Annotated in this window: 102 protein-coding genes and 1 pseudogene (2 of these 103 cut by a window edge); 34 read left to right on the top strand and 69 right to left on the bottom strand. The window is 73.7% G+C overall.

Annotation, left to right across the window (positions count from 1 at the left end; all coding sequences use genetic code 11):
• The 8 genes from SH587_RS03175 to SH587_RS03140 all read right to left on the bottom strand — a co-directional run.
• Positions 1 to 520, bottom strand: partial view of an ATP-binding cassette domain-containing protein gene (locus SH587_RS03175; protein ID WP_320669111.1) — the 5' portion only. 2,027 nt of this gene lie to the left of the window's left edge; 520 of the gene's 2,547 nt are visible here — the first part of the coding sequence; its start codon is at positions 518 to 520; its stop codon lies beyond the left edge, outside the window.
• Positions 521 to 585: 65 nt separating this feature from the next.
• The gene (locus tag SH587_RS03170; protein WP_320669110.1) at positions 586 to 1,707 is read right to left on the bottom strand and encodes a substrate-binding domain-containing protein; all 1,122 of its coding nucleotides are present in this window, start codon (positions 1,705 to 1,707) and stop codon (positions 586 to 588) included.
• 123 nt (positions 1,708 to 1,830) lie between these two features.
• Complete coding sequence (locus tag SH587_RS03165; RefSeq protein ID WP_320669109.1) at positions 1,831 to 2,898, bottom strand: ABC transporter permease; 1,068 nt, start codon at positions 2,896 to 2,898, stop codon at positions 1,831 to 1,833.
• Between the two features lie 152 nt (positions 2,899 to 3,050).
• Positions 3,051 to 3,830 carry an SDR family NAD(P)-dependent oxidoreductase gene (locus SH587_RS03160; protein ID WP_320669108.1) on the bottom strand — a complete coding sequence of 260 codons (780 nt, stop codon included), beginning with the start codon at positions 3,828 to 3,830 and terminating at the stop codon, positions 3,051 to 3,053.
• 51 nt (positions 3,831 to 3,881) lie between these two features.
• Positions 3,882 to 4,862 (bottom strand): alpha-ketoacid dehydrogenase subunit beta, encoded by a 981-nt coding sequence (locus tag SH587_RS03155; RefSeq protein ID WP_320669107.1) that lies wholly within the window; start codon positions 4,860 to 4,862, stop codon positions 3,882 to 3,884.
• Entirely contained in the window at positions 4,855 to 5,814 is a 960-nt protein-coding gene (locus SH587_RS03150; RefSeq protein ID WP_320669106.1) for a thiamine pyrophosphate-dependent dehydrogenase E1 component subunit alpha, read from the bottom strand. The genes SH587_RS03155 and SH587_RS03150 overlap by 8 nt, the downstream gene beginning before the upstream one ends.
• Positions 5,811 to 7,442, bottom strand: coding sequence for an AMP-binding protein (locus SH587_RS03145; RefSeq protein ID WP_320669105.1), 1,632 nt, complete (start codon positions 7,440 to 7,442; stop codon positions 5,811 to 5,813). Before SH587_RS03145 ends, SH587_RS03150 begins: the two co-directional genes overlap by 4 nt.
• A gap of 14 nt (positions 7,443 to 7,456) precedes the next feature.
• The gene (locus tag SH587_RS03140) at positions 7,457 to 8,389 is read right to left on the bottom strand and encodes an alpha/beta hydrolase (RefSeq protein ID WP_320669104.1); all 933 of its coding nucleotides are present in this window, start codon (positions 8,387 to 8,389) and stop codon (positions 7,457 to 7,459) included.
• Between the two features lie 227 nt (positions 8,390 to 8,616).
• On the opposite strand from SH587_RS03140, the gene SH587_RS03135 reads away from it, so the two are divergent.
• From SH587_RS03135 to SH587_RS03125, 3 genes are read left to right on the top strand one after another with little or no spacing between them, the layout of a single operon-like run.
• Positions 8,617 to 9,831 carry a dihydrolipoamide acetyltransferase family protein gene (locus SH587_RS03135; protein WP_320669103.1) on the top strand — a complete coding sequence of 405 codons (1,215 nt, stop codon included), beginning with the start codon at positions 8,617 to 8,619 and terminating at the stop codon, positions 9,829 to 9,831.
• An 8-nt stretch (positions 9,832 to 9,839) separates the two neighbouring features.
• Positions 9,840 to 10,877, top strand: a complete 1,038-nt coding sequence (locus SH587_RS03130; protein WP_320669102.1) for a phosphotransferase family protein — start codon at positions 9,840 to 9,842, stop codon at positions 10,875 to 10,877.
• Positions 10,874 to 11,647, top strand: coding sequence for an SDR family NAD(P)-dependent oxidoreductase (locus tag SH587_RS03125; RefSeq protein WP_320669101.1), 774 nt, complete (start codon positions 10,874 to 10,876; stop codon positions 11,645 to 11,647). The genes SH587_RS03130 and SH587_RS03125 overlap by 4 nt, the downstream gene beginning before the upstream one ends.
• Before the next feature lie 18 nt (positions 11,648 to 11,665).
• Here the strand turns inward: SH587_RS03125 and SH587_RS03120 are convergent, their stop codons facing one another.
• On the bottom strand, positions 11,666 to 13,192 hold the full coding sequence (locus SH587_RS03120; RefSeq protein ID WP_320669100.1) for an ABC1 kinase family protein: 1,527 nt from the start codon (positions 13,190 to 13,192) through the stop codon (positions 11,666 to 11,668).
• 68 nt (positions 13,193 to 13,260) lie between these two features.
• Between SH587_RS03120 and SH587_RS03115 the strand changes: the two genes are divergently transcribed.
• Entirely contained in the window at positions 13,261 to 14,157 is an 897-nt protein-coding gene (locus SH587_RS03115) for an alpha/beta fold hydrolase (protein ID WP_320669099.1), read from the top strand.
• Positions 14,158 to 14,200: 43 nt separating this feature from the next.
• Here the strand turns inward: SH587_RS03115 and mnhG are convergent, their stop codons facing one another.
• Genes mnhG through mbhE form a run of 6 tightly spaced genes read right to left on the bottom strand, consistent with a single transcriptional unit; the run spans position 14,201 to position 20,546 of the window.
• Positions 14,201 to 14,572, bottom strand: a complete 372-nt coding sequence (gene mnhG / locus SH587_RS03110) for a monovalent cation/H(+) antiporter subunit G (RefSeq protein WP_320669098.1) — start codon at positions 14,570 to 14,572, stop codon at positions 14,201 to 14,203.
• Positions 14,569 to 14,862, bottom strand: coding sequence for an MrpF/PhaF family protein (locus tag SH587_RS03105; RefSeq protein WP_320669097.1), 294 nt, complete (start codon positions 14,860 to 14,862; stop codon positions 14,569 to 14,571). The genes mnhG and SH587_RS03105 overlap by 4 nt, the downstream gene beginning before the upstream one ends.
• The gene (locus SH587_RS03100) at positions 14,859 to 15,449 is read right to left on the bottom strand and encodes a Na+/H+ antiporter subunit E (protein WP_320669096.1); all 591 of its coding nucleotides are present in this window, start codon (positions 15,447 to 15,449) and stop codon (positions 14,859 to 14,861) included. Before SH587_RS03100 ends, SH587_RS03105 begins: the two co-directional genes overlap by 4 nt.
• Complete coding sequence (locus SH587_RS03095) at positions 15,449 to 17,086, bottom strand: Na+/H+ antiporter subunit D (RefSeq protein WP_320669095.1); 1,638 nt, start codon at positions 17,084 to 17,086, stop codon at positions 15,449 to 15,451. Before SH587_RS03095 ends, SH587_RS03100 begins: the two co-directional genes overlap by 1 nt.
• Positions 17,083 to 17,562, bottom strand: a complete 480-nt coding sequence (locus SH587_RS03090) for a Na(+)/H(+) antiporter subunit C (protein ID WP_320669094.1) — start codon at positions 17,560 to 17,562, stop codon at positions 17,083 to 17,085. Before SH587_RS03090 ends, SH587_RS03095 begins: the two co-directional genes overlap by 4 nt.
• The gene (gene mbhE, locus SH587_RS03085) at positions 17,559 to 20,546 is read right to left on the bottom strand and encodes a hydrogen gas-evolving membrane-bound hydrogenase subunit E (RefSeq protein ID WP_320669093.1); all 2,988 of its coding nucleotides are present in this window, start codon (positions 20,544 to 20,546) and stop codon (positions 17,559 to 17,561) included. Before mbhE ends, SH587_RS03090 begins: the two co-directional genes overlap by 4 nt.
• 271 nt (positions 20,547 to 20,817) lie before the next feature.
• Between mbhE and SH587_RS03080 the strand changes: the two genes are divergently transcribed.
• The gene (locus SH587_RS03080) at positions 20,818 to 21,633 is read left to right on the top strand and encodes an MOSC domain-containing protein (protein WP_320669092.1); all 816 of its coding nucleotides are present in this window, start codon (positions 20,818 to 20,820) and stop codon (positions 21,631 to 21,633) included.
• Positions 21,634 to 21,645: 12 nt separating this feature from the next.
• Here SH587_RS03080 and SH587_RS03075 read toward each other — a convergent pair whose 3' ends face one another.
• The gene (locus SH587_RS03075) at positions 21,646 to 23,070 is read right to left on the bottom strand and encodes an ABC1 kinase family protein (protein WP_320669091.1); all 1,425 of its coding nucleotides are present in this window, start codon (positions 23,068 to 23,070) and stop codon (positions 21,646 to 21,648) included.
• Between the two features lie 81 nt (positions 23,071 to 23,151).
• Positions 23,152 to 23,940, bottom strand: coding sequence for an MBL fold metallo-hydrolase (locus tag SH587_RS03070; RefSeq protein ID WP_320669090.1), 789 nt, complete (start codon positions 23,938 to 23,940; stop codon positions 23,152 to 23,154).
• Between the two features lie 69 nt (positions 23,941 to 24,009).
• On the opposite strand from SH587_RS03070, the gene SH587_RS03065 reads away from it, so the two are divergent.
• From SH587_RS03065 to SH587_RS03040, 6 genes are all read left to right on the top strand, one after another.
• Positions 24,010 to 24,387, top strand: a complete 378-nt coding sequence (locus SH587_RS03065) for a VOC family protein (protein ID WP_320669089.1) — start codon at positions 24,010 to 24,012, stop codon at positions 24,385 to 24,387.
• Between the two features lie 10 nt (positions 24,388 to 24,397).
• The gene (locus SH587_RS03060; RefSeq protein ID WP_320669088.1) at positions 24,398 to 26,032 is read left to right on the top strand and encodes a Ppx/GppA phosphatase family protein; all 1,635 of its coding nucleotides are present in this window, start codon (positions 24,398 to 24,400) and stop codon (positions 26,030 to 26,032) included.
• 74 nt (positions 26,033 to 26,106) lie between these two features.
• Positions 26,107 to 26,766 carry an NUDIX hydrolase gene (locus tag SH587_RS03055; RefSeq protein ID WP_320669087.1) on the top strand — a complete coding sequence of 220 codons (660 nt, stop codon included), beginning with the start codon at positions 26,107 to 26,109 and terminating at the stop codon, positions 26,764 to 26,766.
• Entirely contained in the window at positions 26,763 to 27,116 is a 354-nt protein-coding gene (locus tag SH587_RS03050; RefSeq protein ID WP_320669086.1) for a hypothetical protein, read from the top strand. The genes SH587_RS03055 and SH587_RS03050 overlap by 4 nt, the downstream gene beginning before the upstream one ends.
• Before the next feature lie 167 nt (positions 27,117 to 27,283).
• Positions 27,284 to 31,603, top strand: coding sequence for a multifunctional oxoglutarate decarboxylase/oxoglutarate dehydrogenase thiamine pyrophosphate-binding subunit/dihydrolipoyllysine-residue succinyltransferase subunit (locus tag SH587_RS03045; protein ID WP_320669085.1), 4,320 nt, complete (start codon positions 27,284 to 27,286; stop codon positions 31,601 to 31,603).
• 152 nt (positions 31,604 to 31,755) lie between these two features.
• A complete protein-coding gene (locus SH587_RS03040) occupies positions 31,756 to 32,382 on the top strand; it encodes a hypothetical protein (protein WP_320669084.1) in 627 nt (208 codons plus the stop codon).
• On the opposite strand, the gene SH587_RS03035 is transcribed toward SH587_RS03040, so the two are convergent.
• A complete protein-coding gene (locus SH587_RS03035; RefSeq protein WP_320669083.1) occupies positions 32,379 to 33,272 on the bottom strand; it encodes a c-type cytochrome in 894 nt (297 codons plus the stop codon). The genes SH587_RS03040 and SH587_RS03035 overlap by 4 nt on opposite strands.
• A gap of 90 nt (positions 33,273 to 33,362) precedes the next feature.
• Here SH587_RS03035 and SH587_RS03030 point away from each other — a divergent pair, with 90 nt between their 5' ends.
• Positions 33,363 to 33,806: a secondary thiamine-phosphate synthase enzyme YjbQ gene (locus tag SH587_RS03030; RefSeq protein ID WP_320669082.1), complete on the top strand. Its 444-nt coding sequence runs from the start codon at positions 33,363 to 33,365 to the stop codon at positions 33,804 to 33,806.
• Positions 33,807 to 33,891: 85 nt separating this feature from the next.
• Positions 33,892 to 34,683: a hypothetical protein gene (locus SH587_RS03025; protein WP_320669081.1), complete on the top strand. Its 792-nt coding sequence runs from the start codon at positions 33,892 to 33,894 to the stop codon at positions 34,681 to 34,683.
• A 69-nt stretch (positions 34,684 to 34,752) separates the two neighbouring features.
• Here the strand turns inward: SH587_RS03025 and SH587_RS03020 are convergent, their stop codons facing one another.
• The 8 genes from SH587_RS03020 to SH587_RS02985 form a co-directional block, all read right to left on the bottom strand.
• Positions 34,753 to 35,601 carry a Type 1 glutamine amidotransferase-like domain-containing protein gene (locus tag SH587_RS03020; RefSeq protein WP_320669080.1) on the bottom strand — a complete coding sequence of 283 codons (849 nt, stop codon included), beginning with the start codon at positions 35,599 to 35,601 and terminating at the stop codon, positions 34,753 to 34,755.
• Positions 35,598 to 36,368, bottom strand: a complete 771-nt coding sequence (locus SH587_RS03015) for a Type 1 glutamine amidotransferase-like domain-containing protein (protein ID WP_320669079.1) — start codon at positions 36,366 to 36,368, stop codon at positions 35,598 to 35,600. Before SH587_RS03015 ends, SH587_RS03020 begins: the two co-directional genes overlap by 4 nt.
• 131 nt (positions 36,369 to 36,499) lie before the next feature.
• Positions 36,500 to 37,369, bottom strand: a complete 870-nt coding sequence (locus tag SH587_RS03010) for an ABC transporter permease (protein ID WP_320669078.1) — start codon at positions 37,367 to 37,369, stop codon at positions 36,500 to 36,502.
• Between the two features lies 1 nt (position 37,370).
• A complete protein-coding gene (locus tag SH587_RS03005) occupies positions 37,371 to 38,234 on the bottom strand; it encodes an ABC transporter permease (RefSeq protein WP_320669077.1) in 864 nt (287 codons plus the stop codon).
• Positions 38,235 to 38,238: 4 nt separating this feature from the next.
• Positions 38,239 to 39,456 (bottom strand): polyamine ABC transporter substrate-binding protein, encoded by a 1,218-nt coding sequence (locus SH587_RS03000; RefSeq protein ID WP_320669076.1) that lies wholly within the window; start codon positions 39,454 to 39,456, stop codon positions 38,239 to 38,241.
• Positions 39,449 to 40,606 (bottom strand): ABC transporter ATP-binding protein, encoded by a 1,158-nt coding sequence (locus tag SH587_RS02995; RefSeq protein ID WP_320669075.1) that lies wholly within the window; start codon positions 40,604 to 40,606, stop codon positions 39,449 to 39,451. Before SH587_RS02995 ends, SH587_RS03000 begins: the two co-directional genes overlap by 8 nt.
• A gap of 225 nt (positions 40,607 to 40,831) precedes the next feature.
• Complete coding sequence (locus SH587_RS02990) at positions 40,832 to 41,602, bottom strand: crotonase/enoyl-CoA hydratase family protein (protein ID WP_320669074.1); 771 nt, start codon at positions 41,600 to 41,602, stop codon at positions 40,832 to 40,834.
• A gap of 48 nt (positions 41,603 to 41,650) precedes the next feature.
• Positions 41,651 to 42,322 (bottom strand): MBL fold metallo-hydrolase, encoded by a 672-nt coding sequence (locus SH587_RS02985; RefSeq protein WP_320669073.1) that lies wholly within the window; start codon positions 42,320 to 42,322, stop codon positions 41,651 to 41,653.
• Positions 42,323 to 42,495: 173 nt separating this feature from the next.
• Here SH587_RS02985 and SH587_RS02980 point away from each other — a divergent pair, with 173 nt between their 5' ends.
• A complete protein-coding gene (locus SH587_RS02980) occupies positions 42,496 to 43,578 on the top strand; it encodes an NEW3 domain-containing protein (RefSeq protein WP_320669072.1) in 1,083 nt (360 codons plus the stop codon).
• Here SH587_RS02980 and SH587_RS02975 read toward each other — a convergent pair.
• The 3 genes from SH587_RS02975 to nucS form a co-directional block, all read right to left on the bottom strand.
• Positions 43,535 to 44,080, bottom strand: a complete 546-nt coding sequence (locus tag SH587_RS02975; RefSeq protein ID WP_320669071.1) for a hypothetical protein — start codon at positions 44,078 to 44,080, stop codon at positions 43,535 to 43,537. The two genes, SH587_RS02980 and SH587_RS02975, sit on opposite strands and share 44 nt — an antisense overlap.
• Positions 44,081 to 44,143: 63 nt before the next feature.
• Positions 44,144 to 44,818: a hypothetical protein gene (locus SH587_RS02970; protein ID WP_320669070.1), complete on the bottom strand. Its 675-nt coding sequence runs from the start codon at positions 44,816 to 44,818 to the stop codon at positions 44,144 to 44,146.
• Between the two features lie 86 nt (positions 44,819 to 44,904).
• Complete coding sequence (gene nucS, locus SH587_RS02965) at positions 44,905 to 45,642, bottom strand: endonuclease NucS (RefSeq protein ID WP_320669069.1); 738 nt, start codon at positions 45,640 to 45,642, stop codon at positions 44,905 to 44,907.
• A gap of 282 nt (positions 45,643 to 45,924) precedes the next feature.
• Between nucS and SH587_RS02960 the strand changes: the two genes are divergently transcribed.
• Positions 45,925 to 47,253 (top strand): acyltransferase family protein, encoded by a 1,329-nt coding sequence (locus SH587_RS02960; protein ID WP_320669068.1) that lies wholly within the window; start codon positions 45,925 to 45,927, stop codon positions 47,251 to 47,253.
• Here the strand turns inward: SH587_RS02960 and SH587_RS02955 are convergent.
• From SH587_RS02955 to SH587_RS02940, 4 genes are all read right to left on the bottom strand, one after another.
• On the bottom strand, positions 47,237 to 47,584 hold the full coding sequence (locus tag SH587_RS02955; RefSeq protein ID WP_320669067.1) for a hypothetical protein: 348 nt from the start codon (positions 47,582 to 47,584) through the stop codon (positions 47,237 to 47,239). The two genes, SH587_RS02960 and SH587_RS02955, sit on opposite strands and share 17 nt — an antisense overlap.
• Positions 47,585 to 47,646: 62 nt before the next feature.
• Positions 47,647 to 48,519, bottom strand: a complete 873-nt coding sequence (locus SH587_RS02950) for an alpha/beta hydrolase family protein (RefSeq protein WP_320669066.1) — start codon at positions 48,517 to 48,519, stop codon at positions 47,647 to 47,649.
• A 465-nt stretch (positions 48,520 to 48,984) separates the two neighbouring features.
• Complete coding sequence (locus tag SH587_RS02945; RefSeq protein ID WP_320669065.1) at positions 48,985 to 50,217, bottom strand: glycine-rich protein; 1,233 nt, start codon at positions 50,215 to 50,217, stop codon at positions 48,985 to 48,987.
• A 2-nt stretch (positions 50,218 to 50,219) separates the two neighbouring features.
• Positions 50,220 to 50,915, bottom strand: a complete 696-nt coding sequence (locus SH587_RS02940) for a hypothetical protein (protein ID WP_320669064.1) — start codon at positions 50,913 to 50,915, stop codon at positions 50,220 to 50,222.
• A 295-nt stretch (positions 50,916 to 51,210) separates the two neighbouring features.
• Here SH587_RS02940 and SH587_RS02935 point away from each other — a divergent pair, with 295 nt between their 5' ends.
• Positions 51,211 to 51,750 (top strand): pyridoxamine 5'-phosphate oxidase family protein, encoded by a 540-nt coding sequence (locus SH587_RS02935; protein WP_320669063.1) that lies wholly within the window; start codon positions 51,211 to 51,213, stop codon positions 51,748 to 51,750.
• Positions 51,751 to 52,060: 310 nt separating this feature from the next.
• Here SH587_RS02935 and SH587_RS02930 read toward each other — a convergent pair whose 3' ends face one another.
• The 9 genes from SH587_RS02930 to SH587_RS02890 all read right to left on the bottom strand — a co-directional run bounded on the left by SH587_RS02930 (position 52,061) and on the right by SH587_RS02890 (position 61,922).
• Positions 52,061 to 52,786: an isochorismatase family protein gene (locus SH587_RS02930; protein ID WP_320669062.1), complete on the bottom strand. Its 726-nt coding sequence runs from the start codon at positions 52,784 to 52,786 to the stop codon at positions 52,061 to 52,063.
• Between the two features lie 31 nt (positions 52,787 to 52,817).
• Positions 52,818 to 54,143, bottom strand: coding sequence for a hypothetical protein (locus SH587_RS02925; protein ID WP_320669061.1), 1,326 nt, complete (start codon positions 54,141 to 54,143; stop codon positions 52,818 to 52,820).
• 19 nt (positions 54,144 to 54,162) lie between these two features.
• Positions 54,163 to 55,761, bottom strand: coding sequence for an ABC transporter substrate-binding protein (locus tag SH587_RS02920; protein WP_320669060.1), 1,599 nt, complete (start codon positions 55,759 to 55,761; stop codon positions 54,163 to 54,165).
• Positions 55,762 to 55,873: 112 nt separating this feature from the next.
• Positions 55,874 to 56,938 carry an ABC transporter permease gene (locus SH587_RS02915; RefSeq protein ID WP_320669059.1) on the bottom strand — a complete coding sequence of 355 codons (1,065 nt, stop codon included), beginning with the start codon at positions 56,936 to 56,938 and terminating at the stop codon, positions 55,874 to 55,876.
• A complete protein-coding gene (locus SH587_RS02910; RefSeq protein WP_320669058.1) occupies positions 56,935 to 57,924 on the bottom strand; it encodes an oligopeptide/dipeptide ABC transporter ATP-binding protein in 990 nt (329 codons plus the stop codon). The genes SH587_RS02915 and SH587_RS02910 overlap by 4 nt, the downstream gene beginning before the upstream one ends.
• The gene (locus tag SH587_RS02905) at positions 57,905 to 58,882 is read right to left on the bottom strand and encodes an ABC transporter ATP-binding protein (protein ID WP_320669057.1); all 978 of its coding nucleotides are present in this window, start codon (positions 58,880 to 58,882) and stop codon (positions 57,905 to 57,907) included. The genes SH587_RS02910 and SH587_RS02905 overlap by 20 nt, the downstream gene beginning before the upstream one ends.
• A complete protein-coding gene (locus tag SH587_RS02900) occupies positions 58,882 to 59,757 on the bottom strand; it encodes an ABC transporter permease (protein ID WP_320669056.1) in 876 nt (291 codons plus the stop codon). The genes SH587_RS02905 and SH587_RS02900 overlap by 1 nt, the downstream gene beginning before the upstream one ends.
• Positions 59,754 to 60,410: a cysteine hydrolase family protein gene (locus SH587_RS02895; protein ID WP_320669055.1), complete on the bottom strand. Its 657-nt coding sequence runs from the start codon at positions 60,408 to 60,410 to the stop codon at positions 59,754 to 59,756. The genes SH587_RS02900 and SH587_RS02895 overlap by 4 nt, the downstream gene beginning before the upstream one ends.
• 27 nt (positions 60,411 to 60,437) lie before the next feature.
• Positions 60,438 to 61,922, bottom strand: a complete 1,485-nt coding sequence (locus SH587_RS02890; RefSeq protein ID WP_320669054.1) for an ABC transporter substrate-binding protein — start codon at positions 61,920 to 61,922, stop codon at positions 60,438 to 60,440.
• Positions 61,923 to 62,366: 444 nt separating this feature from the next.
• Here SH587_RS02890 and SH587_RS02885 point away from each other — a divergent pair, with 444 nt between their 5' ends.
• The 5 genes from SH587_RS02885 to SH587_RS02865 all read left to right on the top strand — a co-directional run bounded on the left by SH587_RS02885 (position 62,367) and on the right by SH587_RS02865 (position 67,264).
• Positions 62,367 to 63,089, top strand: a complete 723-nt coding sequence (locus SH587_RS02885; protein WP_320669053.1) for an isochorismatase family protein — start codon at positions 62,367 to 62,369, stop codon at positions 63,087 to 63,089.
• Between the two features lie 137 nt (positions 63,090 to 63,226).
• A complete protein-coding gene (locus SH587_RS02880) occupies positions 63,227 to 64,405 on the top strand; it encodes a dipeptidase (protein WP_320669052.1) in 1,179 nt (392 codons plus the stop codon).
• Positions 64,405 to 65,856: a dihydropyrimidinase gene (hydA, locus tag SH587_RS02875; protein WP_320669051.1), complete on the top strand. Its 1,452-nt coding sequence runs from the start codon at positions 64,405 to 64,407 to the stop codon at positions 65,854 to 65,856. Before SH587_RS02880 ends, hydA begins: the two co-directional genes overlap by 1 nt.
• Positions 65,846 to 66,517, top strand: a complete 672-nt coding sequence (locus SH587_RS02870) for an RraA family protein (RefSeq protein WP_320669050.1) — start codon at positions 65,846 to 65,848, stop codon at positions 66,515 to 66,517. The genes hydA and SH587_RS02870 overlap by 11 nt, the downstream gene beginning before the upstream one ends.
• Before the next feature lie 78 nt (positions 66,518 to 66,595).
• Positions 66,596 to 67,264: an RraA family protein gene (locus SH587_RS02865; protein ID WP_320669049.1), complete on the top strand. Its 669-nt coding sequence runs from the start codon at positions 66,596 to 66,598 to the stop codon at positions 67,262 to 67,264.
• On the opposite strand, the gene SH587_RS02860 is transcribed toward SH587_RS02865, so the two are convergent.
• The gene (locus SH587_RS02860; protein ID WP_320669048.1) at positions 67,249 to 68,010 is read right to left on the bottom strand and encodes an aspartate/glutamate racemase family protein; all 762 of its coding nucleotides are present in this window, start codon (positions 68,008 to 68,010) and stop codon (positions 67,249 to 67,251) included. The two genes, SH587_RS02865 and SH587_RS02860, sit on opposite strands and share 16 nt — an antisense overlap.
• A 119-nt stretch (positions 68,011 to 68,129) precedes the next feature.
• On the opposite strand from SH587_RS02860, the gene SH587_RS02855 reads away from it, so the two are divergent.
• Complete coding sequence (locus SH587_RS02855; RefSeq protein ID WP_320669047.1) at positions 68,130 to 69,314, top strand: acetamidase/formamidase family protein; 1,185 nt, start codon at positions 68,130 to 68,132, stop codon at positions 69,312 to 69,314.
• Entirely contained in the window at positions 69,301 to 70,527 is a 1,227-nt protein-coding gene (locus tag SH587_RS02850; RefSeq protein ID WP_320669046.1) for an amidohydrolase family protein, read from the top strand. The genes SH587_RS02855 and SH587_RS02850 overlap by 14 nt, the downstream gene beginning before the upstream one ends.
• 10 nt (positions 70,528 to 70,537) lie before the next feature.
• Here SH587_RS02850 and SH587_RS02845 read toward each other — a convergent pair whose 3' ends face one another.
• Positions 70,538 to 71,026, bottom strand: a complete 489-nt coding sequence (locus SH587_RS02845) for a RidA family protein (RefSeq protein WP_320669045.1) — start codon at positions 71,024 to 71,026, stop codon at positions 70,538 to 70,540.
• A gap of 172 nt (positions 71,027 to 71,198) precedes the next feature.
• Between SH587_RS02845 and SH587_RS02840 the strand changes: the two genes are divergently transcribed.
• Positions 71,199 to 72,494, top strand: a complete 1,296-nt coding sequence (locus SH587_RS02840; protein WP_375341720.1) for an NAD(P)/FAD-dependent oxidoreductase — start codon at positions 71,199 to 71,201, stop codon at positions 72,492 to 72,494.
• 19 nt (positions 72,495 to 72,513) lie between these two features.
• On the opposite strand, the gene SH587_RS02835 is transcribed toward SH587_RS02840, so the two are convergent.
• The 17 genes and pseudogenes from SH587_RS02835 to SH587_RS02760 form a co-directional block, all read right to left on the bottom strand.
• The gene (locus SH587_RS02835) at positions 72,514 to 74,097 is read right to left on the bottom strand and encodes a PucR family transcriptional regulator (RefSeq protein WP_320669043.1); all 1,584 of its coding nucleotides are present in this window, start codon (positions 74,095 to 74,097) and stop codon (positions 72,514 to 72,516) included.
• A 455-nt stretch (positions 74,098 to 74,552) separates the two neighbouring features.
• Positions 74,553 to 74,909, bottom strand: coding sequence for a hypothetical protein (locus SH587_RS02830; protein ID WP_320669042.1), 357 nt, complete (start codon positions 74,907 to 74,909; stop codon positions 74,553 to 74,555).
• Positions 74,906 to 75,175, bottom strand: a complete 270-nt coding sequence (locus tag SH587_RS02825; RefSeq protein WP_320669041.1) for a GlsB/YeaQ/YmgE family stress response membrane protein — start codon at positions 75,173 to 75,175, stop codon at positions 74,906 to 74,908. The genes SH587_RS02830 and SH587_RS02825 overlap by 4 nt, the downstream gene beginning before the upstream one ends.
• An 85-nt stretch (positions 75,176 to 75,260) precedes the next feature.
• A complete protein-coding gene (locus tag SH587_RS02820) occupies positions 75,261 to 76,088 on the bottom strand; it encodes a mechanosensitive ion channel family protein (protein WP_320669040.1) in 828 nt (275 codons plus the stop codon).
• A complete protein-coding gene (locus SH587_RS02815) occupies positions 76,085 to 76,387 on the bottom strand; it encodes a hypothetical protein (RefSeq protein ID WP_320669039.1) in 303 nt (100 codons plus the stop codon). Before SH587_RS02815 ends, SH587_RS02820 begins: the two co-directional genes overlap by 4 nt.
• Positions 76,384 to 76,959, bottom strand: coding sequence for an RNA polymerase sigma factor (locus SH587_RS02810; protein ID WP_320669038.1), 576 nt, complete (start codon positions 76,957 to 76,959; stop codon positions 76,384 to 76,386). The genes SH587_RS02815 and SH587_RS02810 overlap by 4 nt, the downstream gene beginning before the upstream one ends.
• Positions 76,960 to 77,019: 60 nt before the next feature.
• Entirely contained in the window at positions 77,020 to 77,220 is a 201-nt protein-coding gene (locus SH587_RS02805; protein ID WP_320669037.1) for a CsbD family protein, read from the bottom strand.
• A gap of 91 nt (positions 77,221 to 77,311) precedes the next feature.
• On the bottom strand, positions 77,312 to 78,499 hold the full coding sequence (locus SH587_RS02800) for a fatty acid desaturase family protein (protein WP_320669036.1): 1,188 nt from the start codon (positions 78,497 to 78,499) through the stop codon (positions 77,312 to 77,314).
• Positions 78,500 to 78,516: 17 nt separating this feature from the next.
• On the bottom strand, positions 78,517 to 79,620 hold the full coding sequence (locus tag SH587_RS02795; RefSeq protein ID WP_320669035.1) for a ferredoxin reductase: 1,104 nt from the start codon (positions 79,618 to 79,620) through the stop codon (positions 78,517 to 78,519).
• A 168-nt stretch (positions 79,621 to 79,788) separates the two neighbouring features.
• On the bottom strand, positions 79,789 to 80,223 hold the full coding sequence (locus SH587_RS02790; protein ID WP_320669034.1) for a Na-translocating system protein MpsC family protein: 435 nt from the start codon (positions 80,221 to 80,223) through the stop codon (positions 79,789 to 79,791).
• 351 nt (positions 80,224 to 80,574) lie between these two features.
• Positions 80,575 to 80,727, bottom strand: coding sequence for a hypothetical protein (locus SH587_RS02785; protein WP_320669033.1), 153 nt, complete (start codon positions 80,725 to 80,727; stop codon positions 80,575 to 80,577).
• A gap of 301 nt (positions 80,728 to 81,028) precedes the next feature.
• A complete protein-coding gene (locus SH587_RS24590) occupies positions 81,029 to 82,684 on the bottom strand; it encodes a dipeptide ABC transporter ATP-binding protein (RefSeq protein WP_375341724.1) in 1,656 nt (551 codons plus the stop codon).
• A 165-nt stretch (positions 82,685 to 82,849) separates the two neighbouring features.
• Positions 82,850 to 83,665: pseudogene (locus tag SH587_RS24585) on the bottom strand (ABC transporter permease); the annotation flags it as partial.
• A gap of 70 nt (positions 83,666 to 83,735) precedes the next feature.
• Positions 83,736 to 84,701, bottom strand: coding sequence for an ABC transporter permease (locus SH587_RS02775; protein ID WP_375341723.1), 966 nt, complete (start codon positions 84,699 to 84,701; stop codon positions 83,736 to 83,738).
• 206 nt (positions 84,702 to 84,907) lie between these two features.
• Positions 84,908 to 86,482 (bottom strand): ABC transporter substrate-binding protein, encoded by a 1,575-nt coding sequence (locus SH587_RS02770; RefSeq protein WP_320669030.1) that lies wholly within the window; start codon positions 86,480 to 86,482, stop codon positions 84,908 to 84,910.
• Between the two features lie 159 nt (positions 86,483 to 86,641).
• On the bottom strand, positions 86,642 to 87,595 hold the full coding sequence (locus SH587_RS02765; protein ID WP_320669029.1) for a cation diffusion facilitator family transporter: 954 nt from the start codon (positions 87,593 to 87,595) through the stop codon (positions 86,642 to 86,644).
• Between the two features lie 150 nt (positions 87,596 to 87,745).
• Complete coding sequence (locus SH587_RS02760) at positions 87,746 to 88,495, bottom strand: hypothetical protein (RefSeq protein WP_320669028.1); 750 nt, start codon at positions 88,493 to 88,495, stop codon at positions 87,746 to 87,748.
• 109 nt (positions 88,496 to 88,604) lie between these two features.
• Here SH587_RS02760 and SH587_RS02755 point away from each other — a divergent pair, with 109 nt between their 5' ends.
• From SH587_RS02755 to rhaD, 8 genes are all read left to right on the top strand, one after another.
• Positions 88,605 to 90,149: a Vgb family protein gene (locus SH587_RS02755; RefSeq protein ID WP_320669027.1), complete on the top strand. Its 1,545-nt coding sequence runs from the start codon at positions 88,605 to 88,607 to the stop codon at positions 90,147 to 90,149.
• Between the two features lie 44 nt (positions 90,150 to 90,193).
• On the top strand, positions 90,194 to 91,702 hold the full coding sequence (locus SH587_RS02750; RefSeq protein ID WP_320669026.1) for a Vgb family protein: 1,509 nt from the start codon (positions 90,194 to 90,196) through the stop codon (positions 91,700 to 91,702).
• A gap of 71 nt (positions 91,703 to 91,773) precedes the next feature.
• Positions 91,774 to 92,514, top strand: coding sequence for a (Fe-S)-binding protein (locus SH587_RS02745; RefSeq protein ID WP_320669025.1), 741 nt, complete (start codon positions 91,774 to 91,776; stop codon positions 92,512 to 92,514).
• Entirely contained in the window at positions 92,511 to 93,959 is a 1,449-nt protein-coding gene (locus SH587_RS02740) for a lactate utilization protein B (protein WP_320669024.1), read from the top strand. The genes SH587_RS02745 and SH587_RS02740 overlap by 4 nt, the downstream gene beginning before the upstream one ends.
• Entirely contained in the window at positions 93,956 to 94,624 is a 669-nt protein-coding gene (locus tag SH587_RS02735) for a LutC/YkgG family protein (RefSeq protein ID WP_320669023.1), read from the top strand. The genes SH587_RS02740 and SH587_RS02735 overlap by 4 nt, the downstream gene beginning before the upstream one ends.
• A 50-nt stretch (positions 94,625 to 94,674) precedes the next feature.
• The gene (locus SH587_RS02730; RefSeq protein ID WP_320669022.1) at positions 94,675 to 95,499 is read left to right on the top strand and encodes a DeoR/GlpR family DNA-binding transcription regulator; all 825 of its coding nucleotides are present in this window, start codon (positions 94,675 to 94,677) and stop codon (positions 95,497 to 95,499) included.
• Entirely contained in the window at positions 95,496 to 96,950 is a 1,455-nt protein-coding gene (locus SH587_RS02725) for a rhamnulokinase (RefSeq protein WP_320669021.1), read from the top strand. Before SH587_RS02730 ends, SH587_RS02725 begins: the two co-directional genes overlap by 4 nt.
• Before the next feature lie 23 nt (positions 96,951 to 96,973).
• Positions 96,974 to 99,076, top strand: coding sequence for a bifunctional rhamnulose-1-phosphate aldolase/short-chain dehydrogenase (rhaD, locus tag SH587_RS02720; RefSeq protein WP_320669020.1), 2,103 nt, complete (start codon positions 96,974 to 96,976; stop codon positions 99,074 to 99,076).
• 107 nt (positions 99,077 to 99,183) lie between these two features.
• Here rhaD and SH587_RS02715 read toward each other — a convergent pair whose 3' ends face one another.
• The 7 genes from SH587_RS02715 to SH587_RS02685 all read right to left on the bottom strand — a co-directional run bounded on the left by SH587_RS02715 (position 99,184) and on the right by SH587_RS02685 (position 107,222).
• The gene (locus tag SH587_RS02715) at positions 99,184 to 100,482 is read right to left on the bottom strand and encodes a serine hydrolase domain-containing protein (protein WP_320669019.1); all 1,299 of its coding nucleotides are present in this window, start codon (positions 100,480 to 100,482) and stop codon (positions 99,184 to 99,186) included.
• A 120-nt stretch (positions 100,483 to 100,602) separates the two neighbouring features.
• A complete protein-coding gene (locus tag SH587_RS02710; protein WP_320669018.1) occupies positions 100,603 to 101,334 on the bottom strand; it encodes a FadR/GntR family transcriptional regulator in 732 nt (243 codons plus the stop codon).
• Between the two features lie 8 nt (positions 101,335 to 101,342).
• Entirely contained in the window at positions 101,343 to 102,515 is a 1,173-nt protein-coding gene (locus tag SH587_RS02705; protein WP_320669017.1) for an iron-containing alcohol dehydrogenase family protein, read from the bottom strand.
• Positions 102,516 to 103,874: an aldehyde dehydrogenase family protein gene (locus tag SH587_RS02700; RefSeq protein WP_320669016.1), complete on the bottom strand. Its 1,359-nt coding sequence runs from the start codon at positions 103,872 to 103,874 to the stop codon at positions 102,516 to 102,518.
• The gene (locus SH587_RS02695) at positions 103,871 to 104,641 is read right to left on the bottom strand and encodes a gamma-glutamyl-gamma-aminobutyrate hydrolase family protein (protein ID WP_320669015.1); all 771 of its coding nucleotides are present in this window, start codon (positions 104,639 to 104,641) and stop codon (positions 103,871 to 103,873) included. The genes SH587_RS02700 and SH587_RS02695 overlap by 4 nt, the downstream gene beginning before the upstream one ends.
• Positions 104,628 to 106,010, bottom strand: a complete 1,383-nt coding sequence (locus SH587_RS02690; RefSeq protein ID WP_320669014.1) for a glutamine synthetase family protein — start codon at positions 106,008 to 106,010, stop codon at positions 104,628 to 104,630. Before SH587_RS02690 ends, SH587_RS02695 begins: the two co-directional genes overlap by 14 nt.
• A gap of 78 nt (positions 106,011 to 106,088) precedes the next feature.
• Entirely contained in the window at positions 106,089 to 107,222 is a 1,134-nt protein-coding gene (locus SH587_RS02685; protein ID WP_320669013.1) for a sugar isomerase, read from the bottom strand.
• A 167-nt stretch (positions 107,223 to 107,389) separates the two neighbouring features.
• Between SH587_RS02685 and SH587_RS02680 the strand changes: the two genes are divergently transcribed.
• Positions 107,390 to 108,424, top strand: a complete 1,035-nt coding sequence (locus SH587_RS02680) for a LacI family DNA-binding transcriptional regulator (protein ID WP_320669012.1) — start codon at positions 107,390 to 107,392, stop codon at positions 108,422 to 108,424.
• A gap of 5 nt (positions 108,425 to 108,429) precedes the next feature.
• Here SH587_RS02680 and SH587_RS02675 read toward each other — a convergent pair whose 3' ends face one another.
• Positions 108,430 to 110,190: a CocE/NonD family hydrolase gene (locus tag SH587_RS02675; RefSeq protein ID WP_320669011.1), complete on the bottom strand. Its 1,761-nt coding sequence runs from the start codon at positions 110,188 to 110,190 to the stop codon at positions 108,430 to 108,432.
• 47 nt (positions 110,191 to 110,237) lie between these two features.
• Between SH587_RS02675 and SH587_RS02670 the strand changes: the two genes are divergently transcribed.
• Positions 110,238 to 112,697, top strand: partial view of a family 78 glycoside hydrolase catalytic domain gene (locus SH587_RS02670; protein WP_320669010.1) — the 5' portion only. Its footprint extends 24 nt past the window's final position; 2,460 of the gene's 2,484 nt are visible here — the first part of the coding sequence; it begins with the start codon at positions 110,238 to 110,240; its stop codon lies off the right edge, out of view.

Below are 112,697 nucleotides of genomic sequence, written 5' to 3'. Positions count from 1 at the left end.
CCAGCCCCTTGGCCAGCTCCAGCAGCTGCCGCTGGGCGACGGTCAGGTCCTCGACCCGCTGGTCGAGGCCCGCGGTGCAGCCGGCGCGGTCGAGCTGGCGGCGCATCTGCTCACGGGCGCCGCGGTCGCCACGGCCGAGCCGACCCGGCAGGGCGACGGCCATGTTCTCGGCCACGGTCAGGTCGGGCATCAGCGCCGGGTGCTGGCGGACGATCGCCAGGCCGGCGGCCTGGGCCGCGGTCGGCGAGCCGGCGTCGAGCGCGACGCCGCCGATCTCGACGCGGCCCTCGTCGGGCACGATCGAGCCGGCGGTCACGTTCATCAGCGTCGACTTGCCGGCGCCGTTCTCGCCGAGGAGCGCGTGGACCTCGCCCGGGTGGACCTCGAGCGAGACGTCGCGGATCGCCTGGACGGCGCCGAAGCGCTTGCTGACGGCGCTGATCCGCAGCGCCGGCGCCAGGCCCGGCGTGGCGGGGCCGGGACGCTCGATCGTGCCCGACGGGGTGGTTCGGTTGCTCACTGGATCTCCTCGGCGCGGCGGGGCGGCACCGTCCCGGCGCCGCCCCGCTGCTCGGCTGCGCGCGGCTACTTGAACACCGCGGTCAGGTTGGCCTTGTCGAGTCCGGACGAGAGGATCGCGTCGCCCGGGAGGGAGGGATCGCACTCCGGCGGCTTCGGCTTACCGGAGACCGAGTCCTCGGCGGTCGCGTTCTTGACGTCCAGCTCGGCCGGCGGCGTGCCCCCGGCGGCCTTCGCCACGGCGGCCTGGACGGCGGTCCGCACCATCCAGTTCTGCGACGAGTTGGTGTACAGCTCGAAGTCGGGGTTGGTCGGCTTCAGCTTCTTCCAGTCGCAGGCGAGCTGGTTGGAGTCCTCGGTCGCGATCGGCGGGATCTTGCGGCCGGCCTGCTTGAAGACCGGCAGCGCGCTGTCCATCGCCGCGCCGTAGTCGGCGGCGATCGCGTCGATCTTGGGGAACTTCGCGAGCGCGGCGGTGACGACCTGCTGGGTCTTGGCCGGATCCCAGTTGGTGACGTTGAACGGCTGCTGCCCGATCAGCTTGATGTTCGGGTGCTTGTCGAGGACGCTCTTCAGGCCCCCGAGCCGGTCGAGGCTCTGCTGGACGCCGGCCGGGCCGCCCAGGTACAGCACGTTGCCGCCCTTGGGCAGCAGCTTCACCAGCCACTCGCCCCAGAGGATCCCGTACTGGTCGGAGTCGGTGCCGACGTAGGCGCTGTAGTCGACGCCCTCCTTGCCGCCGGGCGGCGAGCGGTAGGGGACGACCGTCGCGCCGGCCTTGACCGCGCTCCGCATCGCCGGCAGCAGCGCCTTGCCCGCGTCGGGGAAGACGACCATCGCGTTGACCCCCTGGGCGACGAGGCCCTGGAGGTCGGAGATCGCCTTCTGCGTGTTGCCCTGGCCGTCGGTGTAGACGAACCCGGTCACGTTCGGGCACTTCTTCGCCTCGAGCTCGGCGATCTTGCGCGTGATCCGGCGCCAGGTGTCGGCGCCGTTGCCGTCCGAGAGCGAGAGCTTGATGTCCTTGTCGCCGCACCAGGCCGGTGCGTTGCCCTTGGCGGCGGTGGCGCCGTCGGTCGAGCCGCTGCTCGAGCCGTCGTCGCCGCCGCAGGCGCTGATCGCGGTCACGGCCAGCAGGGCGGCGGCGCCTGACGCCAGCCGTCGCCAGTGGCGGAACGGGGTCTCCATCGTGGTTCTCTCTCCCTTGGTGGTCGTACGGATGCGGGCAGCGGCGACCACGCGGACCGTGGTGGTCGGCGGGACGGCGTGCTCGGTGGTGGTCTGGAGGGGCGGGCGGGCCCGCCGGGCCGCTCAGCCGGAGCCGGCGGGAGCGGCGGGTCGTCCGCGGCCGGTGAGCGCACCCACGCGCTCGCCGACGGCGGACCAGTTCACGCTGTAGACGCCGATCCCGACCGCCAGCGCCACGGCCTGGACGAGGTTCTGCACGGCGCTCGAGGCGCCGGTGGCCAGCACGAACTGGTCGAGCTGGGTGAGGAAGAGCGCGGCGACGGCGGTCGCGGCGACGCTGCCGACGCCGCCCAGCAGCGAGGTGCCGCCGAGCACGACCGCGGCCACCGTCGGCAGCAGGTAGGCGTCGCCCGAGGTGATGCTGGGGGTGGTGACGACGCCGGCCAGCAGGATCGCGGCGCAGCAGTAGAGCAGCGCCGCGCCGACGTAGGCCGCCAGCTGGTAGCGGAGCGGGTCGATGCCGGCGGCGCGGGCGGCGGGGGCGCTGGCGCCGACCGCCTCGTAGCGGCGACCGACGGTCGTCCGCTTGATCAGGAACGAGACGCCGAGCATCACCACCGCGGCGATCACGATCGTGGTCGGGATCCCCAGCACGTGGCCGTTGGCGAACCCGTGCAGGGCCTCGGTGGTGGTCGTCGGCGAGCCCTTCGAGATCTGGACGATCGCCCCCAGCAGCAGCGCGTTGACGCCGAGGGTGGTGACGATCGGGGTGATCCCCAGACGGGTGATCAGGAGGCCGGACAGCAGCCCGGTGGCGGCGGCCACCACGAAGGCGAGCACGATCGCGCCGGCGAGCTGGCCGCCGTCGCCGTTCGGCCCGTGGGTGACGAGCACGACGACCAGCGACATGATCCCGGGGACCGAGAGGTCGATCCCGCGCTGCTGGATCACCAGCGTCTGGCCCATCGCCGCGATCGCCAGCACCGCGGCGAACGGCAGCATCCCCTGGAGCACGCTGCCGCGGACGCTGTCGGGCTGGAAGAGCACGCTGACGAGGAACAGCGCCGCCGTCGCGATCGCGATCACGACCCAGGCGGGGCGGCCGCGGCCGGCCCACGGCCACCGCGATCGCGGCGACGACGGGGCCGGGCTCTCGGGCGGCGTTCCGGCGGTGGTGGCGTGCTCGTTCATGGCGTTGGGGCGACGGTCGGAGGCGGGCGGCGGCGGGTCGTTCCACCGCGCCCAACCTGATGTCGTGGGTCAGGCTAGATCGCGCCAGCGGGCCGGGGCACCCTCCGAACGGAGGTTGTCTTGCGCCCCGTCCCGGCCGGCGAATCGCGGGCTCAGGAGAGGGTCCAGCCCCCGTCGACGAGGACCGGCGTGCCGTGGATGAAGGAGGCCTCGTCGCTGGCCAGGAAGAGCGCCAGCGCGGCGACCTCCTCGGGCTCGCCCCAGCGGCCGGCGGGGGTGGCGGCGATCGCCGCGTCGACGTGGGCGTTGGCCTGCTCCGGGGTCCGCAGCTCGGTCGTCATCCCGGTCGCGACGGCGCCGGGGCAGACGGCGTTGACGCGGATCCCGTGGCGGCCGTAGTCGAAGGCCAGCTGGCGGGTCAGGCCCAGCAGCCCGTGCTTCGAGGTGGTGTAGGCGGCCCCGCCCCCGCCGCCGACGAAGGCCGCGATCGAGCAGGTGTTGACGATCGCCCCAGCGCCCTGCTCCAGCATCGTCGGCACCACCGCCCGCGCCAGCAGGAACGGCCCGGTCAGGTTGACGGCGAGGATCCGCTGCCACAGCTCCGGCGACGCCTCGTGGGCGGGCACGTAGTCGTCGAGGATCCCGGCGTTGTTGCAGAGGACGTCGATCCGCCCGCGGCCGGCGACGTCGGCGACCAGCGCGGCGACCGCGTCCCCGTCGCTGACGTCGAGCGCCGCCGGCCGCACCCGGCCGTCGTCGGCGAGCGCGGCGGCGACCCGCTCGACCCGCGCGCCGTCGACGTCGACCGCGACCACCTCGGCCCCCTCGGCGTGGAGGCCGCGGACCATCGCCGCGCCCATCCCCGACCCGGCGCCGGTCACGATCGCGACCTTCCCCGCGAACCGCGCCGTCCTCGTGCTCGTCTGGCTCATGCGCTCACGCTAGGCGCGGGCGCCGGGGCGGCGGCACCTCCGAACGGGGGTTCACTCCTCCACCAACCCCCGCACCGCCGCCGCGATCGCCTCCGGTCCCGGCAGCGCCAGCGCCTCCAGCGGCGGGCTGTAGGGGGTCGGGGCGGCGACGGCGCCGAGCCGGCGGATCGGGCCCTCGACCTCGTACAGCAGCCGCTCGGTCAGGCGGGTGGCGATCTCCGCCCCGGGGCCGAAGTCGGCGACCGCCTCGTGGACGATCAGGGCCCGGCCGGTGCGGCGGACGCTGCGCTCCAGGCCCTCGTGGTCGAGCGGGGCCAGGGTCCGCAGGTCGAGCAGCTCGACGCCGACGTCGGGCAGGTGCTCGTCGCAGGCGCGGGCGACCTCGTCGACCATCCGGCCCCAGGCGATCACGGTCACGTCGTCGCCGGCGCGGACGGTCCGCGCGCGGCCCGGCGGCAGCGGCTCCCACGGACCCTCGGGCGCCCGCCGGTTGTAGAGCCGCCGGTTCTCGACGAAGACCACCGGCCCGTCGTCGCGGATCGCCGCCCGCAGCAGGTCGGCGACGTCGCGGGGATCCGAGGGCAGGAACACCTTCAGGCCCGGCACGTGGGCCAGCAGCCCCTCCAGGCTCTGCGAGTGCTGGGCCCCGCTGCTGCGCCCGCCGCCGGTCTGGGTCCGGAAGACGATCGGGATCCGCGCCCCGCCGCCGGTCATGTAGCGGAGCTTCGCCGCCTGGTTGACGATCGGGTCGAGGCAGACCGTGACGAAGTCCATGTACATCACCTCCGCCACCGGGCGCAGGCCGGCCATCGCCGCGCCGACCGCGGCCCCCAGCACGCCGGCCTCGGCGATCGGGGTGTCGATCACCCGCTCGGGACCGAACCGCTCCTGGAGCCCGCGGGTCGCCCCGAAGACCCCGCCCCCGGCCCCGACGTCGACCCCGATCAGGACCACGTCGGGATCGGCCTCCATCTCGGCCGCGAGCCCCTCGCGGACCCCGTCCAGGTAGCGGGGCGGGCGCGGGTCAGCCATGGACGTCCTCCAGCAGGGTGCCGGCCTCCGGGTAGGGGGCGGCCAGGCCGCGCTCGACGGCGCGGTCGATCTCGTCCTCGGCGGCGGCCCGGATCGCCGCCACCGCCTCGCCGTGGCCGGCGGCCTCGAGCACGGCGACGGCCCGCTCGATCGGGTCGCGCTCGCGCCAGGCGGCCAGCTCGGCCTCGTCCCGGTACGGAGTCGCGTCGCCCTCGTAGTGGCCGTGGACCCGGTAGGTCATCGCCTCGACCAGCGCCGGGCCGGCCCCGGCGCGGGCGGCGGCGACCAGCGGCTCGACCGCCGCCCGCACCCCCGCCACGTCGTTGCCGTCGATCCGCTCGGCGTGGTGCAGCCCGTAGCCGCGGACGCGCTCGACCAGCGGGTCGCCGCGCCACATCCGCTCGCTGTCGGTGAACTCGGCGAAGCCGTTGTTCTCGATCACGAACAGCACCGGCGCCTCCCACAGCACGGCCAGGGTCAGTGCCTCGTGGAAGGGACCGGAGTGGACCGTGCCCTCGCCCGCGAAGGCGACCGCGACCGCGTCGCTGCCGCGGCGCTTGGCCGCCAGCGCCGCCCCGACCGCGATCGGCAGCCCGGCGGCGACGATCCCGTTGGCGCCGAGGATCCCGATCGACGGGTCGGCGATGTGCATCGAGCCGCCCTTGCCGCCGCAGGTCCCGGTGGCGCGGCCGAACAGCTCGGCCATCATCCCGTCGGCGTCGAGGCCCTTGGCCAGGCAGTGGCCGTGGCCGCGGTGGGTGGTGGTGATGTAGTCGTCGTCGCGCAGCGCGCCGCAGACGCCGGCCGCGATCGCCTCCTGGCCGATCGAGACGTGGACGAAGCCGGGGATCAGGCCCTCGCGGAAGTGGCGCGAGACCCGCTCCTCGAAGGCCCGGATCCGGACCATCGTCCGCAGGTCGTCGAGCCGCCGCTCGTGGTCGTCGCCGCTCATCGGGCCTCCTCGTGGTCGCGCAGGCGAGCGCGCAGCCGGTGCTTCTGGACCTTGCCGCTGGCCGTCTTCGGCAGCGCGTCGACCAGCTCCAGCCGCTCGGGCAGCTTCTGGTTGGCCAGCCGCCGCTCCCGCAGGAACGCGACCAGCTCGTCCAGCTCGAGCGGCGCCCGGCCGACGACGAACGCGCAGGCCCGCTCGCCGAGCACCGGGTCGGGGGCGCCGACCACGGCGACCTCCTCGATCGCGGGGTGCTCGATCAGCAGGTCCTCGATCTCCTTGGCGCTCAGGTTCTCGCCGCCGCGGACGATGATGTCCTTCATCCGGCCGGCGATCCGCATCCGGCCGTCGCCGTCGACCTCGGCCAGGTCGCCGGTCCGGAACCAGCCGTCGGCGGTGAACGACTTCCCGTTCAGGGCCGGGTCCAGGTAGCCGAGGCACAGCTCCGGCCCGCGCACCTGCAGCTCGCCGCGGGCGCCGGTCGGCAGCGGCGAGCCCGCCTCGTCGACGATCCGCAGCTCGGTCGGGGCGATCGCCGTGCCGTCGCTCTCGGCGTGCTGGTCGAGCGGCGCGTCGGGCGCGCTGCCGGTCACCGTCGGGCACTCGGTCGAGCCGTAGACGCGGGTGGCGAGCATCGCGGTCCGCTCGCGGGCGGCCCGGATCAGCGCCGGCGGGATGTCGGCCCCGCCGCAGACGAAGACCCGCATCGAGGAGACGTCGTGCTCGGCCAGCGTCGGCGCGTGGACGATCCCGTGCAGGAACGGCGTCGCCCCGACGGTGAAGCTGCAGCGCTCGTCGGCGATCAGCCGCAGCGCCCGGTCGACGTCCCAGGTGTCCTGCAGCACGACCGGCGCGCCGACCATGAACGGCAGCTGCATCCCGTAGAGCAGGCCGGTGATGTGGGTCACCGGCGAGGCCATCAGCACCACGTCGCGCTCGTCGACCGCGTAGAGGTCGATCACGCTGCGGCATTCGTGCAGCAGCGTGTCGTGGCTGTGGAGGACGCCCTTCGGCTCGGCCTCGGTGCCGGAGGTGTAGAGCAGCAGCGCCGGGTCGCGGGATGCGCGCTCGACGGCGGCCGGCGGCCCGTCGGCGGCGGCGCAGACGGCCTCCAGCGAGGTGCTCGCCGGGCCGGGCTCGCCGACCACCAGCACGTGCTCCAGCGCGGGCAGCTCGTCGCGCAGCCGCTCGGCCATCGCCCGGTGGTCGAAGCGCCGGAAGACGTCCGGCACCACCAGCACCCGCGAGCGGGCCTGGCGGAGGATGAAGCCGACCTCGCGCTCGCGGTAGATCGGCACGATCGGGTTGCTGACGGCGCCGATCCGCAGCGCCGCGTGGTGGACGACCAGCGCCTCGATCCGGTTCGGCAGCTGGAACGAGACGACCTCGCCGGGCCCGACGCCGAGCCGCTGGAGGGCCGCCGCCGCGCGCTCGGCGGCGGCGTCGAGGGTCGCGTGGTCCCAGCGGCGGTCGCCGTCGACCACCGCCAGCCGCCGCGGGTGGCGGCGGGCGCCCTCGCGCAGCGCGGCGTCGACCAGCTCGCCGCTCCAGGCGCCGAGCGCGACGTAGCGCTCGGCCGCGGGCGAGGGCGGCAGGACGATCCGCCCGTCGCCCGCCGATCGTGCGCTCACCGGCACCGGTCCCGTCAGGCGGCCACGGCCGGGACCGGGTCGATCAGGTGCTCCAGGAACCAGTCGGTCGCGGCCTGGGCGGCCTGCGACAGCAGCGAGCGGTCGCTGTAGAGCGTCATGTGGGTCGAGTCGCCGACGACGACCAGCTTCTTCTTCGCGGTCGGCAGCTTGTTGTAGGCCTCGATCTCCAGGTCCCAGAGGGTCAGGTCGTCGCGCTCGGCCACCACCACCAGCGTCGGCGTGTTGAGCAGCCGCGGCAGGAACGGGTCGACGCTGTAGCTCATCAGCAGCTCGGCCGACTCGATCGTCGAGCGGTTCTCGTAGGCCGGGGCCTCGCGGACCTTCAGCTCCTTGAAGGTCTCGTAGGTCTCGGGGAACGGCCAGGCCGAGACCTCGGTCGTCGGGTCGGGCGCGGCGTGCGGCATGAAGCCGTCCTCGCCGGTCGCGAAGCGGCGCCGGCGGTCGTCGAGGATCGCCTGCTCGAAGGCGCGGAAGCCGATCGTGCCGTGGACGCGGCGCATGTTGCGGTAGCCGTCGACGACCGGGATCTGCGACGCGACGACCTTCACCCGCGGATCGGTGGCGCCGACGATCAGCGCGTGGCCGCCGCTGTACGAGAGGCCCCAGACGCCGATCCGGTCGCGATCGACCTCGTCCAGCGTCTCGGCGAACGAGATCGCGTTCTTGTAGTCCTCGACCTGCCAGACCGGGTCGATGTGCTGGCGCCGCTTGCCGCCGCTGGCCCCGAAGTTGCGGTAGTCGAAGAGCAGCGCGGCGAACCCGGCCTGGGCGTACATCTCGGCGTAGTGCGGCTGGACGAGCTCCTTCACGTAGCACCAGCCGCCGGCCATCACGATCGTCGGGAACGGGCCGTCGCCCTCGTCGGGCGTGTAGAGCCATCCGCGGATGGTGTCCTCGCCGCTGGTGAACTCCACGTCTCGTCGCACGTCGCGCTGCTCCTGTCGGGGGTCGTCGGCCGGCGGACCTCCACCGGCGGGAGCCGACGCTAGCCGCCGTTCCGGGGCCGCCGGACCGTCCGATCGGAGGTTGTTCGCGGCCCGGCCGAGAAGCGTCCGATCGGAGGGGGCGCGGGGTCCGATCGGAGGTAGCCGCGGGCCCTTCGGCGGCAGCAGAATCGCCGCCGGTCCCCTGCTGTCCGACCCCCGGAGCGCCGATGCCCGTCCTTGCCATGCCCCGCCTCTCGGACACGATGGAGGAGGGCACGATCGTCGCCTGGCTGAAGCAGCCCGGCGAGCGGGTCGCGGCGGGCGAGGACGTCGTCGAGATCGAGACCGACAAGGCCACGATGGCCTGCCAGGCCGAGGCCGACGGGCCGCTGACGATCCTGGCCGAGGCCGGCGAGACGCACCCGGTCGGCCATCCGATCGCGCGGATCGGGGAGGAGGACGGCGCGGCGGCGGAGGTTGCGCCCGCGGCCGGCGCGTCGCCCACCCCAGCGGACGACGGGCCGCCGCCCGCCGCCCCGCCGTCCTCCTCCCCCGTCCCCGCCGCGGGCGCCGCCGGCGACGTCCGCGCCTCGCCGGTCGCGCGGCGGATGGCCCGGCGGCTCGGGGTCGACCTCGGCGCGGTCGCCGGCAGCGGGCCGCGCGGGCGGGTGCAGAAGGCCGACGTCGAGGCCCACGCCGACGCGCCGCGGCCGGCCGCCGCCCCGGCGCCGGTCGCGGAGGGCGGCCGCGGCGCCGTCGCCGTCGAGCCGCTGAGCCGGATCCAGCGCACGATCGCCGAGCGGATGCTGACGGCGAAGACCACCGCCCCCGAGTTCGTGCTCGAGGTCGACGTCGACATGACCGCCGCGGTCGCGCTGCGCGACGAGCGGCGGCGGCTCGACGGCGACGACCCGCTGCCGTCGCTCAACGACCTGGTGGTGCGGGCCAGCGCGCTGGCCCTGCGCGAGTTCCCGCGGGCCAACGGCGCCTTCGGCGAGGACGGCTTCGCGCTCTTCGAGCGGATCAACGTCGGGGTCGCGGTCGCCGCTGACGACGCGCTGGTGGTGCCGACGATCTTCGACGCCGACCGCAAGGCGCTGGGCCGGATCGCCGAGGAGACGCGGGCGCTGGCCCAGCGGGTCCGCGACGGCTCGATCGCCCCCGCCGACCTCGGCGGCGGCACCTTCACCGTCTCGAACCTGGGGATGTTCGGGATCGACCGCTTCACCGCGGTCCTGAACCCGCCGCAGGCCGCGATCCTGGCCGTCGGCCGGGTGGCGCTGCAGCCGCGCTGGGACGAGGACGCCGGCGGCTTCGTGCCGCGTTCGACGATGCGGCTGAGCCTGACCTGCGACCACCGGATCCTCTACGGCGCCGACGCCGCCCGCTTCCTCGGCCGGATCCGCGAGCGGCTCGAAGCCCCGCTGCGGCTGGCGCTGTGAGCGACCCGATGAGCGATCCCGCGCTGCCGCTGGCGCCGCTGACCGCCTTCCTCGACGCCCACGGGCTCGGCCGCGGACCGGTCGCCGCGGTCGCGATCGGCGAGGGCCACTCGAACCTGACCTACCTGCTGCGTCGCCGCGACCGGCGGATGGTGCTGCGGCGCCCGCCGCTCGGACCGCTGGCGCCCTCAGCCCACGACGTCCTGCGCGAGGCGCGGCTGCTGCGGGCGCTGCGGCCGGCCGGCGTGCGGGTGCCGGAGGTGCTGGCCGTCGGCGACGACCCGGCCACGATCGGCGCGCCGTTCTACCTGATGCCGTTCCTCGACGGCCACGTGCTGACCGACCGCGTCCCCGCGGCGCTGGCCGGTCCCGCCCGCGCGGCCGAGATCGGCGAGCGGCTGGTCGACGCGCTGGTCGAGCTGCACGCCGTCGATCCGGGCGCCGAGGGGCTGGCCGGGCTCGGCCGTCCCGACGGCTACCTCGACCGGCAGCTGCGGCGGTTCGGCGCGCTGCTGGCCGAGCACGGCACCCGCCCGCTGCCCGACCTGGAGGCGACCGCCGAGCGGCTGCGCGCGACCCGGTCGGCGTCCGGCCCGGCGACCGTCGTCCACGGCGACTACCGGCTCGGCAACGTGATGCTGGCCACCGACGGCGGGCCGCTGCGGCTGACCGCGATCCTCGACTGGGAGCTGGCCACGATCGGCGACCCGCTCGCCGACCTCGGCTACCTGACCGCGATGTGGGCCCGACCCGGCGATCCCGAGGACGACCCGATGCTGGCCCTCGGCGCCGTCACCCGCGGCCCCGGTTTCGCCGACCGCGAGCAGCTGGCCGCCCGCTACGCCGAGCGCTCCGGGCGCGACGTCGCCGGGCTCCGCTGGTACCAGGCGCTGGCGGTCTGGAAGGCGGCGATCTTCCTCGAGGTCAGCTACGGCCGCCACCTCGCCGGGGCCACGACCGATCCCTACTTCGCCCGCCTCGGCGCGGGCGTCCCCCGGCTCGCGCGCCGCGCGCGGGCCCTGATCGAGGAGACTCCCGTCGCATGAGCGTTCCCTCTCCGATCCTCGACGCCTTCGGGCTCCACGGCCGGGTGGCGATCGTCACCGGCGCCTCCTCCGGCCTCGGCGTCGCGTTCGCCCAGGCGCTGGCCGAGGCGGGGGCCGACGTCGTCCTCGGCGCCCGCCGCGTCGACCGGCTGGAGCAGACGAAGGCGCTGGTCGAGGCGACCGGCCGCCGGGCCGTCGCGGTCGCCACCGACGTCGCCGACCCCGACAGCTGCCGGGCGCTGGTCGCGGCCGCCGTCGAGCAGCTGGGGCGGGTCGACGTGCTGGTCAACAACGCCGGGATCGGGACCGCCGTGCCGGCCCTGAAGGAGACGCCGGAGCAGTTCCGCTCGGTGATCGACGTCAACCTCGCCGGCGCCTACTGGACCGCCCAGGCGGCGGCCGCGACGATGACCGAGGGCGGCAGCATCATCAACATCTCCAGCGTCCTCGGGATCACCACCGCCGGGCTCCCGCAGGCCGCCTACGCGGCCAGCAAGGCCGGTCTCGACGGGCTCACCCGCGACCTCGCCCAGCAGTGGACCGGGCGCCGCGGGATCCGGGTCAACTCGGTCGCGCCCGGCTTCTTCGCCTCGGAGATGACCGAGCAGTACCACGAGGGCTACCTGGAGCGGCAGGCCCAGCGGATCCTCGCCGGCCGCACCGGCGACCCGCGCGAGCTGGCCGCGACCGTCGTCTTCCTGGCCGGCCCCGGCGCGGGGTACATCACCGGCCAGACGATCGTGGTCGACGGCGGCCTGACGATCGCCTGATCGCGGCCACGGCGCCGGTCAGGGCTGGACGAGCGCCACCAGCCCCTGGCCGTCGGGCCCGGCGAAGATGTCGCGCAGCAGCTGCTCGACGACCGTCATCACGTCGGCGTCGGGCGCCACGCTGGCGGCGAAGTCGCCCAGGTAGAGCAGGTTCTTGAAGAAGAGCACCAGCTCCTTCGGGATCCGCACGCCGCCGCCGGCCAGCACCCCCAGCAGCCGCCCCAGGGTCAGCCCGAGGCGGTCGAAGGTGACGGCGCCGTCGCTGCGCTCGGCCAGCCGGTCGATCTCGGCCTGGAACCGCTCGACCAGCAGGTCGACGTCGCTGTCCGGGGCCAGCGCTCCGAACGAGCGCATCGCCTCGACCTGCATCCGCGCGTCGGCGCCGGCGAAGCCGATCAGGAACCGCACCAGCCCGGCCCGCTCGAGCGCCGTCAGCCGGCCGCAGAGGCCGAGATCGACGAGCGAGAAGCGGTCGCCGTCGATCAGCACGTTGCCGGCGTGGAGGTCGCCGTGGAAGACGCCGTGGCGGAGCGTCGCCTCGAGCACCGCCCGCATCCCGGTCTCCAGCAGCCGCTGGCCGTCGACCTCGGTCCCGCCGGGCTGCTCGGCCAGCCGCGCGTAGGAGACGCCGGGCAGGTGCTCCATCACGATCACCCGCTCGCTGACCATCCCCGGCAGCGGCCGCGGCACCCGCACGCCGTCGACGCCGAGGTCCTCGAGGACCGCGATCGACTCGACCAGGTTCGCCGCCTCGAGCCGGAAGTCCAGCTCCTCCAGCGAGAGCCGGGCGAAGACGCCGACGAAGCCGGGCAGGTTCGCCACCCGCACCGTCTGGTTGACGCGGTCGGCGCCGGCGCAGACCAGCGCCAGGGTCTCGATGTCGGAGCGGAAGCGGGCCCGCAGCCCGGGCCGGCGGACCTTGACGACGACCTCGGTGCCGTCGCGCAACCGCCCGCGGTGGACCTGGCCGATCGAGGCCGCGGCCAGCGGCTCGGGCTCGATCTCCAGCTCGTCGGCGCGGGCGCCCAGCTCGCGGCGCAGGATCTCCTCGGCGGTGCCCTCGGGCAGCGGCGGGGCGGCGTCGCGGCACCAGGCGAAGGCGTCGACCCAGGCGTCGGGCAGCAGCCCGCGGGCGCTGGCGATGAACTGGCCCAGCTTGACGTAGGCCGGGCCGCCGGCGCGGACCAGCCGCTGGGCGCGGGCGATCGTGCCCGCCGACGGGTCGGGCGGCGAGACCGGCAGCCCGAACGCGGTGGCGGCGGCGCCGACCAGCACCACCGGCGCGTCGGGCGCGGCGGTCCGGGCGACCCGCCAGCCGGTGGCGGCCAGCGCCCCGAGCGTGTCGGGCCAGATCCGCGGGCTGGCGATCCGCTCGGCCTCGGCGGCGAGCGCCCGGCGGCCGGCGTTGGCGGCGGCGTGCCAGGCCAGCGACTGGGCGCGGAGCCCGGGCAGCTCGTCGAGCAGCCGCGAGCCGCGCAGCAGCAGCACGCGGTTCGGCAGCGGCGGGGGCGCCGACACGTCGGGAGCCGCGGAGGTCGCCGTCATCGCCGCAAACTACCAGCGGTCGCAACCCCGCTGTCTGTGCGACAGCGCACCGTCTAGGCTGGCGCCCCATGGTGGCCGCTCTCCCGCCCGCCGTCCGCGCCTGGCGCGACGGCGGTCGCACCGCGACGATCGCCGGCCGGCGGCTGTTCGTCCGCCATCGCGTGGGCGACGGCAGCGCCCCCGACGCCCCGCCGCTGCTGCTCCTGCACGGCTTCCCGACCGCCTCGTTCGACTGGCGGGCGACGATCGAGCGGCTACCCGGGCATGAGGCGCTGACCTTCGACTTCCTCGGCTTCGGGCTCTCGGAGAAGCCGCGCGGCCACGACAACGACCTCTTCGAGCAGGCCGACCTGACCGAGGGGGTGGTCGCCGCGGCGGGGATCGACCGGCCGCTGGTGATCGTCGCCCACGACATGGGCACGACCGTCGCCAACGAGCTGATCGCGCGCGAGATCGAGGGCCGGCTGCCGTTCGCGCTCGCCGGGGTGCTGCTCAGCAACGGCTCGGTGGTGGTCGAGCGGGCCAGTCTGCGGCCGATCCAGAAGCTGCTCCGCTCGCCGCTCGGCCCGCTGGTGGCGCGGCTCTCCAACCAGCGGGTCTTCACCCGCCAGATGGCGGCGCTCTTCTCCCCCGGCCACCCGCTCGACCCGGCCGAGGCCGCCGCCCAGTGGGCCCTGGCCGCCCACGACGGCGGCCACCGCAACGCCCACCGGCTGGCCACCTACAACGGCCAGCGGGTCGCCTTCGCTGAGCGCTGGCACGGCGCCCTGCGCGAGTGGGACGGCCGACTGGGGCTGGCCTGGGGCCTGCTCGACCCGGTCGCCACCACCGCGGTCCTCGACGCCCTCCGCGAGCTGCGCCCCGCCGCCGAGCTGACGACCTTCGCCGACCTCGGCCACTACCCGCAGGTCGAGGACCCCGCGCGGGTCGCCGAGGCGATCGCCACCTTCGTCGCCGGCCGCTGACCGGGGCGCGTTTCGCACCCCACCGGTACCGAACGCGCCCCGGTCAGCGCGGCGGCTCGTCCTGCGACGACGCCGTCGCCTCGTCGAGCCGCTCCGACAGCTCGTCGACGATCAGCAGGTCGCGGCGGACGCGGCGGGTGCGGTAGGCGGCACGGCCGACCATGTGGGCGGCGACCGGCGCCGTCATCAGCTGGAAGACCGCCACCAGCACCAGGGTCGTGACGTCGATCCCGGTCCGCAGCCGCAGCCCGACGCCGGTCAGGATCAGCAGCAGCCCCAGCACCTGCGGCTTCGACGCAGCGTGCATCCGGCTCAGCAGGTCGGGGAACCGCAGCACCCCGATCCCGGCGGCCAGCGAGAGCCCCGCCCCGAGCACCAGGCAGACGGCGGAGAGGACGTCGGCGGCGCCGCTCACGGCCGCGGCCCTCCCGCGTCGCCCCGCGGCTCGTCCTCGTCGCCCGCGGCGAACCGCGCCACCGCGACCGAGCCGACGAAGCCGAGCAGCGCCAGCACGGCCAGGATCGGCAGCGTCGTGCCGTGGCGGTTGAAGGCCGCCTCCAGCCCGATCCCGCCGATCAGGCACGAGAGGAAGACGTCGAGCCCGACCATCCGGTCGAGCACCGCCGGGCCGCGGACGACCCGCACCAGCGCCATCAGCGCGCCGAGCCCGAGCGCCGCCCCGGCGATCCAGATCACCACCGTCATCGCGTCGCCTCCTCGTCCTCGGGCGGCCGCCAGCAGGCCAGCGCGGCGCGGTCCTCGGGCGAGCCGATCGCCCGGATCATCCGCGCCTCCAGCGCCCACGCCCGCCGCCGCTCGCGCTCGACGGCCGCGCGGTCGCGGACCCCGATCAGGTGCAGGTAGAGGATCCGCTCGCGGCGGTCGACCTCGACCACCAGGCTGCCCGGGACCAGGCCCAGCGCCTCGGCCACCAGCGTCAGCAGCAGGTCGGAGCGGGTCCGCAGCCGCAGGCCGATCACCGCCGTCGGCGGTTCGGGGCCGGGCCGGACCGCCAGCCAGGCGACCTGGGCGCTGGCCCACAGCACGTCGCTGGCGAAGCGGACCACGAAGGCCAGCGTCGCCAGCGGCCGCGGCCGGCCGTCGACCGCGATCGGGGCCAGCGGGAAGAGCAGCATCACCAGCGCCGCGACGACGATCCCCGACAGCGTCAGGCCCGGCGTCACCCGGCCCCAGAGCAGCAGCCACAGCAGCACCAGCCAGACGGCGGTGACCGGCTGCAGGATCCACGCCCCCGCCACCCGCCGCCGGATCCGCCGGATCCGCGACGGCATCAGCGGGCCTCCCGCTGGTCGACGGCGGTCACGTAGACGGAGCGGTCGCGCAGCTCCTCAGCCGCGCGGTCGCTGAGCGCGGCCAGCGGACCGGCGGCGAAGGTGAAGGCCAGGCCGAGCGCGACCAGCGCCACCGTCGCCCCGGTCATCGCCTTCGGCATCGCCGAGCTGGTGGTGATCGCGCGGCCGGAGAGCGTCGCGCCGACCACCTCGCCGCCGATCCCCGCCCCGCCGCGGTCGCGGTCGGCCTCGGCCGCGCCGGCCTCGTCGGTCCCGTGCACGACCGCCCCGTCCGGTCCCCGCAGCGCCACCCGCGGCGCGCGCCAGAAGACCCGGCTCCAGACCTTGCCGACCGCGTAGAGGGTCAGCAGGCTGGTCAGGACGCTGCCGGCGACCAGGATCCAGGCCAGCGCGGTGCCGTCGACGACCCCGGCCTGGATCAGGGCCAGCTTGCCGAGGAAGCCGGAGAACGGCGGGATCCCGGCCAGGTTCATCGCCGGCAGGAAGAAGAGGATCGCCACCAGCGGCGCGGTCTTCGCCAGCCCGCCGATCCGCTCGGTCGAGGTCGACCCCGCGCGCCGCTCGATCATCCCGGTGGTCAGGAAGAGCGTGGTCTGGATCGTGATGTGGTGGACCACGTAGAAGACCGCCCCGGCCAGCCCCAGCTGCGAGCTGAGCGCGATCCCGAACACCATGTAGCCGATGTGGCTGACGAGGGTGAACGACAGCATCCGCTTGATGTCGGTCTGGGCGACCGCGCCGAGGATCCCGACCACCATCGTCAGCAGCGCCACGACCAGCAGCACGCTGTCGACCCGGCCGTCGGGGAAGAGCAGCGTCTCGGTCCGGATCACCGCGTAGACGCCGACCTTCGTCAGCAGGCCGGCGAAGACCGCGGTCACCGGCGCCGGCGCGGTCGGATAGCTGTCCGGCAGCCAGGCGGAGACGGGGAAGACCGCCGCCTTGATCCCGAACGCCAGCAGCAGCGCCAGCTGCAGGATCAGCCGCATCCCGTCGTCGAGGCCGTCGAGCTTGCTGGCCAGGTCGGCCAGGTTGATCGTCCCGGTGGCGCCGTAGACCAGCCCAATCGCGGCCAGGAAGAGCAGCGACGAGAGGACGCTGACCACCACGTAGGTCGCGCCCGAGCGGATCCGCGACGCGGTCCCGCCGAGCGTGATCAGCACGTAGCTGGAGACGAGCAGGATCTCGAAGCCGACGTAGAGGTTGAAGAGGTCGCCGGCCAGGAACGCGTTCGAGACGCCGGCCGACAGCACCAGGAAGGTCGGGTGGAAGACCGCCAGCGGCAGCCCCTCCTCCTCGTCGGCGGTGCCCTGGCCGTACGAGTAGATCAGGACGCAGAGGGTCACCGAGGCCGAGATCACCAGCATCAGCGCCGACAGCCGGTCGGCCACCAGCGTGATCCCCAGCGGCGGGTCCCAGCCGCCCATCGCCGCCACCTGCGGGCCGTCGCGGTCGGCGGCCACCAGCAGCACGACGGCGATCGCCAGCACCGCGGCCAGGGTCCCGACGCTGATCAGCCGGTGCAGCTTCGGCAGCCGCGGGCCGATCGCGAACTTCAGGCCGGCCGCGAACAGCGGCAGGATCACCGGCAGGGCGACCAGCGAGGTGACGCTCATCGCGGCAGCTCCGTCCCGGTCCCGGTGCCCGGCAGCACGTCGTGCTCGCCGGTCTCGCCGGCGGCGGCGGCCGCGTCGGCCTCCGCCTCGGCCTCGGCGTCGGCGCCGGTGTCGGTCGGCTCCTCGGCGGCACGGCGCGCGACCAGCCGGTCGTCGATGTCGTCCTGGACCTCGTCGCTGCCCTGCAGCTGCCAGCTGCGGTAGGCGAGCGCGAGCAGGAACGCGGTCAGCGCGAAGGTGATGACGATCGAGGTCAGGATCAGCACCTGCGGCAGCGGATCGCTCATCGGCCGGTCGTCGTTGCCGCCGAGGATCGGGGCCCGGCCGGCCTTGCCGCCCATCGCCAGGATCAGCACGTTGATGCCGTTGCCGAGCAGCGCGACGCCGACCATCACCCGGGTCAGGCTGCGCTCCAGCAGCAGCACCACGCCGCTGGCGCAGAGGACCCCGACGACGAGCGCGAGCACCAGGCTCATCGGGCGTGCTCCTCGGCGTCGACCTGGCGGTCGATCTCCGACCCGAAGCTGCGCAGCACGTCGAGCACGACGCCGACGACCACCAGGTAGACCCCGATGTCGAAGGCGGTCGAGCTGTAGAGCTTCAGCGGCGCCACCACCGGCAGGTCGACGACGACCTTGCCGCCCTCGAGGATCGCGTCGCCGAAGATCGCCCCCGCGAGCCCGGTGCCGGTGGCCAGCACCAGGCCGAGCCCGATCAGCAGCCCGGCGCCGACCGGGGCGGTCTCGCCCAGCTCGTAGCGGCCGCCGGCCAGGTAGCGGATCGTCAGCGCCAGCCCGGCGACGATCCCGCCCGCGAAGCCGCCGCCGGGGAAGTCGTGGCCGGCCAGCAGCAGGTAGACGCTCAGCACCAGCACGGTGTGGAAGATCAGCCGCACCACGACCTCGAGCAGGATCGACCGCCGCTCGGGCGCGAGCGTGTTCTCCGCCACCAGCCACTCGCGGGCGCGGCGGGCCTCGGCGGCGCCGCCGGCCGGGGTCTGGGTGACGAGCAGCGCCGGCGCGACCGGCGGCGGGTCGGTCCGCCAGACCGCCTCGCTGTCCTCGGCGTCGGTCAGCCGCGGCAGCGCCCGCGAGCGGCGGCGGAGGAAGATCAGGCTGGTGACGCCGGTGGCGGCGACCACCAGCACCGCCAGCTCGCCCATCGTGTCCCAGGCGCGGACGTCGACCAGGGTCGTGTTGACGATGTTCTTGCCGCCGGCGGCCTGGGCGGCGGCGGCCATCCCCTCGGAGACGGGGACCGCCTCGCGGGCGCCGAGCGCGACGATCGTCACCAGCGTCATCAGCACCCCGACCGCGACCCCGACCAGCAGGTGCAGCCGGCGGCGGCCGGCGTGGCTGACGGTGCCGGTGAAGTGGGCCGGCAGCCGCCGCAGCACCAGCACGATCACCACCAGCGAGACGGTCTCGACCAGGAACTGGGTCAGCGCCAGGTCGGGCGCGCCCTGGAGCGCGAACAGCATCGCGACGCCGTAGCCGACGACGCCGCCGATCATCACCGCCTTCAGCCGCCGGCGGGCGCGGAGGGCCAGGACCGCGGCCGCCGCGACCAGCACCGCCACCATCGCCTGGGCCGGCGAGTCCCAGGTCCGCAGGTCGACCTCCCACGGCAGGCCCAGCAGCAGCGCCGTGGTCAGCGCCGCGATCAGGACCAGCAGGATCGTCATCAGGTACGCGGGCAGCGAGCCGGACTGGGTGGTGCGGGCGGCGCCGACGGCCAGCCGCTCGGTCGCCGCGATCAGCCGCACGTAGCACTCGCGGGCGTCGCGCAGGTGGCTCCAGGGGCGGGCCTTCGGGCGGCTCGGGCCGGTGCCTTTCCCGGAGCCGGCCCCGCCGCCGGTCGTGGCGAGCGCGGCGCCGACCGGCCGCGGCAGCACCAGCGGCCAGCTGCGGCCGGAGCGCTGGAGCAGGAAGATCGCCGCGCCGCCGGCCAGCGCGACCGCGGTCAGCAGCAGCGGCAGCCCGAGTCCGTGCCAGGCGGCCAGGTGCAGCGGGGCCTCGTCGCCGCCGGGGAGGGTGGCGGCGTAGCGCCCGAGCAGCCCGTCGAGCCGCGACGCCGCCAGCCCGACCACCAGCCCGGCCGCGGCCAGCAGCGCCGGGGCGGCCTCGAAGGCGGCCTCGGGGCGCTGGCAGCGGCGGTCGGGCGCGTCGGGCTTGTCGGCGAACGCGCCCCAGGCGAAGCGGGCGGCGTAGGCGGCGGTCAGGATCGAGCCGAGGACCAGCGCGGCCAGCACCAGCGCGTCGGCGGTCCCGCCGTGCTCGAAGGCGCCGAACATCGTCTCCTTGGCGGCGAACCCGGCCAGCGGCGGCACCCCGGCCATCGAGGCGGCGGCGAGCGTGCCGACCAGCGCCAGCCGCGGACGGCTGCGGCGGAGCCCGGAGAGCGAGCGCAGGTCGCGGGTGCCGGTCGATCGGTCGATGATCCCGACCACCAGGAACAGCGCCGCCTTGTAGAGCGCGTGAGCGACCAGCATCGCCAGGCCGGCGAGCGCGGCGTCGCGGGTGCCGGCGCCGACCAGCACCACCAGCAGGCCCAGCTGGCTGACCGTCCCGTAGGCGAGCAGCAGCTTGAGGTCGTTCTGGCGCAGCGCCCGCAGGCCGCCGAGCAGCATCGTCGCCAGGCCGAGGACGAGCACCACCTCGGTCCAGCCGATCACCCCGTGGAAGCCCGGAGCCAGCCGCGCGACCAGGTAGACGCCGGCCTTGACCATCGCCGCCGCGTGCAGGTAGGCGCTGACCGGGGTCGGCGCCGCCATCGCCGCCGGCAGCCAGAAGTGGAAGGGCACCAGCGCCGACTTCGAGATCGCCCCGACCAGCAGCAGCCCGACGCCGATCTGGACGGTGGCGCCGGTCGGCGGGTGGGCGACGATCTCGGAGATCCGGTAGGTGCCCGCGGCCTCACCGACCATCACCGCGCCGACCAGCATCGCCAGCCCGCCGAGGGTGGTGACGATCAGCGCGTCCATCGCCGCCCGCCGCGCTCCGTCGCGATCGGTCGCGTGCCCGATCAGCAGGAACGAGAGGACCGTCGTCAGCTCCCAGAAGACGTAGAGCAGCAGCAGGTCGTCGGCCAGGACCAGCCCCAGCATCGCCCCGGCGAAGCCGACCAGGACGCCGGCGAAGCGGCCCAGCCCGGGCTCGTCGTCGCCGAAGTAGCGGGCGCAGTAGGCGAGCACCAGCGCCCCGACGCCGGCGGCCACCAGCGCCAGCAGCAGCGACAGCGCGTCGAGCCGGAAAGCCAGGTCGAGCCCGAAGGTCGGCACCCACGAGCGGACGTCGACGACGGTCCCGCCGCCGTCGACGGTGCCGACCTGCGTGGCCAGCCAGGCGGTCGCGGCCAGCGGCACCAGCGCCAGCAGCAGGAACGCCTTGCGTCCGAGCCGACCGACGAGCAACGGCGCCGCGAGGGCGATCGCGGCGTGGGCGAGGAGGACGACCGTCACGCGCCGGTCGGGGCCGCGGACGGTCCGGCGGGCGCCGCGTCACGGCGTACGCGCCGTGAGCGGTTCGGGCAGGGGACGCCCCGGCTCTCGTGGAGTCGTTGGAGGCGTCGTGCCAAGGGGCAATGATTGCAGATGCACGCAGTTCGACGTCGGCCGAACCGGCGTCATCCCGCCCGTCCGCTCCCGAACTGGCGTCGATCCGCTCCGGACACCGGCGTCGGATGACGCCGGTTCGGGCGGGGCCCGGCTCGGCCTGGGTAGCCTCCGTCCGATGGCGCAGCCGCTCGGGACCGTCACCTCGCTGCACCGCTTTCCCGTCAAGTCGATGCGCGGCGAGCGGCTGACGCGGGCCTGGCTGGGACCGGCCGGGGTCGCCGGCGACCGTGAGTGGGCGCTGCTCGACGAGCAGCGGCGGTGGGCGTCGGCGAAGGCCGACCGCAAGCGCTGGCTGCTGGTCGACGGGATGCTCGACCTGCGGGCCCGGACCGCCGCCGAGCTGGGGCCGACCACGGTCGCCGACCACCGCCCGCCGCGCGACGGGACCCCGCCGCCGGCCGGTCCCAGCGACCCGTCGGTGGTCGTCGTCACCCTCCCGGACGGGCGCGAGGCGACCGCCGGCACGGCCGAGGCCGACGCGCTGCTCTCCGACCACCTCGGCCGCCCGCTGCGGTTCGACCGCGGCGACCAGGGCGAGCGCTGGGGCCGCCACCACGACGCCGCCCCCGTCCACCTGGTGACCACCAGCACGCTCGACGCGCTGCCCGGTCCCGACGGCTCGCCGCTCGACCCGATGCGGCTGCGGCCGAACCTGGTCGTCGCCCCCGCGCCCGGCGGCCCGGACTTCGCCGAGGACGGCTGGATCGGCCGCCACCTGCGGGTCGGCGACGCCCTGCTGCGGGTCACCGAGCGGACCGAGCGCTGCGTGATGACGACCCGCGCCCAGGGCGACGAGCTGCCCCACGCGCCGACCGTCCTGCGCCGGATCGGCCAGGCCAACCAGGCCTGCGCGGGCGTCTACCTGGCCGTCGTCGAGCCGGGCGCGGTGGCCGTCGGCGACCCGCTGCTGGCGGTCGCCGAGACGGCCTGACCAGCCCGAGCGTCAGCGCCCGCGCTGCTCCAGCCAGGCGGCCTCCTGGCGACCGAGGTCGCTGGCCGCCTCGCCGCCGAACAGCCACTCGCGGACGATCCGGTGGTAGTTGAGGCTGGCGTCGAGCTGGCTGCAGACCGCGATCGCCATCCCGGCCAGGCGGATCGACATCAGGTACTCGGCCGGGATCGTCGCCCGCCGGGTCTTGCCCCAGTACTCGGAGCGGGGGTCGGTGGCCTCGAAGACCATCTTCGCGACGTGGTCCTGGCTCAGCCGGGCCTCCTCGTCGTCGATCGCGAACCAGACCAGCTGCTCGGCCAGCTCCTGCGCGTCCTGCGCTGAGAAGCCGGCCGACTCCGGCACCCACTTGATCTCCTTCAGGTGCCGCAGCAGCCCCTCGCCGTCCTGCTGCAGCGCCAGCCGCACCACCTGCGCCTGGTTCTCCACCATCTCGCGCGTGATCTGGTGGAAGAGGCCGAAGTCGAAGAACGCGACCCGGCCGTCCGGCAGCAGGATCGAGTTGCCGGGGTGCGGGTCGGCCGAGAACTGCCCGTCGCGCCAGACGCCGCCGTAGTAGAAGCGGAAGACGATCTCGGCCAGGCGGTTGCGCTCCTCCTGGCTCTTGCCCTTCCACTGCTCGAAGCCCTCGCCGCGGACGAACTCGGTGACGATCACGTGCTTGCCGCAGAGCTCGGTCGCGACGCCGGGGATCACCACGAACGGGTGGTGGCGGTGGAGCCGGGCCATCCGCCGGTGGTTGGCGGCCTCCAGCTCGTAGTCCAGCTCCTCCTCGGTCCGCTCGCGGATCTCGTCGCCGACCGCCTGCACGTCGAGCCCGGGGGCCAGCGTCTTGGCCAGCCGCAGGATGATCCCGAGGTTCTGGAGGTCGGCGCGGACGGCGGCGTCGATCCCCGGGTACTGGACCTTGACCGCGGCCTCGTCGGTCGCCCAGCCGTCCGGCTTCTCGTGCAGCCGCGCGCGGTAGACCTGGCCGATCGAGGCGGCCCCGATCGGCGTCTCGTCGAACTCGGCGAAGACGTTCCCGAGCTTGTCGCCGAGGTCGCGCTCGATCACCTTGCGCATGTCCTTGAACGCCACGTTCGGCGCCATGTCGCGCAGCTTCGAGAGCTTGGCCTGGAACTCCTCGCGGTGCTCCGGCGGGACCAGGCCGACGTCCATGAAGCTCAGCACCTGGCCGACCTTCATCGCCGCGCCCTTCATCGTCCCGAGCACGTCGACCATCTGCTCGGCGGTCCGCAGCTGCTGCTTGGAGAGGCGCAGGCCCTTCTCCTCGTCGCTGCGGCCGACGTTGCCGACCCGGGTCGCGCCCTCGCGCGCCGCGGCTGACGCGGCGAGGCGTCCGATCGAGGCGGCGCGCTTCACCCGCGACGTCGGGATCGCCTCGTCGTCTCGCTTCCTCCGTCGCGGCGCCGGCATGCGCGGAATCCTACCGGCGGGCACGACCGTCACCGCGCCCGGCTCGCGATACAACGAGCCAAGCGCCGTATCGATGAGAGGTTACGGGCGACGCACGCGCGATCCGGGGACCAGGTCGTCGGCCTCGTCCGGCCAGCGGATCCAGCACTTGGTGCCGCCGTCGTAGTCGCGCGCCTCCAGCACCAGCCGAACCTCGTGCTCGGCCTCCTCGCCGTCGTCGCCCGGCAGCGCCACGATCACCGGCTCGTCGCCCTCGGGGTCGAGCCCGGTCCAGACCCGCACGAAGGGGTTGTGCTCGCGCTCGTGGCCGATCGTCGACGGATCGGCGTGGCCGGAGACGACGATCGTCTCGTCGGGCAGCGCCAGCAGCGTGTCGAGGATCGACGAGCGCAGGTCCTCGAAGGTCGTGTGGCCGGGGGCGCGGACGCCCGCCACCGACTCGCGGAAGAGCGTGTCGCCGGTGAAGACGTGACCGTGGCCGACGAAGCTCAGCATCCCCGCGGTGTGGCCGGGCGTGGCGACGGCGCGCAGCTCCAGCTGGTCGCCGATCCGGATCGTCTCGCCGTCCTCGACGTTGCCGGTGAAGCCGGTGGCGAACTCCTCCGCCAGCGGCTGCTCCAGCTCGTGGATCAGGACGTCGACCCGCCCGATCCGGTCGAGGATCTCCTCCAGCTGCGAGACGTGGTCGTAGTGGTGGTGGGTCAGCAGCACCGCTGCCGGGGTCATCCCGTGGCGGGCGGCCGCCTCGGTCATCTTCGCCGCGTCGGCGCCGGCGTCGATGAACGCGCACGCTCCGCCCGGGGTCCCGATCACGTAGGAGTTCCCGACGAAGCTCGGGATCTCGATCCGCTCCACCACCAGCTCGGCCATGGGCGCGATGCTCGCAGATCGGGCGCGGCGGCTCGTGGACCTCCGCGGGGGCCGGTACCCTCGCGGGCGATGGCTGGCCTGCTCCACACCTGCTACCGGATCGGCGACATCGACCGGTCGGTCTCCTTCTACGAGGCGCTCGGCTTCGAGGAGCTGCGGCGGATGCCGATCCGCGACGAGGCGATCAACGTCTTCATGGGCCTGCCCGGCGACGGTCCGCGGCTGGAGCTGACCTACAACCACGGCGTCGACGGCTACGAGCTGGGCAGCGGCTACGGCCACATCGCGATCTCCGTGCCCGACATCGAGGCCGCCCTGGCCGGGCTCGCCGCGCAGGGGATCACGCCCGAGAAGCCCCCCTACCGGGTCCGCGAGGGCGGCTCGCTGCTCTGCTTCGTGCGCGATCCGGACGGCTACCGGATCGAGTTGATCGAGGACCCCGCCTGAGGCGGCGCCGGTGCGCCCCGACCTGACGCTCCCGGCCGACGCCGGCCCGTCCCCGACCCCGACCACGACCACGGCGGCGCTCCCGCCGTCGCAGCCCGGCCGGCGGGCGATCGTCGACCTCGGCTCGAACACCTTCCGGATGGTCGTCTTCGCCGTCGACCCCGGCGCCCAGCGGGTCCCGGGCGGTGCCTGGCGGCAGACCGCCGAGCTCTACGAGCCGGTCCGGATCGGCGCCGAGCTGGGGCCGGCCGGCGAGCTCCAGCCGCGCTCGCTGCGGCGGGCGCTGACCGCGATCCAGCTCTTCGACCACTTCTGCCGCTCGCACGACCTGACCACCGACCGGATCGACGCGGTCGCCACCAGCGCGATCCGCGAGGCCCCCAACCAGGCCGCGTTCCTCGACCAGGCGCGCGACATCAGCCGCCTCAACCCGCGGGTCCTCAGCCGCGAGCAGGAGGCGGCCTACGGCTACCTGGCCGCGGTCAACTCGACGACGCTGGTCGACGGCGGCGTGCTCGACATCGGCGGCGGCTCGCTGCAGCTGGTCCGCACCCGCGACCGGCGGGCGGGCGAGGCGCGCTCGTGGACGCTCGGCGCCGTCCGCACCACCGAGCGGTTCCTGGCCGGCGACGGGCCGGCGACGAAGGCCGAGCTCAAGGCGCTCCGCCGGCACGTCGAGCAGGAGCTGACCCAGGCCCCGTGGGTCGGCGAGATCGGCGACCGGCTGGTCGGCGTCGGCGGCGCGGTCCGCAACCTCGCCGCCGCCGTCCAGCACCGCCACGGCAGCACCGACCTCGGCGTCCAGGGCGTGCTGGTCCGGCGGGCGACGCTCGAGGACCTGATCGAGGAGCTGGCCGCGCTGCCGGCGAAGGAGCGGCGGTCGGTCGACGGCATCAAGCCCTCGCGCGCGGACGTGATCCTGGCCGCCGCGGTGACGATCGACGCGGTCCTGCGGGTCGCCGGGCTCGACGCGGTCGAGGCGACCGAGTTCGGGCTCCGCGAGGGCGTCTTCCTGGAGCGTCACCTGGCGGCGGCGACCGAGGGCTCCCGCTACCCCGACGTCGGCGACGCCGCGGTCCGCAACCTCGCCGCCCGCTACGACGAGGACCCCGCCCACAGCGACCACGTCGAGCGGCTGGCGCTGTCGCTCTTCGACCAGCTCGGCGAGCTCGGCGTCCACGCCGCCGACCCCGGCGAGCGGCGGCTGGTCTCGGCCGCCGCCGCGCTCCACGACATCGGGATGGCGGTCGGCTACGACGACCACCACAAGCACGGCCGCTACCTGGTGGTGACCAACGGCCTGCCCGGCTTCTCGCCGCCGGAGACGGCCGTCGTCGGCCAGGCGATCCGCTACCACCGCAAGGGCACGCCGACGATGAAGCCGTTCCGGGCGCTGGCGAGCGAGGAGGACGAGCGCCGGCTGGAGCGGATCTCCGCCCTGCTGCGGCTGGCCGAGGGAATGGAGCGCGGCCACGACCAGGCCGTCCGCCGCGTCGAGTGCCGCCGCGACGGCGAGGAGCTGACCCTTCACCTGCGCTGCGGGCCCGACGGCGCGCCGGTCGCGCGCTGGGCGGCGGAGGGCCAGGCCGCGCTGGTGCGGCGCGCCTTCGGGGTCCGGCTGGCGGTCACCGAGGCCGCCGCCTGATCGATCGGCCGGCCGCGCGCCGGTTGGTACCGCGGCGGTGCCAACCGGCGCGCGCTCGCTTAGGATCGTGGGTCATGCCCCCGGCTCCGACCTTCCTCGCGCGTGGCCCCTGGTCGCGCGAGGACGTGTCGTTCAGCTGGACCGACGCGCCCTACGAGCCGACCGCCGACGTCGTCGCCGCGGCCGACGAGGCGATCGCGGCGCTGAAGGCCCGCAGCTCGCCGAGCCACGACGGGCTCTCGACCCGGCTGGCCGGCCACCGCGTCGACGAGCACGGCCGGCTCCACCTCGACCTGCAGCCGATCCGCTGGGCGCTGCGGCTGCTGCCGGGCGGCGCCGCCCGCTCGATGACCGGCCAGTGCGTGGTCCGCAGCCACGACGGCCGCTGGCTGGCCGGCCGGCGGGCCGACTGGGTCGCCACCTGGGCCGGGCGCTGGACGCTCGGCGCCGGCGGCGCGGTCGACGTCGGCGAGTCGCCGATGCACACCCTCGAGCGCGAGCTGCGGGAGGAGTGGAGCGTGACCGCCGAGCGGCTCCGCGGCGAGGCGCTGCTGCTGCTGCCGAACGAGGTCGTGATGTTCGTCGGCGTCGCCTGGCTGCCGCCGGGCGCCGAGGTCGAGCGCGACCCCGAGCACGACGAGCACGAGTGGTGGCCGGCCGACATCGACACCTGGCCGGACCACGTCGAGCTGCCGCTGCGGGCGCTCGCGCGGATGATCGAGGCGGCCGGATGAGCGCCTTCGGACGCGGCCTCGGACGGGTGCCCGAGCGACGGACCGCCCGCGGCTGGGCACCCCCGTTCGGGGTCATGAAGTGGCTCTCGTTCGCCCACTCGGCGATCTACCTCGGCCTGCTCGGCTGCTGGATCGGCGGCGTCGACAGCGGCCTCAAGACCGCGCTCGGCTGGGGGCACGGCTGGGGCTGGATCCTGATGTGCGTGCTGACCGTGCTGGCGCTGCGGGCGCGCGTGATCCCGCTCTGGCTGGCGGTCTGCGTCGCGGTCGTCGGGGCGGTCGGACCGTTCGTCGGCTCGGTCGGCTTCGTGGTCGAGCAGCGACGTCGTACGCGCCTCGCCGAGGGCTGAGTCTCACCCGCGAGACGCCGCCGCCCGCGGCGACCCCCGACGACCGGGTGGAGGGCGACCGCGGCGGCGGCCGGTGGTCGCAGCCCATCACCCGTTCGCAACAGGGCGTTCACCGCGTGCGCTACCCCACGGCCGCCCGCCCGGGCAAGTGCTAGGTTCGATGTCTCATGGCAACAGGCACGACGGTCCCGGTCACCCTCCCGCAGATGGGCGAGTCGGTCGCCGAGGGCACGGTCCTCGAATGGCTCAAGCAGCCCGGCGACGCGGTGGAAGAGGGTGAAGACCTCGTCGTGATCTCGACCGACAAGGTCGACGCGGAGATCCCCTCCCCCGCCTCGGGCGTGCTCGTCGCGGTCCACGCCCAGGAGGGCGACACCGTCCAGTCGGGCTCGGTCGTCGGCGAGATCGACCCCAACGGCAGCGGCGCCGCCACGCCCGCCGCCCAGGCCCCGGACGCCTCCGCCAACGGCAACGGCGACGGCGGGGCCGGCGCCGCCGGCGGCGGTCAGCTGGTCGACATCGTCACCCCGTCGGCCGGCGACTCGGTCACCGAGGCGACGCTGCTCGAGTGGCTGGTCCAGCCGGGCGAGAGCGTCGAGGACGGCCAGGACGTCGTCGTGGTCTCGACCGACAAGGTCGACATGGAGCTGCCCGCCCCGACCGGCGGCGTGCTCGAGGAGCAGCTGTTCGCCGACGGCGACACGATCCACCCGCAGGAGGTGATCGGCCGGATCCGCTCCGGTGCCGCCGCGCCGGCCGCCGCCGCGGCCGCGGGCAACGGCGGGGCCTCCGCCGCCGCGCCCGCCGCCGCCACCGAGGCCGAGGTCCCCGCCGACGTCAAGGCGTCGCCGGTCGCCGCCCGCGCCGCCGCCGCCGAGGGCGTCTCGCTCAGCGCCGTCACCGGCAGCGGCCCCAACGGCCGGATCCTCAAGGAGGACGTGCTCGACGCGAAGGCCAACGGCGGCCGCTCCGCCGCCGCGGTCACCCGCACGCCGCTGCGTGGCGGGGCCAACGCGCTGGCCAAGGGGATGGAGGAGTCGCTGACCACCCCGACGGCGACCTCGTTCCGGACGATCACGATCACGACCCTCGACGGCCGCCGCAAGCAGCTGAAGGCCGCCGGCCAGAAGGTCTCCTTCACCCACCTGATCGGCTACGCGATCGCCCGCGCGGCGACCGAGACGATGCCGGTGATGGCCCACACCTACGAGAAGGACGAGGACGGCAACGCGATCCTCGTCGACCACGGCCAGGTGAACCTGGGGATCGCGGTCGACGTCGAGCGGCGCGGCAAGCGGACGCTGATGGTGCCGGTGATCAAGGACGCCGGCCGGCTCGGCTTCGACGGCTTCCTCGACGCCTTCAACGACCTGATCGCGCGTGCCCGCGACAACAAGCTGACGCCCGAGGACCTGCAGGGCGCCAACGTCCAGCTGACCAACCCGGGCGGCATCGGCACCGTCGCGTCGGTCCCGCGGCTGATGACCGGCAACGGCACGATCGTCGCCACCGGCTCGATCGCCTACCCGGTCGGGCTCGGCGAGGTCGGCGAGCTGATCGGCGCCGAGAAGGTCATGACGATGACCTCGACCTACGACCACCGGATCATCCAGGGCGCCCAGTCGGGCGAGTTCCTGAAGACGGTCGAGGAGTACCTGCAGGGCGGCCACGAGTTCTACGAGCAGGCCTTCGCCGACCTCGGCGCCACGCTCGGCCCGGCGATCGCCAAGCCGGAGCCGAAGATCGGCGCCCTCGCCGCCGGCGCGGTGCCGGCCGTCGCCGGCGCCCCGGGGGCCGCGCCCTCGCTCGAGCTGCTGCAGGGCGTCCAGGCGGCGACCTCGCTGATCCGCGCGATCCGCAGCCACGGCCACCTGCTGGCGCGGCTCGACCCGCTCGAGACCGAGCGCGACAAGACGGCGGAGGAGATCTCGGCCCAGATCGGGATCGACCTCGGCAAGCTCGGCCTGACCGAGAAGCTGCTCGCCGACATCCCGGCCAAGATCCTGCGCACCTACGTCTCGGGCGACACGCTCGGCGACGTGCTGCCGAAGCTCAAGGACACGTACTGCGGCACGATCGCGTACGAGGTCGAGCACATCTCCGACAACGAGCAGCGGGTCTGGCTGCGGGAGAAGATCGAGTCGGGCGAGTTCCGCAAGGACCTCTCGCCGGAGAGCAAGAAGGGCCTGCTCAACCGCCTGATCCAGGTCGACCAGTTCGAGCGCTTCATGCAGAAGGCCTACCTCGGCCAGAAGCGCTTCTCGATCGAGGGCCTCGACATCGCCGTGCCGGTGATCGACGAGCTGATCCACCTGGCCGGCGCCCGCGCCGGGGCCCAGGAGGTCGTCCTCGGCATGGCCCACCGCGGCCGGCTGAACGTGCTGGCCCACAACCTCGGCCGGCCCTACGACGCGCTCTTCACCGAGTTCGAGGGCGGCTCGGTGATCGCCGCCGCGAAGACCGTCACCCAGGACCTCCAGGGCGGCACCGGCGACGTCAAGTACCACCACGGCGCCAGCGGCCGCTACGAGCTGCCGGACGGCAAGTCGATCGGCGTGGTGCTGGAGAGCAACCCGTCGCACCTGGAGTTCGTCAACCCGGTGGTGATGGGCGCCGCCCGCGCCGCCCAGACCGACCGCGGCCAGGCCGCCGGCCCCCGCGACGAGGACGTCGCGCTGCCGATCATCATCCACGGCGACGCGGCCTTCCCCGGCCAGGGCGTCGTGGCCGAGTCGCTCAACCTGCAGGCGCTCGAGGGCTACCGGGTCGGCGGCAGCGTCCACCTGATCCTCAACAACCAGATCGGCTTCACCACCGAGCCGAGCGACAGCCGCTCGACCCGCTGGTCGTCCGACCTGGCGAAGGGCTTCGACGTCCCGATCATCCATGTCAACGCCGACGACGTGGAGGCCTGCATCGCCGCCACGCGGCTGGCGTTCGCCTTCCGCCAGGAGTTCGGCCACGACGTCCTGATCGACCTGATCGGCTACCGCCGCTACGGCCACAACGAGTCCGACGAGCCGGCCTACACGCAGCCGCTGATGGCGGGGCTGATCAAGAAGCACCCGCGGGTCTCCGAGCTCTACGCCGCGCGGCTGATCGAGGAGGGCGTGCTGACGAAGGAGGAGGTCGACGGCACGCGGACCGCCTTCAACGACCACCTGGTCGAGCTGCACCAGGGCGTCAAGCAGAAGGTCAAGGAGTGGCAGGAGGCCGGCGGCACGATCGACACCTCGGCGACCGGCACCTACCTGATGGACCGCTCGCGGTCCGAGGAGCCGGCGACGAAGGTCGACCAGGGCACGCTGCGGGAGCTGAACGAGCAGCTGCTGACGGTGCCGGAGGGCTTCACGGTCAACGCCAAGCTGGCCAAGCAGCTGGAGAAGCGCCGCGACGCGCTCGGCCCCGACGGCGGGATCGAGTGGGCGCACGCCGAGCAGCTGGCCTACGCCTCGCTGGTGCGCGAGGGCGTGCCGGTCCGCCTGACCGGCCAGGACGTCCAGCGCGGCACGTTCAGCCAGCGGCACCTGACCCTGCACGACGCGAAGACCGGCGCGGCCTACTCGCCGATCGCCAACCTGCCGGGCGCGCAGGCCCCGATGGAGCTGTACAACAGCCCGCTGTCGGAGGTCGCCGCGCTCGGCTTCGAGTACGGGTACTCGCAGGAGGCGCCCGAGGCGCTGGTGCTGTGGGAGGCCCAGTTCGGCGACTTCGTCAACGGCGCCCAGGTGATCGTCGACCAGTTCATCGTCAGCGGCCTGGCCAAGTGGGGCCAGACCTCGCGGCTGACGATGCTGCTGCCGCACGGCTACGAGGGCGCGGGGCCGGAGCACTCCTCGGGCCGGATCGAGCGCTTCCTGCAGCTGGCGGCCGAGGGCAACATCCGGGTCGCGAACCTGACCACCCCGGCGCAGTACTTCCACCTGCTGCGGCGCCAGGCCCTGATCGAGAAGGCACGGCCGCTGGTGGTCTTCACGCCGAAGTCGCTGCTGCGCCTGCCCCAGGCCCGCAACCGGATCGAGCACCTCTCCGACACGAAGTTCTTCCCCGTGCTTGGCGAGCCCGGCGTCGACCCGAGCGCGGTCACCCGGCTCGTGCTCTGCACCGGCAAGATCTTCTACGACCTCAAGGGCCACGAGCTGCGCCAGGACAACCCCTCGGTGGCGATCGGCCGCGTCGAGCTGCTCTACCCCTTCCCGGAGGAGGGCCTGCGCGACCTGATCAACGCCTACCCGAACCTGCGCGAGGTCGTCTGGGTCCAGGAGGAGCCGCGCAACATGGGTCCGCGGGCCCACATGTCGCCCCGCCTCCAGCAGATCCTGCCCGACCACCTGGCGCTCGGCTACGTCGGCCGCCCGGAGCGGGCCAGCCCGGGCGAGGGCTACCCGGCGGCCCACACGATCGAGCAGAACCGGATCGTCAAGACCGCGCTCGACACCTCGGTGCCGGTCTCGCAGTTCCCCAAGCGGTCGCCGGGGAACCGCTAGACGGCGCCACGCCGCCGATAGCCCGCAGGTCCCGCGACGCCCGGCCCGATGGCCGGGCGTCGTCGTTGCGGCTGCGGTATGCACATAGAGATGTTCTTGACACACGTTTGCAGATCTGTTCTGCTGGGATCCCCCCATCGTCAGGAGCAACGATGCGCATCCCCGCAGCGGCCCTCGCGGCCGCGACGCTCGCCCTCGGCCTGCCCGCCACGGCCAGCGCTGACGGGCCGTACAGCCTCTCGTACTCGGCCTTCGGCGCCACGGTCCCGCCCGGCACCACGTTCACCGCGAGCAGCCCCTCGATCCAGATCAAGTCGACCTCGGGAGCGCTCGCCCTGACCTGCTCGGCGAGCATGGCCGGGGTGACGGTCGGCGGCGCCAGCGCCACGCTGAAGGCCACCAGCGGGTCGTTCACCGGCTGCGTCGGGCCCGCCACCCCGGCTCCCGTCAGCGCGGGCTGGACGGGCGACACGCCGCTGACGATCGCCCCCTACGCCGTCAACCCGATCGGCGGGCCCTACGACAGCGCGATCTCCGGGGTCAGCATCGCCATGGCCTGCGGCGCCACCTACAACGGCACCCTGACGGGCCCGATCCAGTGGGTGAACGACGCCGGCGGCTCGCGGATCGTCCTCAGCAACGCGGGCACGCTGGTCAAGGATTCCTCGACCGCGTGCCCGACACTCCCGATGAACGCCGTCGTCAACGGCAGCTACCGCCTCGCGACGGTCAACGGCTTCGCCGTCAGCGCCACCAACAACCTCTGGTTCAAGCCCTAGCCCCCCGCCGCCGCGGTCAGGTAGGCCACCAGGTCGTCGAGCTGCTTCGGGGAGAGCCGCTGGCCGAAGTCGCCCGGCATCAGGCCCTTGGGGAAGCCGGGCGCGATCTCGGCGTCGGGCGCGACGATGTCCTCGCGGATCTCCTTGGCGTCGGCGCCGCGGAGGGCGCGGTCCAGGTCGGGGCCGACGCTGGAGCTGGTGCCGGCGTCGGCCAGCCGGTGGCAGCCGCCGCAGCCGGCGTCGCCGGTGAAGACCGCGCGGCCGCGGCGGGCGGTGGCGCCGAGCGCGGCGATCCTCTGGGCCGCCGCGTCGCGGTCGGCGCGGGTCGGCGCGGGCGCGTCGCTGCCGGGCGGCCCGCCCTGGGCGATCCCGGCGATCGCCCCGCCGAGCACGACCACCGCCGCGACCCCGGCCAGCGCCCGCAGGCGACCGGCGAGCGGCGCCGGCGTCCCCTCGCCCTCCCCCAGCCCGCTCAGCAGCGCCTCCCGCCCCACCACCGCCGCCGCCACGGCCAGCAGCACCGCGACCACCTCGGCCGCGATCGTGATCTTCGCCTCGGTCGTCCAGCTGGCCTCGTAGAAGCCGAGCACGTGCGAGCTGTGGGTGAGGATGATCGCGACGATCGAGCCGACGCTGATCGCCAGCGCCCCCGCCAGGTACAGCAGCAGCCGGCGCACGACCAGCAGCAGGATCGTGGCGAGCGAGGCGATCGCGTTGAGCAGGAACAGCGTCCGGATCAGCGGCGTGCCGTAGTCGTGGTGGAACAGGTGCGCGTGCTCGTAGGCCCCGACCGCCACCGCCACGGCGCTCGCCGCCAGCAGCAGCGCCGGCCACCGGGGCAGGTCGACCGGGGACAGCAGGCGCTTGGGATCCAGCACGGAGCGAGCCATCGTTCTCCTAACGACGCCGACGGGCGCCCGGATCTTCCCCGGCCCGCGTCATGACTGTCAACGCGCCAAGCGTCGTGCGACCATCGCCCGATGGCCTGGCTCCAGCGCGCCCTCGACCTGCGTCCCCGCCCGCGCGGGTTCCACCTGATCACCGACGAGGTCCTGGCCGCCCTGCCGGAGCTGTCCGGCTTCCGCGTCGGACGGCTGCACGTCTTCTGCACCCACACCTCGGCCGCGCTGACGCTGAACGAGAACGCCAGTCCCGACGTCCGCGTCGATCTGCGCCGCTGGTTCGACGACGCGGTGCCCGAGGACGGTCCCTGGACCCACACCCTCGAGGGCCCGGACGACATGCCCGCCCACGTGAAGACCGCCCTGCTCGGTCCCGACCTGACGATCCCCGTCTCCGGCGGCCGGCTCGCGCTCGGCACCTGGCAGGGCATCACGCTCTGCGAGCACCGCGACCACGGCGGCCCGCGGCGGCTGGTGCTGACCCTCGACGGCGTTCGCGACGAGCCCCCGATCGCCGCCTGAGGCCCACGACACCTGGGACGCCGAAGGTCGTGGTGCCCCGCAACCAGACGCGGCCGCCGGCCACCGCGTAGCATCTCGCGCTCCTATGGCTTCTGACGCTGCTTCCGCCACCGCGACCGTGGTCCGCGCGACCGCCGCCCAGGTCCGCCTGCGGCTGTCCGACGACCGCGAGGTCACCAAGCGCGTGACCGTCCCCGCCGAGATCCGCGACGCGCTCGAGGGCGCGACCGTCCCGGTCACCGTGACCGGCACCGGCGCCCGCGCCAAGGTCGAGCTGGCCGACGGCTGGCTCGACGGCATCGGCGGCGGCGCCGCCCCGAAGGCGAAGCGCACCCGCAGCGGTGCGCCGAAGGCCGCCGCCAAGACCACCGCCAAGGACGCCGACGGCAAGCCCGTCCGCAAGCGCACCCGCGGCACCGCGGCGGCCGCCACCGCGGCCAAGGCCGACGCGCCGGCCAAGGCCGAGGCCGCCCCCAAGGCCAAGAGCACCCGCGCCAAGAGCGCCGCCAAGCCGGCCGCCAAGGGCGCGACCGCCAAGGCCGCCACGGCCAAGAGCAGCGCCAAGGCCGACGACGCGAAGCCCGCCGCCAAGCGGACCCGCAAGCCGGCCGCCGCCAAGGCGAAGGCCGAGGCCCCCGCCGCGCCCGCCGCCGCCAAGGCCGAGAAGGTCGCCGAGGCCCCGAAGGCCGAGGCCCCCAAGGCCAAGGCCGAGCCGGCCGCCGCCCCGCGCCAGGACGCCCCGGCCGCGAAGTCGAGCCGCTCGCGCCGCCGCCGCAACGTGCCCGCGATCCCGAAGGTCGATCCCGAGCTGATCCGGACCCAGATCGCCGGCGCCGTCGACCTGGTCCGCAAGGCCCGCAAGCTGACCCGCCGCTAGCCGGACCGGGGCGGCCTCCGCGCGCATCGCGCGCCCGGAGGCCGCCCCGGCGCCGGACCCCCCGCGGGCCTATCCCGCCCGCCGCCCCCGCGACGCCAGCGCCCGCTCGCGGATCCGCCGCACCGCCCGCAGCTCGTCGCGGACGTCGAGCGGCGCGTAGGTCCTCCCCGTCCGCCGCTCGGCGACGTCGGCGACCAGCTCGCTCGTCACCGGCTCCAGCATCCGCACCGGCAGCGCGGTCTCGATCACCGCACCGTCCGGCCCCCGCTCGATCCGCCGGGCCCCCGCCCCCGCGCGGCTGGCCACCGCCTCCTCCAGCCGGCCGTCGACGAACAGCAGCCCGCACCAGTCGTCGGCGTTCCAGCCGTCCGGCAGCCGTCCCGACGCGATCGCCTCGTGCTGGACCCGCGCCCGCTCCGGCACCTGCTTGGCGTGGACGCTGAACGACCCCTCCAGCAGCCCCAGGCCGTCGATCGGCTCCGGTGCGCCGGTCGAGCACGAGACCCCGCCCCGGAACCAGCACATCGCGCCGGCGCTCAGCCCGGCCAGCACCGTGCCCCGGCGGTGCGCCTCCAGCAGCAGCTCGTCGACCCCGTGGGCCCGCCACAGCGCCAGCAGGTTGCGCATCGACCCGCCGCCGACGTAGATCACGTCCTGGCCCAGGATCAGCGTCTCCAGCGACTCCTCCAGACCCCCCAGGTCGAACAGCGACAGCACCCGCGGTCGGCAGGGCCACGAGCCGAACAGCCGCGAGAACTTCTCCACCTGGTCGCGCGGATCGCCGCTCGCCGTCGGCAGGAACAGCACCCGCGGCCGCGCCACCGGCGCCAGCGCCAGCACGTAGGCGTCGAGGGCGGGCCGGCCCGGCTCCATCGTGAAGCCGCCGCCGCCCATGCAGAAGATCGGTCCGCCGGTCACGCCGCCACGGCCTCGACCTCGGCCCGTCGCGGCGCGCCCCCGCCCGTCCCCAGGAAGCGCGCCGGCAGCGCCCGCTCGGCGACCTCGCCGTCGTCTCCGACCCGGACCTCGTAGGCCGTCGCCCGGGGCTTCGACGTCACCACCTCCCCCAGCCGCTTGCCGGCGAAGACCAGCGCCGCCCCGTCCTCGACCCCGTAGCCCGCCCGCAGCCCGTCGCCGACCATCGCCCGGTAGGCCGCCCGCCGCTCCGGCTCGCCGTCGTAGTGGACGCAGTTGCTGAACGGCAGCAGCCCCAGCCCGGCCACCCGCTGGCTCGGCCCGTGGAACGCCGTCACCGCGTCCGCGAACCAGCAGAGCGACCCCGCCGAGAGCCCGCAGAGGACCACGCCCCGCTCCCACGCCCGCCGCAGCGTGCGGTCGAGCCCGTGGGCCCGCCAGGTCCCGAGCAGGCTCAGCAGCGAGCCGCCGCCGACGTAGATCACGTCCTGGGACAGCAGGTGGGCCTCGATGTCGCCCTCGACCGCGCCGGCGCTGCGGTCGCGGCGGAAGAGCGAGACGTGGGAGGGCTCGCTGCGCCCGGCCCCGAAGCGGCGGTAGAAACGCACCACGTAGTGGTCCGCGTCGCCCGACGCCGTGGGCAGGAAGCAGATCCTCGGCCGTTCCGCACCGGAGAGCTCCAGCACGAAATCGTCCATCAGGGGGTTGTCGGGCTCCATCGAGAACCCGCCCCCGCCGAGGGCGACGATGCGTGGGGGTCGATCGGTCACCGCACGAGCATGCCCGGGCGGTGGCGTGGTCGGGCGCTCCCGATGTACGAAGTCCGCCCCCTGCCCGTTCGCCCCGGTGGCGGATGCCGGGGACCGCCGATCGCGGCCCCCGGCCCGTCACCGGCCCCGGTTCAGACGGCCCCGCCCCGCTCGCGCTTGGCGATCCGGCGCTGCACCAGCAGGTTGAGCCCCATCAGGATCAGCACCGTCAGCAGCAGGATCGTCGACAGCACGTTGACCGTCGGCGGGACGCCCTGGCGGGCCGCGCCGAAGATGAACAGCGGCAGCGTCGTCGTCTGGCCGTTGTTGAAGGCCGTGATCACGTAGTCGTCGAGCGAGAGCGCGAACGCCAGCACCGCGGCCGAGAGCACGCCCGGCAGGATCATCGGCAGCGTCACCCGGAAGAACGTCGTCAGCTCGCCCGCGCCGAGGTCCTTGGCCGCCTCCTCGATGTGCGGATCCATGCCCGCCAGCCGCGAGCGGACCGTCACGACCACGTAGGAGATCGAGAACATGATGTGCGCGAGGACGATCGTCACGTAGCCGGTGCTGACGCCGATCACGAGGAACATCGCCAGCAGCGACGCTCCCATCACGACCTCGGGCGTGGCCATCGGCACGAAGACGAACATCTCCGTCGCCGCCTTGCCGCGGAAGCGGAAGCGGCCGAGCGCCAGCGCCAGGAACGTGCCCAGCGTCGTCGCGGCGAAGGTCGAGATCAGCGCGATCGTCAGCGAGTTCTTGAGCGCGTCGGTCAGCTCGCTGTTGGAGAACGCGTCCGACCAGTGCTTGAGCGTGAAGCCCTGCCAGTCGACGTTGAAGCGGCCCTGGTTGTCGTTGAACCCGAAGACGACCATGAAGATCACGGGCGCCATCAGGAAGACGATGGCCAGCAGCGACCAGACGCCGAGCGCCCAGTCGCGGCCCTGGAGCCGCTGACGGCGGGGGCCGGCGGCCGGGGCCTCGGGCCCCGCCGGCGTGGTGATCGACGAAGTCGCCATGTCAGGCCGCCGCCTCGGTGAGGGTCTTGGTGCCGAGCAATCGTCCGAAGATCGCGATCAGGATCAGGATCGCGGTCATCAGGATGAACGAGAGCGCAGCCGCCGTCGGGTAGTCGAGCACGGTGATGAACTTGTTCTGGATGACGTTGCCGATCATGGTCGTGTTCGGCGTGCCGAGGATGCTGGCGTTGATGAAGTCGCCGGCCGCGGGGATGAAGACCAGCAGCGAGCCGGCGAAGATGCCGGGGATCGCCAGCGGCACGGTCACCTTGCGGAAGGCCGTCAGCCGGCTGCAGCCGAGGTCGGTCGCCGCCTCGATCAGCCGCCGGTCGATCCGCTGCAGGGTCGCGAACAGCGGCAGCACCATGAAGGGCAGGAAGTTGTACGAAATGCCCAGGATCACCGCCCCGCTGGTCGCGTCGAGGCGGCCGTCGGTCCCGATCAGGCCGATGTCGCGGAGGACCCCGACGAGCGCGCCGTTGTCGTTGATGATCAGCTTCCAGGCCGCCGTCCGCATCACCTGCGAGACGAAGAACGGCATCACCACCATCAGCAGCCAGAAGGCCCGGAAGCGCCCGGCCTTGTAGGCGATGAAGTACGCCAGCGGGAAGGCGATGATCAGGTCGATCACCGTTGCCGTGCCGGCGTAGAGCACCGAGCGCAGGAACTGGTCGCCGTAGCGGGAGAGCGCGTCGGAGTAGACCGAGAACGACCACGTCAGGTCGTAGCCGACCTCGGAGTCGCCGCTCATCAGCGAGACCGACAGCTGGTTGACCAGCGGGACGGCGAAGAAGATCACCAGCCACAGCAGCGCCGGGCCGGCGAACCAGAGCGGCAGCAGCCGCTGGCGGAGCGAAGGCGTCATCGGACTAGCTCCCCGTCACGTCGGACATCGCGGCCTTCATGATCTGCTCCTCGGCGACGGTCAGCGGCGGATACGGGTGCAGCCGCGCGCGGACGTCGTCGGGCGGGAAGATCAGCTCGTTCTTGGCGATGTCCGGGTCGGTCCGCTCGAGGATCGGGCGGATCCCGTCGACCGGGCTCAGGTAGTTGATGTACGCGCAGAGCTTGGCCGCGACCTCGGGCTCGTAGAGGTAGTTGAACATCGTCTCGGCCGCGTAGGGGTGCGCGACCTTGGTCGGCAGCATCAGGTTGTCGGTGAAGAGCATCGAGCCCTCCTCCGCGTAGACGAACCGCACGTCCGGGTTGTCGCTCTGGAGCTGGACCAGGTCGCCGGAGTAGACCAGCGCGACCGCGACGTTGCCCTTGGCCAGGTCGGTCGTGTAGTCGTTGCCGGTGAACTTGCGGAACTGGCCCTTCTCGCGCTGCTTGCTGAGCAGCTCGATCGCCTCCAGCAGGTCGTCGAGCTTGGCCTTCGACGGATCCTTGCCCTGCATCAGCATCACGGTGCCCGCCGAGTCGTAGGCCTCGTTGAGCATCGTCACCCGGCCCCGCCACTCGGGGTTGAAGAACTCCTTCAGGCTCTTCAGCTCGCGGCCGGTCTCCTTGATGTTGTACCCCAGGCCGACCGCGCCCGACTGGTACGGCAGCGTGAACTCGCGCTTGGGGTCGTAGGCGATCGTCTTCAGGTTCGAGACGATGTTCTTCGCGTTCGGGACGTTGCGCTTGTCGATCGGCGACGCGTAACCGGCCCGCACCCACTTGGCGGCCATGAAGTCGGTCAGCACGACGATGTCGCGGCCGATCGGCTGGCCCGCCGCCAGCTGCTTGCGGACCTTGCCGAAGAAGTCGTCGTTGTCGTTGATCTCCTCGACGTACTTGCAGTTGCCGCCGTAGCGCTTGTCGAAGTCCTTGATCACCGCCTTGTCCATGTAGAGCGGCCAGTTGGCGAAGACCCAGTCGCCGATCTTCTGCTTCGGATGGTTGACCGACGCCGCCTCCTTCGCCAGCTGCGCGGGCGAGATCGCCGCGGTGCCCTCGATCCCGCAGGCGGTCAGGGCGGTCGCCAGGCCGGAGGCCAGGAACGCGGCGCCGGCCCCGCGGCCGAGGAAGCGCCGGCGGGAGGAGCGGTCCTCGGCGAGGAAGCGGTCGAGCGCGCCCTCGATCCGTTCACGGTCCTCAGCCACGAGCCTCCCCCTCCACGACGAAGGTGTGGCGCGGGTCCCAGGCCAGCGTGACGGGATGGCCCGCTCCGAGGTTCGCCTCGAGGTCGCCGGTGTCGTTCTGGCAGATCACCGTGACCTCGTCGCCGCCCTCGGTCCGGACCAGGTACTCGACGGTCACGCCGAGGAACGAGCTGACCATCACGCGCCCGCGGAGCACGTTGCTGCCGGGGGGCGGGTCCTCGCCGGCGGGGACGACGAGCAGCTTCTCGGGCCGGACCCCGATCCGCACCGGGCCGCCGGCCAGGTCGCCGATCCGGTGCTGGAGCAGCAGCAGCTCGGCGCCGTCGTGGGTCGTCACGCGGTTGAACTCGCCGTCGACGCGGCCGAGGGTCGCCTCGATCAGGTTCGACTTGCCGAGGAAGTTCGCCACGAACGCGGTCTCGGGCCGCTCGTAGAGGTCGCTGGCGCCGCCGGCCTGCTCGATCCGCCCGCCGTTCATGACGGCGATCGTGTCGGCCATGCTCATCGCCTCCTCCTGGTCGTGCGTGACGTGGATGAAGGTGATGCCGACGTCCTGCTGGATCCGCTTCAGCTCGATCTGGAGCTGGCGCCGCAGCCGCAGGTCGAGCGCGCCGAGCGGCTCGTCGAGCAGCAGCGCGCGGGGGCGGTTGACGAGCGCCCGCGCGAGCGCCACGCGCTGGGCCTGGCCGCCGGAGATCTGGGCCGGCTTGCGGCCGGCCAGGTGCGACAGCTGGACCGTCTCCAGCGCCTCGGCGACGCGGGTCCGGATCTCGTTCTTCGGGACCTTGGCCCGCTCGAGGCCGAAGGCGACGTTCTTGGCGATCGTCAGGTGCGGGAAGAGCGCGTAGGACTGGAAGACCGTGTTGACCTTGCGCTTGTGCGGCGGCAGGCCGCTGACCTCCTGGCCGCCGAGGAAGACCCGGCCGGCGGTCGGCAGCTCGAAGCCGCCGATCATCCGCAGGGTGGTGGTCTTGCCGCAGCCTGAAGGGCCGAGCAGCGCGTAGAAGGCGCCTGCTTCGATCTCGAGCGAGAGGTCGTCGATCACGACCTGCTCGCCGTAGCGCTTGCTGATCCGCTCGAGGCGGATGTCGCCTCCGGCGCCCGCGGCGCCGGACGGGGTGGGCTGGGCGGCGGTCTGGCTGGCGGTCATGGCGTGTCCCCGTGGACGCTGGTGGCCGGATGGTGCGTGGGCATCACCGCGGCTCCGCATGCACGTGTACTGCCCACGGGACGACCGTAACGTCACGACAGGTACCAGGGGGAAACGACAGCCCGTCGGCATCTGACCCGACATCCGCGACAGTCCGTCGCGCCGCGGACCGGATCGTTGTGCTGCGGCCGGCGCCGGGCCGGCCGCAGCGGCTCCCGCCGGCCCTCAGCGGCCCTTCCAGACCGGGGTGCGCTTCTCCTTGAAGGCAGTCGCGCCCTCGCGCGCGTCCTCCGACATCAGCACCGGTCCGGCCAGCTCGCCCTGCTTGACCCAGAACTCCTGCTCGCTCCAGTCGCCCTGCTGGCGGAGGATCCGCTGGGTGGCGGCGACGGCCAGCGGCCCGTTGGCGGCGATCGCCTCGGCCAGCTCGAGCGCGACCGCGACCGCCTGGCCCGGCTCGGCCACCCGGTTGACCAGGCCCAGCTCGTAGGCCCGCTCGGCGCTGATCGGGTCGCCGGTCAGGGCCAGCTCCATCGCGATCCCGAGCGGCAGCCGCTCGGGAAGCCGCCGCAGCGCCCCGCCGGCGGCGACCAGCGAGCGCTTCGTCTCCGGGATCCCCAGCCGCGCGTCGCGGGCGACCACCAGCAGGTCGGTGGCGAGGGCGATCTCCAGGCCGCCGGCGAGCGCGAAGCCCTCGACGGCGGCGATCAGCGGCTTGCCGGGGCGGACCTGGGTCATCCCCGCGAACCCGCGCTCGGGGTCGAAGGGGAACTCGCCCTTGGCGAACGCCCCCAGGTCCATCCCGGCGCTGAAGCCCTTGCCGGCGCCGGTCAGGACGCCGACGACCAGCTCCGGGTCGTCCTCCAGCTGGCGGATCGCGCCGCCGAGCGCGTCGCTGACCGCCTTGTTGACGGCGTTGCGCTGGTCGGGACGGTTGATGGTGATCAGGAGCACGGCGCCGCGGCGCTCCACGATCACGGGCTGCTCATCGCTCATGGGCGCAGCGTATCCGCGGTTGGCTGGCCGGCCAACCGGAGGCCGCGCTCAGTCGGCGGGCAGTGCGTCGGCGAAGGCCCGCAGCGGTCCGGAGGCGTCGATCACCGGCGGGCCGTGGCCGACCAGCACCACGTGCGGCTCGAGCGCGGCGAGGGCTCGGATCGACTCGCGGTTGCGGGCCGGATCGGGCGTGAAGACCGCAGGCGGCTCCTGGATCCCGGGCCGCGTGGTCAGCAGGTGCATGCTGTTGATGACGTCGCCGCAGACCAGCACCCGGTCGCGCTCGCGCCAGAGGCTGATGTGGCCGACGGTGTGGCCGGGCGTGTCGAGGACGACGAACCCCGGGCCGACCTCGCTGCCGATCGCCAGCGGCTGGGCCTCGGGCAGGGCCGGGAAGCCGGCGTAGATCGCGCTCAGCCGCCGCAGCGGTCCGGGGACCTCCATCGTCGCCTCGCCGCTGCGCAGCGACGGCAGGTCGCGCTCGCTGCCGAAGACCGGGACGCCGAGCGTGTCGACGACCTTGCGGCTGCCGCCGGCGTGGTCGACGTGCGCGTGGGTCAGGACGTGGCGGCTGACGACCCGACCGCGGACGGCGGCCAGGACGCGGCCGGCCTGGAGCCGGTAGCCGGCGTCGACCAGCACGTCGCCGAGCAGGTACGCGTTGACGCTCGACCGCGGCGACAGCGGCAGCTGGAAGACCTCCTCGGCGACCTGGCGCATGGCCGGGACGATACTGTCACCGTGCGTCCAGCCGGACGCGCGCGAACCGCCCCTCATCCGTCCACGACCGGCGGATCGACTGGGGCGGCTTGGTAGCGTCGCCGAACACGGGTCTCGTACGGCGTCGACACGGGCGACGTCCGGGAACGACAACGGATTTTCGAGGGGAAGACATGCGGACAGCAGCACTGGCGGTCACCGGTGTGGCGATGGCGGGGTTGGCCGCGGCGCCGATGGCGTCGGCGGACACGGCGCTGACCTTCAACATCACGGACGGTCGCTTCACGGCCGGGACGGTCCGCGACATCGCGATCGCCAGCGGGGCCACGCCGGGCAAGCTGACCGGCAGCGTCGCGGCCGACAAGCGGACGGTCACCGTGCCCGCCGCTGGGGTCCAGATCCCGCCCTACGTCCAGAGCGGCGGCGGCGCGACCGTCACCACCACCTTCACGGCGGTCGGCAACCTGACCGGCACGCTCGACGTCGACGCCCGCACGGTCAGCCTCAGCGGCCCGTTCACGGTCAGCTTCCGGGCCGAGGGCCTGCCGGCGGCCTACCACGCGGCCCCGGTGACCTGCGTGATGGAGGGCGCGACCTTCGGCTTCTCGACCGGCAGCGTCTCGGTCCCGGCCAAGAACGCCCAGGGCGCGTCGGCGCCGGTCGCCTACGCGGGCTCGCCGCTCGACCGGGCCAGCGGCCGCGTGGCGCTGTCCGGGATCAGCGCCGCGCCGCTGCCCGCGTCGCGCGCGACCACCAACGGCGGCGGGGTCGTCAGCGACGCCCAGGTCTGCAAGGACCTCGACAACGGCGTCGGGCTGCCCGCCCCGGCCGGGTTCCGGCTCGCCGGCACCCTCAGCGCGCCCGGCCTGGTGCCCTCGGCCCCGGTCGGCGGCGACGGCAGCTACGGCGGCAACCCGGGCAACCCGACGACGCCGAAGGCGGCCAAGCTGAAGCTCGAGCTGGGCAAGCTCAAGCGCGTCGCCCGCGGCAAGGTCGTGTCGGCCAAGGTCAAGGTCACCAACACCGGCGGGTCGAGCGCCAAGGGCGTGCGGATCCAGCTGAAGGCCCCGGCCGGCGTCCGGATCAGCCGCACGACGCTGACCAAGAAGACCCTCAAGGCGGGCACGTCGAAGACCTTCAAGGTCACGCTGCGGCCGCTGAAGAAGGCCAAGAGCGGCACCCGCCTGCGGGCGACGCTGACGGCGACCGGCCTCACGTCGAGCCGCAAGTCGCAGCCCCTGCGCCTGACCCGCTAGCGGCGCGGGTCCTTCGGGTCGGCCCCGACCGGGGCCGGCCTAACGGGCAGCCGGAGGAGACCTTGACCCGCCACCAGCCGGTCAGCAGCCCGATCACGCCCAGCCGCGGGCGGACCTCGTAGACCTCGCAGCCCGGCTGGCCGAGGTCGGCGCTGGTCAGGCGGCGGAAGCGGTGGCGGCCCGGGTGGGCGCGCATCCCCTCCAGCAGCGCCCGGTTGCGCTCGATCACGTCGTGCTGGCGGTCGAGGGCGGCGTGGGCGGCCACCAGGTCGTCGCGGATCCGCTCCAGGCCGCCGAGGCCGAGCAGCCGTGGGCAGTGCGCCTGGCCCGGCTGGTGGCTGTGGAGGATCGGGCTGAGGTCGTGCGGGAAGCGCTCGGCGTGGGCGATCGCGAGCGACCGTTCGAGCGCCTCGATCTGGGCGCGCAGCGTCCGCCGGGCGGCCCGCTGCTGCTCCGCCCCGACCGTCGTTGCCGTCCACTGCCGCTCTCGCGTCGCGACCATCGCGTCGACCTCCAGGACGACCGTAGCACCGGGGCGAGCCGCGGTCGATGACCTGCCGGGTCGTCAGTCGCCGGAGAGCAGCTCGACCGCGGTCCACAGCGCCTCGTGGACGTGCATCGAGGAGACGCCGGCGATCTGCAGCGCGTAGAGCAGCATCCGGCGGGTGCGACGGCCGGGCGCGTGGGCGGGGAGCGGGTCGCCGCAGAGCTCGGCGACCGGGCGCGTGGCGTCGGCGATCACCAGCCGACCGGCCGGCGAGCGGGTGGCCAGGACGCCCTCGCCGACGGTCTCGCCCTCGATCGTGGGCCGGATCCCGAGCGGGCCGTCGATCGTGTCGGCGTCGAGCGCCCAGAGCGGCACGCCGGTCTCGACCAGGGCGGCCAGCAGCGCGTCGCGCGGCAGTCCGTTGGACTGGAAGTGGCCCCGTCGCAGCCGCTCGTAGTAGGCCTGCTCGATCGGCGTCCGGCGCTCGTCGGGGTCGATCCCGATGTGGCGGAAGAAGACGCGGAAGGCGGCGGGGATCTCCTGCCGGCGCAGCTCCAGCACCTGCGCGCCGCCGATCCGGGTGGCCAGCTCGTCGAGCCGCCGGCGGACCCACGGCGGGCTCCGGCGGCGGGTCTCGCAGGCGACCTCGACGCTGACCAGGACCAGCTCGGGGTGCTCCGCCTGGACGTCGAGGTCGACCCACCCCAGACGGGGGCGGACGGCGTCGGTCGGCGAGGAGGGGCGGGCGGGCATGGGCGGGACGGCGGGCGTTCCCGCGCGAGCCTATCCCCCGCCCGCCGGGCCACCGTGGGACCGGCGCACAGCGCGAGCGGCGGCGATCAGACGTCGAACAGCGTCAGCGCCGGCTCGCGCTCGCCCCGCAGGACGGCCAGGTCGACCTCGACCCAGGCCAGCCCGCGCGACTCGGCCAGCGTGCGGGCCTGCGGCTTGATCTGCTGGGCGGCGAGGACGCCCCGGATCTCGCCCATCCCCGGGTCCTCGCGCAGCCGTTCGAGGTAGCGGGTCAGCTGCTCGACCGCCTCGATCGTGCCGACCCGCTTGATCTCGACCGCGACCCAGCCGTCGTCGCCGTCGCGGCACATCAGGTCCACGGGGCCGATGTCGGTCGGCCACTCGCGGCGGACCAGCCGGAAGCCCTCGCCGCAGTGCTCCGGCGCATCGGCCAGCAGCTCCTGCAGCTCGCGCTCGACCCCGGACTTCTCCAGCGCCGCAGCCTCGCCCATGTCGTGGAGGACGTCGCTGAGGACCTCGACGATCCGGATGTCGAGCCGGTCCTCGGTCGAGCCGGCGCGCTTGCGGACGACGATCTTCGTCAGCGCCGGACCGTCGGGATCGGGCACCGTCCGCTGGTCCTCGTCCACCGCCGGCTCGTTCGCGCGCTCGAACTCGAGCACGGTGGGCGGCGTCATCCAGTTCTGCGGCTTGAATCCGCCGGTGTCGGCGTGGACCATCACCGACCCGTCCGACTTGATCATCAGCAGCCGCAGCGCCTCGGGCAGCAGGGCCTCCAGGCGGCCGGAGTAGCGGACCTCACAGCGGGCGACGATCAGGCGCATCGGGGCGTCCACGGTAGCGGGCGGGGACGACGGCCGGCCGCCGGCAGGGGCCTCGAGACCCCATGCGTCGTTCGACTTCCTGGCCGTGCCTCCGCGCACCTGTCTCGTCGCCGAGGTCGTCCTGCTCGACGACGCGGCCGACGAGTGCCGTCACGGTCGACCCGGGTGTGCGCTGGTCCGGGTTGCGGGCGACCGGACGCGGCTCCCGACCGTTGCGCGGTGCCGTCCGAGGCGCGAGGATCGTATACGCCGTCGATTCAGGGTCCGCGGCATCCCCCCGTCATGGTCCAATCCCCCCGTCCGCAGGGCCGGCGCGGTCGCGCGCCGGCGTCTCCATCCGCGCCGAGCCCCGACGCGTCCGCCTGGCGTCGGCCGTTCGAGGCCGGCGATGGGCTGCGCGGCGCGGCGGCGCTAATGGTCCTGCTCTCGCACGTGGTGTTCGCCGAGCAGACCTACGGCGCGTTCGGCTGGACCGGACTGCCGGGCCGCAACCCGGCGACGTCGTTCGGCGAGAACGGCGCATACGCGATCCTGTCGATCGGTCAAGCGGGGCTCGATCTGTTCCTGGCGTTGTCCGCCTACCTGCTGAGCCGGCCGTTCCTGGCCTGGGCCGGATCACGGACCGGACGGCCACGGCTGCGCCGGTTCGCGGTCCGCCGAGCGCTGCGGATCCTGCCCGCGTACTGGGCCGCCTGCGGCCTGGCCGTCGCCTGGCTGGTGGTGCTCCGCAGCGCGCCGCTCGAACCGGGCAAGGCGCTCCCGACGCTGCTGCTCGGCCACGACTTCCAGTGGGGCTGGGCGGTCGCGCTGGAACCCGCCTGGTCGGTCCGGGTCGAGGCGCTCTTCTACCTGCTGCTGCCGCTGCTCGGCGGCCTCTGGTGGACGGCCGGCCGGTTCGGCGGCCCGGCCGGCGCCCGGGTCGCGATCGGCCTGACCGCCGTGGCGGCGATCGGCTACCCGGTGGTCGCCTCGACCCGTCCCGGCGACATCGGGATCAGCGCCAACCTCTGGCTGTTCGCCCCCGGCCTGCTGGTCACGCTGATCGAGTCCTCCGACCGTGTCCGCGGCTGGACCGCCCGCCGCGGCGTTGCGCCGACGCTGACGGCCGGGGCGCTCGGCGCGGTGCTGCTGGTAGTCGCGCTGCCGGTCGCGTTCGCGGTCGGCAAGGCCGCGCTCCACGGACCGGAGACCGTGCTCGACGCCGCCCGCACCCAGTTCCTGGTCCAGATGGCGCTGCAGGCGCCCGGCAGCGCGCTGGTGCTGCTCGCGCTGCTCGCCCGCGAGTGGCAGGGCGCACCGCCCCCGCTCGCGCTCGGATCCGCGCCCGCTCGCTGGCTCGGTGCCCGCTCCTACAGCATCTACCTGCTCCACTACGCCGTGATCGGGGCGCTGCTTCCCCGAATCCTGCCCGGCCAGCAGGGCGGGATCGGCTACGTCGGCCTGGCCCTCGCCACCACCGCGGTCACCGCAACCCTGGCCGCCGCCCTCTTCCGGATCGTCGAGCTGCCAGCGATGCGGCTGGCGGCCCGGATCACCCGCTCGCCACCACCGGGGCCGCTGTCGGTCACCGACGCACTGACCCCCGCGGCACGGGTCACGGCCAATCGCTGACGCCGCGGACGGTCCAGCCGGCCGCGGTATGGACCGTCACCACCTCGCCCGACGCCGACCCCGCGGCGCTGCGGGCGACGATCCGCCACCGCTGGTTGCCGCCGCGGTCGCTTCCGGCACGCTCGACGCGTTCCAGCACCGGCCGCCGTTGCCGGCACGCCGCCAGCGCCGCCTCGGTGATCGCGAACCGCGCCCGCTCCTCGGCCGCCATCAGGGTCTGCGCCTGCCGCCACCGGCCCGCGTCGCAGGAGTACAGGTGCGCGACCAACTGCCGCACCACCGCCCCCGGGTCGCCCCCGACGGGCTCCTCGCCGCACCCGACCAGGGCCATTCCTGACACCACGACGACGACCAACGGGGCCCGACAACGCGACAACGCAGACCCGTCGGCCGTCACGGCGCGACCCGGTTGGCGAGCTGGGTCTCGCGCTCGCGCCACGTGTCGACGGTCGCGGCGGCGACTCCGTGCTGCCGGAGGCCGGGACGGCTGCCGTCGCAGAGGTGGGCGACCGTCCGGTCGAGGTAGCGGTCGTTGCCCGCCAGCGGCTGGTCGCACTCGGGCGGATTCGCGAGGTCGGACGGCTGCATCAGGTACGACTCGATGGCGGGCCGGCCATCGGCCAGGTAGCCCATCTGCGCGGCCGGAACGACCGGGTCGTCGGCGAGGTGGCCCATCAGGATCGGCGTCGTGGTGAAGTACGGCGCCGGGTAGAACGCGGGGCTGAAGATCCCGAGGTTCCGCGCGAGCGTCTCACCGCTGGCGATCGGCGCGAAGGCGTTGGTGGCGTACGCCCAGTTCGGGTTCCCGTCCCCCGCGAGCGCGAGCTGGAGCTGGGTCGGAGCTCCCTCGGTCGCCACGCAGCTGGGCAGCCGGACCGTGGCCAGCATCAGGGCGAAGTTGCCGGCCGACGATCCGCCGGCGACGCAGACCGGCGACGCCGTTCCGTAGAGGACGTCGGCGTAGTAGCGGATCAGGTCGTACCACCCGACGACGTTGCCGAAGCCGACCTTGCCCAGTCCTCGGACCAGCTGACCGGACGCCAGCCCGACCACGCCCGACGTGTGCTCGACGGCGACGGTGGCGAATCCGGCGTCGCGCCACACCTGGCTGCTGTGGACGACGTAGCGGCTCAACAGGTCCGAGCTGCCGGGATCCACCAGCGCCGGCCCGCTGAACCAGCCGCCGGCGGCGATCACCATGACGATCCCTCGCGGCGCGCCGGCGGTCGGCTCGCGCACGCTCCAGGAGCACGGCCCGCTGGCCATCGGCGCCGTGCGGTAGCACCACGGCGTCGGCGGAGGCCCCGAGGTCGCCGCAGCCCGCGGGCGTGCGCGCGGCCGCGACGGAGCGCCGAGCTGCGCGATCCGCGCGATCGTCGTCAGCCTCGCCAACCGCCGGCGGGCCTTGCGGACGGTGCGCGGCCGGCTGCTGCGCGCGCGCCTGGCGCTGCCGCGCAACCGGCGGGCCAGCGAACCGGCCGCTGGGCGCGAAGCCGGCGAACCACCGGAGACGGACGTCCGGACCGTGGCCGAGGACGCCTCCGCCGCCGTGGGACTACCCGCCGGCGAACCGCCGGCGAGGACGATGATCGTGCCGAGCACGACCAGCCGTGAACGCAACACGAGGACTCTCCCGAGGTCGGGCGCTGCGATGCAGCGCGCTGCCCCCCGGCCGTGCCAATATACAGCGTATGCAGAGCGTGGCGGGATTTCGTCGGCCCGCGCACGAGATCAGCGACGCAGCGTCAGACCCTCGCGCAGCGTGATGACGGCGCCGGTCGGCGGCGTGACCGTCACGACGAGCCACAGGCGGAGCCGGTGCCTGCGGCGCAGCAGCGCGCGGCCCCGGCGATCGAGCTTCAGCGTGAACGTCGTCGCGCCAGCCGCGGTCGGCGCCCGCAGCAGGCGCGCGAGCGTCCGGGGGCGGGCGCGCTTCGATGCACGCCAGGTCAAGCGCGCGCCCAGCGCCGAGCGCGCCTGCGCGATCTGAAGCGCCACGCGGACCCGCGACCCGTGCCGTGGCGTGCGCACGGTCAGGCCGGCGGCCGCGGGCGACGCCCCGGGCGACACCGGCGCCGGAGGCAGAGGCGGAGGCGGAGGCGGAGGCGCGTCCGGCGTGTTCCAGCTGATCGTCAGCCGCGGCGTTCGGTCGTCGTCGAGGACCGGCTCAGTGACGTTCGAGACGCCCGCGCCGGCCTTGGCCGCGCTCGAGCCGCCCCCTCCCCGCCCATCGGAGATGCAGTCCATGGCCACGAAGCCATCCCAGAGCGCCGAGCTTCCCCCGCCGCCGTACCAGCCCCCGCCGCCCCCGCGCTGTCCACGGCCGCCCACGCCGAGCGCCCCGTCCTGGCCCGGGCAACGCGGGTCGTAGTCTCCCCCGCGAGCACCGCCGGCGGTGACCGTCGCGGCGCGCCCGTCGGTCCCGCTCGGGCCGTTGGTGCCGGCGTCGGTGCCGCCTCCACCGCCGCCGCCGGCGGCCAGCAGGCGATCGGCGAGCGTGTCGCCGTCGGTCCGCAGATCCGTCGCTCCACCTCCACCATCGCCGGCGATCACGGCGTCGCCACCACCGTTGTAGCCGCCCTTGTAGGTTCCCGCGACGCCCCCGACGCGAACGGTCAGCCTCTGGCCCGGCGCGACCGCCACATCGGCCTCGAGCAGCGCCCCACGACCCCGCGCCCGCGCATCCCAGGCACCACCGGGTGCCCCGACCGCGACCACGTGCACACGCGACACCGCGTCCGGGACCACGAACGATTCCGGAGCACCGCGGAAGACGAACGTCGCCTGCGACGGCGCACCCGCCGCGACCGCCGGCGCCACCGCGACCAGGACGACCGCCGCGGCGAACGTCCAGGCCCTCCGCCTCCCGTTCATGTGCGCACCGTACACTCTGATCGGCGGCGCGACGACGTGGGTCGCTGCGCGGGATCCGGGGCGAGGTCGGTGAGGCAGCGGAACGCGCATGTTCAGCCGAAGCGGAGGACGTCGACCGTGAAGCTCTTGACCGTGAACGATCCCGAGCACTTGGAGGGGTTCGCGACGGTCAGCGCGAGCGTCCGCGGCGTATCGGTTCCGGGGGCGAGGAGCGTGGAGACGAGGCGGGCGGGCATGGAATACAGGGTCTCCAGCAGGACGACCCCGCCGACGGTCAACCGCGCGCTGAACGCGGGGTCACCGGCGGTGCATCCGCTCGGCGTCGCCGTCGCGTCCATTTCGACCATCACCTGATCGATCTCGAACGCACCCTGGGTGTACGCCGGATTCGCGAGGGCGATCGTCGCCGACGGCGTCGCCGGCGTGAACTCCACCGTCTGCGCGGCGGCGACCTTGGCCTCGTGAACCGCGGTGCCGCGCGCGCCGCTGGCGCCCGCCGCTCCACCGACACCAGGTGCGCCGTCCTTGCCGGCGAGCGCCGCGCGGGCCTTCGAGCTGAGATCGGCGACGCCGAGGGAGCCATCCTTGACCTTGCCCGAGTCGATCGCGTTCTTGGCGACGTCCGACCGGTGGACGGCGCCCGGCGCGATCGCCTTCGACGTGACGGAGTTCTTGGACAGCTTGGTCGCCGCGTAGGACGTCCCGAGACCGAGCGCGAATACCAATGCGACGGTCGAGACGACGTTGGCGTACGACAACTTCCGGGCAACCGCAGGCAGGAGTGACATGGGGGTCCTTTCGAAAGGCCGACAGCGAACGCCCCCCTGCGGCACCGACCGGCCTTGCCGAGCGCCGGTGATCACCCTGCCCGCGAGCGGATGAAGCCACGATGAAGGGACGCGCCAGAGCCCCAGCGTCGTGCGTCGCAGCGGTCCCGCGGATCGAGAACGCGAGCAACAACGCCACGACGCAGGTCAGACCCAGGATCCCGCCCCCGCGTGCGAGCGCCCCGATTGACTACGGTGCACGGATGGCCACCCGTCAGGCCGATCACCGCAGTCGCGAGGCCAGGTCGTTGCCGCGATGACGGTCGCCGAGCGCGTTGCCCTGCGGCTGCGAGCGTTCGCCATCAGGCGTCACCGCGACGACCCGGCGCGGTGGCTGGCGGCCGCCCGGGCCACCATGCGCGCGACGCGATACTGCGTCCTGGTGACGCACGACGCCGCCGGACCGACGGCCCGCACCGTGCAGCCGTTTCCGCCCGACCGCGACCTGACGGTGCATCTCGGCACCGACCCGACGAGCCGCAAGGCCGCGCAGATCGACGCCAACGGCGAGGCCGTGGTGATCTTCCAGCGCAACCGCGACGGCGCGTGCGTCGTCGCCCACTGCCGCGCCCGCCTCCTCGACGACCCGCCGTCCAAGCAGCGCTACTTCATGCCCGTCTGGCGGGCGTTCTGGCCCGCCGGACCGGACGAGCGCTTCGCGGTGATCCGCTGCGAGCCGCACACGCTCGAGATCTGGGACGCCCGTCGCGGCGTCACCCCACCGCCGTTCGGCCTCCGCTCCGCACGGCTCACCAAGGCCGACGACGGTCGCTGGGTCGCCGCCGCAGCTGGGTGACCGCCTGCGGGTGATCGGGCTCGCCGCCGTCGGCGCCCTTCAATGCAGCCATTCGGCCAGTCGCAACGCCAGCAGCAGGTCGCTCTTCGCGCCCGAGGGACGACCCGTTCGTCGACTCGCCCCGCGAATCCGTGTCCTCCCCTTCGGCGAACTGCCGTGACCATGCATCCACGGCGCGGCAAGTTACCGAACGGTAAATTTGCTCGCAAGAGCAGCCGCTTCCGGCCCGGCGGGACGTGGGCCGTACGGGTGCGGCGGGCGACGCACCGCTCCCCGCGCCGCCACGCCCACCGCCCGCGCGGCCCCGTGCTCAGCCGACCGCGGCGAGCGCCGGGAACTTCTCGATCTCGGCGATCACGGTCTCCAGCGACTCGACGTCGGCGAACTTGGCGTCGAGATCGAACAGGTTGTACTCGACGGCGCCGTGGATCCGGTCGCCGACGCATTCGCGGGGGACGATCGCGCGGAAGTTCTCCGAGAAGGCGTCGCCGACGGTCGTGCGGACGCAGCAGGACGCGGTCACGCCGGTGACGATCACCGTGTCGACCCCCGCGCCGCGGAGCAGGCTCGAGAGGTGGGTCCCGTGGAAGGCGCTCGGCTTCTTCTTGACGATCACGTACTCGTCGTCCCGCACCCCCAGCCGCTCGTCGATGTCGATCAGGTCGGTGCCGAGCTTCAGGTCGGCGATCGGCGACTTGACGGCCTCCATGCCGGCGTCGCTGTGCGGCCCGTCGACGACCTGGTACCCCATCGTCGTGAACACGATCGGGAACCCGCGCGAGCGCGCGACCTCGAGCAGGCGCAGGTTGCTCTCGATCAGCGCCGGCATCTCGAGGCAGCTCATGGTCAAGTCGTCGCGCGTCCAGGCGTTGGCCAGGTCCACGACCACCACCGCCGGCGACTTGCCGAAGCCGATGCGCTTGTTGTAGCCGCGGCTCCGGTAGATGCGGTCGTTGTGCTCGTTCAGTCGCCGCAGCGCGTCCTGGACCTCGTCCAGTTCCTCCGCGGTGAGCGTTCCGTTGGGTTCAGCTGACATGCAGTCACCTTTCACGTGTGGTTGGTCCGGCTCAGAAGTGCCGGGGTGAGTCCTTCGGCGGCTTGGTGCGCGAGGGGTCGAAGATCAGCCCCTCGGGCGTCATCCACTCCTTCCGGAGCGTCGGTCGCTCGCCGGGCGCGTAGTAGCGGTCCTCGAACGTGTAGCCCTCCAGCTCCTCCGACCCCTTGCCGAGGATCTCGCCGCTGGCCTCGAACTCGTCGATCACCGCGGCGAGGCCGTAGCGCTGCACCGGGCAGGTCTTCATGCAGATCGCGCAGCCGTGCGCCTGGGCGACGACCGGCGCGCAGCGCGCCATGTTCAGCTTGTGCTTCTCGACGCCGCGGTACGGCCGCCGCCGGGCCGGGATCGCCCCGGCCGGGCAGCGCCGGGCGCAGATCTGGCAGCTGTCGCAGATCTTGTGGATGCCGTAGTCGACCGGCTGGTCGAAGTCGAGCGGTGCGTTCGTCTCGACGACGGTCACCCGCGCCCGCGAACCGGCGAACGGCGTCAGCAGGTTGCCGTTGGCGCCCATCTGGCCGAGGCCGGCCTGGACCGCGTACTGGAGCACGACCGTCTCGCCCTGGGCGTCGTGGGCGTGCGCTCGGTAGCCCATCGCCTGCAGCCGCTCGGCGAGCTTGTTCGACAGCCGCAGCACCTCGGCGAAGGCCGCGAACGCCGCCCGCTCCGACCGGCCGCTGGGGCTGGTCTGGGTGGCGGCCCAGTTCTGCTCGACGATGCAGACGATCATCCGGTCACCGGCCGGCGGGCGGTCGGCGACCTCGGCGAGCGTGTAGCGCGCGTCGTACTCCGCGACCCCGATCGCGCTGAGGCCGATCTCGGCGCCGTACTCCTTGATCGTCCGCGTCAGCTCGGCCGGATCGGGCGGCGGCGCGATCGCCGGGGGCGAGGCGGGCTCCCGCCGTCGCACCCGGCCGATGTTGCGCACGGCCCGGACCATCCGCGGCGCCGAGACGAGGTAGACGTCCCAGCCGTGCTTGTACATCCAGCGGACGGCCTCGTCGTGGGTCATGATCCAGTCGTGCAGCGGCTCGTCGGCGTACGCCGCGTCAGCCGCCGCCTCATCGCGCCGGACGCCCGCCACCTCGCGCAGGTTCTCGGGGACCTCGCGGGTGAACGGGCCCCACGACCCGGTCTTCGGCGCGACGCTGCGGCGCAGGAGCCCCGGCTTCGGCGGCACCAGCCAGAGGTACCGCCAGATCCTCGGGCTCGAGATCCGGATCGCCAGCGGCGACAGCATCGAGATCGTGGCCCGGCGCAGGCGCTCGACCTGCGACGGCGGTGCCGCGACCCCGCGCAGACGGGGGACGGGCTCGGAGCCCTCGGTTCGATCAGCCATGGTCAAGTGCCCGGCCCTCTCACTTGACGGTCAGGTCGGAGGGCACGAGCTCGCCCTGCGGGCGGACGCCGAGACCGCTGACGCCGTCGCGGAAGGCCCAGATCGACTTGTCGTCGGTCAGGTAGACGACGGGCGCCTGGGTGACCGCGAGCGTCGACAGCTTCGCGTAGAGCGCGTCGCGCTCGGTCGTCGACGTCGCCTCGCGGGCCTTCGCGAGCGTCGCGTCGTACTCCTCGTTCTTGAACCCGAACGTGTTGTTGGTGCCGGTCGAGGCCAGGAAGTACGTGCCGATCCAGGTCGGATCGCTGAGGATGTTGCCCTCGCTGTAGATCGCCGACTGGTAGTTGCCGCCGTTGTAGGCCTCGAAGAAGTCGGCGCTGCCGGCGACGTTCTTGAGCGTGACCTTGATGCCGACCTTGCCGAGCATCGACTGCAGCACCGGCGCGAGCTGGCTGACGACCGGGCCCGGGCGGACGGCGCTGTAGATCATGTCGAGCGAGAAGCCGTTGGGGTACCCGGCCTCCGTCAGCAGCTGCTTGGCCTTCTCGACGTCGGCGGTGATCTCGACGTCGGACTTCGGCATCTGGAGGAACTGGGTGAAGCCGTACTTGGCCGGCGCCGCGAAGCCGCCGTAGACCGACTTGACCAGCGCGTCGCGATCGATGGCCATCGAGACCGCCTGGCGGACGCGAACGTCCTTGAAGCGCGGATCCTTCTCGTTCAGCACGAGCAGGTCGCGGTTGAGCGATGCGCAGGGCGTCACCTTCACGCCGCTGCTCGACTGCAGGGTGGTGTACTCGTCGTAGGAGAGCCGCGCCGCGTAGTCGGCGTCACCGGACTGCAGCAGCTGCGTGCGCACCGACGCCTCCGGCACCTTGCGCAGCACGAGCGTGTCGATGTTGCCGCGAGGGCCCGTGTAGTGCGGGTTCTGGCTCATCACGATCTCGCTGCTCGCCGTGAAGCTGTCGAGCTTCCAGGGACCGAAGTCGGCGATGTGCGTCGCCAGCCACTTCGACGCCCACGGGTCCTTCTTCGTGGCGTGCTTCTTCGCCTCGCGGCTGTCGAAGATCGGCATCGTGTTGTTGCCGAGCAGCGGGACCGCGTACGGGAACGGCTCCTTCAGGTGCACGTCGACGGTCTTCTCGTCGACGATCGAGATCATGCGCTTGACGTCGAAGCGACCGTTGACGCCCATCGCGTCGGCCATGAAGGGCGCGAGCGCGAACGAGCGCTCGACGCTCCACTTGACGTCCTCGGCGCTGAGCTTGTTGCCGTACTGGCTGCCGGTGTCCTTCAGCGACAGCGTGATCGTCTTCTTGTCGCGGGACAGCTTCCACGAGTCGACGAGCGTGCCGACCACGTCGTCGTTGGTCGGGACCTGCTCGCAGCCGCGGCCGGCGACCTTGTCGACGTCGTAGTCGATCAGCGTCGACTTGCGGGCGACGAGCATCCAGCGCGTCGCGTCACCGGTGAACGGGAACGCGTCGACGCTCGCCGGGACGTCGGGGACCGCGTAGACGAACGTGCGCTTCCCGGCCTTCCCGCCGCTCGCGGTCGAGCCGCTCGTCCCGGCGGTCGCGTCCGAGTCCCCGCTGCCGCCGCCGCAGCCTACGAGCACCGTTCCCAGCACCGTCAAGACCGCGGCCAACCGGACAGATCTGAATGACCTCATTGGTACCTCCGAGTGGATGTGTTGCGGGACGCCCCGATGACTCGGGGATCGACGCGCTTCACCCGATCCGAATCCGCGGATCGAGCGCCATGATGAGCACGTCGAGCGCCAGGTAGACGAACAGCGTCAAGATCCCGACGAAGAGCACGAAGCCCTGGATGACGGGGATGTCCCCCTTGAGCACACCGGCGAGCGCCCACGAGCCGACGCCGGGCCAGGAGAAGACCGTCTCGATGATCGCGACGCCGCCCAGCAGCGAGCCGAACAGCAGCGCCGCGAAGGTCAGGATCGGCGTCCGCGCCGAGTGCGACGCGTAGCGGATCGCCGTCCGCTCGCGGAGGCCGATCGCCCGCGCGAACTCGACCTGCGGCGAGGCGAGCGACTGCGTCATCGAGCTGCGAACGGTCTTCGCGAAGTACGAGCTGAAGAAGATCCCCAGCGTGAGGACGGGGAGGATCGCGTGGACGGCGATCGACCCGACGGCGCCCCAGCTCCCGGTCACGATCGCGTCGATCACGAGCGAGCCCGTCTTGTCGGGCGGCCGCACGTCGGACGTCGAGAGCGCGCCGATCGGCGCCGGGGCGAGACGCAGCTCGAAGTAGAGGAACAGCGTCAGCAGCAGCCCCATGAAGAAGTCGGGGATCGACTGGGTCGTCGTGATCACGAACGACATCAGCCGGTCGGGCAGCCGCCGACGGAAGTAGGCGGCGATCCCGCCGATCACCGTCCCCATCAGGACCGCCAGCAGGATCCCGGGGATGATCAGCACCAGCGAGTTCGGCAGCAGCTGCAGGATCTGCTTCATCACCGGCTGGTTGGTGGTGAACGAGTTGCCGAGATCGCCCTGGAGGACCGCGCCGACGTAGTCGAAGTAGCGGTGCAGCAGCGGCTGGTCGAGCCCGAGCTCGGCGTGGACCCTCGCGACCTGGTCGGGCGTCGCGTAGTCGCCGAGGATCAGGTAGGCCGGATCGCCGGGGATCAGCGACACGAGCAGGAACGAGAGCGTGATCAGGACCAGCAGCGCCGGCGGGATCACCAGCAGCCTCCGGAGCAGGAAGCTCCAGATCGGGTTCTTGCGCTTGACGGGCGTGCCGACTCGCACGCTGGGCGTGGCGGTGCTCATCCTCGTCCTCCGATCGCAGTCGTCGGCGCCGCGGTCTCCGCGCCGACCCGGATGCACGCCGCCTGGTGGTCGTGGCCGACCGCCGTCAGCGGCGGCGGCGCCGACGAGCAGGCGTCGATCGCCAACGGGCAGCGACCGACGAGCGGGCAGCCCGGCGGCAGCGCCGTCGGGCTGGGGATGTCGCCCTGCAGCGGGTAGTGGGGCAGTTCGTCGTCGGGGTCGGTCGACAGCGCCGCCGACAGGAGCGCCCGGGTGTAGGGGTGCTTCGGGCGCTCGATCACCTCGGCGGTCGGCCCGATCTCGACCACCCGGCCGAGGTACATGACCGCCGTCCGCCGGCAGAAGTAGCGGACGGTCTGGATGTCGTGCGAGATGAACAGGTAGGCGAGCCCGAGCCGCTCCTGCAGCTCGGCGAGCAGCTCGAGCATCGCCGCGCGGACCGTCAGGTCCAGCGACGAGGTCGGCTCGTCGAGGACGACGAAGCGCGGCTGCGCGACGATCGCGCGGGCGATGCCGACGCGCTGCTGCTGGCCGCCGCTGAGGTCGCCCGGGCGGCGGTCGAGGAACTCGGCCGGGAGACGCACCGACTCGAGCGCCTCCAGCACCTTGGCCCGCCGCTCCGCGCGGCTCAGCTGCGGCGCGAAGTTGACCAGCGGCTCGGCGATGATGGCGCCGATCGTCAGTCGCGGGTTGAGCGACTCGAACGGCTCCTGGAAGACCGCCTGGAAGCCGGCGCGCGCCTTCCGCAGCCGGGCCGGGTCGAGCGAGGCGAGGTCGGATCCGTCGAAGCTGACGACGCCCTCGTCGGGGTCGAGCAGCCGGATCGCGAGCCGACCGACGGTCGACTTCCCCGAGCCGCTCTCGCCGATCAGGCCGACCGTCTCGCCTTCGGTGATCTCGAGGTCGACGCCGTTGACGGCGAAGACCGAGTGGCCGCCCGCGCTCCGGAAGGTCTTCGTCAGCCGTTCAATTCTGAGCAGCGACATAGGCCGCTCCCTCCTGCACGGGGTGGTGACATGCGACGTCGCGCTGGCGGACCTCGGTCGCGGCGGGTGCCTCCGTCAGGCAGCGATCGGTGACGCTGTCGCAGCGGGCCGCGTACGGGCAGCCGACCGGGTAGTCGACGAGGTCGGGCAGCGTGCCGCGCAGGCCCTGGATGCGGCGGTCCGGACGCGGCACCGCCCGCAGCAGCGCCGCGGTGTAGGGGTGGGCGGGGTTGCGGAAGACGTCGCGCACCGCGCCCTTCTCGACCACCTTGCCGGCGTACATCACGACCACCGCGTCGCAGTAGTGCGCGACGACGCCGAGGTCGTGGGTGACGAGCAGCATCGACCGCTCGCCGCCGGCGAGCATCTGCCGGATCAGGTCGAGGATCTGGCGCTGAACCGTGACGTCGAGCGCCGTGGTCGGCTCGTCGGCGATCACGAGCGCCGGGTCGAGCGCCATCGCCATCGCGATCAGCACCCGCTGCGCCATGCCGCCGGAGAGCTGGTGGGCGTAGCCCTCGAGGACCCGCTCCGGACCGGCGATCCCGGTGTCGGAGAGCTTGCTCAGCGTCAGCGCGCGGATCTCGGCACGCGAGGTGCGCGGCCGATGGGCGCGGATCAGGTTCGCGAACTGCTTCTCGATCGACAGCACCGGGTTCAGCGACGCGAACGGCTGCTGGCCGACGAACCCGATCCCGGCGCCGAGCAGCTTGCGGCGCTCGCGCTGGTGCATCGCCAGCAGGTCGCGGCCCTGGAAGGTGGCCGTGCCGCCGACGACCTTGCCCGGAGGGCGGACGAGGCCGATCAGCGAGCGAACCGTCACGGACTTGCCGCAGCCCGACTCGCCGACGACGCCGATCAGGCGGCCCTCGGGGACGCCGAACGAGACGCCGTTGACCGCATGGACCACGCCGCGGCGGGTGTGGAACTCGGTACGCAGGTCAGAGATCTCGAGCATCAGCTCCTCCTAGCGGCGGGGTAGAACAGGTGCTCGAGGCCGTCGGCGATGAGGTTGAAGCTCATCACCGCGACGAACACGGCGATTCCGGGGAAGGTCGCCATCCACCACTGCCCCTGGGCCATGTTCTGGGCCCCGTCCTGGATCATCGATCCCCAGGTCGGCTCGGGCGGCGAGAAGCCGAGCCCGAGGAAGTTCAGGGCGGCGATGACGATGATCGAGTTGGCGGCGACCAGCGACGCCTGGACGAGCACGATCCCGTACGCGTTGCGCAGGATGTGGTTGACGAGGATCCGCGAGCGCGACGAGCCGAGCGCGACCGCCGCCTCGACGAAGCGCATCTCGCGCAGGCTGATCGCCTCGCCGCGAACGAGCCGCGTGAAGCGCGGGACGTTGACGACGGCGATCGCGCCGATGATGACGATCGCGCCGCCGCCCATCAGCTGGACGATCACGATCGCGATCACGATCGTCGGCAGCGCCTGGACGACGTCGACGACGCGCATGAACCGCTCGCCCCACTTGCCCGACGCCGCGAACAGCCCGAGCGGCACGCCGAGCACGACCGAGACCATCGTCGAGGCGAGCGCCAGCGGGATGTCGCGGCGGGCCGAGTAGATCGTCCGCGAGAAGACGTCGAAGCCGACGCGATCGGTGCCGAACCAGTGCCCGCCGCCCGGCTCCTTGAGAGTGTCGGCGATCGTCGGGCTGAGCGGGTCGAACGGCAGCGGGGCGACGAACGCCGCGGCCAGCATCAGCAGCAGGATCACGCAGCCGGCGATCAGGCCGCCGTGGTGGCGGGCCTCGGCGAGCAGCTCGCGGAAGGCCGCCGACCGCGACGGGCCCGAAAGCGCCGAGGACGCCGGAGCGCTCATCCTCGACCCCAGATCTCGCTCAGCGTCTGCAGCGTGCAGTGGTCGTGGCGGGCCCGCAGGACCCGCAGCTCGGCCTCGTGCAGCTGCTCGTCGTTGCTGTCGACGCAGTCCTCGACGAGGACGTTGTAGAAGTCGCGCTGCGCCGCGTCCCGGATCGTCATCGAGACGCAGCCCGGCGTCGCCGTGCCGACCACGACCACCGTCTCGACGCCGGCCGCGCGCAGCGTCAGCTCGAGATCGGTGCCGTGGAAGGCGCTCGGACGGCGCTTCGTGACGACCAGCTCGCCCGGCTCCGGGCGGCAGTCGTCGCAGAACTCCGTCTCCCACGTCCCCTCCACGCTCAACGTGGAGGGATCGACGCGCGAGACCCGCGCGAGCGACCGCAGCCAGGCCGGCGACGAGCTGGCCGCGCCGGGCAGGTTGGCGACCCGCACGTGCGCGATCAGCACGCCGGCGGCCCGAGCGGTGGCGATCGCCGCGCCGCAGCGCGGTGCGATCGCCGCCACGCGGGAGACCGCCTGGCCGTCGCGCCCCATCGCGCCGCCCGACTCGACCGCTCCGCGCTGCATGTCGATCACGACCAGCGCGCAGCGGTCAGGGGTCAGCAGCTCCTCGAGGGTGTCGAGCGTCTGCCGTCCTGCGATCTCTCGCATCTCGAGCCTCCTTCGCTCCTTCGCCGCCTACTTGACCGACAGGTCCGACGGCACGTACTCGCCCTGCGGCCGGGCTCGGTACCCGGTCACGCCCTGGGCGAGCGGCGCGGCCGAGACCTGGTCGACCAGCGGCACCAGCGGCATCTCGTCGACGATGACCTCCGCCATCTTCTGCAGCTGCGGGCCCTGCTCGGCCCCCGGCGTCAGCCCCTTCGCCTGCTCGAGCGTCGAGTCGAACAGCTTGCTGCTGTAGCCGAAGCTGTTGTCGTTGCCGCCCGTGGCCAGGAAGGTCGATGCGGCGTAGGTCGGGTCGCTGAGCGGGCTGCCCTCGCTGTAGAGGACCGCCTGGTACTTGCCCTGCGAGTAGTTGGTGTAGAAGTCCGCGCTGCCGGCGACGTTCTTCAGCTTCAGCTTGATGCCGACCTTCTGGAGCATCGCCTGGAGCACCGGCGCCGACTGGTGGACGACCGAGCCGGGACGCACGTCGCTGTAGAGCAGCGTCAGCTCGAGCCCGTTCGGGTAGCCGGCCTCGGCCAGCAGCTTCTTGGCCGCGTCGGGGTCGTAGGTCAGCTGCTTGTCGGCCGGCGGCTTCGGGAAGGCCAGGTGCTGCGAGAGACCGAGCGTGGCCGGCGAGCCGAAGCCGTGGTAGGCCGACTGGACCAGCGCAGCGCGGTCGATCGCCATCGAGATCGCCCGCCGGACCTCGGTCTTGCCGAGCGCCGGATCCTTGTGGTTCAGGATCAGGAAGTCGCGGTTCGGGACGACGCACTTCTTCTGCGTGACCGAGCCGCTGTCCGCCAGCTGGGCGTACTCGTCGTAGGAGAGCCGGGTCGCGATCTGGGCGTCACCGGCCTGCAGCAGCTGGGTGCGGACCGACGCGTCGGGGACGGCGCGCATCACCAACCGCTTGACGTTGCCGCGCTCGCCCGTGTAGCCGGGGTTCGGGACGAAGACGACCTCGCTGCCGGGCGTGAAGCTCTGCAGCTTCCAGGGGCCGAAGTCGGCGGTGTGGGTCGCCATCCACTTCGTCGACCACGGGTCCTTCTTGGTCGCGTGCTTCTTCGCCTCGGTGCTGTCCCACACCATCAGCAGGTTGTTGGTCAGCAGGGCGACCTCGAACGAGAACGGCTTGGTGACGTTGATGCGGATCGTCTTGTCATCGACGACGTCGACGAAGTTCTCGAGGTCGTAGTGGCCGTTCTTGCCGAGCGTGTTGCTCATGAACGACCCGAGCGCGAGGATCCGCGCGAAGCTCCACTTGACGTCCTTGGCCGTCAGCGGGTTGCCGTAGGCGCTCTTGGTGTCGCGCAGCTTGAGCGTGATCACCTTGCGATCGCCGCTGACCGTGTAGGAATCCGCGAGCGAGCCGACGACATCGGCGCTCGAGGCGACCTTGTCGCAGCCGTCGCCGGGCAGCTTGGTGTCGTAATCGATCAGCTGGGACTTCAACGTGATGTTGAGCCAGCGGGTGGCGTCGCCGCCGTAGGGGAACGAGTCGAGGATGGTCGGCACGCCGGTGACCGCATACACGAGCGTGCCGTCACCCTTGCCGGCTGGACCGGAGCTGTCGTTGTTCCCTGAAGCGGTGGTATCGGACGTTGCCGAACCAGATCCGCAGGCGGCCAGGACGACGGCGGCCAACGCGGCGCACAAGCCCGCGAGAATGACGTTGTACCGCGCAAACGCATGAGGCTTCATCGGTGGTATCTCCGTGGGTGGCGGGCATCGCTTGCTCCCGCGATCGGCGCTTCGTCCCGCGGCCCGCAAGGCGGTGCTCGGAACGCGTTCCACCCTCTGCGACCGGCCATCTCGCGGCAATCGGACAAAATCCAATCGCCACCGGGAGGTCTCGCTCCAGGCACAGTTGTCGCGGTACGAAGCCGCGAGTGACACTGCCGCCGAGCGACGGCACCGCCGACGTTCGAGCCTTTTCTCGACCACGAAGGAGTGCGGGCGATGTCCGACACCACGGCAGTGCCGACGCCGGACCTCGAGGAGGTCCAGGAGGCGCTCAAGAAGGTCTTCGCCTACAACGAAGCGATCTACCACGAGCGCGGTTTCCTCAAGAAGCGGATCGGGCCCGGTGCCTGGCCGGCGATCCTCGTGATCGACCTCGCTCACGCCTGGACCGAGCCGGGGTACTCGTTGTCGTGCGACAACATGGAAGAGGTCATCGACAACACCAACCGGCTGCTGGCCGTCGGCCGCGAGAAGGGCGTTCCGATCGTCTTCACGACGATGGGTTACCGGGTCGTCGAGGGGCACAACAGCGACTCCGGCATCGAGCAGCTCAAGTCACCGATCCACGAGCTCAAGATCGGCAACCGCGAGATCGAGATCGACGAGCGCCTCGGCATGCGCGAGGACGAGCAGTTCATCATGAAGAAGTACGCGAGCGGCTTCGCGGGCACCAACCTGGCGAGCTTCCTGACCGCGGCCGGCGTCGACACGGTCATCGTGACCGGCGTCACCGCGTCGGCCTGCGTGCGAGCGACGACCGTCGACGCGTTCAGCGCCGGCTTCCGCCCGATCGTCCCGCGCGAGTGCGTCAGCGATCGGATCGCCGGCGCCGTCGAGTGGAACCTGTTCGACATCGACGCCAAGTTCGGTGACGTCGAGTCGCTCGACAGCGTCGAGCGCTACCTCCAGGGCCTGCCCGTCCGGCGTCCGCAGGCGTGACGCAGGCCGCCGGGCGGGGCGCCTCGTGCTCCCGCCCGGCGCGGCGCCACCCGGCCCGCGTCGAGCGCCGGCCCTCTTGAAGACCCAGCCCAGACCGGCGTCCGCTCGCGTCTGAGGCGACGAACGGATCGTTTGCGATGAGTCACCCGAACCCCACCAGGCCCCTCCCCCACGAGAACCGGCCCTCCCACTGGCCGTTCCCGCTCGACGCGGCCCAGGAGGCGCGCGCGGCCACCCTCCACGCCGACAGCGTCATCTGCGACATGTGGTTCGTCGCGCCGCTCGGTCCGACGGCCTTCCCGCCCGCGTTGACCGCCGAGGTCGAGGCCTTCTGGGAGGCGTCCGGCGACGCGTCGCTGATGTTCGCCGAGTGCGACGCGCTGATCGCCCACCGCGCGGCGCGCGGCCAGCTCGACGCCTACCGCGAGGGCTGGGACGCCTCCGGCATCACCGTCGGCCAGTGCTGGCTGGAGCTGGCCTCGGTCGAGGAGCTGATCCGCTTCGCGGGGGGCGCGCAGGCGCTGTTCGACAACCTGCCGTGGATGCGCAAGGCGCTGTGCGCCGCCGACATCCGCGAGGCGAAGCGGCGCGGCGAGCACGCCGCCTTCCTCTACAGCGAGAGCATCTCGCCGATCCGGCCCGACCTGCGGATCATCGACTCGATGTGGGGGCTCGGGCTGCGGATGCTGCAGCTGACCTACTCGACCGATGCCGTCGGCGGCGACTGCACCGCCCCGGCGCACGTCGGGCTCAGCGCCTTCGGCGAGCGCGTGATCCGGCGCGCCAACGATCTCGACCTCCTGCTCTGCGTCAGCCACTCCAACGAGACGACGACGCTCGACGCCTGCCGCGTCTCGACCGCCCCGCTGGTCGCCTCCCACACCTGCGCCGCCGCGCTCCATCCGCACCCGCGCGCGAAGAGCGACGACGAGCTGCGCGCGATCGCCCAGACCGGCGGCGTCGTCGGGGTCAACGCGATCCCCTGGTTCCTCTCGGCCACCGCCGGGGCGACGATCGAGACGATGCTCGACCACGTCGACTACATCTGCGACCTGATCGGCTGGCAGCACGTCGGGATCGGGACCGACTGGCCGCTGCAGGCCCCCATGTCGGTGATCGAGTCGGCCTTCCGGCAGTGGGTCAGCGGCCCGCTCGGGCCGCGTCCCGACGACCTCCTCTTCCTCCCCGGCCTCGCCGACTGCCGCGACTTCCCGAACATCACGCGCGGCCTCGTCGCCCGCGGCTACGACGACGAGCAGATCCGCGGGATCCTCGGCGAGAACTTCCTGCGCGTCTTCGAGGCGGTCGTCGGCTGATGACCGGAGCGCCTCCCACCGGCTCGCTGCTGATCCGCGGCGGTCGCGTCGTCAACTCCGACGACGAGCGCGACGCCGACGTGCTCGTCGAGGACGGGACGATCACGGCGATCGGCACGGCGATCGGCACCCGCGCCGATCGCGTCGTCGACGCCTCGGGCCTGTACGTGCTGCCCGGCGCGATCGACCCCCACACCCACATCGACCTCGACTACGCCGGTTCGCGCACGGTCGACGACTTCACCGTCGCGACCGCCGGCGCCGCCGTCGGTGGAACGACCTGCGTGATCGACTTCGCGATGCAGGAGCCCGGGGCCAGCTGCGGTGCGGCGCTCGCGACCTGGCACGGGAAGCTGGAGCGGACGCCCCCGCTGGTCGACGTCGGCTTCCACATCGCGCTCAGCGAGTTCGACGGCGACCGGACGCCGGCCGAGCTGGTCGAGGTCGCCGGTCAGGGGGTCACCAGCTTCAAGCTGTTCATGGCCTACAAGGACGACGTCATGGTCGACGACCAGGCGCTCTTCCGGACCCTCCAGATCGCGCGCGAGCAGCGCTGCCTGACGATGGTCCACGCCGAGAACGGCGACGCGATCGACGTGCTCGTCCGGCAGGCGCTCGCCGCCGGCCACCGCGAGACGATCTGGCACGCGCGGACGCGCCCGCCGCTGACCGAGTCGGAGGCGACCGCCCGCGCGATCGCCCTGGCGCGGGTCGCCGAGGCGCCGCTCTACGTGGTCCACGTCTCCTGCCGCGAGGCGCTCGACGCGATCGTCGCCGCGCGCCGGGCCGGCGCCGCCGTCTGGGGCGAGACCTGCCCCCAGTACCTGACGATCGACAGCACCTGGCTCAAGCGCGAGGACGGCGCCAAGTACGTCTTCGCCCCGCCGCCGCGGACGCCCGCCGACCAGGAGGCGCTGCTGCGCGGCCTCGCGCAGCGCGACCTGCAGGCGTTCGGCAGCGACCACTGCCCGTACCAGTACGAGACGGAGAAGGCGCTCGCGCCGGACTTCGCGACGATCCCGAGCGGCGGACCGACGATCGAGCATCGGCTCCAGGTGCTGTGGCACCTGGGCGTCAACGGCGGCCGCCTCTCCCCCAGCGACGTGGTCGACCTCGCCGCGACCACGCCGGCGCGGCTCTTCGGCCTGCCGCGCAAGGGCGCGGTCGCCGTCGGCGGCGACGCCGACCTCGTGCTGTGGGACGGCTCGCGCGAGCTGGAGCTCTCCGCCACCACCCACCGCTCGCGCGCCGACCACTCGATGTTCGAGGGGATGACGGTGCGCGGGGCCGCGCACTCGGTCTTCGTCCGCGGGCGCCCGGTGGTCGAGGACTTCGACGTCGTCGGCGAGCCCGGGCTCGGCCGATTCGTCGCGCGCGAACGCTTCACGCCCCCGACAACCAACCGGCGGAGCGTCGCTCCGACCGCTCCCAGGAGATCAGATGGCCACTGAGAGAACCACCCCGCCCGCTGAGCTGGCTCAACGCTACCTCAAGGTCTACACGGCGATCGTCGCCGACGTGCTCGACCAGCTCGACCTGCGCACGCAGGCGCTGCCGAGCGAGCTCGTGCCGCTGAAGCCGGGGATGAAGCTCGCCGGCCCCGCTTACGTCTGCGAGGGCAAGCCGAAGCCGGACGCCGACTTCGAGGCCTCGATGCGGAAGATGCTCAACTGGCTCGAGTCGGTGCCGGCCCACGCCGTCGCCGTCTACAAGAGCCACGGCGACGGCAGCGCGCACTTCGGTGACATGTCGGCCAGCTCGCTGCTGGCGCGCGGCTGCACCGGCGCGCTGATCGACGGCGGCTGCCGCGACGTCGAGATGGTGCTCGAGTCGGGCATCCCGGTCTTCACCCGCTACCGCAACCCGCAGGACTGCGTGCCGCGCTGGGACCTGGTCGAGTGGGGCCACGCGGTCCAGATCGGCGACGTCACCGTCACCAGCGGCGACTACGTCTTCGCGGACGCCGACGGGGTCGTGGTGATCCCCGCCGCGCTGACCGAGGAGGTGCTCGAGCGGGCCGAGAAGATGGTCGCGACCGAGCGCGAGATCCGCGAGAAGGTCGTCGGCGGCGAGACCCCGACGACGCTCTACGACGAGTACGGGATCTTCTAGCCCCGAGCTGGTGCCCGAGACGGCGGCGGCCGCCGACCCCGACGACCGCCGCCGCAGCCGACCTGAGGGAGTCCCGCAGTGACCCAGACCGCCATCGCGCACACCGAGCTCGTCAAGCGCTTCGAGGCCGTGTACACCTCGACGCTGTCCGACGTCCTCGACGAGCTCGGGCACACCGAGCAGTGCCTCTCCCCGTCGATCGCGCCGCTGAGACCGGGCATGCGGCTCGCCGGCCCGGCGTTCGTCGCCGAGGGCCGTCCGAGCACCGGCCTGGAGTACCAGAGCTCGATGCGGCGGATCCTCGAGTGCCTCCAGGCCGTCCCCGCGCGCAGCGTCGCCGTCTACAAGTCGCACGACGGCGACTCCGCGCAGCTCGGCGACCTCGCCGCGACGTCGCTGATCGCGCGCGGGTGCGCCGGCGTGATCACCGACGGCGGCTGCCGCGACGTCGCGATGGTGCTCGAGAGCGGCCTGCCGGTCTTCTGCCGCTTCCGCACCCCGCGCGACTGCACCCCGCGCTGGGACCTGCTCCGGTGGGGCCACTCGGTCGAGATCGGCGGCGTCACCGTCAACACCGGCGACTACCTCGTCGCCGATCACGACGGAACGGTGGTGATCCCGCACCAGCTTCGCGACGAGGTGCTCACGCGCGCGGAGGAGATCGTGCGGACCGAGCGCGCGATCCGCGTCGCGATCCGCGAGGGCCTCCCTCCGCTCGACGCGCTCGATCGCTACGGGATGTTCTGAGGCGCCGAGTAGACCGGCGCGAGGTCGTCGTAGCCGAGCAGGCGATCGACCTTGACGGGCGTCGCGTAGGAGTAGCGGTGGCTGGTCCGCAGACCGAGGCGGACCAGCGACGCCGCCAGCGTCACCGCGCACGGCAGGCCCGAGACGACGGGGACGCCGGTGTCGGCCTCCAGCCGGCGGGCGAGCGGGGTCATGATCGAGCCGGTGACCACGAGCACCTCCGCGAGGCGCTCCTCGATCTGCTCGCGCGCGACGGCGAGGAACGCGTCGTAGAGCCCGTCGCCGTCGTCGCCCATCATCCCGGTCGTCGTCGCCTCGACCGTCGCGATCGACGCCAGCCGGGCGTCGAGGCCCTTGGTCCGGACCAGCTGGTCGAGATAGGCGACGCTGGCCCGGCCCGTCGTCAGCAGCGAGTACCGCAGCCCGAGCGGCCAGGTGTAGAGCAGCGCCGCCTCGGCGATCCCGACGACCGGCTTGTCGGTCACCTGCCGCGCCGCGTCGAGCCCCGGGTCGACCCCGCAGGCGACGACGTAGGCGTCGTAGCGGTCGCGCTGCGCCGCCACCACGCGCGCGGTCTCGACCGCGGCGATCGTCATGTCGAGCAGCGTGTCGATGCCCTCCGCCCCGCCGCCGGCGGTCGCGAAGTCCAGCGCGAGACCGTCGCCGGCGAGCGACGCGCAGGCCTGCTCGATCGCGCTCGTCGCCTCGCGGGAGGCGTTGGAGTTGACGACCAGGATCTTGGGCACCCGGCCACGCTAGCCGCAGGGTCGCCGGCGGACCTTCGTAGCGGCTCCGAGGCTGCCCGCCGACCTTGCCCGATTGACGATGGGCCACGGACCACCGGTCGCCCAGACTGGCTAGCGCCGTGAAGCGCACCGAACAGCCTGCCGCGACGATCCACTTCGATCGCGCGCTCCCGCTCGCCGACACCCCCGGTGTCGGCCACAACCGCTGGCACCCGGAGATCTCGCCGGTGCTGACCGTCCGCCCCGGCGACGTCGTCGAGCTCGACGTGCGCGACGGGCTCGACGGCCAGATCAGCCCGGGGATGGACGCCCAGGCGATGCTCGCCCTGCTCGCGGGGACCGGCGGCGGGCGCGGGCTCCCGATGACCGGCCCGATCGCCGTCGACGGCGCCGAGCCGGGCGACCTGGTCGAGATCACGCTGCTGTCGTTCGAACCGTCGGCGACCGGCTGGACCGGCGTCTTCCCGGACTTCACCGTCCTCGGCCCGAGCCGCCTCGATCCGTTCCTCGTCACCTGGACCATCGAGGACGGCGTCGCCCGCACCGAGGCCGTCCCCGGGGTCGCGATCCCGGCCCGGCCGCTGCTCGGGCTCGTCGGCGTCGCCCCGTCGCGCGAGTCGCTGGCGCGGATCAACGAGGCCGAGGCGCGTTCCGCCGCGCGCGGTGGCGGCGGCAAGCGGCCGAGCGCCGAGGGGGCGGTCCCGGACCACGCCCCGATCGCCACCGACGGCCTCCATCCCGAGCCGTCGCGCCGGATCGGCGGCAACATCGACCTCAACCTGCTCGGCCTCGGCAGCCGGCTGCTGCTGCCGGTCGACGTGCCCGGAGCGCTCGTCTCGGTCGGCGACGCCCACTTCGCCCAGGGCGACGGCGAGAGCCTGGCGAGCGCGATCGAGGTCTCGGCCCGCGTGCGGCTCCGGCTCGACCTGCGCAAGGCCGAGGGCCTGGCCTGGAAGCCGACCCGCCCGGCCGTCGAGATCGACGACCGCACGCCGCTGCAGACCGGGCGCCGCTGGATCGCGACGACCGGCCTCAGCCTCGACGAGGCCGGCCGCGGCGACGCGCTCGACCTCTCGGCGGCGCTCCGGGGCGCGCTCGACGAGCTGGTCGGCTACCTCGTCGACGAGCGCGGCTTCGCGCCCGAGCAGGCGGCGGTGATCGTCGGGGTCGCGGCCGAGCTGCGGCTGAGCCAGGTCGTCAACCCGCCGAACGCGATGGTGACGGCGCTGCTGCCGCTCGAGATCTTCGACGCCTGCCCGCCGGAGGCGCAGCCGCGCCCGGGAGACGACGATGGCCGGCGCTGACCTGATCATCCACGGCGGGCCGCTGCTCGACGGCCGCACCGGCCGCTTCGACGACGGTCGCGCGGTCGTCGTCCGCGCCGGCCGCGTCGTCGAGCTCGTGCGCGAGGGCAGCCTGCCCGACGGCGGCGAGGTGCCGCTGCTCGACGTCGCCGGCGGCCACGTGACGCCGGGGCTGATCGATTCCCACTGCCACCTGATGGTCGCCTCGACGGCCGACCCCGACCACGAGCACGTCGCCGAGGCGATGGTCGAGGCGATCGCCACGGCCCGCGCGCTGCTCGCGGCCGGCATCACGACCGTCCGCGACACGGGCTCGCGGACCGTCGCGATCCACACGCTCAAGCGGGCGATCGAGAGCGGCCGCGTCCCCGGCCCGCGGCTGCTCGCGGCGGGCGTCAACGTGACCGGCGCGAGCGCACCGCGCGGGTGGCGCCAGGAGCTCGCCGACGGCCCCGACGACGTCCGCCGCCTGGTCCGCGAGATCCACGCCGCCGGGGCGGACCTGATCAAGCTGGTGCTGTCGCACGCGCCGAGCGAGGAACGCTGGAGGCGGGTCCACCGCTTCCTCGACGACGCCGAGATCGCCGCCGCGGCGGCCGAGGCGCGGGCGCTCGGCGTGCGGACCGGATGCCACTGCGAGGGCCTCCCGGCCGCGCGGGCGGCGGTCGCCTCCGGCGTCGACGTGATCGATCACGGGATCGGGCTCGACGACGCGGTCGTCGACGAGATGGTGCGGCGCGGAACGATCCTGGTGCCGACGCTGTGGGCCTTCTCGACCGAGACGCTGCGCGACTACGCGCGGACGCTGCCGCCCGAGGACGCCGACGACTACGAGGCCAACGTCGCCGCCGTCCACCGTCGCTCGTTCCAGCGCGCCCACGCCGCGGGCGTCACGATCGCGGCCGGCAGCGACCCGATGGTGGTCGGCTTCGCGCCCGACGTGCTCGTGCGCGAGGCCGTCGCGCTGCGCGGCGCCGGGCTGCCGGTCGCGGACGTCCTGCGGGCCCTGACGGCCAACGGCGCGGCGGCGCTCGGGCTCGACGGCGAGGTCGGCGTGCTGGAGCCGGGCGCGCGCGCGGACGTCGCGGTCTTCGCCGACGACCCGCGCCAGGACCTGCGGGCGCTGGCGACGCCGTCGCTCGTCCTCAAGGACGGCGTCGCGGTGCACGGGCGGCCGCAGCCGGAGCGCGCCGTCCCGGCCGGCAGTCGCTAGCTCCGGCGCGTCAGACGATCCGGCAGACGGCCTCGATCTCGACGGCCATCTGCATCGGCAGCGCGACGAAGCCGATCGCCGAGCGAGCGTGGATCCCCCGCTCCTCCCCGAACAGCTCGATCACGAGGTCGGAGAAGCCGTTGATCACCGACGGCTGCTGCTCGAAGTCCGGTGCGCTGTTGACCATCCCCAGCACCTTCAGCCAGCGCAGCCGCTCGAGGTCGATGCCGGCGTCGACCAGCGCGCGGAGATGGTTGAGCAGCGTCAGCTGGGCGGCGGCGGCCCCCGCCGCGACGTCGAGGTCGGCGCCGAGCTTGCCCTTGTAGCGCAGCTCGTTGCCCCAGAAGGGACCGGTGCCCGACAGGTAGAGCAGGTCGCCGTCGCGCGCGAAGTCGGGGACGGCCGTCTGCTGGTCGGGCGGGAAGACCGGCGCGGGCGGCAGCTCGAGGCCGCGCTGGGCGAGCCGCTCGAGGGTGGTGGTCTGGGCAGATGAGGTCATGCGTCCTCTCCGACGTGGTCGTGGGGATCGGCCGGGAACCCGGCGCCGGCCTAGCGTCCGGGACCGCGGCGGCGGCGGCACCTGTGAGAACCACGAACCGCGTCGGCGAGACTGGATCGAACGCGGCGGTCCGACCGCCCGCGATTCGCTTGGATGAACTCGTGCACCGGGTGTGCACGCCCCCGGGCCGAACGCGGCCCGGCGGTCCCTGGCGAAGGAGGAGGCTGCTGTGCGTGTCTGCGTCGTCGGCGGAGGCGTCATCGGCCTCTGCACCGCGTACTATCTTCGGGCCCGCGGCGCGGACGTCACGCTCGTCGAGCGCGACCGCTGCGGCCAGGCGACGTCCCGCGGCAACGGCGGCTGGATCACGCCGTCGCTCTCGGGGCCGATCGCCGGTCCGGGGGTGATCCTGCAGTCGCTCAAGTGGATGCTCGACCCGAGCAGCCCCTTCTACATCCGGCCGCGGCTCGACCCGAAGCTGGCCGCGTGGTGCGTGCGCTTCGCCCGCAACTGCACGTCGGCCCGCTACCGCGAGGGGATGCGCGTGATGCTCGAGTTCGGGGAGCGGACGCACGAGCTGTACGCCGACCTGGAGCGCGACGGGCTCGCGTTCGAGCACGAGCGGACCGGGCTGCTGTTCGTCGCCCAGTCCGAGGCCGGGCTGGCCGAGTTCGACCGCGAGTTCGCCGTGATGGAGAGCCTCGGCCACGACCCCGCCCTCCGCCGCCTCAGCGGCGCCGAGCTGCTGGAGCTGGAGCCGTCGCTCGACCCGTCGGTCGGCTTCGGGATGCTCGCCCAGCGCGAGGCCTGGGTGCGACCCGAGAGCCTCTGCGGCGCGCTCGCGGAGCGGCTGCGGTCGAGCGGCGTCGAGGTCCGCGAGCAGACGGCGATCGACCGGCTCGACCGCGACCGCGGCGGCTGGCGGGTCCGCGCCGGCGGCGAGACGATCGACTGCGACCGGCTCGTGATCGCCGCCGGCGTCTGGTCGCTGCCGCTCCTGGAGCGGCTCGGCCAGCGGATCCCGCTGCAGCCGGCGAAGGGCTACAGCATCACCGCCCACGGCAGCGGGACCGCGCCGCGGCACGCGCTCTACTTCGCCGAGTCGAAGGTCGGCGTGACGCCGTTCGCCGGCGGCGTGCGGCTGTCGGGCACGCTCGAGCTGACCGGGATGGACGACAGCCGCGACCGGCGGCGGATGGAGGCGATCGCCGACGGGACCGTCCGCTACCTGCGCGACTGGCGTCCGGAGCGGCGCGAGCTCGAATGGGCCGGACTGCGGCCGTACCTGCCCGACGCGCTGCCGGCGATCGGCCCGGTCCCCGGCGCGACCGGCGCCTTCGTCGCCACCGGCCACGGCATGTCGGGCATGACGCTCGGGCCCGCGACCGGCTCGGCCGTCGCCCAGATGGTCCTCGACGACGTCGTGCCGCGGACGTTGCTGCCGTTCCAGCTCGGGCGGCGCTACTAGCCCGGGCGCCGCCGCCCGGTCACTGCTCCAGCGGCGCGTCCGGCGAGGCGAGCAGCGCGAGGTAGAGCGTGGCGAGCAGCGACGGGTGCTTGAGCGACTCGCCCAGCTCCTCCTCGACCCGCATCAGCCGGTAGCGGAGCGAGTTCGGGTGCAGGTGCAGCGACTGCGCGGCCTCGGCGATGTCGAGGTCGTGCCGGAAGTAGGCGACCAGCGCGTCGTAGCGGGTGGGGTTGCGCCGCAGCGGCCCCAGCAGCTCCTCGACCCGCGGCTGGACCGACTCGGCCGGCACCTGGCTGATCAGCAGCGTGGCGAGGTCGAACCGCTCGAAGGCGAGCACGCGCTCGGCGGTGCCGTGGCGGATCCGCTCCAGCGCGATCCGCGTGTCGCGATGGGAGTGGGACACGGCGTCGAGCTCCTGGACCGCGCGGCCGATCCCGGCGACGATCCCCTCCCGCGCCTCGGTGAACGCGGTCACGACCTCGACCACGCCGACCTCCGGCAGCTCCTGCAGCAGCGCCGTCACCGCCCGCTCCGACACGGCAACGAGGTACGCGAAGCCGCGGTCCCGCGCCGCCTTCCAGAGCTCCTCGGCGACCTGCTGGAGCCGCTCCGGCGACGCCGCGCCGTCGCTCGCGCCCTCGATCACGACCATCCGGCCCGGTCGCGCGAAGTCGAGGCCGAAGGCGCGTGCCCGCGAGGCGAGCAGGCTCGGCATGGCGCCAGGCGGCGCGGCCAGGATCTCCTCCAGCAGCGAGCTCCGGACCGCGGTCTCCTGGTCGCGGGCGACGTCGCCGAGCCGCGTCATCGCCACCAGCAGCGGCACGGCCGCCTGCGCGACCGGCTTGGTGAGCTTGTCGACGAAGGCGGCCCGGCGACTCGCCACCACCAGCCAGCGCACCGGCATGTCGCTCGTCGAGGCCACCGGCGTCGCGATCGCGTGCCAGCCGGCGGCGTCGAACTCGCGCAGCGCCGGTCGGCGATCGGCGATCTTGGCCCACAGCTCCTCGGTCGGCGCGTCGCCGCTGGCCGCCTCCAGCCCGCCGTCGGCGCTGAACAGCAGCACCGTCGCGTTGACGAGGTCGGCGAGCCGCTCGATCACCGTGTGCTCGGGCTGCGGGTCGGCGAGCGCGTCCATCAGGTACCGCTGCATCGACGTCAGCCGCCGGTAGCTCTGCACCTCGCTGTTGAGCAGGCAGCGGTTGACGAACGAGATGATGTCGCGGTACGGCGTCTCGAACGGGACCGAGAAGACGGGGAAGTCGAGCTCTCGCGCCTCCTCCAGGATCACCTCCGGGATCGAGTGGAAGACGGCGTCGGTCGCGAAGCCGAGCGCCGTCGCGTTGGCCTCGGCGAGCTCCCGCACCAGCTCGCGCTGGGCGTCGGGCCGGCCCGGCAGGCGGACGCCGGTCGTCAGCATCACCCACTTGACGTCGAGCCACCGCGTCGGGTGGTCCAGCTCCATGCTCTGCGCGCCCGCCACCGGGCGCCGCAGTGCCTCCTCGTCGCCGACGACCAGCTCCAACCCGAACTCGCGCTCGTCGATCAGGTCGCCGAGCGTGAAGACCGAGCGGAACGGGGGTCGCGAGACCTCGCCGACGCTCATGCACGACCCCGTGAGGCTCGCGCGAGACGTCCGCCCAGGTCGTCGGAGATCTCGGACCCCCGCTCGCGAACGCGCTCTACGTCGGACATGACCCTCCTCAGGGGTGGTGGCGCGGACGACCATCGCCGAGCGGATGGTCCGTCCAATGCACTTTCTACCCGTTGCGGCGCCACCGTGCCATGCCCTATTCCCGTCAGCTTCTGCGCGTCCGCGCCCCCGATAGGTCTGACCAACCGCGCCCTCGGCGACCGGCGAGCGCCCCGCGACCGGCATCCCCCTCGCAGCCTAGCCGCGGCGGCGCGTGCCGGGTGCCCGCTCGCCGACCGCCACCGCAGCCGCTGGACGAGGACCGGGATCGTGATCTTCCAGCGGCCCTCTGACCCGCTCGCGTGGCGGTTGACCCCCGGCGTCCGGGGGCGATCCGCCACGCGAGCCGGCAGCGGGCGGGCGACGCCTCAGAGCTGGCGCGAGGACCAGAGGATCGCGGCCAGGACCACCGAGGTGGTGCCGACCGCCAGGCCGACGATCCACCCTTCGACGTCCTGGCTGGCGAGGATCGCGCCGAGGGCGGTCGCGATCGCGATCACGCCGAGGGTCGCCACGATCCGCATCGCCCCGCGCTCCAGCCCGCTGCGTCGACGCTCCCGCGCGGGCACCATGCCGCTCGCCGGCACCTGGCCCGCGCCGGGCTCGCGGGGCGGACCGTCGCCGTCCTCGGCCGACCCCGACCCCGCCGCCGGGGCCGCGGCGGGGTCGGGGTCGGGGTCGGGATCGAGAAGGTGCGGATCGACGGTCTGGTCGCGGGACGTCATGCGTGACTCCGGCGCCCGCCGACCACGAAGCCGTAGATCCAGAGCAGCAGCAGGGCGCCCAGGATCGCGGTCACCCAGGTGCCGATGCTGAAGAAGCTCGAGAGGCCGCCGATGCCGATCGCCGAGGCGATCAGGCCCCCGAGGATGGCGCCGACCACGCCGACCACGAGCGTGCCGAGCAGGCCGCCGGGCTCGGGGCCGTTGTTGATCGCACGAGCGATGAGACCGGCCAGCAGGCCGAGGACGAGAAAGGCGATGATGCCCATCGGGGGCTCCTTCGTTCCGGGGGGATGGTCGGGACCCCAGCGGGGTCCCCTGCCCTGGGACGGATCTCGCGCCCGAAAGGTTTCGTCAGCCGTCGGCGTCCGTCGGCGCGCGCGCGACGACCAGCGGCTCGGTCAGCAGCAGGTGGTTGGGCAGATGCGCCAGCCGGCCGTCGGGCAGCTCGATCTGGACGAAGGTCGGTTCGAGCGCGCGGACGACGCCCCGGTAGCCCGCGACCTCGATCTCGTCGCCCTCGTCGACGGTGCCGAGCAGGTATCGCGACGCGGTCACCGCGCGGGCCGCGTCGCGCCCGCCGAGGCCGAACGCGAGCGTGCCGGTCGCCAGCACCGCGGCGAGCACGATCGCCACCAGCATCAGCAGCAGCTCGGTCGAGATCGCCACCTGCGCCGCCGCCGTCAGGACGAAGATCGCGACGATCAGGACCTGGAGGGCCCGTCCGAGCGGGAACGGCAGGTCGAGCTCGTCGCCCAGCCGGCGGGCCCGCGGCTCGACCGCGGCCCCCAGCAGGACCCCGACGAACACCAGCACGAGGGCGGCGAGGACGCGCGGGAGGAACAGGACCCCGGCGTTGAGCGACTCGCTCAGCACCGCGACCCCGAGGACCGAGATCGCGGCCGAGATCACGACCAGCAGCGCGGCGACGCGCACGACCTGACCGATCGCCGCCGCCAGCGACGGGGCCAGCCCGACCCGACCGAGAACCGGTCCGACGCCGTAGTGCTCGCCGAGGTCGTCGAACCCCAGCCGCCGCAGCAGCCGACGGGTCCCCGCGCCGAGGATCCGCGCCAGGAACCAGCCCGCGGCCAGGATCACCAGCGCCGCGGCGAGCCGCGGCACGAACGTCCCCAGCGCGTCCAGCAGACGGTCGTCGAAGGGGCGGACGGCGGCGATCATCGCGGTTCCTCACGGTCGGGACGGCCGGACGGGGGCTCGTCGTCGGATCGGTGCTCCGCCGCCGAGCCGACGACCCGGCGCCGCAGCAGCAGCCGCAGCGCCTCGCCGATCGAGCTCGCGAGCGCGCCGGCGTCGCGGGTGGAGCGGTGCAGCGGACGTTGCCAGCGGGCGCGCGCCAGGACCCGGCGATCGAAGTGCTCGGCGTCGCGGGTCGTCGGCGGATCGCGACGCAGCTCGTCGAGCAGCTCGCCGAGCCGCTCCTGGCCCGGTACGCCCGCGGGCTCGTCCGCGCCGTTCATCGGGGCAGGTCCCAGTCGTAGGTGTTGTTGCGCAGCAGGTCGATCAGCTCCTTGCGAGCACGGAACAGGCGGCCCTTGACCGTGCCGATGGGCGCCTCCGTCGCGTCGGCGATCTCGTCGTAGGCGAAACCCTCGAGGTCGCGCAGCACCAGGACGACCCGGTGCTCCTCGCGCAGGTCCAGCAGCTTGCGCTCCAGACGATCGCGGCGCTCGCGGGCCTCGAGCTGGCGGGCGGGCTGCCGCGAGCGATCGTCGTCGCGGACCGCCACCTGCGCCTCGCCCTCGGGGTCGACGGGCAGCGGCCGCCGCCGGCGGACCGCGTCCAGGGCCGTCCGGTGCGCGATCTGCAGCAGCCAGGCCCGGAAGCTGCCCGTGGCCCGGTACTGCGGCAGGCGCGAGAGGCAGCGCAGGAACGCCTCCTGCGCGACGTCCTCGGCCTCGTCGGGCCCGACGACGCGGGCCGCGACCCGCACGACGGTGTCGCGATGCCGAGCCACCAGCGGCTCGAAGGCCTCCAGGTGGCCGTTGCGCACCCGGCGGACCAGCGCCGCGTCTGACGGGACGTCATCCACGCCGCCAGCCTGTCACCCGGACCGGCGGCGCGGGCGACGCCGATGCTGACCTCCCGGGCGTCATCCGCGGTCGTCGCGGCGCAGCGCATCCTTCACCCGGTCGACCGCCGCATCGGCCTTCTGCTTGGCGTCGTCGACGACCTTCTTGGCCTTGCCGGCGGCCTGGTCGCCCTTGCCCTCACGGCGCAGCTGGTCGTCGCCGGCGGCGGCGCCGATGGCCTCCTTGGCGCGGCCCTTGATTCCGTCGCTGTCCGGGGTCATGTCGTCTCCTCGGGGTCGAACTGGACGCCCCTGGGACGGTGCCGGGCCCGCGAGAGTTACAACCGCTGGATCCGGGCGGTGCCCGTCCCGCTCAGGGAAAGGCGGGGATCGCGCCGTGCGCGCCGGCGACCGTCGCCGGCGCTTCCGCCGGCTCCGCGGCGGGCGCGACGTACGGTCCGGGCTTGGGCCGTTCGCGACCACCGGGGAAGGACAGGCGCAGGAGCGTTCGCTGGACCATCAGCCACTGCTGCCAGAACGGGCCGCTGTTGTACGGCAGGCCGTAGCGCTCGCAGATCTCCTTCACGCGCGGCGCGATCTCGGCGTAGCGCGAGGACGGCATGTCGGGGAACAGGTGGTGCTCGACCTGGTAGCCGAGGTTGCCGCTCATGACGTGGAAGAGCGGCCCGCCCTCGATGTTCGCCGCGCCGATCAGCTGCCGCACGTACCAGCCGCCGCGGGTCTCGTCGGCGACCTCGTCCTCGGTGAAGGTGTAGGCCTGGTCCGGGAAGTGGCCGCAGAAGATGATCATGTTCGACCACACGTTGCGGACGACGTTGGCCGTCGCGTTGGCCACCAGCGTCTTCTTCCAGTGCTTGCCGGAGAGGGCCGGGAAGACGATGTAGTCCTTGAGGATCTGGCGGCCCGCCTTGCCGGCGATGCCCCGCAGCTCGCGCCGCAAAAGCTTCGGGTCCTTGCGCCGCTCGCGGATCGCGTCGATGTCGAGGTCGTGGAGGGCGACGCCCCACTCGAACAGCAGCATCAGCAGCACGTTCACCAGCGGCTGCGCCAGGTAGCGGGGCTCCCAGGGCTGCTTGGGGTCGACGCGCATGATCTCGTAGCCGACGTCCTTGTCCTTCCCGACGATGTTCGTGAAGGTGTGGTGGACGTAGTTGTGGGAGTGCTTCCACGAGGCGGCGGTCGACGCGGTGTCCCAATCCCACGTCGAGGAGTGGATGTTGGGGTCGTTCATCCAGTCCCACTGGCCGTGCAGGACGTTGTGGCCGATCTCCATGTTCTCCAGGATCTTGGCCGCCGACAGGCCCGCGGTCCCGAGCGCCCAGGCCGGCGGGTAGCGCGAGGCCATCAAGACGATCCGCGACAGCGCGACGAGCCGCCGGTGGAAGGTGATCATGCTCCGGATGTAGGTGGCGTCGCGCTCGCCGAGGTCGGCCTTGACCTCGTCGTGGATCCGCTGGAACGCCTGGCCGATCTCCTCGATCTGCTCCGGCGTGAGGCGCTGCAGCGGGTTCGTCGCGGCGCTGGTCCCGGTCTCCGACATGCGTTCCCCTCGGTCGCTCACAGCTCGATCTCCACGTGGCCCTCGGGCGCGTTGACGCAGGTGCGCACGGTCTGCCCCTCCTCGCCGTGGACCTCGCCCGAGCGCAGGTCGCGCACGCGACCCGAGCGCAGCTTGCCCACGCAGGTGTGGCAGATCCCCATCCGGCAGCCGTGCGGCAGCGTCGCGCCGGCGCGCTCGCCCCCGACGAGGATCGACACGCCGGCGTCGCACGTGGCCTCGACGTCCGTCACCAGGAAGCGGACGCTGCCTCCCTCGCCGAGGCCGCCGTCGCCCTCGCCGATCACCGGCTGGAAGCGCTCGGTCCGCAGCAGCGCCGGATCGTCGCCGTGCTCCTTCCAGTGCTCCTGGAAGACGTCGATCATCTCCCGCGGACCGGAGAGGAAGGTCGCCCGGCCGCGCCAGTCGGGAACCAGCCGGTCGAGATCGACCGTCCGCAGGCGCCCGTCGCTGCTGCTGATCTGCTCGTGCAGCCGGTAGCCGCGGTGACGCCGCGCGAGATCGCGCAGACGCGGCCCGAAGATGAAGCGCTCGGCGGTGCGCGTCCCGTGCAGGTGGACGACGTCGTGCAGGGCCCCGCGCCGCTCGAGCTCGCGGAGCAGGGCGAAGACGGGGGTGATCCCGCTGCCGGCGGTGATCATCAGGATCCGCTCCGGGGTCTGGTCAGGCAGCCCGAACTCGCCCTCCGCGGCCCCGAGCAGCACCTGGGTCCCGGGCCGGCAGCGGCGCGTGAACCACGGCGACATCTCGCCGTCGGGCACGTGCTTGACCGTCACGCCGAGGAGCCCGTCGGGGTGCCCCGGGTCGCTGGTCAGCGAGTAGGCGCGCCAGCGCCTGATGCCGTCGATCTCGGCCCCGATCCGCAGGTACTGGCCGGACCGGTGGCCGGGCCACGGGAAGTCGGGCCGGACCACCACCGTGCAGGCCCCGTCGGCCTCCGCGACGACCCGCTCGACGGTCCCGGTCAGCTCGCGCGTCGACCACTTCGGGTTCAGCAGCGCGAGGTAGTCGTCGGGCAGCAGCGGGTTCGTCAGCGCCCGCGCCGCCCGCAGCACGCGGCGACGAAGCGGGGACACGCGGGGCGTGGCGGCGGACTCGACCATGGCTCTCCTCCGGCGTCTCCGACCAGCGGGCGACGCCTGCGAGTCATGAGCCAATCAGATTCGGTGCACGCCCGTCAACCCACAACGGACGAGCGACTGTGCTCCTACCAAGCGGCGGGCGCGCGTCGAGTACACGATCATGCACCGCGAGGACGACGGGCGGGAGCTTCACGACCGCTCGGCCGGATCGGGATCCAGCAGGAAGAACTCGGTCGAGATGTCCTGCACCGGGTCGTGGCCGGCCACGTAGCCCCGCACGCTGCGGTTGGTGGCCGCCGCGACCACGTCGCAGGACGACGCGCGCCGGCCGGTCTGGACGAACACGCGCGTCTCGCGGACGCGTCTCGCCTCGCCCATCTCCACCTGGGTCCGCTCGGCGGCGGAGTGCGTTCCCTCGAGCACGCAGAGGACCGCGTCCTGGCGCACGTTGTAGACCCGGATCGCCTCCGGCCCACGACCGTAGGAGTCCTTGTAGATCTGCGCGATCCCGTTGGCGATCTCCTTCGCCCCACTCCTCGTTCGCGCTCCGACTCGGCATCGCTCGCAGCCTAACCCCGGCGGTGCGTGCCGAGCGACCGTTCGCGGAGCGGGAGACCACGCCACCCGGTGGTCGAGCCGCGCAGCCAGCCCGCCCCTGCGATCGAGGACCGCGGAACCGGCGAACCCGCAGCCGCGAGCGCGCTGGCTCGCGGCCCCTATGCCCGGCGGCTCCCCGACGCAACCGCGAGGGGCGCGGCCGCTGGCTCTAGCGTCCGCGACGCGTGTTCGCGAGCCGCCGGACCGCCGCCACGGGCAACTCGCCCGCCCAGTCGGCTGCGGGGCCCGCGCCGTCCCGCCGCCGTGACGACGGCGACCGCTGGCGCCGCAGGCCCCCGAACGGCTCGCGGTCCCCGTCCTCGCCCGGGCCTCGCTGGCCGCGCACGTCGTAGGCGCCGGAGCTCCCGGGCGGGACCATCAGGCGGCCTCGTCGGCGCCGTCGCGCGGCAGCGGCGCGACGGTCAGGCGCCGCGCTTCCTTGCGGGCGAGCTTCTCGATCCGACGGTCGCGCAGCTTCTGCTCGCGGTCGAGCTTGGCGAAGGTCGTCTTCTTCTTCCGGTTCGATCCCATGGATCTCCCTCTCGTGGTGATCTGGCTCCGCTGGCTCCGCGGCGGCGCTCGGGCCGGCGCGCGATTCGCGGCGGCTCGGATGACGACGACGTTCGCCGCCGCGGGGCCCTTGGGCCCCTGCTCGGCGTCGCAGCTCATCGACACGTCTCGGCCAGCGACTGGAGGCCGCTGGCCTGGATCGCGCTGTGCCGAGGGGCCCCGGAGGCAACGACTGCAAGACGCGGGCCCTGCGGACGGCCACACGGATCGTGCGACCTGCAACGAGCCTAGCGCATGGACCGTCGGGGCCCGCCCCCTCTCCTCACCCCGCGTCGGTCAGGAGCGTGCCACGGACCGCCCGCCGGCGGCGCTGCTCGGCGGGATCGGGCACCGGCACCGCCGCGATCAGGCGCCGCGTGTACTCCTCCTTCGGCGCCCCGAGCACCTGGGCCCGCGGGCCGATCTCGACCAGCCGGCCGTGCTGCATCACGGCCACGCGGTTGGCGAGCGCGTCGACGACGGCGAGGTCGTGGCTGATGAACAGGCAGGCGAAGCCGAGCCGCTGCTGCAGCTCGGTGAAGAGCTCCAGCACCCGCGCCTGGACCGAGACGTCGAGCGCCGAGGTCGGCTCGTCCGCGATCAGCAGGTCGGGGTCGAGGGCCAACGCGCGGCTGAGGCTGACGCGCTGGCGCTGACCGCCCGACAGCTCGTGCGGGAAGCGCGAGGCGTAGGCGGCCGGCAGCTCGACGTTCTCCAGCAGGCTCCGCACGCGGGCCTCGATCTCGCCGGCCGGCAGGTCGGTCTGGGCCCGCAGCGGCTCGCCGATGCAGTCGCCGATCGACATCCGCGGGTTGAGCGAGGCGGCCGGGTCCTGGAAGACGAAGCCGAACCGCTTGCGGTGGGGACGGAGCTGGTGGTCGGAGAGACCGGAGATCGTCGCGCCGGAGACCTGGATGGTGCCGCTGGAGGGCTGCTGGAGCCCGACCGCGGCCCGGCCGATCGTCGACTTGCCGGAGCCGGACTCGCCGACCAGGCCCAGCACCTCGCCCTTGCGGATCTCCAGCGAGACGCCGTCGACCGCGCGGAACGACGGCTGGCCGAGCCGGCCCGGGAACTCCACCACCAGGTCGTCGACCTCGAGCACGACCTCGGCGTCGGCGATCGGCAGCGGCCCCTGCTCGCGGCCGAGGTGCGGCACCGCGTCCAGCAGCGCCCGCGTGTAGCTGTGCCGTGGGGCCGAGAAGAGCTGGTCGACCGGCGCCTCCTCGACGATCGTGCCGCGGTACATCACCACCACCCGGTCGGCGGTGTCGGCGACGACGCCCATGTTGTGGGTGATCAGGACGATCGCCGTCCCCAGCCGCTCGCGCAGCGAGAGCAGCAGCTCCAGGATCGCCGCCTGGACCGTCACGTCGAGCGCCGTGGTCGGCTCGTCGGCGATGATCACGTCCGGGTCGCAGGCGATCGCCATCGCGATCACCGCCCGCTGCTTCTGGCCGCCCGAGAGCTGGTGCGGGTAGTAGTCGACCCGCTGCTGCGGGTCGGGCAGGCCGACCATCTCGAGCAGCTCGATCGCCCGCTCGCGCGCCTGCTTCCGCGACAGGTCGCGGTGGGCCCGGATCCCCTCGGCCAGCTGCCAGCCGATCGTGCGGACCGGGTTGAGCGCGGTCGACGGCTCCTGGAAGACCATCGACACCTCATCGCCGCGGATCGGCCGCAGCTGGGCGTTGCTCATTCCCAGCAGCTCGCGTGGCGGCCGGTCGGGCGCCCGCAGCGTCGCCGCCCCGGCCACCGACGCGGTCGCCGGCAGCAGCCCGAGGACGGCGCGCGAGCTGACCGACTTGCCCGATCCGGACTCGCCGACCACGGCCACGACCTCGCCCGGGGCGACGTCGAAGCTGATCCCACGGACCGCGCGGATCGGCCCGGCGTCGGTCCGGAACGAGACCGCCAGGTCGCGCAGCGAGAGCGCCGCCACCCGTTTCGCCGCCCCGTCGCCGTCGTCCGTCCCGGCCTCCTCCCCCGGGCCAGCGACCAGCGGCGTGGTCAGCGCCGGCGCCTCGCCCTGCGGCCCGACCAGCTCGTCCAGCTCGATCTCGTCGGCGCTGCTGCCCGCGTCGCCGCTGCGGGTCCGCAGCAGCGGGTTGAGGATGTCGTTGAGGCTCTCGCCGACCAGCGTCACCCCGAGCACGATCAGCACGATCGCCATCCCCGGGAAGAGGCCCGTCCACCAGATGTCGTTGGTCGCGTCGGGCAGCGCCTTGTTCAGGTCGTAGCCCCACTCGGCCGCCGACGACGGCTCGATCCCGAAGCCGAGGAAGCCGAGGCCGGCGAGGGTCAGGATCGCCTCCGACGCGTTCAGCGTGGCGATGATCGGCAGCGTCTGCGCGACGTTGGAGAAGATGTGGCGGAAGAGGATCCGCGGCGTCCGCACGCCGACCACGCGGGCGGCGTCGACGTAGGGCTCGGTCTTGGCCGACAGCGTCGCGTTGCGGGTCACCCGGTAGTACTGCGGGATGAAGATCACGGTGATCGACAGCGCCGCGGCGAAGATCCCGCCGAGCGCGCCGCTCGACCCGCCGGAGACGACGATCGAGACCACGATCGCCAGCAGCAGCGAGGGGAACGCGTAGAGCGCGTCGGTGATCAGCACCAGCACCCGGTCGAGCCAACCGCCGACGTAGCCGGAGATCAGGCCCAGCGGGACCCCGATCACGCTCGACGTCAGCATCGCCAGCAGGATCACCTCGACCGCGGTGCGGGCGCCGTAGATGACCCGCGAGAGGACGTCGGTGCCGCCGACCGTGGTGCCCATCAGGTGATCGGCCGACGGCGCCTGCTGGGTGCCGAACGCGACCCCGTTGGCGCGGTCGGCGTTGAAGTCGTAGGGCGCCAGCCAGGGCGCGAAGAGCGCGACCAGCAGGAAGACCGCGATGATCACGAAGCCCAGCACGAGCATGAAGCGCTGGAGGCCGTGGCTCTGGCGGACCACGCTGGGCACCAGGCGGGAGAGCGAGGGACGGGGCATCTCAGAACCTCACTCGCGGGTCGACGAGGGCGACGATCAGGTCGATCAGGAAACTGGTCACGCAGACCACCAGCGCGATCACCGTCACGATCCCCTGGACCGCCACGAAGTCGCGGGCGGTCAGGTACTGGGCCAGCATGTAGCCGAGGCCCTTCCACTCGAAGGTCTTCTCGGTCAGGACGGCGCCGGCCAGCAGCATCGCGATCTGCATCCCCATCACCGTCACCACCGGCACCAGCGCGTTGCGGAAGGCGTGCTTGGAGACCACCCGCCGCTCGCTGACGCCGCGCGCCCGGGCCGCGGTCACGTAGTCGGCGCGCAGCGTCTGCAGCAGGTTGATCCGGACCAGCCGCAGGAACACGCTGCCGGTCAGCAGACCGAGCGCGATCGCCGGCAGCAGCGCGTACTGCAGCACCTCGCCGACATAGGAGAAGTTGCCGGTCTGGAGCGCGTCGATCAGGAAGACGTTGGTCTTCGGACTGACGTTCTGCAGCATCAGCTCGGTCGTGGTCGACGCCCGGCCCGACGACGGCCAGCCCGTCGGCGTGAAGATCAGCTTCAGCAGCAGCCCGAGGAAGAAGACCGGCGCCGCGTAGACGACGATCGAGAACAGCCGCAGCCCGACGTCCGGCAGCCGGTCGCGGTGGCGGGCGGCCAGCCGGCCGAGCGGGATCCCGATCGCGAAGGCGATGATCAGCGCGTAGAACGACAGCTCCAGCGTCGCCGCGCCGTTGACCTTCAGGATCTCCGAGATCGCCCGGTGGTCGGTCAGCGTCGTCCCGAAGTCGCCGTGCAGCAGGCCGCTGACGTACTCCCAGTACTGGGTCAGCAGCGGCCGGTCGAGCCCGGCCTGGGCCTTGCGCTCCGCGATCTGGGCCGCCGTCAGCCGGCCGCCCTGGGCGGCGGTGATCGGATCGCCGATCACCCGCATCAGCAGGAAGACGAGCGTGACCAGCACCCAGATCATCGGGATCACGAGCGCCAGCCGGACGAGCAGGTAGCGCGTCAACGGGCTCAGTCGCCCGCGCGGGCGGGTTTCGGGTGCGGAGGGCTGGGGCTCGATCGGAGCGAGCGCCTCGGCGGTGGACATGCGGGACCTTCCGGTGCCGGGGAACGGGGCGGACGGGAGCGGGGCGGGCGGACGCGATCACGCGCCCGCCCGCACCCCGCGGCTCAGCCCTTGGAGAGCGAGGTGAACCGGAACTTGAACGCCGGGTCGAGGGTCTCCTGGATGCCCTCGACGTTCGGCTTGGCGATCGCGATCTGCGCGCCCTGCAGCAGCGGCAGCGTCGCGACCTGCTCCGCGGCCTTGTCCTGGATCTGGGCCAGGACCCGCTCGCGGGCGCCCTTGTCGGCCTCGGTCCGCTCCTGGTCGAGCAGCTTCGTCATCGCCGGGTCCTCGTAGTGCGACTGGAGGAAGTTGTTCGGCGCGAAGAACGGCGTCAGGTAGTTGTCCGGATCGGGGAAGTCCGGGAACCAGCCCAGCTGGTAGACCGGGTAGGCGTCCTTGACCCGCTCGGCGTTGTAGGTGTTCCACTCGGTCGACTGCAGGTCGACCTTGAACAGCCCCGACGCCTCGAGCTGGCGCTTGACGGCGTTGTACTCCTGGTCGGAGCTGGAGCCGTAGTGGTCCGGGTTGTACTGGAGCTTCACGTCGACCGGGGCCTTGACGCCGGCGTCGTCGAGGAACTTCTGGGCCTTGGTCTTGTCGGGCTTGGCGCCGTAGAGCGTCTTGAAGGCCTCGGTCGCGCCGAACTGGCCCTTCGCGACCGGCGAGTAGGCCGGGGTGAAGGTGCCCTTGTAGACCTGGGCGGCGATCTCGTCGCGGTCGACCGACGAGGCGATCGCCTGGCGGATGGCCTGCTTCTGGGCGTCGCTCGAGCCGGGCATCGTCTTCAGGTTGAAGACCATGTAGCGCAGCTCGCCGCCGGCGCCCTTGTAGACCTTGACCTTGTCGTTCTTCTCCAGGCTGGCGATGTCGGTCGGCGTCAGCGAGCGCCAGGCGACGTCGATCTTGCCGTTCTGGATGTCGAGCTTGAGGTTGTTGGCGTCGGCGTAGTAGGTCATCGTCACGTCGGCCTTGGCCTTGCCGTACGTGCCGTCGTAGTCGGGGTTGACCTTGAACTGCGCGAGCTGGTTCTTCGTGTAGTCGCCGATCGTGTACGGGCCGGAGAAGCCCTGGGCCTTCACGGCCGCGGCGTCGTCGAGGACCTTGTCGGCCGGGTAGCTCTCCTCGTCGACGATCGGACCGGCCGAGGTCACCAAGACCTGCGGGAAGGTCTGGTCGTTGGGCGACGCGAGCGTGAACTCGACCGTCTTGTCGTCGGTCGCCTTGACCGACTTCATCGCCGTCAGCAGCGACGCAGGCCCGTTCGGGTCGTTGATCTTCTTGATCCGCGTGAACGAGAAGGCCACGTCGGACGCGGTCAGCGGATGGCCGTTGGCGAACTTCAGGCCCGGCTTGATCGTGCAGACGTAGGTCGTCTTCGTGCGGAAGTCGCACTTCTCGGCCGCGTCCGGCGTCGGATCGGTCGAGCCGGGCTCGAAGTTCAGGAGGTACTGGTAGACCTGCGTCTGGACCTGCAGCGAGCCGTTGTCGTAGGAGCCCGCTGGGTCGATCGAGACCACCTTGTCGGTGGTGCCGACGACGAGCGGCGTGTCGCCGCCGCTGTCGCTCGAGCCGCATCCGGTGGCGGCGAGGGTCGCCGCAGCCGCGGTCGTCGCGACCGCGAGGTGGAACTGCTTCATGGGTGCTCCTGGGTCACGTGCCGGCATCGGGACCCGGCATCCGTGGCACCGTACCCGCCTCTCGGGTGCCCAAGACCGTCATTCGTACGAACCGCGTCTCCGCGTTTTGGCCGTCGGGCCCGTCGCTAGCGCATGGAGGGGAGTCGGAGCGCGGCGGACTCAGCGACCCGCCGGCGGCAGGTCGTCGCGGTCGAGCCCGGCGTCGGCGTAGGAGGCGGGGTCCTCGGCCGGCTCGAGGTGGGTGGTGATCGTCACCGGTTCGAGACCCTGGCGGATGTCGACCTCGAGCCGCTCGATCAGGTCGTGGCCCTGCTGGACGCTCCAGCGGCCCGGCACCACCACGTGGACCGAGACGAAGGCGCGCTGCCCCGCCCGTCGGGTGCGGAGGGCGTGGAACTGCACCTGGTCGTCGGTCCAGCGATCGAGGACGCCCTCGACGTGGGTCAGCTCCTGGTCGTCGAGGCCGCGATCCATCAGGCCGTCGGTCGAGCGGCGGACCAGGCCGACGCCCGAGACGACGATGTTCGCGGCGACGACCAGGGCGACGATCGGGTCGAGGGCCTGCCAGCCGGTGAGCCCGACCAGCGCGACCCCGCCGACGACGCCGGCCGAGGTCCAGACGTCGGTCATCAGGTGCTTGCCGTCGGCCTCGAGCACGAGCGACCGGTCGCGGCGCCCGGTCCGGATCAGGACCAGCCCGACCACCAGGTTGACCAGCGACGCGACGGCCGAGACGGCCAGGCCGACGCCGACCCGCTCGACGTCGGCCGGGTTCAGCAGCCGCTCGATCGCGGCGTAGGCGATCGTCGCCGCGGCGACCAGGATCATGGCGCCTTCGACGCCCGCCGACAGGTAGTTGGCCTTCTCGTGCCCGTAGGCGTGCTCGTCGTCCGGCGGGTGCGAGGCCCAGATCACCGCGACCAGCCCGAAGCAGGCCGCCACCAGGTTGACCACCGACTCGGCGGCGTCCGACAGCAGGCCGACCGACCCGGTGATCGCCCAGGCGCCCGCCTTGAGCGTGATCGTCACCAGCGCGGCGACGATCGCGAGCACCATCAGCCGCCGCAGGCGACGCTCGCGGGCGTCGGGCGGCGAGAGGAACGAGGCAACCATCGGACGGCCGAACATAGGCGGTCCGCGCCCCGCGCGCACCGTTCTGCGCGGCACATCCGCGGGCCCGCGGCGGGCCCGGATCCGGTTGTCGTGCGGGGGCGGTCGCGGTTGTGCCGGGCCTCAGCCCGACAGGGCGCAGCGCCGCCGCGCCTAGCCGCAGTTGGGGGCGGAGCCGGTCCAGGTCGCGTAGACGTAGTCCAACGGGCCCCAGCGGTTGCTGCCCGGCACGTCGGTGGTCAGGCGGGCCGAGGACTCCCAGTCGCACTCGTCGCCGTCGCCGTCGATCGAGAACCGCAGCCGGTCGGCGATCGCCGGCGCCTCGGTCGGCCCGAAGTTGCGCAGGAACCAGGTCAAGCCGGTCCGGTAGGGCACGACCCCGTCCTCCTCGCCGCCGCGCAGGACCCCGCCGTCGGGCCTCCCCCGGCCGGGCTTCGCCAGCGCGATCGCGACGGTCCCGTTGGCCGTCACCCAGGCCGCGGCATCGTCGGTGACCAGCAGCCGCAGCACCCGGTCGGGCGCGGCCGGCGTCGCGGCGGCGGCCGCGGGGATCGCGTCGTCGGTCGCCAGCCAGCGGCGTCCGGTTCGCGGGTCGAGCGCGCCCAGGCCGTCGACCGGCGCCCCGTCCACGACGCGGCGGGTGGTCCAGGCGACCTGGCCCCGCGCGACGATCACCCGGCTGTCCGCGCTCCAGAGGCCGAGCCGGCGGAGCACCCGCCGCTTGCCGCGGGCCCGATAGCAACTCCAGAGGGTCCGGTCGACGACCGACACCCGCAGCTGGGGCGCCCGCTGCCGGTACAGCGCGCGACCGTTCGTCGGGCACGAGCGCGACGCGGCGTCGGCCGGCGAGGGGACCGCGGCGATCGCGGCGACCGCGAGCAGGACCGGGGTGAGATGAGCCACGCGGTGGAGCGTCATGGCGGCAGCCTCGCGGCCGGCACGTGAAGCGGGGATGAAGCGACACACGAACGTCTTCATCGCGGCTTCACGTCGCGGGGAGGAGGATCGCCAGATGCCCCCGATCCCCCGACGCCGAGCCATGCGGACCCTGGCGCTGCTGCTCGCCGCCGCCCTGCTGACGGCCGCGCCGGCGTCCGCGTCGATTGGCGACGTGACCGAGTTCGGCGCCGGGATCTCGAACGGCGCCCAGCCGGTCGGGATCGCGGCGGGACCGGACGGCAACCTCTGGTTCACCGAGGACGGCGGCAACCGGATCGGCCGGATCACCCCGAACGGACAGGTCACGGAGTTCAGCTCCGGCCTGACCGCGAACGCCCGGCCGACCGGGATCGCGGCCGGTCCGGACGGCAACCTCTGGTTCACCGAGTTCGCCGCCGACCGGATCGGCCGCATCACCCCCGGCGGCCAGATCAGCGAGTACGGCGGCCTGACGCCCGGCAGCGCGCCCTACGGCATCGCCGCCGGCCCTGACGGCAACCTCTGGTTCACCGAGGCCGTGGGCAACCGGATCGGGCGGATCACCCCCGGCGGCCAGGTGACCGAGTTCGCCGCCGGACTCAGCGCCGGCGCCGGGCCGGTCGGGATCGCGGCCGGTCCCGACGGCAACCTCTGGTTCACCGAGAACGACGGCAAGCGGATCGGCCGCATCACCCCCACCGGCCAGATCAGCGAGTACGGCGGCCCGACCAGCGCCCCGGCGGCGATCGCGGCGGGGCCGGACGGCAACCTCTGGTTCAGCGAGAACTCGCGGAGCCCGTCCGATCCGGCGACCCGGATCGGCCGGATCACGCCCACCGGCCAGGTGACCGAGTACCCGACCGGCGCCGCCACACCGCAGGTCGCGACCGGCATCGCCGCCGGGCCCGACGGCAACCTCTGGTTCGCCGACCAGCTCGGCGGCCGCGTCGGCCGGATCACGCCGGGCGGCCAGGTCGCGCTCTTCGCGACCGGGATCAGCAACGGCGCCGGACCGGCCGCGATCGCCGTCGGCCCGGACGGCAACCTCTGGTTCGCGGAGCGCAACGGGAATCAGATCGGGCGGATCGCCTCCGGCGTCCCGGCCGAGCGGCCGCTGATCGCCGGTCCCGCCCAGGCCGGGCGGCCGCAGACCTGCGGTCCGGGCGGCTGGCCGGCGGCGCCCCTGACCCTGACGCGACGGTGGCTGCGCGACGAGGCGGCAATCGCGGGCGCGACGGGCGACAGCTACGTGCCGACCGGCGGCGACGTCGGCCACCGCCTGAGCTGTGCGGTGACCACCACCTTCGCCGCCGTCCCGACGCCCGTCACCACCACCAGCGCCGCGGTCCTGATCACGGCCGCCGACCGCGGCGGCCCCGGCCCGGGGCCGCGGACCGTCCGCTGCCGCACGACCGCGCTCCGCCGCCACCGGACGAGGATCGCCTGCGTCCTGCCGACGGCACCCGCCCGCCGCGCCCGGGTCGACCTGCGCCGCGGTCGCGTCACCCTCCACGGCCGCCGCGCGACCCCGCGCACCTGGTCCTTCACCAGCGGCCGGCGGCTGCGGGGCCGCACCCGGCTGATCGTCCGCAGCGGCCGCCGGACCACGGTCCTGCCCGTCACGCTGGCTCGCCGCTAGCCCCTTCATCGGCGCTTCATCCGCCCGCCGGCAGGCTGCTCCCGATGCGCAACCACCCGATCAAGCCCGCCCTGGTGCTGACCGCGCTGGCGCTGCTGGTCGCGACCCCCGCCTCCGCCGCGACGGGCGACGTCGCCGAGCTGAGCGCCGGGATCACCCCCGGCGCCACGCCGTCGGTGATCGCGGCCGGCCCCGACGGGGCCCTCTGGTTCACCGAGTTCAACGGCCAGCGGATCGGCCGGGTCGCCCCGACCGGCACCGTCACCGAGTTCGCCTCCGGCCTCTCCGGCGACGTCCGGCCGCTCGGGATCGCGGCCGGCCCGGACGGCAACCTCTGGTTCACCGAGCTCAAGGGCGACCGGATCGGCCGGATCACCCCCGCCGGCAACGTCTCCGAGTTCGGCGCCGGGATCACCCCGGGCGCCAACCCCGCCGCGATCGCGGCCGGTCCCGACGGCAACCTCTGGTTCACCGAGAACGCCGGCGACCGGATCGGCCGCATCACGCCCGGCGGCCAGATCAGCGAGTTCAGCGCGGGCCTCACGGCCGGGGCGCACCCGATCGGGATCGCGGCCGGCCCCGACGGCAACCTCTGGTTCACCGAGAGCGACGGCAACCGGATCGGCCGCATCACCCCCGGCGGCCAGATCAGCGAGTTCAGCGCCGGCCTCAGCCCCCGTGCCACGCCGCTCGACATCGCCGCCGGCCCCGACGGCAACCTCTGGTTCACCGAGAACGCCGGCAACCGGATCGGGCGGATCACCCCGAGCGGCCAGGTGACCGAGTTCAGCGCCGGGATCAGCCCCGGCGCCGGACCGTCGCGGATCGCCGCCGGCCCGGACGGCAACCTCTGGTTCACCGAGCTCAACGGCGACCGGATCGGCCGGATCACCCCCAGCGGCCAGATCACCGAGTTCGGCGCCGGGATCAGCACCAACGCCGGGCTCGGGGGGATCGCGGCCGGCCCGGACGGCCACCTCTGGTTCGTCGAGTCGAGCGGCGACCGCGTGGGACGGATCGACGCCGGCGTCCCCAGCGCACGGCCGACCGTCTCCGGCACGCCCGCCGTCGGCCGCGAGCAGACCTGCGACAGCGGGACCTGGCCCGCGCCGCCGCGGACGGTCACCCGGCGCTGGCTGCGCGACGGACGCGCGATCGCGGACGCGACCGGCGCCACCTACGTCGCGACCGCGGGCGACGCCAGCCACGGCCTCAGCTGCGCGGTGACCGTCACCCTGCCGGCCGTCCTGACGCCGGTCACGGTCACCAGCGCCGCGGTCTCGATCAGCGGCCCCGCCGCGACGCCCCGCGTGCGCTGCCGTACCGCCACCGCGGGGCGGCGCCGGATCAGGCTCACCTGCACCCTGCCGGGCCCGACGGCGACCGGTGTCCGGGTGACCCTCCGCAGCCGGGCCGGCCGCGTCCGCGGAACCCGGCGCGGACGGCGGACCTACGCCTTCGTCGTCCCGCGCCGCCCGCGTGGGCGGATCACGATCGCCGTCCGCGGCGGCGGCCGCACCACCGTCTGGCCGGTGGTGCTGGTGCGGCGCTGACCCCCCAACCGAACAGAACCAAACAGAAATTGACACTTTCGACCAGGCGGACGTATCCTGCGGCGGCCCCGATGCGAGCCGCGCTGCTGATCACCTGCCTGGTCGACACCCTCTTCCCCGCCGTCGGTCGCGCGACCGTCGCGCTGCTGGAGCGGGGCGGGATCGGGGTCGACGTGCCGATGGAGCAGACCTGCTGCGGGCAGATGCACCAGAACGGCGGCCATCCCGCCGAGGCGACGCGGCTGATGCGGCGGACGATCGCGGCCTTCGCCGACGCCGAGCTGGTCGTCTGCCCCTCGCCGTCGTGCGCCGCCCAGGTGATCCACCACTACCCGCGGCTGGCCGCGGCGAGTGGCGACGCCGGCCTCGAGCGCGAGGCGATCGCCCTCGCCGGCCGCACCCACGAGCTGTCGACCTTCCTGCTCGACGACCTCGGACTGACCGACGTCGGCGCGCCCGCCTTCCCCCACGCCGTCACCTACCACCCGACCTGCCACGGGCTGCGGCTGCTGGGGATCGGCGACCGGCCCCGCCGGCTGCTGGCGACCGTTCCCGGGATCGACCTCCGCGAGCTGCCCGAGGCCAGCGCCTGCTGCGGGTTCGGCGGCACCTTCTCGGTCACCAACGCCGACGTCTCGACGGCGATGCTGACCGACAAGCTGCGCCACGCCGCCGACACCGGGGCCGAGATCCTGACCGCCGCCGACAGCTCCTGCCTGATGCACCTGGGCGGCGGGCTCTCGCGCGGTCGCGCCCGGATGCGGGCGATGCACTACGCCGAGATCCTGGCCGGCGAGGAGGCCCTGCGGTGAGCGACCGCTGGCCCGACCACCCGCCGGCTTTCCCGGTCGCGGCCGCCGCCGCGCTCGCCGACAGCCAGACCCGCAGCAACCTCGCCCGCGCGACCACGACGATCCGGGCCAAGCGCGCCCGCGTCGTCGCCGAGGTCGACCGGTGGGAGGCCCTGCGCGACGCCGGCGCCGAGGCCAAGGACCGCGCGCTCGGCCGGCTCGACGAGCTGCTGGTCGAGTTGGAGCAGCGGGTCGAGGCCGCGGGCGGGCGGGTTCACTGGGCTCCCGACGCGGCCGCGGCGCAGGCGATCGTGGTCGACCTGGTGCGGGCGACCGGCAGCGACGAGGTGATCAAGGTCAAGTCGCTGCTGACCGACGAGATCGAGCTGAACCCGGCGCTGGCCGACGCCGGGATCCGGGCCCAGGAGACCGATCTGGCCGAGCTGATCGTGCAGCTGGCCGGCGATCGGCAGAGCCACATCCTGGTGCCGGCGATCCACCGCAACCGGCGCGAGATCCGCGATCTCTTCCGGCAGCACCTGCCGGGCAACGGCGAGCTCTCCGACGACCCGGCGGCGCTGGCCGAGGCGGCGCGTCGCTACCTGCGGGCGCAGTTCCTGCGGGTGCCGGTGGCGATCTCCGGCGCCAACGCGGCGGTCGCGGAGACCGGCACCGTGGCGGTGGTCGAGTCGGAGGGCAACGGGCGGATGTGCCTGACGCTGCCGCGGACCCTGATCACGGTGATGGGGATCGAGAAGGTGCTGGAGCGGTGGGACGACCTGGCCACGATCCTGACCCTGCTGCCGCGCTCCTCGACCGGCGAGCGGATGAACCCCTACACCTCGCTCTGGACCGGGATCGACCGCCGCGCCGGCCACCGCGACGGCCCCCGCGCGTTCCACCTGGTGCTCGTCGACCACGGGCGGACGCAGACCCTCGCCGACCCCGCCGGCCGCGACGCGCTGCGCTGCATCCGCTGCTCGGCCTGCCTCAACGTCTGCCCGGTCTACGAGCGCACCGGCGGCGCCGCCTACGGCTCGATCTACCCCGGCCCGATCGGCGCGATCCTGACCCCGCAGCTACGCGGACTGAACGCCACGCCGACCCTGCCCTGGGCCTCCAGCCTCTGCGGCGCCTGCTACGAGGTCTGCCCGGTCAAGATCGACTTCCCGACGATCCTGGTCCACCTGCGCGGCCGCGTGACCGCGGAGACGAACGCCTCGGGCAAGGGCGACCACGCCCGCGCCGAGCGGGCCGCGATGCGCGCGATCGGCCGCGTGATGGACAGCCGCCGCGCCTACGAGGCGGCGCAGCGGGCGGGTCGGCTGGGGCTGGCCCTGACCCGCGGCGGCCGCGGCCTGGCCGCCCGCGCCCCCGGGCTGAAGGGCTGGACCGAGACCCGCGACCTGCCGGCCCCGACCGAGAGCTTCCGCGACTGGTGGCGCCAGCGGGAGCGGCCGTCGTGAGCGCCGACGACGCCCGCGCCACCGTCCTGGCCCGGATCCGCGACGCCCTCGGCGACCGCGACCCGCGACCGACCGACCCGCCGCCCGCCGCGCCCGCGCCCGCCACCACCACCGGACCGCCGGACCCCGCCGCCGAGCGGCAGCGGGCCGACCGCTTCGCCGCGGCGGTCGCCGACTACCGCGCGGTCGTCGTCCGCGCGACCGACGACGAGGTCGCCGCGGCGCTCGACCGCGAGCTGGAGCGGCTCGGGGCGACCCGGGTGGCGGTCGCCGACGGCCTGCCCGAGCGGTGGCGGCCGACGCTCGCCACCGAGCCCGGCAACGCGCTCGCCGTCGAGCGGCTGACCGCCCTCGACGCAGTCGTCACCGGCGCCCGGGCCGGGATCGCCCGCACCGGCACGATCGTCCTCGACCACGCCGCCGACCAGGGCCCGCGAAGGCTGACGCTGGTGCCCGACCGCCACCTCTGCGTGGTCCGCGCGGCCGACGTGGTCGAGGACGTGGCCGACGCCTTCGCCGTCCTCGGCCCGCAGGCGGCCGCCGCCGACGGTCCGGGGATCACCTTCGTGTCGGGCCCGTCGGCCACCAGCGACATCGAGCTGCAGCGGATCGAGGGCGTGCACGGCCCACGGACGCTGGTCGTCGTGCTGGTCGGCGTATGGTAGCTTCTGATCACTTCTGATCGACCATGATCGATCAGGGAGGAGAGCGCACCGTGGAGAGCCAAGAGACCCCCGGGCCCGAGCGGCCCCGCCTCGCCGAGGAGCGGCGGGCGCAGATCGCCGACCTGCTGCGGGCCAACCGCTCGGTCTCGGTGGCCGAGATCGAGCAGCGGTTCGCCGTCTCGCCGATGACCGCCCGCCGCGACCTCGCCGAGCTGGAGCGCCAGGGCGTCGCCCGCCGCACCCACGGCGGTGCCGTGCTGCCCGGGTCGAGCCGCCACGAGGACTCCTTCTCGACCCGCCTGGCGACCGCGACCGCCGCCAAGCGGACCCTCGCCGCGGCCGCCGCCGCGACCGTCGAGGACGGCGAGTCGCTGTTCCTCGACTCCTCCACCACCTCGTTCCACCTGGCGCGGGCGCTGCTCGCCGACGACCGTCGCGTGACGGTGATGACCAACGCGCTGCCGATCGTCGAGCTGCTGACCGCCGACGGCCGCGAGACGATCGACCTGGTCGTGGTCGGCGGCCAGCTGCGGCGGATCTCGCGCTCGACTGTCGGCCCGCTGGCGGTCGAGGCGGTCCGGCGGCACTGGGCCGACCACGCCTTCCTGTCGGTCAAGGGCCTGGCCCCGGACGGAGCCCTGACCGACGCCGACCCGCTCGAGGCCGAGGTCAAGCGGGCGATGATCGAGCGCGCCTCGCGGCCGGTGCTGCTGATCGACGCCGAGAAGCTCGACCGCCGCGGCCTGAGCGTGATCGCCCCGCTGAGCGCGATCGGCGAGGTGCTGGTCAGCGGAACCGCCAACGAGGCGGTCGCGCGGCTCGAGGGCCACGGCGCCGACGTCAGCCAGGTCTCGGGCGAGGACGGCGCCGCGTGAGCGCCGCGGCCTACGGCGCCGTCGACCTCGGCGCCTCGACCGGCCGGGTGCTGGCCGGGCGCTTCGACGGCGAGCGGCTGGAGCTGCGCGAGGCGGCGCGGTTCCCCAACCAGCCGGTCGAGCTGCCCGACGGGCGCCACTGGGACCTGCTCCACCTGTTCGTCAAGATCCGCGACAGCCTGGCCCGGATCCCCGACCTGGTCGGCGTCGGCGTCGACACCTGGGCGGTCGACTACGGGCTGGTCGACGAGCAGGGACGGCTGCTCGGGCTGCCGTACCACTACCGCGACCAGCGCACCGCCGGCGCGGTCGAGCGCTCGTTCGCCCGCGTCCCGCGCGCCGCCCAGTACGCGATCAGCGGCACCCAGACGCTGCCGATCAACACCGTCTTCCAGCTCGAGGCCGAGCGCGGCGGCGCCGCCTTCGAGCACGCCGCGCGGCTGGCGATGGTCCCCGACCTGCTCGCCCACTGGCTCGGCGCCGAGCTGGTCAACGAGGCCACGAACGCCTCGACCACCGGCCTGCTCGACGCCCGCAGCGGCCGCTGGTCGCCCGAGCTGATCGACGGCCTGGACCTGCCGGCGCGGCTCTTCGGCCCACTGGTCGAGCCCGGGACCACGATCGGCCGCCTGGCACCGCGGCTGGGGATCGGCGACGCCCGGATCCACGCCGTCGCCTCGCACGACACCGCCTCGGCCTTCGCCGCCGCGCCGATCGTCGGCCCCGACGCCGCGATCCTCTCCAGCGGCACCTGGTCGCTGCTCGGCGTCGAGGCCTCCGCCCCCGCGCTCGGCGACGACGCCCGCGCGGCCAACCTGACCAACGAGCGCGGAGTCGACGGCACGATCCGGATCCTGCGCAACGTGATGGGGCTGTGGCTGGAGCAGGAGCTCTGCCGCGCCTGGGGCCTCTCGGCCGCCCAGATCCAGGAGATGGCCGCGATCGCCGACGCCGACGTGCCGGTGATCGACCCCGACGACCCGGCCTTCCTGGCCCCCGACGACCTGCCGCTGCGGCTGGCCGACGCCTGCCGGCGAAGCGGCCAGCAGCCGCCGACCGACCCCGGCGCGATCGCGCGGATGGTCTACGTCTCGCTCGCCCTCCGCTACCGCTGGGTGCTGGAGCAGCTGGAGCGGGTCCTCGGCCGCTCGCTGGCGACGATCCACGTCGTCGGCGGCGGGGTCCGCAACCAGCTGCTCTGCCAGCTGACCGCCGACCTGACCGGGCGTCCGGTCGTCGCCGGCCCGGTCGAGGCGACCGCCACCGGCAACCTGCTGGTCCAGCTGCGGGCGGTCGGCGAGCTGGCCTCGCAGGCCGACGCGCGCGCGGTCTCGGCGGCGTCGTTCGAGCCGCTGCGGTTCGAGCCGGCGATCACGGCCGAGCGGGCCGACGAGCAGTACGGGCGGTTCCTGCGGGCGCTCGACGCCGCGCCGGAGACCGCCGCCCCCTGACCCCGACCGGAAGGTCCCCATCGATGAGCACCGTCGCTCCCCTGATCCGCCCCGTCGACGACCGCTGGCCCGCCGACGGCGTGCCGGACGATCCGCTCGGCCAGGTGCTGCTGGCGTCGCACCTGCTGGGCGCCGACCGCTCGTTGGCCAACTTCGGCGGCGGCAACACGTCGGCCAAGGGCAGCGCCCGCGACCACGCCGGCCGCGACGTGCGGACGATGTGGGTCAAGGGCTCGGGCTCCGACCTGGCGACGATGACCGCCGACTCGTTCACCGGCCTGCGGCTGGACGACCTCGAGCCGCTGATCGAGCGGGCAGAGATGCCGGACGAGGAGATGGTGGCCTACGTCGGCCGCTCGATGCTCGACCCGGCGATGCCGCGCGGCTCGATCGAGACCCTGCTGCACGCGTTCATCCCGGCGCCGCACGTCCACCACACCCACCCCGACGGGATCAACGTGCTGGCCTGCGCGGCCGACGGCGAGCGGCTGATCGGCGAGCTGTTCGGCGAGCGCGCGATCTGGATCCCCTACATCCGGCCCGGGTTCACGCTCGCGAAGCAGATCGGCGAGGCGCTGCGGGAGCGGCCCGAGGCCGAGCTGGTGGTGCTGGCCAAGCACGGGCTGGTGGTCTGGGGCGAGACGGCCGAGGAGGCCTACCGGCGGACGATCTCGGTCATCAACGAGGCGATCGCCTTCGTCAACGCCCGCGCGGCCGGCCCGCGCCTCGGCGGCCCCGCCGCCGGCGCCGGGACGCTCGACGCCGCCGGCCGCCGGGGGCTGCTCGACGAGCTGCTGCCGGCGCTCCGCGGCGCCGTCTCCAGCGAGCGGGCGAAGCTGCTGGTGGTCGACGACTCGGCGGCCACGCTCGAGTTCGTCTCGGCGGCCCGGACCCCGGAGCTGGTGACCGTCGGCGCGGCCTGCCCCGACCACCTGGTGCGGACCAAGCGGACGCCGATGTGGGTGCCGTTCGACCCCGTCAGCGAGGACGCCGCGACGCTGGTCGAGCGGGTCCGCGAGCGGGCCGCGGCCTACCGCGACGACTACCGCGCCTACCACGCCCGCTTCGCCGACGACCCGAGCGTCAAGGGACCCGGCCAGGACGGTCCGGTGCCGCTCGCCGACCCCGATCCGCGGGTGGTGCTGATCCAGCACGTCGGCCTGGTCGGGATCGCCCCGACGACCAAGGAGGCGGGCCTCTCGCGCGACCTCTACCAGCGGGCGATCGAGGTGATGGCCGGGGCCGACCAGCTGGGCGGCTTCGTCTCGCTCGACGACGGCGAGAGCTTCGCGGTCGAGTACTGGCCGCTGGAGCTGTACAAGCTGGCGCTGGCCCCGCCGCCGGGCGAGCTGCAGGGCAAGGTCGCGTTCGTGACCGGGGCCGCCGGCGGCATCGGCCGCGCGGTCACGGCCACGCTCCAGCGGGCCGGGGCGGTGGTGGTCGGCTTCGACCTCGACGGCGAGGGCGCCGCCGAAGCGGTCGCGGAGGCCGGCGTCGCGGTCGCCGGCGACGTCACCAGCGAGGAGGCGGTCGCCGAGGCCTTCCGGGCCGCGATCCGCGCCTACGGCGGGGTCGACGTCGTGGTCTCCAACGCCGGGATCGCGTCGAGCTCGCCGATCGAGGAGACGTCGCTGGCGGAGTGGGACCGCAACCACCGGATCCTCGGCACCGGCTACTTCCTCGTCTCGCGCGAGGCGTTCCGGCTGCTGCGGGCCCAGGGCACCGGCGGCTCGATCGTCTTCGTGGCCTCGAAGAACGCGCTGGTCGCCGGCAAGAACGCCGCCGCCTACAGCTCGGCGAAGGCGGCCGAGCTGCACCTGGCGCGGTGCCTGGCGGAGGAGGGCGGCCCGGCCGGGATCCGGGTCAACACGGTCAACCCGGACGCGGTCCTGCGCGGCTCGAAGATCTGGCAGGGCGCCTGGCGCCAGGAGCGGGCCGACAGCTACGGCCTCTCGCCCGAGGAGCTGGAGGAGCACTACCGGCGGCGCAACACGCTGCAGGTGCTGATCCTGCCCGAGGACATCGCCGAGGCGACGCTCCACTTCGCCAGCGAGGCGCGGTCGGGCAAGTCGACCGGCAACATCCTCAACGTCGACGGCGGCGTCCCGGCCGCCTACTCGCGCTGAAACGCGACGACCTCCCCGCGGCGCTGCCACGGGGAGGTCGGGTTCTGCGGACGTTCCAGTCGCCGAGCGGCCGGGGGCGTCCTGCAACGCCCCCGCCGGGCGGCCCGTCAGCAGGTCGGGTAGCTGGGGGTCGCGGTCGACCCCGGGTACAGGTGCTCGGCGATCCGGGTGAACACCTGGGTCCAGACCCGCGCGGGCGCGGCGGCCGTGGTGTAGTTCTCGAGCCCGGCGATCGCGGCGCCGCTGGTCGGCTCGTAGAACGCGACGCTGTTGTAGCCGGACATCGCGCCGGGGTGGCCGATCCAGCTGCCGAAGCTCGCCAGGCCCAGCCCGTAGCCCCACTGGGTCGGACCCTCGTAGGCGTACGGCATCGGGCAGAACTGCTTGCGCAGCGCGTTGGTGCTGGCGTTCAGCAGCTGCCCCTGGCCCAGTGCCTTGACGTACTTCTCGACGTCGCCGACGTTCGAGATGATCGCCCCGGCGGTCCAGAGCAGGTTCGGGTTGAACGCGGTCACGTCCTGGGTCGTGCCCGGGATCAGGTAGTCCTTGGCGTAGCCGGTCGCGTACGGCGACGGCATCGAGTAGATCGGGTTGGTGTTCGCCGCGGTCGGGAACTTCGTGTTCGTCAAGCCGAGCGGGGTGATCACGTCGTTGGTGATCACCGTCTCCGCGTCCTGTCCGGTGACGGCCTCGAGGATGAACCCGAGCAGCACGTAGTTGGACTCGCTGTACTCGGTCTTCGCGCCCGGCGCGAACAGCGGCTGGTGCGACGGGTTGCGCAGGATCGTGAGGATCTGCTCCGGCTCGAACGCCGCCCACGGGGTCAGCCCGACCTGCAGCCGGAGGCCCGCGTCCTGCTGGTAGTCGTAGACGCCGGACTGCATCGCCAGCAGCTGCTTGACGGTGATCAGGTTGCCGTTCGGGATCCCGGTCACGAACTGGTCGAGCTTGTCGTTGAGCGACAGGTTGCCGAGCTCGACCTGCTTGAGGATCGCGGTCGCGGTGAACGTCTTGGTGATGCTGCCGATCCGGAAGCTGTCGCCGAGCGCCATCGGCACCTTCGGCGCCGACGAGCGATCGCCGTAGGCCTTCTCGTAATCGCCCTTGGGACCGCTGATCTTGATCGTGATCCCGCCGGTGCCGTTGGCGGTCACCGCCTGCTGGACGGTGCTGTCGACGAACGCCTGGTCAGCGGCGGACAGCGGCGCGGCCTGGGCCGGGGCCGCCAGCGCGAACGTGGCCAGCAGGGCCGCGACGGACGCGCCCGCCGCGGCGACGAGCGAGCGGCGGCCGGGGGCCGCGGCCCCCGGGAGTGGCGACGGACCGCAGTCGGTCGCCGGGTCGTGGGTGGACGAGGCATCGAAGAGCCGCGGGCGTGTCAACGCCCGTGCGATCGACTTCGACATGGGTTCTCCTCCGTCAGTACGTCAAACGACGTTGTCTCGGACAGGGGTGAATCTATTGAAACGTTCCAATGACGTCAAGCAGAAGAGTCAACGAACGTGTGAACGTTCCCTGTACCCGTGTTACGCCGGCGGGTCGGCGATCGCGAGCACCACGAGCATCTCCTGCTTCGCCTCGTGGATGTGCTCGATCATGCTCGTCCGGGCCCGCTCGGGGTCACCGGCGGCGATCGCCGCGAGGATCTCGCGGTGATGCTCGTCGGCGCTGGGAAGGACCAGCTCGAAGCGGACCGCGTCGAGCGGCGAGAGCAGCGCGACGCGGACGTCCTCGACCGCCTGCCGCAGCCAGCGGTTGCCGGCGGCGTCGGCGACGGCCAGGTGGAAGGCGTTGTCGGCGGCGCGGAACTGGCCGACGTTCGCCACCGATCCGAGCCCTTCGATCGCCTGCTCGATCGGGGCCAGCTGCTCGTCGGTCCGCCGCTCCGCCGCCAGCGCCGCGGTCGCCGACTCGCAGACGATCCGGAACTCGAACAGCTGCTCCAGCTCGCTGCGGCGGGCCCGGACCTCGGCGTCGCCGGCCCCGGCCGTGCCGGAGGTGATCACCAGCGCCCCGCCGCCGGAGCCGCGCCGCACGCGCTCCAGCAGCCCGGCTTCCTCGAGGTCGCGCAGGGCTGCCCGCAGCGTCATCCGCGAGACCCCCAGCTGGACCGCGAACTCGCGCTCCGGCGGCAGCTGGTCGCCGGGCAGGAAGCGCCCGAGCCCGATCGCCCGGGTCAGCTGCGCGACGACGACGTCGGCGGCGCTGGGGACCGAGACCGGTCCCAGCGTCCGCACCCGATCGACCGACTCCGACATCGTCCGCCTCAGCGCCCCGGCAGGGCCAGGGCCTGCTCGAAGGCCGTTCGCACCTCGGCCGCCGACCACGGGCGGGGCGACTGGGTGATGAAGAAGTCCGACAGCGCCTGCTCGGTCAGCTGGTCGAGGTCGCCGGCGACGTCGAGCGAGCCGAGGACGGGGAAGTCCAGCTCGCGCAGCAGCTCGCGGACGGCGCGGACGGCGCGGCCGCCGTCGGCGCTGCCGTCGTCCGGGGCGCCGAGCGCGTCGGCCACCCGCTCCAGCTGCTCGGGCACCACCTGGCGCTCGCGCTCCAGCGTCTCGACCAGCACCAGCCCGACGGTCAGCCCGTGCGGGGCGCCGGTGCGGGTGCCGATCGCCTGCGCCAGCGAGTGCTCGGCGGCGCAGTCGGAGATGTTCATGGTCAGCCCCGCCAGCAGACTGGCGCAGGCCATCTCCGAGCGGGCGACCGCGTCGGAGCCGTCGCGGTAGGCGGCCACCAGCGAGCGGCCGCCGAGCCGGATCGCCTCGAGCGCGATCGCGTCGCCGATCGGCGTCCGGGTTCGCGCGACCATCCCGGCGATCGCCTGGGCGATCGCGTCGATCCCGCTGAAGGCGGTCGTCGCCGGCGGCGTCGAGTGGGTCAGGACCGGGTCGACCAGCGCGTGCTCGGGCCGCAGGTTCGGGTTCGCGATCCCGGCCTTGGTGCCCGTGCGGTCGTCGAAGACCACCGCCCCGCCGGAGACCTCGGAGCCCGTCCCGGCGGTCGTCGGCAGCGCCACCAGCGGCAGCTCGGCCGGCGGGAAGACGCGCGCGGAGGCCAGGAAGTCGGAGAAGGCCAGGCCCTGCTGGGCGCAGAGCCGGGCGGCCTTGGCGGTGTCGATCACCGAGCCGCCGCCGATCGCCACCACGATCCCGGCGCCGCTCTCGCGGAGCGCGGCCGCGGCCCGGTCGACGTCGCTCCCGCGCGGCTCGCCGGCGCCCTTGGGGCTGCGGACGACCACGATCCCGGCGGCGGTCAGCGCGTCGAGGACCGCGCCGACGGCGGGGTTGACCCGCTCCAGCCCGTCGTCGATCACGACCAGCGCGCAGTCGGCGCCGGCCTCGGCGACGATCGCGGGCAGCTCGTGGGCGACGCCCTCGCCGAACCGGATCCGGACCGGCAGGTGGTTGGCGAACGGCGCCATGGTCTGCGGCGTCACTCAGGCCTCCGTCGCGTAGAAGACGTTCTTGAGCTCGGTGTAGGCCTCGGGCGCGTCGGCGCCGAGCTCGCGCCCGATCCCCGACTGCTTGAAGCCGCCGAACGGCGAGCCGAGCCGCACCGAGGTGTAGGAGTTGACCGCCAGCGCGCCGGCCTGGACGCCACGGGCGACGCGCAGGGCACGGGCGCCGTCGGCGGTCCAGATCGAGCCGGAGAGCCCGTACTCGGTGTCGTTGGCGCGGGCGATCACCTCGTCCTCGCGCTCGAACGGCAGCACCCCGACGACCGGCCCGAAGATCTCCTCGCGGGCGGCGCGGTCGCCGTCGGCCAGCGGGTGGAGGACGGTCGGCGGGAACCAGTAGCCGGGCCCGTCGGGCACCCGGCCCTGGAAGGCGACCGGCGCGCCGGCGGCGATCTCGGCCACGCTCGCGCGCTGGCGGGCGGAGACCAGCGGCCCCATCTGGGTCGCCTCGTCGAGCGGGTCGCCGACCCGCAGGCCCACGACCATCGCCTCCAGCCGCTCCAGGAACTCGGGCAGCACCGTCCGCTCGACGAAGACCCGCGAGCGGGCGCAGCAGTCCTGGCCGGCGTTGCCGAAGCAGCCGCCGGCGAGCCCGTTGGCGGCGGCGTCGAGGTCGGCGTCGGCGAAGACGATCGACGGCGACTTGCCGCCCAGCTCCAGGCTCACGCGCTTGATCTGACGCGCGGCCCGCTCGCCGATCTCGATCCCGACCGCGGTCGAGCCGGTGAGCGTGATCTTGTGCACCTGCGGGTGGTCGACGAGCGCCCGGCCCAGCTCCGAGCCGCGGCCGACGACGACGCTCAGCAGCCCCTCGGGCAGGCCGGCCGCGGTCGCGATCCGCTGCAGCTCGATCGCCGTCAGCGGCGTCAGCTCGGCCGGCTTGTGGACGACCGCGTTGCCGGCGGCCAGCGCCGGCGCGATCTTCCAGCTGGCGATCGTCAGCGGGAAGTTCCAGGGCGTGATCACCCCGACCACGCCGAGCGGCTCGCGGAAGGTCATGTCGACCCCGCCGGCGACCGGGATCGTGCGGCCGCCAAGCCGCTCCGGCGCGGCGGCGTAGAAGCGGAAGGTCGCCGCGGCGCCGGCGACGGCCCCGCGCGCGTCGCCGATCGGCATCCCGACGTTGCGGGCCTCCAGCCGCGCCAGCGCCTCGGCCTCGGCCTCGATCCCGGTGGCGATCGCGGCCAGCACGGCCCCGCGCTCGCTCGGGGCCAGCGCCCACCACGCCCGCTGGGCGCGCTGGGCGTCCGCGACCACCTGGTCCAGCTCGGCGGCGCTCGTGCGCTCGAGCGTGGTCAGGACCTGCTCGGTCGCCGGCTCGACGACGCTGACGGTCACCGGACCGCCTCCAGCGGGCGGACGGCCGCGGCGCGGTCGGCGGCGGCCGCCACCAGGTCGCCGATCGTGGTGTCCAGCTCCAGCGCCTCGGGGTGCCACTGGACGCCGAGCGCGTGGCGCTGGGCCGGCCACTCGATCGCCTCGACCAGCCCGTCCGGCCGCGAGCGCGCCGCGACCACGCCGCCCTCGCCGACCCGGTCGACGCCCTGGTGGTGGTGCGAGTTGACGGTCAGCCGCCGCGCCCCGCGGGCGGCCAGCGCCGTCCCCGGCTCGATCTCGACCTCGTGGTGGGTCGCCTCCCCCAGGCTGCCGGGCAGCGGGCGGTGCTCGCCGAAGCCGGCGTCGGCCAGGTGCTGGTGGAGCGTGCCGCCGGTGGCGACGTTGAGGATCTGGAGGCCGCGGCAGATGCCGAGCACCGGCAGGTCCCAGGCGAACGCCGCCCGCACGAGCGCGATCTCGAAGCCGTCGCGCAGCGGGTAGGTGGCCTCGGTCTCGCGCGCCACCGACTGGCCGTAGCCCGCGGGATGGATGTCGGCGCCGCCGATCAGCAGCAGCCCGTCGAGCCAGGCGCCGTGGGGCTCGACCTGGCCCTGGTCGACCGGCTCCGGCACCAGCACCAGCGGCTGGCCGCCGGCCCGGCGGACGGCGTCCAGGTAGCTGCCGGCGACGACCGCGGCCTGCTGGTGCCAGAAGCTCCAGGCGACCCGCTCGGAGGCGGCGCAGATGCCGATCAGCGGCCGCCGCCGCGGCTGCTCAGAGTCGCTCATAGCCCCGGACCTTCTCCCAGTCGGTGACGGCGGCCCCGTAGGCCTCCAGCTCGATCTCGGCGGCGCGCGCGTAGTGGTCGACGATCGCCGCCCCGAAGGCCCGCTCGGCGACGGCGCTGGCGCGGAACGCGGCGACCGCGTCGGCCAGCGTCGCGGGCAGTCGCGGGCCGCCCGAGGCGTAGGCGTTGCCGGTCGTCTCCGGCTCCGGCCGCAGCCCCTCGTCGACCCCGTGGAGGCCGGCGGCGATCATCGCGGCGAGGGCCAGGTAGGGGTTGACGTCGCCGCCCGGGGCCCGGTGCTCCAGCCGCAGCGAGCCGCCGGCGCCGACCACCCGCAGCGCGCAGGTGCGGTTGTCGCGGCCCCAGGCGATCGCGGTCGGGGCGAAGGAGTGGCCCGCGAACCGCTTGTACGAGTTGACGTTGGGGGCGAGCAGCAGCGTCAGCTCGCGGGCGCAGGCCAGCTGGCCGGCGAGGAAGCCCTCGAAGACCCGCGGGTCGCGGGCGAAGAGCGGCCCTTCGCCGTCGGCCAGCGAGAGGTGCAGGTGGCAGGAGTTGCCCTCGCGCTCGTCCCACTTCGCCATGAAGGTGGCCGAGACGCCCTCCTGGGTGGCGATCTCCTTGACCGCGTGCTTGAAGAGCGAGTGGCCGTCGGCGGCGTCGAGCGGGTCGGCGTGGCGGAAGTTGATCTCGTACTGGCCCAGGTTCGCCTCGCCCTTGGCCGACTCCAGCACCAAGCCCGAGCGCGGCATCTCGGCGGTCAGGCGGTCGAGCAGCGGCGCGCCGGCCCGCAGGCCCAGCAGCGAGTAGTCGACGTTGTAGTCGCTGACCGGCGTCAGGTCGTGGTAGTGGCGGCGGCGCGCCTCGCCGTAGCTCTCGCGGTGGACGATGAACTCCAGCTCGGTTGCCGCGCTCGCCGTCCAGCCGCGCTCGGCCAGCCGCTCCAGCTGCCGGCGGAGGATCTGGCGCGGCGAGGGCGGGACCGGCTCGCCGCCGGGCCAGACCGCGTCGGCCAGGCAGATCGCCGTCCGCGGCCGCCAGGCGGCCAGCCGCAGCGAGCCGGGGTCGGGAACCAGCGTGAAGTCGCCGTGGCCGGTCTCCCAGCTGCTGGTCGAGAGCCCGTCCTGGGGCGCCATCTCGACCTCGACGCTGAGCAGGTAGCTGCAGGCGCCGGCGCCGTGGTCGAGCACGTCGTCGACGAAGTGGCGGGCGTCGAGCTGCTTGCCCTGGAGCCGGCCCTGCATGTCGACGAGCGCCAGCAGGACCGTGTCGACCCGGCCGTCGGCGACCAGCGACCGCAGCTGCTCGACGGTGAGCCGGCCGGCGGCCGTCGTGGTCGACGGCGAAGACGTTGGTGACTGAGGATCCAGCATATTTGGTCTCATTCTTATACCAAGTCTTCGCCGCGCGCGCCACCGAAGTGGGCGGCGGCGCGCGCGACGGTCGTGCGCTCAGGCGTTGCCGCCCGCCGCGGCCGAGGCCACGCCCCCGCGCTCGCGGGCGATCCGCTCGGCGTAGCCGGACTCGCGGAGGGCGGCGACCGGATCGGCGACCCCGCCGGCGGCCGTCCGGACCCGCCCGCAGAGCTCGCGGACGTCGCTGCGAAAGGCGTCCAGCAGCACCCCGTGGGCGCCGAGCACGTCGCCCTCGGCCTGGGCCGCGGCCAGCGCCTCGCGGTCGACCAGCAGCGCCTTCGCGTAGGCCTCCTGGACGTTGACGACCGAGAGCGTCATCGCCTCGACCTTGGCCTCGACGTTGTGGGCCTGGTCGATCGTCAGCCGCGGCAGGTCGGTGCCCAGCTCGACGAAGACCGCGAACAGCTCGAACGGGTTGACCGAGCCGACCACCAGGTCGTCGTCGGCGTACTTGCGGCCGTTGAAGTGGAAGCCCCCCAGGCGCCCCTCGGCCGCGAGGATCGCGACGATCTGCTCGATGTTCGCGCCGTGCAGGTGGTGGCCGATGTCGACCAGCACCGCGGCCCGCTCCCCCAGCCGCTGGCAGAACAGCAGCGCCGAGCCCCAGTCGGCGACGTCGGTCGCGTAGAAGGCCGGCTCGAACGGCTTGTACTCCAGCAGCAGCTGCTGCTCGGGCGGCAGCTCGGCGTAGACCCGGCCGAGGCTGTCGAGGATCCGCGCCCGCCGCTCCCGCAGGTCGTCCTGGCCGGCGTAGTTGGTGCCGTCGGCCAGCCACAGCGACTGGGCGGTCGAGCCGACCTCGGTCGCGATCTGGACGCACTCCAGCAGGTGCGCGACCGCCCGCTCGCGGACCGCCGGATCGGGGTTGGCGATCGAGCCGAGCTTGTACTCCGGATCCTGGAAGAGGTTCGGGTTGACGGCGCCGATCCGCAGCCCGCGGGCAGCGGCGTGGCGCCCCAGCGCGGCGGCGTCGTCGACCCGGTCCCACGGGAAGTGCAGCGCCACCGCGGGGGCGGCGCCGGTCACGCGGTGGACCTCGGCGGCGTCGTCGATCCGCTCGAACGGGTCGCGTGGACGCCCCGGCTGCGGGAAGGTCGCGAAGCGGGTCCCCGAGTCGCCGTAGCCCCACGACGGCGTCTCGATCTCGAGCTTGGCGAGCTCCCGCTCCACCTCAGCGCTGGTCCTGGCCAACGGTCCTGTCCTTTCGGTCGATCGGCGCCGAGGAGGCGCCCCCGTCGCGGGGCCAGCCTAACAAGAATTTGAAACGCTTCATAGGGCCGGCTGAACCGTTCCACCACGGGGCGGCCGCATGGCCAGCGGGCATCTTCTCCGCCCAGATGAGGCGCTGGACCATCCTCGACGTCGCCGAGCGCGCGGGCGTCTCCGTCGGCACCGTGTCGAACGCGCTCAACCGACCCGAGATCGTGGCCGAGAAGACGCTCGCGACGATCCGCCAGGCGATCGACGAGCTGGACTACGTGCCGAGCGCCGCGGCCCGCCAGATGACCGGCGCCCGCAACCCGGCGATCGGGCTGATCGTCCTCGACATCGAGAACCCCTTCTTCACCGAGGTCTACCGCGGCGTCGAGGCGGTCGCGGGCGAGGCCGGCTACGTGGTGGTCGTCTGCAGCTTCGCCGGCGACCCCGAGCACGAGCGCCGCCAGCTGCGGCTGCTGGAGGAGCAGCGGGTGGCCGGGATCCTCGCCACCCGCGTCGGCAAGGGCAACTCGCGGGTCTACGGCCGGATGCGCAAGAGCGGGATGCCGGTGGTGATGCTCGACCGCCGCGCCGCCACCAAGGACCAGTGCAGCGTCTCGGTCGACGACGTCGCCGGCGGCCGGCTGGCCGGCGAGCACCTCTGCGAGCTCGGCCACCGGCGGCTGGCGCTGGTCAACGGCCCCCACGACTGGAGCCAGTGCGCCGACCGCCGCAAGGGCTTCGTGGCCGCGGCCGAGGCCGCCGGCGCAGAGCTGCTGGACGCGGCCGACGTCGAGGTCGAGCAGATGACGATCGAGGCCGGCGAGCAGGCCGCGCGCGAGATCCTCGCCGCCGACGAGAAGCCGACCGGGATCTTCTGCGCCAACGACCTGCTGGCGCTCGGCGTCGAGCACGCGCTGATCGCCGCCGGCCACCGGGTGCCCGAGGACTTCGCGATCGTCGGCTACGACGACGTCGCCTTCGCCACGATGGCCTTCGTCCCGCTGACCTCGGTCCGCCAGCCGGCCTACGAGCTGGGCCGGCGCGCCGCCGAGCAGCTGCTGAACGAGGCCGACGACCAGCAGCACCGGCACGAGCGGGTGGTCTTCGAGCCCGAGCTGGTGGTCCGCGCGTCGACCGTCGCCGCGATCGACGCGCCGCTCAGCCGCGCCTGAGCCGATCAGCGGGCCGGCACCACCGGCAGCTCGACGTAGGACGGGCGCGCGCCGTCGTGGAAGACGGTCTGGAGCGCCGGCCGCAGCTCGGCCGCGAGCGGGTCGTCGCCGTTCGGGTGGCGGGCGAAGCGCGGGAAGTTCGAGCTGGAGACCTGCAGCCGCAGGCGGTGGCCGGCCCGGAACAGCATGCTGGTCGCGCCCAGCTCGATCGTCAGCGCGACCGCCGTGCCGGCCGCGACCGGGTCGGCCCGCTCGCGCGAGTGGCGGTAGCGCGTCCGCACGATCCCGTCGCTGACGCCGATCGCGCGGCCGTCGGGGTGCACGTCGACCAGCGTCGCGGTCCAGTCGCTGTCCGGCGCCGAGCTGGCGACGGTCAGCGTCACCCGCACCGTGCCGGTCACCTCGAGGTCGTGGGCGAGTGGTTCGCCGGTGTAGACGAGGACGTCGCCGCGGCGCTCGACCTCGCGCTGGTCGCGGGGGCCGGCGCGGCGGCCGACGAAGGCGTCCGGCAGCAGCGTCGCGCCGCCGACCGTCGGCACCGGGTCGCGCGGGTCGTAGAGGAAGACGTCGGGCGGCGCGTCGGCCGCCGGCGGCGCGGGGGCCAGGACGCCGTCGCCGTCGGCGCCGTTGGCGTGGCCGTCGCTCGACAGGTGCAGCCGCAGCGGGCGGGCGCGGGCGATCGGCCACTGGTCCTCGTCGCGCCAGCGGTTGGCGCCCATCACGAAGATCCGCACCGGCGGGGTCTCGAACGGCCGGCCGGCGAGCACGCGGGCGAAGAAGTCGAGCTGGATCGCGGTCATGTCGATCGCCAGCTGGCTCGCCTCGGGCCCGAAGTCCAGGTTGCCGACCGCCTCGTGGCCGTTGCCGTGCGACCAGGGGCCGACGAGCAGCCGCTGGCCGGCGCGCGCCTCCTCGGTCGCCGCCCCGTCGCGCAGCCCGACGTAGTTGCGGAGCGTGCCGTCGACGAAGATGTCCGACCAGCCGCCGACGTGCAGCGCCGGCACCGCGATCGCCCCGTAGCGCTCGCTGACCGCGGTCGCGCGCCAGTAGTCGTCGTGCTCGGGGTGGGCCAGCCAGTCGAGGAAGGCCGGCGCCAGCTCGCGCAGCAGCGGCTGGTCGTCGAGCGGCAGCCGCTCGTAGAGCGCGGTCGGGTCGGCCAGCAGCCGCGCGAGCTCGGCCTCCTGCTCGCCGACGTCGGCCCCGGCCGCGCGCCGCCGGGCCAGCGCGTCGGCGGCGAAGCCGAGCGCCCACCAGGCGGTGAAGCCCAGCTGCGGCACCCCGCCGCGGTAGGCCCAGCCCTCGTAGTACTCGGCGCCGGTGACGTTGGGCGCGATCGCCCGCAGCGCCGGCGGCGCCTGGGTGGCGGCCAGCATCTGGGTCGCGCCGACGTACGAGGCGCCGTACATGGCGACCCGGCCGTCGCTGAACGGCTGCGCGGCGATCCACGCGATCGTGTCGGCGCCGTCCCGGGCCTCGTGCACGAACGGCACGAAGTCGCCGTCGGAGGCGAAGCAGCCGCGCACGTCCTGGACCACGACCGCGAAGCCGGCCTCGACCGCCCGCAGCGGCTCGAGCCCGCAGAGGTGGACGGTGACGAACGAGCTCGCCTTGTCGTAGGGCAGCCGCTGCAGCAGGGTCGGGTGGCGACCGTCGCCGGCCGGTCGCCAGACGTCGGCCCGCAGGACCGTGCCGTCGCGCATCGGCACCGCCACGTCGCGCTCGACCTGGACGCCGAAGCGTCCGCCGCCGTTCCCGTCCTGGCTCATGGACGGCACTGTATGAAACGTTTCAAGATCGTGCTAGGGTCGGCCGCGTGGAACTGCCGCACCGGTGGGACGCGAAGTGGCTGTGGCTGGGCGACAGCGGCCACCGGCCCGGGCTCCTGGTCGGCACGGCCGACCCGGCCGTCCACGACCGCTTCCTGCTCCTGCGGCGGAGCTTCACGCTCGACGAGGTGCCCGCCGAGGCGCGGCTGCGGGCGGTCGCCAACTCGCGGCTGATCGTCTGGATCAACGGCCACGAGGTCGCCCGCGGCCCGGTCCGCTCCGACGCGCGCAGCACCCGCAGCGAGCAGGCCCCGGTCGCCGACCGGCTGCGGCCCGGCCGCAACGTGATCGCGGTGCTGGCCCGCTACTACGGGACCGCGACCGCCTGGTGGCTGCCGACGCCGGTCACCCTCGGCCTCGGCGGGGCGGCGGTCGCCGTCGAGCTGCGGCTGGCCGACGGCACGGTGGTCGCCAGCGACGAGCGCTGGCGAGCCCGGGCCGGCGACGCCTGGACCCCGGGCCCGCGGACGTTCGCGGACGGCTCCGGATTCCCGCGCGAGATCGTCGACGCGCGGCGGCTGCCGGCCGGCTGGACCGCGGTCGACTTCGACGACGGCGACTGGTCGCCGGCCGAGCCGATCGACCCCCGCAACGACGGCTACCGCGGCGTCCTCGAACCGCCCAGCGACCCCTTCGGGCCGCTGCCGCCGCGGCCGATCCCCCAGCTCACCGGCGGCGTCCGGGGACCGCTGGCGACCGCGGTCTTCGCGACCGACGGCGCCGCCGCCCCCGCCGCCGAGGACGACCCGGTCGCCCAGGTGCTGGCCGACCAGCGCTCGGCGGTCGCCGCGCGGCCGATCGCCGTCGCCGCCGACCGGCCGGTGGCGGTCCCCGCCGGCCTCCACCTGGTCGCCTTCGACTTCGGGCGGACCGTCGCCGGCCACGTCCGGCTCGACGTCGAGGGGCCGGCCGGCACCCAGGTCGACCTGGCGCTCGGCGAGCAGGTCGACGACCACGGCCTGCTCGTCGCCGAGCTGACCCACGCCGGCCTCCGCTACATCGCCCGCGGCGCCGACGACCGCCACGAGTCGTTCGACCCGGTCGGCGGCCGCTACGCCGCCGCGGCGGTCCGCGCCCCCGGCCCGGTGCGGCTGCGGGTGGCGGTCCGCGAACGGCTCTTCCCCCCGGCCCGGCCCGCGTCGCCGCCGTTCCGCTGCAGCGACGAGCTGCTGAACGACGTCTTCGCGATCGGGCTGCGGACGGTCGACCTCTGCGCCCAGGACGCCTACATCGACTGCCCGACCCGCGAGGCCCGCGCCTGGACCGGCGACTTCGTCGTCCACCAGTCGGTCCACCTGGCGACCGCCGACGACTGGTCGCTGGCCCGCTGGCACCCGCAGCTGGCCGACGCGCCACGGGCCGACGGGATGCTGCCGATGGCGGTCTGCTCGAACCTCGGCGGCGGACCGCTGGAGGGCAGCTACATCCCCGACTGGGCCCTGCACTGGATCCGCGCCGTCCGCAACCTGATGCGCTACACCGGCGACCGCGAGCTGGTCGCCTCGCTGCTGCCCAGCTGCGAGCGGGTGCTGCGCTGGTTCCTGCCCTACCGCGGCCCCGACGGGCTGCTCGACGACGTCCCCGGCTGGGTGCTGATCGACTGGAGCGCGGTCCCGGTGGCCGGCACCAGCGCGGCGCTGAACGGGCTCTGGGCGCGCGGCCTGCGCGACCTCGCCGAGATCGCCGAGTGGTTGGGCGACGGCCACCGGACGGCATGGGCGCGCGGCCTGCACGAGGGCGTCGCGGCCGGCTTCGAGCTCTTCTGGGATCCGGAGCGGGCGCTCTACCGCGACCAGCGGCTGGCCGGCCGCGTCGGCCCGGCCGCCAGCCGCCACGGCAACGCGGCGGCGATCTGCGCCGGGATCGTGCCCGCCGAGCGGCTGGCCGGGCTGGCCGAGACGCTGGCCGACCGCGGCCCGCTGGCCCACTCCGCCCCCGCCTTCGAGCGGCTGGGGAGCGGCGACCTGGCGGCCGGGGTCGACCTGGTCACCCACGGCAACCCCGAGCCGGAGTGGGACCAGCGGCAGCGGATCCTCGAGGCCCAGCCGTTCTTCCGCTACGTCGTCCACGACGCGCTGGCCGAGGCCGGCCGCGCCGACCTGGTCGCCGACGCCTGCCGCGACTGGGGCCGCTTCGTGCGGGCCGGGGAGCGGACCTGGCCGGAGACCTGGGTCGGCGGGTCGCACTGCCACGGCTGGAGCGCGACCCCGACCCGCGACCTGATCGTCCACACGCTCGGGATCCAGCCGGCCGAGCCGGGCTTCGCCCGCGCCCGCGTCGCCCCGGCGCTCGGCGACCTGGCTTGGGCCGAGGGCAGCGCGCCGACGCCCCACGGCCGGCTGCGGGTGCGGGCCGACGGCGAGCGCGGACGGCTGACGATCGAGAGCCCGGTCCCGGTCGACGCCGAATGGGGCGGCGAGCGGCGGCGGCTCGGGCCCGGCCGCCAC

The organism is Patulibacter defluvii (assembly GCF_034096925.1).
Classification (GTDB): Bacteria; Actinomycetota; Thermoleophilia; order Solirubrobacterales; family Solirubrobacteraceae; genus Patulibacter; species Patulibacter defluvii.
Note: the sequence above shows the minus strand (reverse complement) of the source record. Positions and strands in the feature narration are given on the sequence as shown.

Bases quoted from the DNA above. Each gene is read 5' to 3' on its own strand.
- SH587_RS02815 (WP_320669039.1), bottom strand. From the start codon at position 76,387: ATGAACGGCGCGGACGAGCCCGCGGGCGTACCGGGCCAGGAGCGGCTC.
- SH587_RS02970 (WP_320669070.1), bottom strand. From the start codon at position 44,818: ATGCCCGCCCGCCCCTCCTCGCCGACCGACGCCGTCCGCCCCCGTCTG.
- SH587_RS02695 (WP_320669015.1), bottom strand. From the start codon at position 104,641: ATGAGCGACTCTGAGCAGCCGCGGCGGCGGCCGCTGATCGGCATCTGC.
- SH587_RS02935 (WP_320669063.1), top strand. From the start codon at position 51,211: ATGACGGTCGCCGAGCGCGTTGCCCTGCGGCTGCGAGCGTTCGCCATC.
- SH587_RS02785 (WP_320669033.1), bottom strand. From the start codon at position 80,727: ATGGGATCGAACCGGAAGAAGAAGACGACCTTCGCCAAGCTCGACCGC.
- SH587_RS02990 (WP_320669074.1), bottom strand. From the start codon at position 41,602: ATGAGCGATGAGCAGCCCGTGATCGTGGAGCGCCGCGGCGCCGTGCTC.
- SH587_RS03135 (WP_320669103.1), top strand. From the start codon at position 8,617: ATGCCCGTCCTTGCCATGCCCCGCCTCTCGGACACGATGGAGGAGGGC.
- SH587_RS03010 (WP_320669078.1), bottom strand. From the start codon at position 37,369: ATGGCGACTTCGTCGATCACCACGCCGGCGGGGCCCGAGGCCCCGGCC.
- SH587_RS03120 (WP_320669100.1), bottom strand. From the start codon at position 13,192: ATGACGGCGACCTCCGCGGCTCCCGACGTGTCGGCGCCCCCGCCGCTG.
- SH587_RS02745 (WP_320669025.1), top strand. From the start codon at position 91,774: ATGCGAGCCGCGCTGCTGATCACCTGCCTGGTCGACACCCTCTTCCCC.
- SH587_RS02750 (WP_320669026.1), top strand. From the start codon at position 90,194: ATGCGCAACCACCCGATCAAGCCCGCCCTGGTGCTGACCGCGCTGGCG.
- SH587_RS03005 (WP_320669077.1), bottom strand. From the start codon at position 38,234: ATGACGCCTTCGCTCCGCCAGCGGCTGCTGCCGCTCTGGTTCGCCGGC.
- SH587_RS02835 (WP_320669043.1), bottom strand. From the start codon at position 74,097: ATGAGCGTCGGCGAGGTCTCGCGACCCCCGTTCCGCTCGGTCTTCACG.
- SH587_RS02715 (WP_320669019.1), bottom strand. From the start codon at position 100,482: ATGTCGAAGTCGATCGCACGGGCGTTGACACGCCCGCGGCTCTTCGAT.
- SH587_RS03080 (WP_320669092.1), top strand. From the start codon at position 20,818: ATGGCGCAGCCGCTCGGGACCGTCACCTCGCTGCACCGCTTTCCCGTC.
- SH587_RS02710 (WP_320669018.1), bottom strand. From the start codon at position 101,334: ATGTCGGAGTCGGTCGATCGGGTGCGGACGCTGGGACCGGTCTCGGTC.
- SH587_RS02975 (WP_320669071.1), bottom strand. From the start codon at position 44,080: ATGGTCGCGACGCGAGAGCGGCAGTGGACGGCAACGACGGTCGGGGCG.
- SH587_RS03160 (WP_320669108.1), bottom strand. From the start codon at position 3,830: ATGAGCCAGACGAGCACGAGGACGGCGCGGTTCGCGGGGAAGGTCGCG.
- SH587_RS02680 (WP_320669012.1), top strand. From the start codon at position 107,390: ATGAGGCGCTGGACCATCCTCGACGTCGCCGAGCGCGCGGGCGTCTCC.
- SH587_RS02880 (WP_320669052.1), top strand. From the start codon at position 63,227: ATGAGTCACCCGAACCCCACCAGGCCCCTCCCCCACGAGAACCGGCCC.
- SH587_RS02690 (WP_320669014.1), bottom strand. From the start codon at position 106,010: ATGCTGGATCCTCAGTCACCAACGTCTTCGCCGTCGACCACGACGGCC.
- SH587_RS03045 (WP_320669085.1), top strand. From the start codon at position 27,284: ATGGCAACAGGCACGACGGTCCCGGTCACCCTCCCGCAGATGGGCGAG.
- SH587_RS03070 (WP_320669090.1), bottom strand. From the start codon at position 23,940: ATGGCCGAGCTGGTGGTGGAGCGGATCGAGATCCCGAGCTTCGTCGGG.
- SH587_RS02770 (WP_320669030.1), bottom strand. From the start codon at position 86,482: ATGAAGCAGTTCCACCTCGCGGTCGCGACGACCGCGGCTGCGGCGACC.
- SH587_RS03170 (WP_320669110.1), bottom strand. From the start codon at position 1,707: ATGGAGACCCCGTTCCGCCACTGGCGACGGCTGGCGTCAGGCGCCGCC.
- SH587_RS03125 (WP_320669101.1), top strand. From the start codon at position 10,874: ATGAGCGTTCCCTCTCCGATCCTCGACGCCTTCGGGCTCCACGGCCGG.
- SH587_RS02980 (WP_320669072.1), top strand. From the start codon at position 42,496: ATGCGGACAGCAGCACTGGCGGTCACCGGTGTGGCGATGGCGGGGTTG.
- SH587_RS02775 (WP_375341723.1), bottom strand. From the start codon at position 84,701: ATGATCTGGGTGCTGGTCACGCTCGTCTTCCTGCTGATGCGGGTGATC.
- SH587_RS02765 (WP_320669029.1), bottom strand. From the start codon at position 87,595: ATGGTTGCCTCGTTCCTCTCGCCGCCCGACGCCCGCGAGCGTCGCCTG.
- SH587_RS02820 (WP_320669040.1), bottom strand. From the start codon at position 76,088: ATGATCGCCGCCGTCCGCCCCTTCGACGACCGTCTGCTGGACGCGCTG.
- SH587_RS03165 (WP_320669109.1), bottom strand. From the start codon at position 2,898: ATGAACGAGCACGCCACCACCGCCGGAACGCCGCCCGAGAGCCCGGCC.
- SH587_RS02955 (WP_320669067.1), bottom strand. From the start codon at position 47,584: ATGGCCCTGGTCGGGTGCGGCGAGGAGCCCGTCGGGGGCGACCCGGGG.
- SH587_RS02950 (WP_320669066.1), bottom strand. From the start codon at position 48,519: ATGGCCAGCGGGCCGTGCTCCTGGAGCGTGCGCGAGCCGACCGCCGGC.
- nucS (WP_320669069.1), bottom strand. From the start codon at position 45,642: ATGCGCCTGATCGTCGCCCGCTGTGAGGTCCGCTACTCCGGCCGCCTG.
- SH587_RS02895 (WP_320669055.1), bottom strand. From the start codon at position 60,410: ATGCGAGAGATCGCAGGACGGCAGACGCTCGACACCCTCGAGGAGCTG.
- SH587_RS03065 (WP_320669089.1), top strand. From the start codon at position 24,010: ATGGCTGGCCTGCTCCACACCTGCTACCGGATCGGCGACATCGACCGG.
- SH587_RS02940 (WP_320669064.1), bottom strand. From the start codon at position 50,915: ATGTCACTCCTGCCTGCGGTTGCCCGGAAGTTGTCGTACGCCAACGTC.
- SH587_RS02900 (WP_320669056.1), bottom strand. From the start codon at position 59,757: ATGAGCGCTCCGGCGTCCTCGGCGCTTTCGGGCCCGTCGCGGTCGGCG.
- SH587_RS02925 (WP_320669061.1), bottom strand. From the start codon at position 54,143: ATGGCTGATCGAACCGAGGGCTCCGAGCCCGTCCCCCGTCTGCGCGGG.
- hydA (WP_320669051.1), top strand. From the start codon at position 64,405: ATGACCGGAGCGCCTCCCACCGGCTCGCTGCTGATCCGCGGCGGTCGC.
- SH587_RS03095 (WP_320669095.1), bottom strand. From the start codon at position 17,086: ATGAGCGTCACCTCGCTGGTCGCCCTGCCGGTGATCCTGCCGCTGTTC.
- SH587_RS02945 (WP_320669065.1), bottom strand. From the start codon at position 50,217: ATGCGCGTTCCGCTGCCTCACCGACCTCGCCCCGGATCCCGCGCAGCG.
- SH587_RS03155 (WP_320669107.1), bottom strand. From the start codon at position 4,862: ATGGCTGACCCGCGCCCGCCCCGCTACCTGGACGGGGTCCGCGAGGGG.
- SH587_RS02675 (WP_320669011.1), bottom strand. From the start codon at position 110,190: ATGAGCCAGGACGGGAACGGCGGCGGACGCTTCGGCGTCCAGGTCGAG.
- SH587_RS02755 (WP_320669027.1), top strand. From the start codon at position 88,605: ATGCCCCCGATCCCCCGACGCCGAGCCATGCGGACCCTGGCGCTGCTG.
- SH587_RS03050 (WP_320669086.1), top strand. From the start codon at position 26,763: ATGAGCGCCTTCGGACGCGGCCTCGGACGGGTGCCCGAGCGACGGACC.
- SH587_RS02830 (WP_320669042.1), bottom strand. From the start codon at position 74,909: ATGACGTCCCGCGACCAGACCGTCGATCCGCACCTTCTCGATCCCGAC.
- SH587_RS02985 (WP_320669073.1), bottom strand. From the start codon at position 42,322: ATGCGCCAGGTCGCCGAGGAGGTCTTCCAGCTGCCGCTGTCGCCGCGG.
- SH587_RS03150 (WP_320669106.1), bottom strand. From the start codon at position 5,814: ATGAGCGGCGACGACCACGAGCGGCGGCTCGACGACCTGCGGACGATG.
- SH587_RS02995 (WP_320669075.1), bottom strand. From the start codon at position 40,606: ATGACCGCCAGCCAGACCGCCGCCCAGCCCACCCCGTCCGGCGCCGCG.
- rhaD (WP_320669020.1), top strand. From the start codon at position 96,974: ATGAGCACCGTCGCTCCCCTGATCCGCCCCGTCGACGACCGCTGGCCC.
- SH587_RS02850 (WP_320669046.1), top strand. From the start codon at position 69,301: ATGGCCGGCGCTGACCTGATCATCCACGGCGGGCCGCTGCTCGACGGC.
- SH587_RS03105 (WP_320669097.1), bottom strand. From the start codon at position 14,862: ATGACGGTGGTGATCTGGATCGCCGGGGCGGCGCTCGGGCTCGGCGCG.
- SH587_RS03130 (WP_320669102.1), top strand. From the start codon at position 9,840: ATGAGCGATCCCGCGCTGCCGCTGGCGCCGCTGACCGCCTTCCTCGAC.
- SH587_RS03115 (WP_320669099.1), top strand. From the start codon at position 13,261: ATGGTGGCCGCTCTCCCGCCCGCCGTCCGCGCCTGGCGCGACGGCGGT.
- SH587_RS02885 (WP_320669053.1), top strand. From the start codon at position 62,367: ATGTCCGACACCACGGCAGTGCCGACGCCGGACCTCGAGGAGGTCCAG.
- SH587_RS02910 (WP_320669058.1), bottom strand. From the start codon at position 57,924: ATGTCGCTGCTCAGAATTGAACGGCTGACGAAGACCTTCCGGAGCGCG.
- SH587_RS03030 (WP_320669082.1), top strand. From the start codon at position 33,363: ATGGCCTGGCTCCAGCGCGCCCTCGACCTGCGTCCCCGCCCGCGCGGG.
- SH587_RS03055 (WP_320669087.1), top strand. From the start codon at position 26,107: ATGCCCCCGGCTCCGACCTTCCTCGCGCGTGGCCCCTGGTCGCGCGAG.
- SH587_RS02805 (WP_320669037.1), bottom strand. From the start codon at position 77,220: ATGACCCCGGACAGCGACGGAATCAAGGGCCGCGCCAAGGAGGCCATC.
- SH587_RS02795 (WP_320669035.1), bottom strand. From the start codon at position 79,620: ATGGTCGAGTCCGCCGCCACGCCCCGCGTGTCCCCGCTTCGTCGCCGC.
- SH587_RS02930 (WP_320669062.1), bottom strand. From the start codon at position 52,786: ATGTCAGCTGAACCCAACGGAACGCTCACCGCGGAGGAACTGGACGAG.
- SH587_RS03100 (WP_320669096.1), bottom strand. From the start codon at position 15,449: ATGCCGTCGCGGATCCGGCGGATCCGGCGGCGGGTGGCGGGGGCGTGG.
- SH587_RS03025 (WP_320669081.1), top strand. From the start codon at position 33,892: ATGGCTTCTGACGCTGCTTCCGCCACCGCGACCGTGGTCCGCGCGACC.
- SH587_RS02905 (WP_320669057.1), bottom strand. From the start codon at position 58,882: ATGCTCGAGATCTCTGACCTGCGTACCGAGTTCCACACCCGCCGCGGC.
- SH587_RS02870 (WP_320669050.1), top strand. From the start codon at position 65,846: ATGGCCACTGAGAGAACCACCCCGCCCGCTGAGCTGGCTCAACGCTAC.
- SH587_RS03075 (WP_320669091.1), bottom strand. From the start codon at position 23,070: ATGCCGGCGCCGCGACGGAGGAAGCGAGACGACGAGGCGATCCCGACG.
- SH587_RS03035 (WP_320669083.1), bottom strand. From the start codon at position 33,272: ATGGCTCGCTCCGTGCTGGATCCCAAGCGCCTGCTGTCCCCGGTCGAC.
- SH587_RS03090 (WP_320669094.1), bottom strand. From the start codon at position 17,562: ATGAGCCTGGTGCTCGCGCTCGTCGTCGGGGTCCTCTGCGCCAGCGGC.
- SH587_RS02960 (WP_320669068.1), top strand. From the start codon at position 45,925: ATGGTCCAATCCCCCCGTCCGCAGGGCCGGCGCGGTCGCGCGCCGGCG.
- SH587_RS02915 (WP_320669059.1), bottom strand. From the start codon at position 56,938: ATGAGCACCGCCACGCCCAGCGTGCGAGTCGGCACGCCCGTCAAGCGC.
- SH587_RS02825 (WP_320669041.1), bottom strand. From the start codon at position 75,175: ATGGGCATCATCGCCTTTCTCGTCCTCGGCCTGCTGGCCGGTCTCATC.
- SH587_RS03040 (WP_320669084.1), top strand. From the start codon at position 31,756: ATGCGCATCCCCGCAGCGGCCCTCGCGGCCGCGACGCTCGCCCTCGGC.
- SH587_RS02845 (WP_320669045.1), bottom strand. From the start codon at position 71,026: ATGACCTCATCTGCCCAGACCACCACCCTCGAGCGGCTCGCCCAGCGC.
- SH587_RS02800 (WP_320669036.1), bottom strand. From the start codon at position 78,499: ATGTCGGAGACCGGGACCAGCGCCGCGACGAACCCGCTGCAGCGCCTC.